Raw genomic sequence first — 97524 nt, 5'->3', positions numbered from 1 at the left:
GAAGATGGAATAATCTGCGGGAGCAGTAATGTGAGAATCAAAAACGTCACATTATCTCGGCGAAACAAAGGCGTTTCAATCCGAAACAATGTGACGAATGGTGGCCGAAATAGCGTGCCGCGCGACAACAACCGCGTCCTAGTATGCGTATGTGTAATATACCGTCGACCCAGCATGGGTTACTGCCACTTTTGCATAATTGCCAGCAGCGGCAGTCTTTGTTTGCGCAACTGACGTATTTTTAACATAGGCTGAGTGAGACTTACACGTACGAGTAGCTGAATTTATTGGAGTTGAACTCCAAGCCTTTGAGAAACTCTTTCCAGATGAATTGTAAGTATATGAAGCCGCGTTGACTTGTTGTGTTCCGCCACAAATGCCCAAAAATAGCAAGGATGATAAAATGAAAATTCGAATCTTCTTCATTTTATCATCCTTGCTTCAGCTCCAATAACGCCTATGGTATCACCATATCACGTTTGAGTATGAATGCAAGCGTTTTATAAATATATTTTTATATATACAGTGCAACTTGGCTGCACGATAAAACGCACCAAACGAATCCTTTGTGCGCTATTGGTGCTAACCACTATCCTTGCAACATCAGTTATCCTTAAGCCAGAGCGAGTTGATCTAAAAGAAGTACGTGGGACTATGCAAATTACGTCTGACAAAGATACGTATATTCTGCATCAAGATAACCGCTGCTACTTAATAACTCCTGGGAAATATAGAGCGGAGTGGCACGCTCTTAGCGGTGGATATAAGACGGGATGGCGGTTGGGCGGTTTTGGCCCAATTGACGTCACGCCTTATATCACGCCGCATTGCACCACGCAGCTCGACGATCAGAGCGAAGCAAAGCAAATTTAGCGGGTATCGTCAATCATGCGTCCCTCGTGGTACAATAGCCTCAATCTCGAGGTGATCATCATGCCCAAACTGTATTTTCTTTGTACCGGTAATTCCTGCCGCAGTCAAATGGCAGAAGGCTTCGCCAGATACCTGGCAAATAACACTTGGCAGATCCAAAGCGCCGGCATTGAAGCACACGGCCTCAATCCGTTGGCTGTTAAAGTGATGGCTGAAGTCGGCATCGATATCTCAACTTATCGTTCCAAGCAAATCGACAACGATTATCTGATGCACGCCGATTTGGTCGTCACCTTATGTGGTGATGCCAGAGACCGCTGCCCAGTCACACCGCCTAGCGTCAAACGGCTGCATTGGCCGCTGCCAGACCCGGCAGCAGCAGTCGGCGATGAAGCCGCGCGCCTGGCAGTGTTTCGTCAAGTACGCGACGAGATCCAGCGCCGGGTCCAAGCCTTGCTCAACTAAAAGAACCGACATTGCCTGGGCAATGTCGGTTCTTTTGCGTTAATAGCGTTCTTTCAAGGCGCGTTGGATATCGCGCTGTTGATCTTTGCGCTTCAAGGTTTCGCGCTTATCGTAATTCTTCTTCCCTTGCGCAACGCCGATCAACACCTTCGCGTAGCCGTGCTTTAAGTACATACGCAGCGGCACAACGGTCAAGCCTTTTTCAGTCAGGCTGACTTCCAGCTTGCGGATCTCTTTTTTGTGCATCAGCAGTTTACGGTTGCGCATCGGATCGACGTTAAACTGGTTACCTTCTTTGTAAGGCGTGATATGCACGTTCTCCAGCCACACTTCACCGTTGCGCACCCGCGCAAAACCATCACGCAAGGTGGTTTTGCCTGCGCGCACAGACTTGATCTCGGTGCCGGTCAACGCGATGCCGGCTTCGTAAGTCTCTAAGATGTTGTAATCGTGGTAGGCTTTCTTGTTCTGCGCTAACAGATTATCGGGTTTCGGCTTCATCTTCTTGGCCATGGCTGACACCTCCAAACTTGGTCTTGGTTATTAGAAACAACGTGTGCAAAAGGGTCTGGTACGGATCTTCATCCAGCGCCGCAAAGCAACGCGATCGCGTATAAGCTGTCCCGCACCATTGGCAAAGACCGCCATTGGCGCAGGCCATCTTATACACATCGCTAAATGCGCTTTGCTCTGCTTTGGGTTTTAGCGTTTGCCGCCTTTGCGGTCTTGGCGGCCGCCTTGGCGCAGTTGTTCGCCTAACTTATTGAAAGGCCGATTGCCGCTGTTGCCGCGATTGCCGCCGCGGTTATTGCTGCTGCCGTTGCGGCGATCGTTTTGCCGACCATTGCCGTTGCGGTTGTTGCCGCCGCGACCATTGCCGCCTTGACGCGGCCCGTCGCTGTGGTTTTGACCACGGCTGCGCGTTTCGCGCTTCACAACGATGTCCGTCTTTGGCGTGTCATCAGTGGGAATCAAGGAGAAGTCGATTTGGCGTTGTTCCACATCGACGTTATCCAAATGCACGCGCACAGTTTGACCAATGCGGAAGATCTTATGGAACCGTTCACCGACTAAGGCCATTTGGTTTTCGACAAAGGCATAGTAATCGTCTTTCATGCGGGAAATATGGACCAAGCCTTCAACGGTGTTTGGCAAAGCCACAAACATCCCAAAGCCGGCAACACCAGAAACCACGGCGTCAAAGTCTTCACCGACTTTGTCTGCCATGTATTCGGCCTTCTTCAAGTCGTCTACAGCGCGTTCGGCGTCAATGGAATGACGTTCGCGGACCGAAGCCTGCACCGCAATTTCTGGCAGCTTCGCGTTCCATTTGGCTTGAATATCATCGCCGGCACCATTGGTCGCATAACTGCGGATCAAGCGGTGGACGATCAAGTCAGGATAACGACGGATCGGGCTGGTGAAGTGGGTGTAGTATTCCGCAGCGATCCCGAAGTGACCCAGCGGATCTTCTGAGTAATGCGCCTGCTTCAAGGAGCGCAGCATTTTGACGTTGACCATCATTTCTTCTGGGGTGCCAGCCACGCTGGTGTTGACTTCTTGCAACATCTTCGGCGTGAGCTTGGCCCCTTTCTTGATTGGCACCGTGATGCCAAAAGTAGCCAAGAAGTCGATGAAGTCTTTGATCCGGTCATCATCAGGGGTTTCATGGACCCGGTACAAGAATGGCAGATGCAGCTTGTTGTAGTGTTCCGCCACGGTTTCGTTGGCTTGCAGCATGAATGATTCGATCATGCGTTCAGACAAGCCGCGATCACGCAGCACAATGTCAGTTGGGTGGCCATTCTCATCAACAATGATCTTGGCTTCATGTTCTTCAAAGTCGATGGCGCCGCGGTCATGGCGCATCTTGTATAAGACCTGATGCATTTGGCCCATCAGTTCCAGCATTGGCACAAGGTCTTTGTATTGTTCCCGAACGGCTTCGTCTTTGTCAGTGAGGATCTTGTTGACGTTGTTATAAGTCAAGCGGCCATGGGAGCGGATCACGGATTGGTAAATGTCATGGTTGACGACTTTGCCTTCTGGGGTGATTTCCATGTCACAAGACATCGCCAAGCGGTCGACATCCGGGTTCAACGAGCAGATCCCATTAGACAAGCGGAATGGCAGCATTGGAATGACCCGATCGGTCAAATAAGTGGACGTCCCGCGGTCAAAAGTCTCTTTATCCAGCGGGCTGCCTTCAGTGACGTAATATGACACATCAGCGATATGCACGCCTAAGTGGTAGTTGCCGTTTGGCAGTTGCCATGCGACAACGGCATCATCGAAGTCTTTAGAGTCGTCGCCGTCAATGGTGACCACAGGCTGATCGGTGATATCGCGCCGGCCGATGCGGTCTTCGTCGGTCACGTGATCTGGAATCGCGTTAGCTTGAGCCATGGCGTCTTCAGGATATTCGGTGTGAATATCATTGGCCAAGGCCAAAGACAGCACATCCACGCCTGGGGTGTTCTTGTTGCCGAGGTTTTCGGCGATGATGCCTTGCATTTGCCGCGGGTGCATTTGATCTGGATAAGCGGTGATTTCCACCATCAGCATGTCGCCTAGTTCTGGGATCATGCCGGTATTCTTGACCAATACTGGATAACCTTTGAGCTTCTTTTCATGACTGACCACCATGCCGATGAAGCCAGTGCGTTCGGCTTCACCATCAGAAAGCGGCGTATATTCGCCAACCATGCGGGTCATTTTGCGTTCGACCACGCGCACCACTTCGGCTTCTGAGCCGCGGCTGTCGCCTGGGCGGGCTTGGCGGGTGACTTTGATCTCAACCGTGTCGCCGTCTAAGGCATATTTAGTCGCAGGCGGGGCGATGAAGAAATCGTTTTCTTCATCTTCGACTGCGACAAACCCAAAGCCCTTCTCGTTGCCATGGAAGATGCCTTGCAAAGCACCAGCAGGCTTGGCGCCAAGTTTATACAAGCTTTCGCCTTCCACGTGGATCAAGTCATCTTGGGTCAAGACATTCAAGGCTTGCACCAAGACATTAAAGTCGTCTGAGCCTTCCAACTTCAGCGCCCGGCTGAGGCTGGCAACGCTAAAAGCGACCGATTCGTTACGCCGAAATACGGCGAGTAATTCGTTTCTCATGTGGCCAACAGTGGTCATTAATTGTCCCTCTTTTTCATAAATTCGATAATATCAGTTTCAAGTTGTTGATGCGCATCATTCACGGTGATCACATGGCTGGCTCCGGCATACCAATGATAATCCACATCGGCATGCACCAAGGCTTGACGCAACCCTTCAGCGCGCGAAGCGTCGATCATTTCATCTTGGCCGGCTTGGCCGATAAACACCGGCTTGGTGACTTCACCAAGCTTAGCTGCAATCGGCTTGGTGAATGCCGCGATGTCTTGCAGCTGCGCATCAAGGCGCGGGGTTACTGCCGCTTGATTATCCGGCAATTCGGCCAAGCGCCGCAAATAGCGATTGTATTTGAGCCATTGGGGTTTGATATTTTGCTTGCCGGCGACGATCGGCGACGACAACACGCCGCCCAGCGCCACTTGCGGCAATTCTTGCAGCGCCTTCATGGCAAAGACGCCGCCTAAGCTTAGGCCAAACACCGCCACTTGCGGATACAACGCCGCCATTTTGGCCACGGCGGCTTTGGTGTCAGCCCACCACAACGCTGGCGTGGCCGCTAACACCGGCTGCAGATCTGGTTGCCCGTGGCCGGTAAACAACGGGCCATACACGCCATATCCCGCCCGATTCAAGGCTGCGCCTAATAAGCGCATGTCGTTGGGGCTGCCGGTATAAGCGTGCAACAGCACCACGCCGACCTTGGTACCTGTTTCAATGAATGGTTTAGGTCGTCGAAATGCCATAAGCCCTCCTATTCAAAAAAAAGTCCCCCACGCTTGCAGGAGACTTCTCGTTAATGCGATGAAAGGTACACCAGCGCTATTGATAAGATGAAGAAAATCGCTCCTAATACGACGGTGACCTTCTCCATGAAGGCTTCAAAGCCTCGCGACTTCTGTTTGCCGAACAAATCAGTGGCCCCGCCTGACAGCGCGCTGAGTGCATCTTGTTGTTTGCTTGGCTGCATCAATGTTGCGATCACGATCAAGATCGAATCAACAATGAGCAAAGTGGTGAATAGATTCTGCAAGGATTTCCCTCCTAAACGCGCGATCTGCGCAAGTCAACACTACTAACTAATAGATTATCACAACCAGCCGCCAGTGGCTACCATACAGGCAAAAAACCCTTGCCGACGCATGGATCTTGGCTCAAGGCTCAAGGGTCATCAGTAAAGCCTGCGCAATACCGGCGTCAGTTTCCCGCGTGCTAGGCTCAGTTTGCCCAAACCCCAGCGCCTTAAACAAGTGAATGGCCCGCGCGTTATCGGCTGCAACCACTGCTTCAATGCGATCTTGATAGTGAAAGCGGCTTTTGGCATAAGCGATCCCGGCTTGGATGAACTCACGGCCTAACCCATGCCCACAATCATCAGGCGCTAAAGCCAAGCGCATTTGCAAGATCCCATCAGGAAAGGCAAACGCGAATATCCCAATAAAGTCGTCGCCATCATACACACTATAATAATCATCACCATCATCGGCAAAAATATCGCGCATCTGCTGACGCCAGGTTGGTTCAGGAATGTTGAACGCGGGATCTGGATATTGCCAAGCCAAATACTCAATGGCTTCTGGTCGGTTCATGCGGGTGATCGTCAACTTCATGGTGCGCCTCCTTGGCTTTGAGATGAGCGGCGAGATGATGGATCTTGGCGCGTACGGCGGCGCGCTGACTGGCATCAGTCAGCACTACTAAGGTATCACCAGCCCGAATCACGGTGTCGCCATGCGGAATGATCTGGTCTTCACCGCGGTTGACCCCGATCAACAAGGTGGACTTGGGCCACTTGAAGTCGCGCACCTGCACGCCTTCCAGCGGTGATCCGGCAAAAATCGGCAGCTCCAAGCGATCCATGCTGTGAATGGCTTCAATTTGCTTAGGCACCGTCATACGCCGCAGCAGCGATTCATAAATTGGCGCCCCGCCTAACAAGTCAACAACAATATATGCCACTAACGCCAATACCGCCATGGGCATCAAGTGCGTCAAGTTGCCGACCATTTCGGTGATCAACAAGATCGCGGTGAACGGTGCTTTACCAATGCCGGCAAAGTAAGCTGCCATCGAAAAGATGATCAAATTCATCACATACACCCGCGGCAGCAATCCTACTTGCACCATGAACACCGCATATACCGCGCCGATCACCGCGCCTAAACTTAAGATCGGCAAGAAGATGCCCCCAGGCAAGCCTGAACCATAAGAAATCATTGAATACACAAAGCGCGCCGCTAGAATCGCAAGTAATACCCCAAGCGTAGGCACCACCTTGCCAAAGCCGATGATCATCCCGTTGCCGCCACCTAAGATGCCAGGCATCCACAAGCCCATCGGGATCACTAACATAAACGGCACGATGCCTTGTAAGAAACGCGGGATGTGCGTTTTGGCATACCACTTAGGCATGGCCAACAAGACGCGCTGGTACAAATACCCCATCAAACCCAACACGATCCCTAAGACGATCAAATGCCAATATAAGTACACCGGCATACTGCGGGTGTACACCAAATGCAGCACTGGCACCGACCCGAAGACATTCAACGAAATGAAATCTGCGCCTAACGCGCTGGCCAAGGCACTGATCCACACTAAGGGACTAAAGTTGTGATACACTTCTTCCAACACAAACAAAGTCCCGGCGATCGGCGCGTTAAACGCCGCTGCCAAGCCTGCTGCCGAACCTGAAGCAATCAAGATCCGCCGATCGCTGCCGCGCTTTTTCAAGCCGCTGGCCACGCCTTGACCAACCGCGGCGCCAAGTTGGATCGACGGGCCTTCCCGGCCAAGAAACAGCCCAGGGCCGATACTTAAGATCCCGGCGACGAACTTCTTCCACAGAATCGACCACCAAGGAAAATCCATTTCCCCAGCTAATTGACCTTCAACTTGGGGGATCCCAGAACCTGAAATATTGGGTTCGCTTTTCAACAAGGCGGCAACGATCAACGCCAAGCCCACCATCGCCACGGCCAACAAGCTGATACTTAGCGTGGTTGGCTGACGATAGATCCCTTGGACGAACTGCAGGATCTTTTCAATGGACAGCCGAAACAAGCTGATCACCACCCCGGTGATCAACCCTACTCCCAGCCCTTGCAGCACGAATTTCAAGCGGGTCGCGTCGATTTTCACAATGAAGCCTCCTCTTACACACAGCTTTCATTATAGCCAAAAAGACCTCCCTGCGTCCAGGGAGGTCTTCATTAAGCAACTGCTTGGGGATTAGCCCTTGTAGTTCTTAACTTCTTTAACGTTGTAGAAGGATTGGCGACCCTTGTATTGTGCAGAAGAGCCCAATTCGTCTTCGATACGCATAAGCTGGTTGTACTTGGCGATACGGTCAGTACGGCTCATGGAACCAGTCTTGATTTGGCCGGCGTTAGTCGCAACAACCAAGTCAGCGATCGTGGTGTCTTCAGTTTCACCGGAACGGTGGGAAACAACGGCGGAGTAGCCGGCTTCCTTAGCCATTTCGATGGCTTCGAAGGTTTCAGTCAAAGTACCGATTTGGTTAAGCTTGATCAAGATGGAGTTCGCAACGCCCATGTCGATACCCTTCTTCAGGTAGTCGGTGTTGGTAACGAACAGGTCGTCACCGACAAGTTGAACTTTGTCGCCCAACTTAGCGGTGATTTCTTGCCAGCCTTCCCAGTCGTTTTCGTCGATAGGATCTTCGATAGAAACGATTGGGTACTTAGCAACGAAGCCAGCGATCAAGTCGATGAATTCGGAAGTGCTGTAAGAAGTGTCAGGATCGGACCACTTCAAAGTGTAACGCTTCGTTTCTGGATCGTAGAATTCAGAAGAAGCAACGTCAAAGGCGATAGCCACATCGGCACCTGGCTTGTAGCCGGCGTTAGTGATCGCTTCAACAAGGAATTCGAAAGCTTCTTCGTTATCCTTCAAGTTAGGTGCGAAACCGCCTTCGTCACCGACGGAAGTGATGTCACCCTTAGACTTCAACAAAGCTTGCAAAGCGTGGAAAGTTTCGGAACCCATCCGGATCGCTTCACGAACGGACTTGGCACCAACAGGCATGATCATGAATTCTTGGAAATCGATCGTGTTAGTGGAGTGCGCGCCACCGTTGATAACGTTCATCATTGGCGTTGGCAATACGTGACCGTTAGGACCGCCAAGGTATTCATACAATGGCAAGCCAACTTCAGCAGCAGCAGCGCGTGCGGCAGCCAAGGAAACACCTAAAATGGCGTTGGCACCGAACTTACCCTTGTTAGGGGTACCGTCGGCTTCGATCATGGTCTTGTCGATCAGACGTTGGTCAGTGACATCTAAGCCCACAACAGCCTTGGCAAGTTCGTCATTGACATGGCCAACAGCCTTCAATACGCCTTTGCCGCCGAAGCGATCTTTGTCGCCGTCACGTAATTCAACGGCTTCGTGTTCACCGGTAGAAGCACCTGATGGAACAAGTGCACGGCCAAAGCCGCCATCTTCGGTATACAATTCAACTTCTACAGTAGGGTTGCCGCGGGAGTCGAGGACTTCGCGTGCTAAAACGTCAGTAATGATAGACATGGAATTCTCTCCTTATATTTTGAGATATTTTTTAGTCCATATGGCAACATGCCACATGGTTAAAAACCAATGATCGAATCGGTCATGCATCAAACATGACCGGTATTGATTAGTCTTGGTAGTTGGCCAAGGCGATGAAGGATTCTGGATCCATAGAAGCGCCGCCGACTAAGCCGCCGTCGATGTCTTCTTTGGCCATTAATTCCTTCACGTTAGCAGGCTTTACAGAACCGCCGTAAAGAATGCGGACAGCATCTGCGGTTTCTGCATCATAAAGCTTCTTAACAGTTGCGCGGACGTGAGCAACAACTTCTTGTGCTTGGTCAGCAGAAGCAGTCTTGCCAGTACCGATGGCCCAGATTGGTTCGTAAGCGATGACGCTCTTCTTCACGTCATCAGCAGATAAACCAGCTAAAGCACCTTCGACTTGATAAGCGATCCAGTCGTTAGTTTGGCCAGCTTCACGCTGCTCGAGGCTTTCGCCACAGCAGATGATCGGCAGCAAACCGTTAGCAAGAATGGCCTTAGCCTTCTTGTTGATGTCTTCATCAGTTTCGTGGAAATAGCCGCGGCGTTCGGAGTGGCCGATGACAACATAGTCAAGACCCATTTCCTTCAATGCCTTAGGGCTGGTTTCGCCGGTGAAGGCCCCTTCGTTTTCGAAGTAGCTGTTTTCAGCAGCCGTCTTCAAAGGGGTGCCTTCTGCGCCGGCAACTAAAGTGGTCAAGTCAATTGCTGGTGCGGCGATGACGGTTTCAACCTTGTCGGCTGCAGGCAGCTTGCCCTTAACGCCTTCCAAGAACTCAGCAGTTTCCTTAGGGTTCTTGTTCATCTTCCAGTTACCAGCCATGATTGGTGTACGCATAAATTTCGTTCTCCTTTAAATATAACGCAGCATGATCTCTCCAACGGTGCCGCAACGCTACGTCTAGCAGCTGCACCAGTTTCGTCGAGCTGCGAGGCGCAACGCGGCTAGAGATAAGTTGTGACGCCGATCAGGCATAAAGCGCCTGTTCGTCATCCCAGCTTATCTCCGCCGCTAATAACGCTCAGCTTTGCTCTGGTGAGATTATTTGTTAGTAATCGCAGCGATACCAGGTAATTCCTTACCTTCAAGGTATTCAAGAGAAGCGCCACCACCAGTGGAAATATGGGTGATCTTAGGTGCGATACCAAGTTGCTTAGCAGCAGCAGTGGAATCACCACCACCGATGATCGTGGTTGCATCCTTCAAGTCGCCAAGTGCTTCGCCGACTTCCAGAGTACCCTTGGCATAGTTGGACATTTCGAACACACCCATTGGGCCGTTCCAAACAACCGTCTTGGCAGTCTTCAACACAGCCTTAAAGTCTTCAACAGACTTAGGGCCGATATCCAAAGCCATGTAGCCGTCAGGAATGTCGCCTTCAACGACCTTATGTGGGGCATCGTTGGAGAATTCAGTTGCAACAACGTTGTCAACTGGCAGAACCAGCTTGTCGCCGGCTTCTTTGATGATCTGCTTAGCCAGATCGATCTTGTCAGTTTCAACTAAGGACTTACCAATGGACAGGCCCTTGGCTGCGTAGAAGGTGTAAGTCATGCCACCACCGACTAAGATCTTGTCAGCTTTTTCGATCAAGTTGGAGATCACGCCGATCTTGTCAGAAACCTTCGCGCCACCTAAGATGGCAACGAATGGGTGCTTAGGGTTTTCGACAGCGTCGCCTAAGAACTTGATTTCCTTTTCCATCAAGAAGCCAGCAGCTGCTTGAGGCATGTTGGAGGAAATCCCAACGTTAGAAGCGTGGGAACGGTGAGCCGTACCGAACGCATCGTTAACGTATAAGTCGCCCAAAGAAGCCCAGTACTTGCCCAATTCAGGGTCGTTCTTGGATTCCTTCTTGCCGTCGAGGTCTTCGAAGCGGGTGTTTTCCACAACTAAGACGTCGCCGTCGTTCATCGCAGCGATTGCGTCTTCAAGTTCCTTACCGCGAGTAGCTGGTACAAAAGTAACCGGCTTCTTGAGTAATTCGCTGAGACGTTCTGCAACGGGACGCAAGGACAATTCCTTCTTGTCTTCTTCGGTCTTAACGCGGCCTAAGTGAGAGAACAAGATTGCCTTACCACCGTTGTCGATGATGTATTGAATGGTTGGCAATGCGGCAACGATACGGTTGTCATCACCAATCACGCCGTTTTTGATCGGCACGTTGAAGTCGACACGAACGAGGACCTTCTTGTCCTTGACGTCCAAGTCAGAAACGATTAATTTCGCCATTGAATAAAACCCTCCATTGTAATTGCTCGCACTAGGGTCGCGATGCTTCACTGAACCGGATGGCTCAGTGAAACACCGCGACTAAACGCTAGTCACGATGTCTTTAGATAAGAAAAAGAGCAGAGGGAGAAACTCCCTCCGCTCTTTCTTGCGGTGCAGAAGAAGTTACTCGGTAATCAGATTACAGGGTAGCAAACTTCAGTAAGGTACGGATCATTTGGCAAGTGAAGCCGTATTCGTTGTCGTACCAAGCAACCGTCTTAACTAATTGGAAGTCGCCAGCGGTGGTAACTTCAGTTTGGGTAGGATCAAAGACAGAACCATAGGTAGTGCCGATGATATCAGAGGAAACAACTTGGTCAGCATTGTAGCCGAAGGATTCGTTGCCTTCAGTGTGCTTCTTGATTGCTTCGTTGATTTGGTCAGCAGTGACGTTCTTGGTCTTCAAGATGGAAACCAATTCAGTCAAGGAACCATCAACAACGGATACACGTTGTGCATGGCCCTGCAGCTTGCCGTTCAATTCTGGGATAACGATACCGATAGCCTTAGCAGCACCGGTGCTATGAGGAATAGTGTTCACAGCAGCGGAACGTGCAGCGCGCAAGTTACCACCGCGAACAGGGCCGTCAAGCAGCATCTGAGTGGAGGTGTAAGCGTGGACCGTAGTCATGGTACCAACTTCGATACCAAATTCCTTGTTCAGGAAGTATGCCATAGGTGCAAGGCAGTTGGTCGTGCAAGAACCGGCGGAAACGATCTTGTCGTCAGCGTTCAAGGTGTCATCGTTAACGTTGTAAACGATAGTCTTGATCTTGCCAGCAGGTGCTGAGATCAGAACACGTTGTGCGCCAGCGTCCAAGTGAGCTTGGGCCTTTTCAGCAGAAGTGTAGAAACCGGTACATTCGAGGACGTATTCAACGCCGTCGTTCTTAACCCACGGAATGTTTTGAGCCTGAGGTTCAGCATAAACGCGGTATTCCTTACCGTTAACAACGATACCGTTGTCGGTCGCGCTAACTTCGCCCGGGAAAGTGCCATGAGTGGAATCATACTTCAGCAGGTGAGCCAACATAGCTGGGCTTGTCAAGTCGTTGATCGCAACAACTTCGATGTCGCCAGATTGTGCGCCTAATTCGAAGATGCGGCGGAAAGCCAAACGACCGATGCGGCCGAAACCATTGATACCAATTTTAACAGTCATGCTAAAATTTCCTCCTTTAGGAAATAAGAGTTTTATTCTAACGGGTCTCCCCAGTTAAAATCGCATTTGCAGCACCGACGTCTGTAATCAACCACGTGCGACTCGGTGCGTTCTTCATGTATGCGGCAATCGCTTTGGCCTTGCTTCGGCCACCGGCGACGGCAAACACATACGGGATATGATCAAGATCTGGGATCGTTAAACCGATTCTTGGGATCTTGTAAATGACCTCGCCATCAGCATTAAAGAACGTGCCGAAGGTTTCAGAAACAGCATGCTGTTCACGCAGTTTCTGTAAGGTCGCAGGAGACATTGACCGGCGTTTGGCCATTGTCAACGCTTCTCCTATACTATGAATCACAACCTGCGCATTGTCAATCATTTGTAAGACTTCTTGCACGGCAGGTTCTTTAAGCAATGGTTGGTAAGTTTCCTCACTAATATTTTCAGGAATGTACAGCACTTTGAAGCGGCCGTTAGTCGCTTCCGCCATACTTGCAGCGACTGAATTGGCTTGAATCGCCACCGCTTCGCCGACCCCGCCGCGGGCCGGAACGAAGGTCAATTCCCGCCCCGCCGACAACTTGTAAGTCAGCTGACCTGCGACGCGGGCCATCGTACTGCCACCCATCACGGCAATCGTTAAACTGCCGCCTGGCAACAAGACTTGCATCGTGGAATCCAACAACTTGCCCATTTCATCTAAGACGCGTGTCGATTGATCTGCGTCACCATTGACGATCAAGCAATGTTCAATGCCAAGTTTTGCGGCAAGCTGTTTCTCGTCTTCTTTGAAACCCAAGAGCTGATTCATCAGCGTCTCAAGCCCGTGGAACACGTCTTGCCCTTTGCCAGTCAACACCATCCCCGACTTAGACGACTTGATCAAATCAAGGGTCCTTAGATAATCGGTTTCGGTGCGCAAGCCCCGTTCGGAAGTCTTCATCTGCTCCGCCAAAGTGCGGCGCCCGACTGGAGCCAGCCAGTTGATGTATTGCAAGATCTGATACCGGGTGGTGATGACGCCGACAAGGTCTGGCGCAATTGCTTCGATCCAGGCGAATTCAGATTGCATGTCTATCCTTCTATCAGTGGGTCGTTGTTTGTCCAACGTAGTCGCATTGCGACCCATGTCAGGCAAAAAAATTAGGAATCTCAGTTCACACTGTACTCCCTTACCAACGGTTCTTATTATAGCAATCCCCGAAATTTCGTGCAAGCGTAAACCCAAAGAACTCGCATGCTTTCACACAAATAGAATATTTTGTTCACATCTGTACCGGTCATTCGCAATGCAAAGGCTTACCCCACTTATGGTTGACGCCGTTTCGATGAAAATGTTCGGCGAATATCTCACGCGGCTTTCATCTTCGGCTCACCAAAAACTGTTTTAGCGGCTTAACTGACTGTTGTCATGTGCTGGGCCAAATGATGACCCACCGCGGTACTTATTGTCCGCCAAAGTGCGCGAAATGTGCTTTGGTCGTCGAGCTCCGCAAAGCAACGCGGGTGCAATTAGCTACGTCCCCGCACTCGTGGCAAAGTGCGCCACAAGCACGAGGACTAGGCTAATTAACCCGCTAAACCCGCTTTGCTCCGCTCTGGTTTCTTCGTCGAGCTCCGCAAAGCAACGCGGCAGTGCTATAAGCTGTGACGCCGCTTGGGCATAAACCGCCCAAACGTCATCCCATCTTATATCAGCCGCTAAATACGCTTTGCTCCGCTCTGGTACAAAAAAACGCCGCCAGTGGCGACGTTTCTGTGATGCGATACAGCTTAGTCTTTCTTCTGCACTAAGATATCATCGATCAAACCATAATCCTTGGCTTCTTGCGCAGTCAAGTAATGGTCACGTTCGGTGTCGGCCTTGATGGTTTCAACGTCTTTGCCAGTGGCTTCAGACAAGATGCCATTCAAGCTTTCGCGCGCCTTTAAGATCTGCTTAGCGGCGATTTCGATTTCAGTTTGCTGACCTTGGGCACCACCTAAAGGCTGATGGATCAAGACTTCAGAATGTGGCAAAGCAAAGCGCTTGCCCTTGGTACCAGAAGCCAGCAGCACAGACGCCATGGAAGCGGCCATACCAATGGCAATAGTTTGGACGTCGGACTTGATGAGGTTCATCGTGTCCAAGATCGCCAAGCCGGAAGTGATCACACCACCTGGTGAGTTAATGTACATATAAATGTCTTTGTCAGAATCTTGCGCATCCAAGAATAACAGCTGCGCGATGATGGAGTTAGACACCTGGTCATTAATTTCGCCGGAAAGCATGATGATCCGGTCTTTGAGTAAGCGGGAGTAGATGTCGTAGGCGCGTTCGCCACGGCTGGTTTGTTCAACGACTGTCGGTACTAACATAGGTATTCCTCCTAGATTACGTGCGATTTAGCACTCATTTGAATACAGTGCTAAGCATACGTCAAAAGTCAATAAAGGTCAAACATTGAATTCAACTTTTTTTCCGAGTTAAGCATAGCACACTCATAGAATTTTTTGCACGTGGAAGCTGAAACAGACCACTTATCGCGTATATATAGCTAAGGCGACGGATAGTTCGCCTGCTCAAGGAGGTTTGATGATGAAGAAGCCATTCTACAAGCGCGTATGGTTCTGGGTGGTGTTCGCTGTTGCCGGTCTGGGCTTGGCCGGCGCTCCTGCAGCGCTCGACGCCCCAGACCCTGATGCCTTGCCAACCGAAACGCTCACGCCAGAAGATGACGATCCTGATCCGGAACCAACTGCAGTTTCAGACGACGATGAAAGTGACACGGAAGATGATGACGTCGACGCGTCCAGTGACGACAGCACCGACGTGGACGACTCAAGCGACGATACGACAGACGAAGACATTGATGACACCACTAACGATAGCGATGACCAAGCCTTAACCGACTCAAGCGATGATGCTGCGGCACAATCCAGCAGCGCCAGCATCCCCATTGAATATGAGAATGCCGTCATCAAGGCGCAAGAATATTCAGACATGATGCACATGTCAAAAGCAGGTCTCTACGATCAGCTGACTTCAGAATACGGTGAACACTTCGCCGCTGATGCCGCCAATTATGCGCTGGCGCATATCAGTGTTGACTACAATGCCAACGCCTTAGCCAAAGCGCAAGATTATCAAACCGACATGAACATGTCCAAAGCTGGCATCTATGATCAACTCGTTTCCGAATATGGCGAAGGCTTTACCCCTGCCGAAGCCAATTACGCCATTTCGCATTTAAGCAATTAGGCAGCCCCCTGGTCATTTGATCAGGGGCTTTCGTTTGCACGAAGACATTTTAGGTGACGTGTATCGAGTCCAGCCGTCAAGGTGGCATTCAGGTGGCATTTTCGGGCTATCAAGCATGCCACTGCCACCTCACTGCCACCTCTTCCATAATTCCCAGTTTTTCCGCAAAAGAAAAACGCCTATTTCTAGGCGTTTGTTGTTCCCTGTTTGCCCCAAGTTATGGGGATTCTGCGCAGCCCGGGAGTCGAACCCGGATTTCGAGAACCGGAATCTCACGTGCGATCCATTACACTAACCGCGCAAGTACTATATTATCTTACGCGATTGCCCTTGCATTTGCAAGTACAAATCAGTGACTAGCGCAATTCAACATCGGCAACGTTGGCTAATTTATCATCAATTTGGTCAACGCCTGCTTTGATGTGCTGATAATCTTCATCAGACATATCCACCTTGGTAGCACAATTGGTGACATGCGCATAGATATCATCGCGCATGCTTAGTGCTTTGTCAGTCAAGCTGACATCCACACGGCGCTCATCCACAGCAGAACGCGCCCGGGTGATCCAGCCGTCTTTTTCCAAGCGCTTCATCAAAGGCGTCAATGTCCCGGAATCAAGCGACAAAGTCTTGCCCACTTCTTTGACTGACATGGTGCCATGTTCATACAACGACAACAAGGTGATGTATTGTGGGTAAGTCAATTTATACGGTGCCAAAGCTTGCGAATAGAAATGATTGAATTGCTTCTGCGCTTTATAAATCGAGAAGCACAACTGTTCATCCAAGCGGATCGGTTTCACCATGATTATTCCCCCAAGTCAATATACCAACGATAACAACGGCTTCTAATTTCTATTGTACACGATTATCTTGTCATCGCAAGGCATTTGACGCCAAAGGTTTGTGCATTACAGCAGATATTTATAATGATTAAGATTGTTAAGCACAATTTATCTTGGATGGTCATCAAACTAATTGTGTCAATCTTTGATTCATTCCCAATATTCAAAAGAAAAGCCGTGAAACCTACTTCCTGGTTTCACGGCTTAGTCTGCCTTTAAGCGTCTTTGGGTTGTTGATACCCTTCGGCGATTTGGTTGAGCTTGCGCAGGCGATGATTGATCCCGGATTTGGAAATCGCGCCACTAGGCACCATTTCACCAAGTTCTTTCAACGACACATCAGGATGTTCCACGCGCAAAATCGCCACTTCGCGCAGCTTTTGCGGCAAGTTCTCTAACCCCACGCGAGCCTTAAGATAGTTAATGTTCTCAATGGAACGCTGCGCCGCGTCGACAGTTTTATTCAAATTGGCGGTTTCACAATTCACCAAACGATTCACCGAGTTGCGCATGTCGCGCACGATGCGCACGTCTTCAAACTTCAACATGGCATTGGTCGCGCCGATCACCTGCAAGAAATCCGCGATTTTCTCGGCTTCTTTAAGATAAACGATATAGCCGCTGCGGCGCTCTACCGTGCGGGCGTTGAGGCCAAAGTCTTTCATGATCGTTAAGATATCTTCGTTGTGATCTTGGTACAGTGAATAGATCTCCAAATGATACCGCGACGTTTCCGGATTATTGACACTGCCGCCAGCCAAAAAAGCACCGCGTAAGTATGACCGCCGCCGCTGCGGTTCATCCATCACCTTAGGGCCAACTGCCGTTTGGATCGACAATCCGCTGGCATCTAGGATCTCCAAATCTTCTAAGATGGCATTGACGCGGCTGTTGAGCCGCACGACATATTGGTTATTCTTTTTGAGTTTCATTTTGCGGCGCACGATCAAATTCGCTTCGACTTGATACACTTGTTTCAATAGCGAATAGATGCGGCGGGCAATGGCTGGGTTTTCGGTTTGTACCGATAAGTTGAACTGGTGATTGTAGATCCCCAACGACCCGTTCATGCGGATCAACGCGGATAACTCCGCCTTGGCGTGTTCGGGGTGGACCTCAAGTCCCGTCAACTCTTTCTTCACTGTGCTGGCAAAACTTGCCATGTCCTCACCTCTTCTTCATTGTGCCGACTTGAAACGCCAGGTTTAAGATCTCTGCGGCCACCTTGTTGCCATCATGGAACACCCCATGATCACGCAAACACAGGAAATCCGCCGAAATCACGCGACAGCCCATGGCGCGCAGGCCTTGATAATCCGACCTCACCGGACTGGCAATTTCGTTATATTTCTGTTTGTCCAGATAATCTGCCGGCACCGGGGCGATATTGACCAACACCGTGTCGACAAACGCTGAACCCAAGTGATCATGCAGCACCTGCACATGCTGTGCGTCGGTAAAATGCTCCGTTTCGCCTTTTTGCGTCATGATGTTGACGATGTAGATCACTTCAGCGCGGGTCTTCTTCACCGCTTCGCCTAAGTTCTTGATCATTAAGTTCGGCAGAATACTGGTAAACAAGCTCCCTGGTCCTAACACCACCACATCAGCATCCATGATCGCATCGATCACTTCTTGTTCGGCTTGCGGTTGGCGGCGGTCTGTCGGGTCAGTTTCTTCCACATGCACCCGCTTAATGTGCTTGCCGGCAGCTGAGATCTCCGCTTCGCCGGCCAAACTTGTGCCATCGGTGAAATCGGCATGCAGCGTCAGCGGCGTGTTGGACGCCGGGTAAACATGGCCGTCGACATGCAGCATTTTCGACAACACTTGAATGGCTGGGAAGATCCCGCCTTTCATCTCAGACAAGGCGGCAATGATCAAATTGCCGATCGCGTGTCCCGCAAAGAAGCTGTCGTTAGAATTGAAGCGGTATTGAAAAACATCTTCTTGCACGCCTGGCATATCTGCCAAGGCCACCAAGACGTTGCGGATATCGCCAGGCGGCACAACGTTGATATAATTGCGCAACACGCCGCTAGAGCCGCCGTCGTCAGCGACTGTAACCACCGCCGTCACATCAGCATCTTGTTCATGCAAGGCCTTGACGATCACCGGCAAGCCGGTACCGCCGCCGATGACAACGACTTTCGGCCTTCTGCCGCGGATGACGCGAATGATTTTGGTTCCGTTAGCACTCATGAGCGATTCACCGTCGCTTTGCGCTTATTGATATCACGATGGGTGATATCTACCGGATATCCGGCTTCAAAAGCATGCCCGATCCGCTCGGCAAAAGCCACCGAGCGATGCTGGCCGCCGGTGCAGCCGATAGCGATGGTCACTGCCGTTTTGCCTTCTTGTTGGTATTGCGGCATGATTTCTGCCAGCAAGGCGTAGAACTTCTGATAGAACGATTCCGCCTGCGGGTTGTTCATCACATAGTCATACACAGGCTTTTCTTGACCAGTGAGTTCGCGATATTCCGGCACGTAATACGGATTAGGCAAGAAGCGCACATCCATGACGATATCCGCATCGATCGGCACGCCATATTTGAACCCAAAACTCATCACTTCCAGATGGAACACCGGATGCGTCGCAGACTTATAGGTCACAAACAACTTCTCGCGCAATTGGCGCGGGCTTAAATTCGTGGTATCGATCACGACTTGGGCGCGGTTCTTCAGTTCCGTCAACAATGCGCGTTCCTTCTGGATACCGTCCATCAAGCGGCCTTCCATCGCCAAGGGATGGCTGCGCCGGGTTTCTTTATAACGCGACACCAATTCCGCGTCGGTGGCGTCAAGAAACAAAATTGACGTCGAGACGAAAGCCGTTGAATCCAGATCCGCCAACATGTCGATGATTTGATCGTAGAACGCTTGGCTGCGCAAATCGACGACCAGCGCCACTTTAGTGATCTTGCCTGATTCTTTCAATAATTCGCCGAACTTCGGCAACAAAGCCGGCGGCATGTTATCCACACAGAAATATCCTAGATCTTCAAACGACTGGATCGCCACGGTTTTACCAGCGCCAGACATCCCGGTGATCACCACCAGGTTCAAAGGTTGCTCAGCCATCATGCTGCCTCCTTACAAGGGTCGCAATTGCGAATAATTAATTATAACATACCGGGCGTGTCAATGACACGCCCGGCTTGCGTTAATCGATTGACCATGGTCGTGCCATGGTATGTATCCTTAAATATTGCGCCGGGCAAAGGCGGTGATGATCGCGTTGATCCCCCATACCGCAAAGAACATGCACAATAAGGTAACCATCCCGACTGCCGAAATTACCGGCTGCATGATGAACAACAACCCGATGAAAATCGAGACGATGTCTAAGAACAAGTTGATCACAAACCAGCCTGTCCCGGCTTGCCGCAAGTGGCCTGCGTTCAAGGCGTTAGCAATACTATCGATCAAGAACCATGCTGCAAACAAGTAGGCCACGGCGATCACTGCCGACTCCAAGTTGAAGATGAACAACACCCCAACGACCAGATCCAATACCCCAGCCAAAGCTGAGACATAAGCCAAGCCGCCGGTCAGCTGATGCAGCTTAGGAAAAGCCGCCAACGTTGCCACCCCGCGAATAATAGCGATAATGGCAAAAATAAAACTCAGCGTCAACATCGTCGCCCCAGGATTGCGCCACATCACCGCCGCGCCGATCAACAAGGCGATGCCGGTAATGAATTCCCCCCAGTCAAAGCCCATAGTGGTTCGATTAAACATTTTGCGTCCCCCTTCTTGCAGCCCACGCCGCAATGCTCTTGCCCATATTTTACCGGTTTCAATGACGCAACACAAACCCGCCCAACAGCAAAAACAGCCGCACAAGGCGGCTGCGAGGGTAGCTGAAAGCATTTCAAACTTCAAAGGTCGAGCTGTGATGCGGCCAAGGGCAAAGTCTGCCTTGGCGTCATGCCATTTTATATCAGCCTGCAATTATTTTGCTGCGCTTTGGCCTTCCCAAGTAAATTGTTTATTGGCCAAACGGATCACAGCATCGCAATGGTTGGCCACCTCTGCTTCATGGGTGACGATAATGACACATTTATGCTGCTCATGCGCAATCGCTTGAAACAGCTCGATCACCGCTTCGGTATTGACTTCATCCAAGTTGCCGGTAGGTTCATCAGCGACCACCAGCGGCGCGTCACACACCATGGTGCGCGCAATGGCCACGCGCTGTTGTTGACCGCCGGAAAGCTTCTGCACATTCTTGGTCATTTCATCATCGCTTAAACCCAATTTGCGCAGCATCGCTTGGGCATAGGCCTTGTCACCTTTGTGGGCGGAATTGGTGATCGCCATGGCAGCCAACAAATTATCCAACGCCGACATATACGTCAACAAATTGTACGCCTGAAACACGATTGCCACTTGCTTGCGGCGATACGCCGCCAAACCATGCGCGGCAATGTCTTCACCTTCAAACATAATGCGCCCGGCACGCGGTTTGTCTAAACCGGCTAACAGCGACACCATCGTCGTCTTACCCGAACCGGATTGGCCGACGATCGCATAGGAATGGCCGGCAACAAATTCCAAATCGACATCTTTAAACAACGCTTGATCGGCGCTGGTGTACCAATACGTGAGTTTTTCTGTGGTTAACATTTTACCCTCCTATCCGATCAATACTTTCTTGGGCTGCAAGCGCAAGATCCCGCCGGCGCCTACCAAAATCGCCACCAAGATGATCACCAAACCGACCGCCACCAGCAGCAATAAGACTTGTGGCGTCACCTTCGTACTTAACTTGGTTTGCTTGGTTTGTTGGGCAGCCATGCCAGTGCGCTGCCCCATGCGATCTCCGCTTGGCATTTGACCGCCTGGTTGACCACCTGGTTGGCCGCTGCCTAACTGATTGCCGGCTGTCGTGGTCGTTGAGCTGACGATTTGCGCGGCCAGCTGATCCCCCACTAATTTGCCGCCAGCTGCCGCAACGCCAACGCCGATCACCAAGACGACCAACAACTCGACGAAGAATTGCGCGATGATCTTGAGCCGGCTTTCACCTAAGGCCAACAACACCCCGATTTCATAACGCCGCTCTCTGATCATCAAGATCACGATCAACGCTAAGATAATGGTCCCGGCGATCACCACCAGCCACACGATTTTGTTGGCAAAGCCGGAAACTGATGCCATCGAGCGCTTGACCATTTGATAACTGGCATCGTCTGAATTAATCGAATATTTGGATGTATTGATCAGCTGCTTGGCTGCTTTCTTGACGCTGGCCATTTTGGCAGGCGTCGCCACATTGAACGTCACAGAATCAGCGGTATTCTTGTACTTACTGCCTTTCAACGTATTGGCAAAAGTCGTGCCGGTGAACACCGTGTTCGCCGGGTCACTGGCACCTGGGCCCATGTTGGTTGCGGCACTGGACTTGGCCTTGTAGAGGCCCACGATCTTCAAGGTATACGTCGCCTTATCACCAGTAGTGGCCTTGAGCTTGATTGCGTCGCCAACGGCTAAGTCATTGGCTTTAGCCAAGTTGGTTTCGATCACCACATTGCGACTGGCGGCGTCGCTGGCTTTCAAGCCGCGCCCGGCAGTGATCGTATAACTGCCGCTTGCAAAGTTGCTGGCAAAAGCGGTGCTGGACACGCCTGAAACGGTGATGTCACCGCTGGTGGTACCAGGCATTTTGCCCCGAAAACCTTGTGTTTGACTGCTGGTTTCAATGGCGTCAAAGCCCTTGGCATTGGCAGACGCGGCAACCGTCGCCGAATAACTGGTTACCCCGTTTAATGCGGCAATTTTCTTGGCAGTGCTTAACTTCACCGGATTGCTGGTGAGCTTGGGCATGCTGGGTTTGCCGCTGGTTGAAGTTTGCGCCTGGCGCATTTTCTTGAATGCCGCTTCGCGATTCGCACTCAAGGTCAATGTCGCGCCAACATTGGCTTTGGCTTGTTTGGTTGCTGCCACCGCCGCATTCTTGATCAACAAGCCCGCTAACACGAATAACATAATGGCAGAAGTCACCAACACTAATAACGCCGTGCGTCCCCACTTGTGAATCAAGTTGAGCCACGCACGTTTGACATAATTCATCGCAATCATCCCTTTCTGTACAACATAAGTTCAAGATAGCGAATGATCTTGGCCAAAAGCGCGTGCACATCATGGCGATTGTGTGGGCAAAATGTGACGAATTTTCTGCTAATAACTAATAAGCAAAAGTGAGCATGACATCAGTCACACAGTCGCGAGACATTTTGCACCGCCCAGTCACGCAAACGGCTCTGCACCGCGATTCAAAGTTGCAAACCGTGGCGCAGAGCCGCTTGTGTGATTGGGTAAAACCGCTTTATGTCTCAGCCGCTCAATTATGCTGCCTGCATGCGCCGATGCCACAAGGCCACTGCGCCTGCCACAATACCAATGACTGCCGGAAACAGCAAGCTGCCTGATGACCAAGCCCCGCGCTCATCAAAGATGATCCCTGCACCGATCACCAAGATCGCCACGATCACGACACTCGGCCACACCGTGCTGTGTTGGCGCAGCCAGCCGCTGTGTTCCAACGAAAGCTGGTCAAACAGCCGCTCGCCCCAAAGCCATGCCGCCATGGCCAACAACACGCTGCCAATGACCACGACCCAATAACCTTGCAGCGGACTATCAAGGCTGTAACTTGACCGCCACTGCAAGAGATCGGTCAACAAGATCACATAATTACTAAATGCCGCATAGCCGACTCCGATCACCAAAACCGCGACGATCCCAACTGCCAGCCAGTGATTGACCACCAAGCCGATTAATTGTCCGATCATGCTGCCAGCCAGTGCCAGCACGATACTGTACAACAACATCAAAAGCATTGTCGAGCCGCTCAGCGCGATGTCTTTACTTGGGATCCACCACGTCAAGCACACCAGATTCACCCCTAAATGCACCAGCACAGCACTAGCTGCCAGGGCCAGCAGCCCAAAGCTGCGCAATCGATAATATTGCTTGCGAGCAGCCCCTAAGCCAAAGATGAACCGCTCAAACCCGCTGACATTGTCCCATGCCATCAACAATGCCGAAAGCACCGTCATCGCCACGATCACCACTATATCAACGACAATGACACCATATTGCCAAGCCACCGGTAAGTAGGTGTGAAGCTGGTTGAGATCACCGTCGCTATTGCGAAAGCTGTGATGATAAAGCTGCACCTGATCTTGGCGATACTGCGCATAACTTTCGTCAGGTTGCTTATCGCCTTTGTAGGCACGTTGATAAGTTTGGTAAGTTGCAGTACCATGAGGCGCCACTTTCTCGTGATAAGCATCCGCCACGCCTTTGGCCATCACCACGGCAACGATCACAGCGAGGATCAACACCAGTGCATAAAGCCAGCGGTAGCGCCGCCACCATAACGTCTTAATCTGTACCATGCGCGCCACCCTTTCGCAACTCACTGACAAAAAGATCTTCCAACATCACCGGCAGCGTTTCATTCAACACCGGATGCGCCTGGGCAATCGCCTGCTGCAAAGTCGGCGTGTAGTTGGTAAACAACACCGTCACCACGCGCCCTTGCACGCTAAGAATGCGGCCTTGAGTCTTAATGACTGCTGGCAGCGTTTTGTCGGAGAAAACCAATTGCAGCTTCACCGCTTGTTGGCGCAGGTCTTCTAAGGTCACGTCTTCAATCAAGCGGGTGTCTTTAAGCATCAAGATCCGATCTGCCAATCCGTCCAGTTCTGCCAAAGCATGTGAAGCGATCATCACGCTGCGCTTGCCAGAAGCGACGGTATCGATCACCAAGGCCACGATTTGTTTGCGGATGATCACATCCAAGCCGTCGAATGGTTCATCCAAGAGAATATACGGCGTTTGTGAGGCGATCGCCAAGGCTACTCGCACCAAGGCTTGGTAACCTTTAGAAAGGTTGGCGTAGCGCTGATTGCTTAATTCATGCTTGGCCAATAACGTCAAATACTGCGCTTGATCAAAGTGGGGATAAGCCAACGCCATGGTGGCACCGATCGCCGGCAAACGCCAGCGCTTGAAAAACAGCGCTTCAGTGTCTAAATAGAACATATCCTGCCTGCGCGTTGGCACCTTGGCCACATCGGCGCCTGAGATCTCGATGCGCCCGCCATCTGGATGATATTGATCGATCAAGGTTCGCATCAATGTCGTTTTACCAACCCCGTTTCGCCCCACCAAGCCCACGATTTCACCCAACTGCCAGGAAAACGTGATCCCTTCAAGCACCGGTTGTGTGCCAATTTGCTTGGTTAGCGCTTGCACTTCGATACTCATAAAGCTCCTCCTTTAGCCGCATCTTGCAGCCATTGCTGCAGCTCAACTTCCGTCACCCCTGCCGAAAGTGCCGACACCACCACTGTTTTAAAGCGCGCCTGCAAATTTCGCACCATGGCATCATCTGGCGGTGTCGCAGCGCGCACAAAACTGCCTTGACCTGGCTTGACGTAAATCACTTGCTCACTTTCAAGTTGTTTATAGGCCTTGGCCACGGTGTTGGGGTTGAGCTGCATTTGCTTGGCCATGTCCCGCACCGATGGCAGCTTATCGTCTGGCATCAATACCCCTTGCAGGATCTGCTGTTTGATTTGCACCACGAGTCGCTGATAATACGCTAAATGCGTATACTGCGGATCATCCATTGCGGCCTCCTTTGGACTGTCTTTGTATTATGTGTACTATTATACATAGTACACTAAAAAGTGCAAGCGAAAGCGCCTTCGTTATTCGCAAAGGCGCTGAGCTGAGTCAATCGATTGCCCGCATCTCTAAGGCAAAATTCTCGATCAACAATTCCTGTAAATGTAACAATGCAATGCCGAAGCGATAATCCGTTTCGTTGCCGATCATATTAAACGCTAACGTTAAGCGCCCCGCGTAAGTCGCCACTGCGGTTTGATATGCCGGCGCAGTGCGGAAGCCGCCGGTCATGATGACTTGGTTCAACGCAACGCCAAAGTCTAATTGGTCCTGCTTTAAGACCCCAAAGTTAGTGTAAGCAATGTCGCGCATGTGATAATTAGCAGCAACGGTTTGTTGCAGCTTGGCTAAAGGCGCCGTATCCACCTGCGCCAACAAGTCTTGGATCGAATCAAAACATTGTCGGGTTTGCTTATTCTTCACCATCACATCATGCACGCGCTGCACAATCGCCGCAAACGGTTCAGCATCAGGCGCATCAATATCAAAGTTATACCGCGAAGTAAAATTGGCGATCCGCCGCTGATCATCTGGGGCAAACTGCCGCATATCCGTCGGGCAAGCCAATGCAATGCGCGACGTATCTGAAAAACGCTGCACTGAACGGCCAAATGCTGCCATCACCACATCATTAACAGTCACCCCTAACGCCTTAGCCGCATGGATCAAAGCTTGCGTTGTGGTGGCGCTTAAGGTCAAATGCCCTACGCGATAAGTTTTCTTCGCCTCATCAGCCAAAGCCGGCAGCGACAGCGGCTTGGCGGGATGATCTGCCCCAGCGGCTTGAATTTGGTGTTTGGCCACTTGTGCTTGCAACCAAGCCGCGTCAGTACTGTTAGTTTTCCCTGCTAAGGCCGCAGCGCCATCACGATAAGCTTGCGCAATCAAATACAACAATTCCTTGGCCCCTGCGCCATCTGCGAAAACATGGCTGATGTAAATCACCAAATGCTCATCTGATTGCCAATACACCCGCAATTGCGGCGCTTCAGTCAACCGCCAGTTGCGCGCATCGGCATCAGGATTTGCCACCGCGTCATGGATCAGCGGCGCGTCGATTGGGGTATAGCTGTTCGTGGCCAATACATAGCGGCAGCCTAATTCCGGCACCACGCCAACCACCGCGTGCAATGCTTGTTCAAATTTAGGCTTAGCCAGCGCTTGGGCAAAAGTCAATTCCACCCGCACCACTGGCGCCACCGTCTCTAAACCAACAGTATGAATGATATTTAACGGATCTCCTGCATAACTCTGCATCGAAAAATGCCTCCTCGTCCGAATATGTTAACGCTAACACTATTGTACAACAAAACAGCCTCGCCGCATGGGCCAGGCTGGAAAAAGTTGTGCTTCGCTTTGGTGTTCGTCGAGCTGCGTGGCGCAATGCGGGTGCGGCTAGCTACGCGATTGCGTGTAAGCTGTGACGCCGCTTGGGCATGAACCGCCCAAACGGCATCCCATCTTACACACATCACTAAGTGCGCTTTGCTCCGCTTTGGGTTAGATCACCTGGCGAACGAATGGGTCGTCGGAGATGCCTTGGCTCAAGATCAACTTGCTCCATTCCTTAGCAGAGAACAATGAGTGATCCTTGTAGTTCCCGCAAGATTCGATGGTCGTGCCTGGCACGTCATCCCAAGTGATATCATTGGCGATGGCTTCCAAGCTGCCTTTAAGCGCCTTGGCCACTTCAGTTGTGGAGTGTTCGCCCCAAGTGATCAAATGGAACCCAGTACGGCAGCCGAATGGTGAGCAATCGATCACGCCGTCCATGCGGTCACGCAGCAAAGATGCCAGCAAATGTTCGATGGTGTGCAAGCCGCCTGTTGGGATCGCATCCTTGTTAGGTTGAACCAAACGCAGGTCGAAGTTTGAGATCTTATCGCCTTTAGGCCCTTCTTCCACCTTGATCAAGCGTACATATGGGGCCAACACTTTAGTATGATCTAATTCAAAACTTTCAACTTTTGCCATGAGACAATTCCTCCTAATAATCTGTTATCACGTACCATCTTACAATCCAAAACCCGCGCTATTGTTTGGTCAAATACGAAATGGGCTTTTGAACTTCCACTTTGGTGCCGCCAAATTTCTTGTTCAGCCACTTCTGAATGGCCGGCTTGTGATACAAGGCGACTAGCTTCTTGTATTGCTTGTTGTCTTTGTTCTTCTTGGCGGTAGCCAGAATATTGACGTTCTTGCGCGTGCTTTGATCGACCTTCTCATGATACAACGCATCGCTAAGCACATTCAAGCCGTCGTCATAAGCCACAGTGTTGGCTAACAAGCCATAATCCGCGTCTTTCATCAACCGCGGGATGGTGTTGTCTTTAGCTTCTTTGAACTTCAAATGATGCGGATTGGACTTAATATCGCGAATCGTGCCTAATGCATCGAAGTTCTTAGGCAAGGTGATCAAGCCGGCTTTGGCCAGCAATTCCAAGCCGCGGGTTTGGTTAGCCGGGTCATTGGCCACGATCACCGTGGCGCCGTCTGGGATATTCTTTAAGCTCTTGTGCTTGTCAGAATATAACCCCATGGGCTCCAGATAAGTCGTGCCCAAAGCCACTTCTTTGCCGTTCTTGCTTTGTTTATTAAACGCTTGAAAGTAAGCATAAGACTGAAAGGCGTTGACATCCACACTGCCATCCAAGGTGGCTTGGTTCAGCTGCACGCCATCATCAAAACTGGTGACTTTAATCTTGACGCCGGCTTTCTTGGCTTCTGGCGACTTGGCAATATGTTGCCAGATCTGCACGTCAGAAACCATGGCGCCGACATTGATGGTATCAGACTTACTGCTGGAAGATTGGCCGCATGCCGCCAGTCCCAGCACCAAAGTCACCCCTAATATTGCTTTTGCGATCCAATTCTTCAATAGCTTAATCCTTCCAAGTATCCGCAGCCACTTGTTGTACCAAGGCCAACTTCGCCCATTGATCAGCATCAGTGATCTTGTTGCCTTCTTCAGTAGAGGCAAACCCACATTGGGTAGAAATCGCCAAGTTCTCTAACGGCACGTACTTAGCAGCATCGGCAATGCGTGCTTCGACAGCTTTGGCGTCTTCAAGTTCAGCAAACTTGGATGTGATCAAACCCAACACGATGCGCTTGTTCTTGTCGCCGTTCCACAGCTTGGCCAATGGTTCAAAGCTGCCTGAGCGTTCGTTATCATATTCAAGGAACAAGCCATCATACGGCAAGTCTTTGATGTAGTCGGCCACATATTCATAACCGCCGGCAAACAAGAAAGTGGATTGGAAGTTGCCGCGGCAAATGTGGCTGGTGATGGTCAAATCAGCCGGCTTGTTGGCTAAGATCTGCTTGATCACATCATGCGCGGTTTGGGCCAACTCAACGTAAGGCTTCTGGGCTTCGGCATTGCCTTCGTTGCGCTTCAAGTTATCGATCAAGAAGGCCCAGTTGGTGTCGTCGATTTGCAGATAACGCAAGCCCAAATCGTAGAAATGCTGGATCGAATCGATATAAGTTTGGGCTACAGCAGCTTTGTAGTCTTCAAACTTATCGTAGTACTTAGCCCAGTTATCCGAACGATGGTCGCGGAACAACAACGCAGGACTTGGAATCGTGAACTTGGCATCGATTCCTGCAGGTGTCACGCTCTTGAGATATTCAAAAGCGTCATAGAATGGATGGTGTTCATTGGCACTGATCTTGCCAGTCAGCGTCACATTGTCAGCGGTGTTGATGTTGCCTTTGAAGTTGCGTTCATAAGTGGCATTGCTGAGCTTGTCCACATTGGTCAAGCCCCACAAGAAATCCAAATGCCAGTATTGGCGAGAGAATTCGCCGTCAGTCACCGCTTTGAAACCGGCTTTGACTTCTTTTTCGACTAAGTCTTTAACAGCGGCCTGTTGGATCTGAACTTCACGGGCATTGGACAACTTGCCTGCTAACAATTCTTGATGGGCCTGCTTTAATGCTGCCGGACGCAGGAAGGAACCGACTAAGTCTGCACGATATGGTTTGGTCATAATGATGATCTCCTTAGAATGTTTTTAAATTTAGCAATCACGAATATGGCTGAACAGAAAAAAATTCGCCCCTCGTACAATGACTGTACAAGGGGCGAATTTCTCGCGTTACCACCCTAATTTGCGAACGCATGGTTCGCCTCAACGGCACCTGTTGATGCCCGGCTTGGTAACGGCAGCGACCGTCGCCACAGCGTGAACTGTGACGAAGCTATTAGGAGCTCATCTTCAGCGGCTCGTCGTTGTCCCTTTTGCACCATCCGGGTTCTCTATGCAACAACTTACTGCTTACTCTTCTCCGCTAAGCCATATCCGTTTGTTTCAATGTCACCATACTAACCGCTAATTCTCATCAAGTCAATACTTAAATGAGAATAATGTGAGAAAAGCTGGCAAAGGCCGCACAGATCCGGACCTTTCGCCCGCAACACCCTTGAAGCTGAAACCTGTATCTGGCCTGGCCTAATACGATCATCGTGCCGCTCGTTCGCTTGACTCGACTAGCGAAACATCACCCTGGCAGGACTTTAAACGGCTGTGGGCTTCGTCAAGTTGCGAGGCACAACGCCGCTTGGGCCAAAACCACCCAAATGTCATCCGCCTTATATCCACTGCTAAATGCGCTTGCTCCGCTTCGGATAACGCAGGCCAGGTGTTGCGTAGGTGCGTGGTGCGGCAAGCTGGTCAGGCCGTGAAACGATCAGCACAACAAGACTTGCGGGCTGTGCAAGGCTTGCTGTGCTGATCGCGGCAAATTCAGAGACGGGCAGGCGAGCAAAGCGAGCGCCTGGCTCTGAATTTAGTCGGAAAACGCGCGTCCTTTGCGCGGTTGCAGACGGCCGCACCGCCTGCGCCAGCTTGCCGCACCACGCACCGCAGCAACACCTGGCCGGGCCCTAAACGACTGTGGTTATCGTCGAGCTGCGCAAAGCAACGCGGCGTGATATAAGTCGTGACGTCAATCGGGCAAAGTACGCCCAACTGCCATCCCGCCTTATATCCACCGCTAAACCCGCTTTGCTCCGCTCTGGTACAAAAAGCGGCTTGTAGGTTACCCCACAAGCCGATCATTATCGTCATCTTATGCTGAAAATTAATGTGCCCACACGATGCGGTTAACACTGCTGGAAATGCAGGTTTGTAAGACAACTGCTTCGCCTTGCCCGGCACTGGTAATGGCGTTGTATTGATCTTTGCCGGTTTTGGTTGAATACGATTGGTCGTTAACGTTGTCAGTTGCATAAACAGTGTAGGTGCGGCTGTGGCCGCTGGCGTCAGTAACAGAAACCTGGCTGCCAACGCCTAAGCCCATGATCCATGAGAACGTGCCGGAAGTGGCATGGCCGGCGATTTCAGTCGTCAACCCATCGGTCGTGGATAAGCGCGTGGCACCGCCCCAAGTCATTGCCAAACCGCTTTGCGCAGGTGCTGTTGTGCGGCTCATCGAACCTTGAACAACATCAGTGGTATGCCCTAAGCCAGAAATCGTCCCGACATAAGTTTCACCATAACTGCTGCGGAAGCTCGCTGCTTTGGCTGCGGCTTTAGCAGCCGGTGTTTGAACCGCAACGCGTGCAGGCGTTGCAACACGCGGCTTAGCAGCGGCAGTGCGTTGGGTTTGGCTGGTTGCAACAGCTTGTTTGGCGTTGTTAGCCACAGCCTGGCTGCTGGCAACTGACGCCTTAGCAGCTGATTGCTTGGCTGCTGGCTTGGCGCTGCTGCTTGAAGCGGCAGCCTGGCTTTGGGCGCTGGCTTTGATCGCAACTTGCTTGCTGCTTGGCGTGGCCTGTTTGGCCGACGTTTTAGCAGCAGTGTTGGCAGCTTGCTTGTGGCTGGCTTTGGCCGAAACTGAAACCTTAGCCGCAGCGTCTGCTGTCGTATCTGTACCAGCTTGGGCCGTCACTGTGACCACACCAAGACCAGCAGCGACAAGAACGACTGCTGCCAAACCAACGAGCTTATTTGTAATTTTCATCAAGTCCCCTAACTTGTCACAAGCGCACTAAAAAAAGCCGCTTGCGTACACACTCCCGCGCTTGTTGAACTCACCAATCCCCCCCAGGCGGCTTGTTCACGCGGTACCTGCAACTTACACTCCGGTGACCCGACCACGGTCACAATAACTTGGTCACGTTCCACACTTTCAGAAAAACAGAAACAACAAACTGTGTGCTTTCATCTTTGCTACTATACGCGCTGCACCGAATAATTTGCAAGCTAAATAATCATAAATTGATAGATTCTATTATCGGATCTGGCAAAGTGCTGTGATACTGCGGTTTCTACAGAATTAAATAACGCCTGCTGTTTTCACAGCAGGCGGCTTAGTATCGAGAATTTATGAAGATTATTTATAAATTGTTTTATCGGAAAGTAAGTAACTGCTTCCTACCAGCAAAAGTCCCACGACAATCACGCCGCCGGCAACATGCTGCCAAGTTGGCGCAAAGGCTTTGACCAATTGGCCAACCACCCCAGCCGGTGCCGCCGCCATGCGGATCTGAGCGGTCACTTGCGGCATCGCCGCCACTAACGCCGCCGCTCCGCCTAGGAAGCCGACCACATAGCAAACGCGACCGAACACACGCAAGAAGCGCCGCCAACTGTGGGCCGCGATACGCATTAACCCCATCACGATCACGCCTAAGATCCCGCAAACGATGGTCATGGTTTGCAGCGTCAACACCACGATTCCATACGCGGTTCCAACGCCTGTGGTCATGATATCGTTGACACTTTTGGTCAAGGCCGCATCCACGCGCCGATCGATCAATTGCCACTGGGCCTCAGTGGGCTTGGTGTGCGCAGGGGCGGCCGCGGCACGCAACCGCTGATGGATGGCTGCTTTGGTTTCAGCAAGCGAGACATTAGTGTGAAAATCCGCAGCCGCGTCGACCAATTGCCCAGTCAGCTTTGCTGTCAGCGCCGGCGTGGCCACTTGGGTGTTTGAAGCCACCGTTAAGCCGCCTGCTTGCGCCGCTGCCAAAAGCGTGTCATTAAGCGCATGCGCAATGGCCTGCCGGCTTTGTCCACTGGTCAATTGCGTACGCACAAGCTTGGGTGTGCCTAGTGTAAGCACCAACCCTAAACTGATGCCAAACAGCGTGACCAAGACGATTTGCACCAAAGTAAACACTGCCAGCCAACCATGCGAAACCCGAGATTTTGGCAACGACGTCTCCTTCTTTCGTCAATTTGTGAAATGCTGCCGGATCCATGAAACGACCCGTTGTTGATACAGTTGCGGATGTTGATAGTAACTTTGCGCGTGACCGGCACCTTTGACCAGCCACAGCTGTTTCTCGGCTTTGGTCGCTTGATAATTTTCTTTGGCCATGTAAGTTGGGACGAAAGTATCTTTGGTGCCGTGAATGAACAAGATTGGGCGGGTGTTTCTGGCCAATGACTGGCGCGCATCAGCCGCTGAAACAGCATAACCGGTTTTCATGCTGGCATAAGCCGCCACCGCCGGCACTAACGGCCACTTGGGCAAATGGTACATGGCTTTGGCTTGATAGGCCAATTCATCAACGATACTGGTATAACCACAGTCTTCAACGATCACTTGCACTTGCTTAGGCAGCTTGGTGCCTGACAAATACATCACCGTGGCGCCGCCCATTGACTCTCCATACAAGGCGATTTGCTGATTTTGGCCGCGTTTTTTTAACAGCAGATCCAGCCACTTCAAATAATCCAAACGATCCGGCCAGCCGTAACCGATGTAATCGCCTTGCGATTGGCCATGACCGCGGTCATCTGGTGCCAACACGTTGAAGCCGGCGTCATGAAACATCTTGATGCGCGCTGCCATGTCTTCTTTCTTGCCCATGTAGCCATGCGCCACCACCACAGTTTGTCTGGTTGGCTTGGCTGCAGGCACGTATACTGCTGTCAATTTCAACTTAGCGCCGGCAGCTTGTTGATGCCAAGTTTGCTTGTTTGCGCCATCCAACCACCGCAACGCCTGTTGTTGCAGCTTCGGGGTTTTGGTACTTAAGAAGTCTTTGTGGCTGGGAACGAAGGCGTATTGATAGAAATACATGCTTGCGCCTAACAACCCGCCAAGCACCACGGCTACTGCGGCTAAGCTGATGATCAGTTTCTTATGTTTCATCTCTGGCCACCTTATTTCACTTGCGTCAATTCATCTAATGTTTGGCCTTGATCATTGACCAACTCTAACCAACCGTTGGTATCGCCATAATATAAGAACAAGCCGCATTCGTTGACACTGCGCAATTTCACGTCTTCGATCGTGGTAAAATCCTTGATCGCCGCTTGATGATCAGCGCGCAGTTTCTCGCCGTACTTGCTTGAATAACCCAGTGAGCCGTCTTTGTTATAATGCAGCTCACGGGTCAGCTTGGCGCCGGCTTTGATTGTCATTTCGTTGCGCCCAGTCCAATACACGGTAGCTTCACTGCCATTGCGGGCCACGTGAAAAGCCATCCCCACCAGCTGCTTGTCGAAGCGATGCCGCGCTTTGGCAGGCTTTGGCTTCTTTGGCGCTTCAAATAACACGCCAAAGCGGGTCAACACCAGCCGCAAAGCGTCGAGATAAGGCTGCTGCGCCGCGGGAATGGTTTCGCCTTGCAAGCCGCGCTTGACGTATTCAGGTTCACTGCTCCAAGGCACGGCAATCACCACCACCGTCTCCGCCGCGCCTTCACCAAAGCCGCTTAAGTGCCCAGCAGTCAGGTTCAAGCGCAGCCCATGTTCAGGTGCAGCAAGCATTTGGCTGCTGATCGTCAATGATCCATACGGCTCAGGCAGCTGCACCCGGGTCGCGGTTTTAGTTAAGCTCACTTGTAAGTCCATGCTTGCCTCCATCATTAAGCCGTTGCCAACATTTCTGCAATACCTTCGGGCAGTTCTTGCGGCGAGTCGATCAAAGCCCCGGCATGCGCAGCCAGCAGCTCGGCTTTATTGCCAAAACCATACAGCACCCCTAAAGTTGCCACGTGATTGTGATAGCCGCCTAGCATATCGGTGTCGCGGTCACCGATCATCAAGCTGTGCGCCGGGTCGGCCCCTGCTTCGTGCAAACCATAAGCCAACACCGCTGTTTTAGTTGAGCGAATCGATTCATCTAACGTGGCGCCATAGATCCCGGCAAAATATTGGCTCAAATCGCAATGCTGCACGATGCGCTTGACCATCACCTCAGGCTTGGCCGTGGCGATATTCACCCGGTAGCCGGCTGAGTTGAGCTGCTGCAGCGCCTCAACCACGCCTGGATACAAGCTGAGTTCATAAATTGCCGATTCGCTGTACAGCTTCTGGTAATGCTTCACCGCCATTTGGCAATCAGCATCTGAAAGCTGTGGGAAATACCGCTTCAAACTGCTGGTCAATGACGGCCCAATGAAGGTGCGATATTGCGCCGCCGTCAGTTGCGGCAGATGCATTTGCTCGAGCATGTACTTGATACCATGGACGATGCCTGGCTCGGAATTAGCGATGGTCCCGTCAAAATCAAAAAATAACTGCTTCATAAATTCTCCTTGCTTATTGTCGCGTATGATTGCCTATCATTGTATCAAATCTGCAGTACTTGAGCCATTGCCGATCCGCGTTTGCCCACACGAAAGGCCTGCGCCACCAAGCTTCGGTGAAGCAGGCCTTTGCTCAAGCACGGTGCAAGGCACCTTTTAACATGAACGGCGCGATCAAGGTGGTTAAGATGATCACAATGATCACACTGGAATAGAAATCCGTGTGCAACAAATGGGCATCAAAGCCGATTTGCGCACAGATCAAAGCCATTTCCCCGCGCGACACCATCCCCGAACCGACTGTGTTGGCCTCTTGATTGCTCATGCCGGCTACTTTGGCACCGAGGCCGCAACCGACCCACTTGGTCAGCAAGGCCAACACCGTCAAGATCGCGATGAAACCCAAATCGCGACTCAACCCAACCAGCCGCATATTCAAACCAATCGACACGAAAAACACCGGGATGAACATGCCATACCCGATTGCCGAAACGCTGGCATCGACTTCGTGGCGATACGGGGTTTGTGCCACTGCCACCCCGGCAAAAAACGCCCCGATCACTGCAGACATCCCCAAAGCATCGGCCAAATACGCCATCCCCAAGCACAACAACAATGACATGACCATCACTGCCGAACTGGGAAACAGCCGCTCAGCCAAGTGCATCAGATATGGCGCAGCCCACTTGACCACCAAATAGATCACGCCAAAATACCCGACTTGCGCAATCAAGCTCAACCAAAGCGGCAAGGCATTCGTGGCTTGGCCTTCGCCAAACACCGAAACGGCAATACTCAAGATGATCACCGTTAAGATATCATCCACCACTGCAGCGCCTAGAATCGTCGCCCCGCTTGGCGAATCGATCGCATCCAGCTCCTTTAACACTTCCACAGAAATCGATACCGACGTTGCCGCAAAGGTGATGCCTAAGAAACTAGCCGCCACAAAGTTGAACCCCCACAGCCGACTATAGCCAAAAATCACCAGCACCGGCACGATCACGCCGATCACCGCCACTAACACCCCAGGACGAAAGTAACGCTTAAGCATCGTCAGATCAGACTCCAACCCGGCGATGAACATCAACAAGATCACGCCGATTTCAGCAAATTCTGCAACAAAATGAGTCGCCGTGACCCAATTTAACAACGCCGGGCCTAACACCACGCCAGCCAGCAATTCACCGATCACCGCCGGCACGCCCAGTTGCAAGCTGAAATGACTCAACAACATCGTGGTGATCAACACCAAGGCTAAAGTTCCCAAATAGCCCATTACAAAGCCGCTTCCAACACCAGTTGATAAGCATTGCGCTCCGGTACCGGCTCGTCGAGATAAACGATCCCGCGAAATTCATACCCGGCACCTAAGATCACATGCTGCATGATCTTATTTTGCGCATGGGTGTCGATACGCAAATCACGATAACCCAAAGCATAAGCTTCACTGGTCAACGCCGTCATGAAAAAACGCGCCAATTGTTGGCCGCGATAGTGCCCGTCGATGGCAAAACGGTGGATCATCATATAGTCGCGATCGCCGATCCAACCTGCGCCGTCGATGCGTTTATAATAAGGATCCGGCCCTTTGATCAAACTGGCAGTCCCGGCCACTTGACCATCAACAATCAACACGCGATTGGTTTCATTAGCAATGTCTTCTTCAACAGCGGCCCGATCTGGATAAGTCCCTTGCCATTGGTTGATGTGTTGGCTCGCAAGAAACTCGCGAGCAGACTGAATGATGCCCAGGATGGGCGCAATATCAGCGCTGGTGCCTGGGCGGACAAAAATAGCGGGCATAAGTGTAACCTCCAAGTAGATGATTACGCCTATTGTCCCGCAAATGAGATGAGAATTCAATGAGTAACGTTCAGCCGATCAGTCTGCATGCATTTGACTGATTGGCCGCGGTGCATGTTGATGCCCGCCATGATGATGCCCGCCATGGCCGTGGCCAAATGGCGGATGCGGATGGCGCCCTTGAAATTCCGCAAACGCGCGCATGCGCACTTGTTTGGTTTGTTCTTTGGCGATCCGTACTTGTTGATGGCCGCGGATCACCGCCACCGTCCCGGCGATGCCGGCGATGCACAAACTGGCATGCACCACGGCTAACGGCAACAACAAATCGGGGTTTTCGCGCATCATTTCGTCAAAACTCGTGATCGGCGCGTTAACCGTATCGACCACGTGCAACACAGTGTCTTTCACGTCTTTGAACATAGTGCAGCCTCCTTTAACGGTTGGCAACTTTCTCAAGCCATGTGCCCAGATGCAAGAAGTAATCATCTGGATTATCCAACATCTGGCCATGACCGGCATTAGGGGTAATGTGCAGCTCAGCATCAGGTAATTCATTGGCCATGCGCTTGGCTGCTGCAAGCGGCATCGTTTCGTGGCCGCCAAAAGTCAAATACGTCGGCACGTGAATGTCTTTGAGCGACCCTCTGCGATCCCAATTCTTCAAGGCGCCAACCATCACAAACTCGTTGTCGCCTTGGAAATAATTGTATACCGCAGTGGCCATTGTCGAAATCAAATGGCGCGGCTGGGCATCGGCTTGGTGATGCAAATAATGTTCACCAAGTTCTGCCACCAAAGCTTGATAGTGCGGTTCGTCAAATGCATGACGTGCTTCAACGGCTTTCATATAAGCCAAATCATCAGCATTAAACATTTGCTCGCGAATGGCATTGATATTAGCCAAGTATTCATCAAGATTGTCGATCATACTCGATAACACCAACCCAGCCAAGTGCTCAGGATAGCGCAAGGCATATTCGATAGCTAACACACCGCCCCAAGATTGACCCAGCAAGAAGAAATGATCAATTCCGAGTTTACTGCGCACTTCTTCAACTTCATTGACGTAATAATCAATATTCAAGAACCGCTCGCGATTGGCGGGATCGGCAAAGTCCGGCTGATCGGAATAAAACGACCCCAGCTGATCATAGCGTGTGGCTTGCACATGCCACGGCGCCAAGCGTTCGCCAAAATTCTCAAACACTTCATTGGTGCCGCCAGGGCCGCCATGCAGCGTTAAAAGTTTGATTGGGCCAGTGCCTTTGGTTTGCGTCCAAATATGGTAACCGTTATCTAACGTGACGAAACGGCTGCCTTGAGGGTTAAATTTTGCCAAGCTATCACTTCCTATCATTTGCTTCTATTATGACACTTGCGGCAACGCTTGCCAAAGATTGTCTTAACTCTGGCACAATTCTTTTCTAATGCGGCGGCTATCCGTTAGAATAGAGTTAAAGGAAGTGAGCATATGGATCATGACGCGCCGGGTTTAACCACGCAAGAAGTCGATCAGGCCATTCAAGCCGGCCAACAAAACGTTCAGCTCAAACCGCTGACCCAAAGTATCGGCGCGATCATCACGCAAAATACGCTGACGTTATTTAATTTCGTCAACCTCGCGCTGGGAGCCTTGATCTTCACCACAGGCAGTTACAAGAATCTATTGTTTCTAGGTGTTGCCATCATCAACACCGCCATTGGGACCTTCCAAGAGATCCGAGCCAAACACAAGATCGATGCCATGAGCATCCTTGCCGAAACGCCGGCAACCGTTCGGCGTAATGGGGAAACTATTCAGATCCCCCAAGCGCAGCTGGTACAAGGCGACTTGGTGCTGCTGCAGCGCGGCGCTCAGATCCCAGTTGATGGGACGCTGTTGGCCACTAATGGCATCGAAGTTGATGAATCGCCACTAACTGGGGAGTCCGATCCCATCGCCAAACAACCAGGCGACCAATTGCTGTCTGGCAGTTTCATTGTCGCCGGCAGCGCCAGCATGCAAGTCACTGCAGTGGGCGAAGCCACTTTTGCGGCAAGCTTGGCTTTAGAAGCCAAACAAGGCGCCGATACCACCAGCCAGCTGCTCACGACGATCAATCGCATCATCAAGATCTTGACTTATGTCTTGATCCCCTTGGGCTTGGCGCTGTTTACCGTGTCCATGCTGCGCCGCGGCGTGTATAACCGCGCGGTATTATCGACGAGTGCCGCGGTGATCGGGATGATTCCTGAAGGTTTGGTGCTATTGACTAACGTTGCCTTGGCAGTATCCGCACGCAATTTAGCCAACAAACGCGTGCTGGTGCGGGCCTTGCCGGCATTAGAATCTTTGGCTCGCGTCGATACGATTTGCTTGGACAAAACCGGCACCATCACCTCTGGTCACCTGCAAGTCGCCAGCGTACAAGCCACTGCCGACCTTGATGAAGCCGCAATCGGCCAAGCCGCCGCCGCAGTGGTTTATGCGCTAAATGACGATAATGAAACCGCCTTGGCGATCAAGGCGGCTTATGCCGATCCCAAACTCACTGCCAAGGCCACTGTGCCTTTCTCCAGTGCCCGCAAATATTCAGGCGCCAGCTTTAACAACGGACAGCATTGGCTGATCGGCGCACCTGAATTCATCTTCACCCAACTTGCACCAAGCGTTGAACATACGATCCGCCAAGCTGCCCAAAGCGGCTTGCGGGTATTGGCCGTGGCCCAAGCGCAGGCACTGGTGCCACAACTGATCGCCCCGCAATTGCTGGGGCTGATCTTCATCGCCGATGAAGTACGGCCGACTGCAGAAACGACTTTCAAGTTCTTCGCCAATCAAGGCGTGACCATGAAGGTGATTTCAGGTGATAATCCGCTGACCGTCGCACGGGTGGCCCAAAATGCTGGATTAGCCGGTACCGATCATTACATCGATATGAGTACCGTCGGCCCAACTGCCGATTATCATGATCTGGCCAATGCCAACACTGTATTCGGCCGGGTCACGCCAGCCCAGAAGAAAGCGCTGATCCAAGCCATGCAAGCCGCCGGCCATACGGTGGCCATGACTGGTGACGGGGTCAATGATGTCTTAGCCCTGCGGCAGTCTGATTGCGCCATTGCGATGGCCAGCGGCGCCGAAGCGGCTTCAAGCATTGCAGATTTTGTCTTGTTGGATTCCAATTTCGATGCCTTAAACGGGGTCTTGAACGAAGGCCGACGGGTGATCAACAACATTGAGCGCGTCGCTTCGATGTTTCTGGTCAAAACCATTTTCTCAGTCATTCTCACGGCGATTTTCGTGTTCTTGCCGCTGGATTATCCGATCACACCGATTAATTTGACGCCAGTGTCAGCCATCGCCGTGGCCATTCCATCATTCTTGCTGACCTTCGAGCCGAACTTCTCGCGGGTGTCCGGCCAGTTCATGCACAAAGTCATGACCGTCGCGGCACCTGGGGCAATCGCCATTGTGGCATACACCTTGGTATTGACTTGGGGTGAGTACTTCTTTCATTGGAGTTTTGCAGCGACGTCGACAATGGTGGTGCTGATGATCGCAGTGATCGAGTTGCATGTGTTATTCTTGAACACGCGGCCGTTCAACCGCTACAAGTCGTTCATGATGATCGCCTTGTTGGTGATCTTGTTCGGGGTGTTTTTCATTGTCAATCCGGTGTTTTCACTGGCGAACTTGTGGCGCTTTGACCGCTTCATCGTATATGCGCCGCTGATCGCCTCAAGTCCGGTGGTGTATATGTTCTTACAGGAATTCTTAGGCAAGCGGGTGCTGGCAAAGATCCGCTGGCGCTAACATCCCTTCCACACCCAAACAGCCCTTTGTCGCAATCATATTGATCGCAGCAAAGGGCTGTTTAACGTCATAATTTGTGTAGTTTAACTTTAATCTGCCGTGTCTGGGTTAGCGACGATCAACACGTCACAAGCCGCATTCTCCACGACAAAACTGGCGACAGAACCAATAAACATCCGGCTGACCAGCTTCTTGCTGGAGCGGCCGATCACGATCAAGCTGGTTTGATAATCGCGTACTGCATCAATGGCGATCACGCTGCGCGGCGAGCCGAAGCGAATATGCGGCTTGGCATCGATGCCTTGGGCCAACAACGGCTTCAACACCGCGTCCAAGTCCTGTTCGGCATGCTGTTCGGCTTCGTAAAGCAGCCGGCCGTCGACGCCGCCGACTTGACCAAATCCCGCCCCATATTGGCGAGTATCGATGACGTGAAGCACATCGATACCCCACCCGCGCTCTTGGGCGATGGCAGTGGCGCGCTGCAAGGCACTATCAGAAGAATCGGAACCGTCTATGGCAACCAGAATACGATCATGACTCATGGCAATCACCCCTTCAATACTGTTATAACACACTGCACCAAGCGTTGACTACCACAACTAATCTTGACGCGGTTGCGCCACTAAAGCTTAAACCAGCCTAGTAGTAGCGGCTGCGGTTGCCGAAATTCAACTTGGCCACGATCGTGTTGGGATCAGATTCACTAGCCGGCTGGATCCACAAGCCCAACCCATCGATGGTTTTGAGCATATAATTGGTCACTGCGATTTCAGCTTCAGCCGGATCAAGGTCTAACCCACCAGCTTCAGCGGCAGTCATGGCATCATCCAGCTGAAAAATCACGGTATCCGCAAAAGACGTTGCCAATTCCTTGTACAAATCGTTCAACCGGCTTTGAATGTACAGCTTAACGGCAGTGAATGCTTCAGTATTTTGCGCCTGTAAGTCGTAGTACCGCGCAACCAACTGATTGTTATCAATTTCCATTGAGAATTCCCCCTGACACGGTCATAAGCCCCCTTGGCTTGTGACTCGGATATTGTTAAGGTAAGTGTACCCCTTCTATATTCTGGCGGATAGATATATCGCCAAATTTGTCCATTGAAAATCATACCATAGTTTTCACAAAAGATTCTAACGTAAATTCAATGAGAAGTTAATGATAAAAACCCCACACAAAAAGTAAGTCGTGTATAATTAACAAGCGTGCTGCAAACATGAAGCTCAAAGCAGAACAACCCGCACTCAGCGGGGTCACTCACAAGGAGGAATTATTTTGTTAAAGAAGACGTTACTCGCCATCGCCGGTGTGGTCCTTGCGGTAGGATTGGCTGCTTGTGGCCAGAAAACCAGCAAACCTGATTCAAGTTCAGGTGTATCAAGCGAGTTAGTCACCAAAGGGACTTTGACGATTGGCTTGGAAGGAACCTATCAGCCTTACAGTTACCACAAAGATGGCAAGCTGACTGGCTTTGAAGTTGAATTGGGCAAGCAAGTTGCCAAGCAAATGGGCCTCAAGCCGGTATTTGTTGAAACCAAGTGGGATTCACTGATCGCAGGCTTGGATGTCAATAAGTACGACTTGATCTTAAACAACGTTGCCAAAACGCCAGAACGCGCCGCCAAATACGCCTTCACCACGACGTACACTTCAGGCAAATCGCAACTGGCAGTGAAGAAAAACAACACCACGATCAAATCGATCAACGATATCAAAGGCAAGAAGATGGCCCAATCTGTCACTTCCAACAACGCCGCGAACGTTAAGCAATTAGGCGCAACCATTGTGCCAGTCGACGGCTTCGCCCAATCAGTCGCCTTGATCGAACAAGGCCGTGCAGATGGTACCGTCAACGATGCCGCATCGTTTTATTCTTATTTGCAACAAAAGCCCAATGCCGATATCCGGCTGATCTCAGTAGGCGATGCGATCACGCCAACCCCTGCGCGCGGGATCTTAGAGAAGAAAGACACCGCCTTGAAAACTGCGGTTAACAAAGCCTTGAAGACGCTGAAAACCAACGGCACCACGGCTAAGTTATCCAAGCAATTCTTCGGCGGCGACGTCACGAAATAAAGCTAACAGGAGGCCCTTATGTCCACTTGGACGATCATCACCAAGTCGCTGCCAGAGTTAATGGTTGCGATGCTTAAATACACTATTCCATTGACCTTGATCTCTTTTGCCTTGGGGCTGATCTTAGCCGTGATCGTGGCATTGGTGCGCATCTCAGAAAGCAAGAATCCCGGGATGCGCGCCGCCAAGGGCCTCGCTTGGTTCTATGTGTGGATCTTCCGCGGCACGCCGCTTTTGGTGCAGTTGTTCATCGTTTTCTTTGGCTTGCCTGCCTTGAAGATGGACGGGCATGCGGTGATCCAACTGAACGCTTGGACAGCCGGGATCTTGACGTTCTCACTGAATACCGGCGCTTATGCCAGCGAAACCATTCGCGGGGCGATTTCAAGCATTCCGCGTCCGCAATGGGAAGCCGCTTATGCGCTGGGGATGAAGCGTTCAATGGTGTTGTGGCGCATCATTTTGCCGCAAGCGGCGCGCGTGTCCTTGCCGCCTTTGAGCAACTCGTTTATCAGTTTGGTCAAAGACACCAGCTTGGCCAGCGGCATCACCATCATCGAGATGTTCCAAGTGTCGCAGCAATTCGCCGCGATGTACTACAACCCGCTGGTTTCATATTCACTGGTGGCTTTCATCTACTTGATGTTGTCAACATTGCTGACGATTTTGCAACGCTACTTGGAGCATGTCACCAGCCGCTATGTGCAACGTTCACAACAATTCTAAGGAGGAAATATGCTTAAGTTAACCCATATCAATAAAGACTTCGGCAACGGCCACGGCTTGCATGATGTGACTGTCGAATTTCCTGCCAACCAAACTACCGTGATCGTCGGCCCCTCCGGCTCTGGCAAAACGACCTTGCTGCGCGCCATCGACTTTCTGGAACTGCCAGATGCCGGGCGTTATCAATTTGATGACTTAGACTTGGACTTAGCCAAGCCGCAAACCAAACAAGCGGTGCTGCAAGTTCGCCGCAAGCTCGGCGTGGTTTTTCAAGGTTACAACTTGTTCCCGCACCTGAATGTCTTGGCCAATATCACCGAGGGCCCGGTGCATGTCAAAGGCCAAGCCAAAGCACAAGCTCAACAACGTGCCCGTGATCTGCTGGCGCAAGTGGACTTAGCCGACAAAGCCGATGTGTATCCAGATCAGCTGTCTGGCGGGCAGCAACAGCGCATCGCCATTGCCCGCATGATGGCCATGGATCCAGAATACATGTTATTTGATGAACCAACTTCGGCTTTAGACCCGGAACTTGAAGTATCAGTGCTCAAGGTGATCTTGGCTTTGGCCAAAGCGAATAACTCGATCATCATCGTGACCCACAACATGGCGTTTGCCCGTGGGGTGGCAGACAAAATCGTCTTTGTTGAAGACGGTCAAATCGGCTATGATGGCGACGCGGCGCACTTCTTTGACTCAAGCGACGCGCGCATTCAAAGCTTCTTGGCTGCCGGGACATTTGATCCTGATCGCGCCTGACCCGCTTTACTTAGCAAATTAATGACCCTCATGACAGGCTGCAATCTGTCATGAGGGTCATTTTGCTTTGAAAAAGCAGCAAGCGCGCGGTGATTGCGGTGTTGTATACTAAAGACACCAATAAAACCCAGAAAAGAGGACGCTTATGCCAAATACGTTACCACCACGTTCGGCGGTGGATCCCAACAGCACTTGGGATCTGGCTGCCATTTATGCCACTGAGGCTGATTTTAATCAGGCGCTGCGCCGCCTCAAGGAACTGTGCGCTGATTTCACGCGGATCTATGCCCAGCGCCTTACCGAAGTGCCGGTAATTTTAGATGCGCTGGACGATTATGCCAATATTTTGACGATTCAAGATCACTTATATCACTACGCCAGCTTGCCGCAATCCGCAGACACCACCGACCCAACCGCAAGCGCCCGCATGAAACGCGTTGATCACGCCTTGGCGAAAGCTGACGGCCAGCTGAGCTTTGTTGAAGCCGAGTTGGTGCAATTGCCTGATACGACTTTGGACCAAGTGGCGGCCGCTTCCGGTGATCATGCCGCATTTATCCGCCATATCAAAGCCGCCAAACAACAAAGCCTTGCTCCGGATGCCGAACGCGTCTTGGCGGAACTGGCCCCAACTTTAGCCGCGCCAGAAGCGATCCGCAGCCAGACGATTTTCGCTGATATGGACTTTGGCAGCTTCACTGCCAACGGTCAGACTTACCCGTTGTCGTTTGTGTTATATGAAGAAGAATACCAAAAGCATCCAGATGTCAACGTCCGCCGCGCGGCTTATCAACAATTCAGCGCCGTGTTGGCCAAATACCAAAACACCATGGCTGCCGGCTACTACGCTCAAGTCGCCAAAGAGAAAACCTTGGCCACGATGCGCGGCTACACTTCGGTGATCGATTACCTCTTGCATGAACAAGAAGTCCCGCATGCGATGTTTGACCGCCAGCTTGACGGGATCATGACCGACTTGGCACCGGTAATGCGCCGTTATGTCACGCATTTGAAGCAGGTGCGCGGCTTGGATCGCATCACTTACACTGATTTGCAAATCGACTTGGACCCAGAATTTTCACCCAGCATCACCAAAGCTTCTGCCAAAACCATGATCGATTCTGCCATCAAGTGCTTAGGTCCAGATTATCAAGCCTTGATCGACCAAGCATTCACTAACCGCTGGATCGATTTTCCGGCCAATGCCGGTAAAGAATCAGGCGCTTTTGCCACCGCACCTTATGGGCTTCATCCGTATGTGGCCTTAAGCTGGCGCGACACGCTGCCTGCCGTATACACCTTGATCCATGAACTCGGGCATTGCGGGCAAATGACTTTAGCCGATGCGGCCCACGGGATCTTGGCGCATGAACCAAGTTGGTACATCGTCGAAGCGCCTTCGACTTTCCACGAGCTGCTGTTGACCAAGTCGCTGCTTGATTCTGCCGACTCACCGCGCTTGCGGCGCTTTGCTCAAAGCCGCTTGCTGAATGACACGTATTTTCACAACTGCGTCACCCACCTTTTGGAAGCTTATTTCCAACGCGAAGTTTACCGGCTGATCGATGCTGGGGAAAGCTTCGATGCCGCCAAGCTTAATGAATTAACTAAACAAGTGCTGCACCAATTCTGGGGCGATACGGTGGATCTGGACTTTGGGGCACCAGAATTAACTTGGATGCGGCAAAGCCACTATTACATGGGCCTGTATTCCTACACGTATTCTGCCAGCATGGTGGTATCTACCGGCGCATTCTTGCGCTTGCAAGCGGCAGATCCTGATGCCGTCAGCGACTGGTTGAAATTCTTGGCATTAGGCGACAGCATGCCGCCGATCCAAGAAGCGCAAGTGGCTGGTGTCGATATCACCACCGCCCAGCCGCTGCAACAAATGATCCATTTCCTGGATGACACCGAAAAGCAAATCGAAGCCTTAAGTGCCCAAATATAACGAGGCTGAGACATCAAGCGCTTTTAGCCAAACGCACAAGCGCCCAGATACCACGATTCTGCACTTCGAATCGTGGTATCTGGGCGTTTGTGTGACTTGGCGTTGCTTTATGTCTGGCGACTATGGGAATTATGTCTCATCCCTGTTGTTAATCGCAGAAATATCGGCTGTGGTGCAGCGCACAGCGCGGATTAAACTTTTGTCGGCAATTGGGACAACGCCCGGTGACATATTGGGCATAAGTCAATTCATGGCGACACACGCCGCACAACACCTTGGCGGCGCTTGTTGAACTTGGCACAAAAGTATGATTGCATAACGCATCGTGACATTGGTAGCATGCATAATAAGCCTGACATTGCTGACACCACAACGCAACGACGTCTTCCGGTTTATGATAATGCCGACAGCGCCCGCATGCATCAAGCTGTAAGCCGATGATTTCAGGCTTCAACTTTGGTCACCTCACCGCTGTTGAAAGTTTGCTGGCCTTGCGCAGTTTGCAAGATCAACCCGCCATCATCAGCGATCCCAGTGACTTTGCCAACAACTTTGCGCTCGCCTAACGCCAGCGTTACCTTGTGGCCGATCGTGATCGACTCGCTGCGATATTCTGGCAAGAAACTGCCGGTTTCAAAGTCTTTAGCGATGGTCATGATCTGTTGGATCAACGCCGCGGCAAACCGGTTGCGATCCACTTCGCCAGTGGCGATCGCCCCGGCTACTTTGCTTAAAGCTTGAGGAAAATGCTTAGTGGCTAAGTTTAAACCCACGCCGATCACGAAGGCGCCGCTGGAAGCCGATTCCAATTCCAACACCGCTTCGCACAAGATCCCGGCGACTTTCTTGTTGCCTAAGTACACATCATTGACCCACTTCAAGCCAAAATCTTTATCTGGGAAGAATTGGTGCAAAGTCCGCACCACCGCAGTCGCCACCCCAGTGGTCAACAAGCCGACTTTGGTCAAATCCCCGCTCACATTAGGCAACACCAAACTCAAATACAACCCAGTGGCTTTAGGTGAATAGAAATCCCGACCGCGTCTGCCATAGCCGTTGGTTTGTTCGTCTGCCAGAAACACTGCCGCTTTGAGTTGTGTTTGCGCAGCCAGCCATGTTTTGGCAACATCTTGTGTCGACGTGACACTTGGCGCCACCTTGATGGTTGCCACTTGATGCGGTGCATAGAAGTTGATCACATCAGCGTTTAACTCTGACGTGCCTTCATAGCGGTATCCTTGACTCTTGCGGGCGACGATGTTGTGCCCGGATTTGCGCAGCGCATTGATTGCTTTCCACACTGATTCACGACTTAAGTTCAGCTTTTGGGCGATTTCGTCGCCGGAATGCCATGCAGTTGCATCTTGCAACAACTCAGCCAGCACACTTTGTTTGGTTGTTTGTGCCATATTGTCACCTCGTTTTCTTCCATCATAGCACTAGTAAGCCACTTTTCGCAGCCGGCGCGCGATCACAACGGCTAAGGAAACTTTCAGCAGATCACCTGGCACAAACATCACGTTAGACAACAACGCCGCGCCAAGCCCCATGTGCGCTTGCAGCGCCAAGAAACAAGCACCTAGCGTGTCGATGACGACCACTGACGTCACAAACACCACTGCCAATTCCAGCCACCAAACACGCCTGCGTACGCCGGTTAAATCAAGTGTCCAAGCCGTTAGCGCCGGGGCGATCAGCCACCCCAGCAAATAACCGCCAGTTGGCCCGACAAAACTGGCTGCGCCGCCGCGGCCACCGGATAACAGCGGCAAGCCCATTGCCACCATCAACAAGAACACCCCAACAGCCAGCGTGCCATAGCGCGGCTTCAACATCACGCCAGCCAGCATCACCCCAAGATTCTGCAACACGATCGCCACTGGGATCACGCCTAAAGGGATCCCGGGAAACAAGCCGAGAATGATCATAAGCGCACACACCATGGCGGCTTGTAATAATTGCTTCAAGTTCTGATTTCTTTGCATGATTGTCACCCACTTATTTGAATATGGGTTATTATGCGAGCTAGTAACCAAGATGTCAATAGCAAGGTAACTAATCATTCTGTAGCATTGCCCTGAATACCTGTGTTACTGCTCAAGTTGTAAGCGCTATACTAAAGACGAACGCACATGTTTTGGAGGTATGCCATGTTTGAACAAACGTATTCTGTTACTGCAACACCTTATGATCAAGCCAGCGGATTTGGACTGATCACTGCCAGCACACCTGATGCGCCTGGCAGCTTCTTGCATAATGGCGGCTGGCTGGCCAAGCACCCCACGCGCACTTGGCACACCACAAGTGCCGGCGTGACCAGCAACGGCGCTGGTTTGCCGCTGATTTATGCCGCCACGGTGCCAACCATTGGCAATTATGCCGTCACCATCACGCTTTGTGCTTCTGCCGACACCACCGTCAACATCACCTTAGGCAGGCGCCACTTGATCGCGCGCAACGCGCCGCTTTCAGCCAACACACCGCAAACATTCACCGCCTTGACGCATGTCGGTGCGTATATTCATGCCGCCGGCGCGCAGGCTGCAACAGATCTAACCGTATATGCCAGTGTCTGCGCGATTGCTTGTGTGACACTGCTTAGCGTCACGATCAAGCAAGTCAATGTGCCAACGCTTTACATCGCAGGAGATTCGATCGCCACAGATAACGAAGCGTATGTCCCTTACGCCGTTGACGGTCATGGTTGCGGCTGGGGGCAACAGCTTGAATTGGCATTATCCGGCATCGCCATCGATAATCAAGCCCACAACGGCATGACCACCCAAACTTACCGCGACACCGGCAATTGGGCCTTGATCATGCAGCAATTGCACGCCGGGGACATGGTGCTGCTCAGTTTCGGCCACAACGATCAAAAGCGCGCGGATCTAGCGGCTTATGGCGGATATGCCACCAACTTGCGGCGCATGATCGCTTAAATCACCAAAGCCCATGGCCAACCGATATTGCTCACTTCCTTGTCACGCATCCCCGCCAGCGGCCCGCATGGTCGTTACGACAAGCTGGAAGCATATGCTGCCAGCGTCAAGCAAATCGGCGCGCAGCTCAATGTGCCAGTGATCGACTTGCACGCTCACAGCTTCGCGGCGTTGTGCCAATTACAAGGTGCTGTCAACTTGCATGATTACTTCAACGATGGCGCCCATACCAATGATCAAGGGGCCGCAATGGTGGTGTTGTGGTTGAGCCAGCTATTGCTTGAAACGCCGAATCCCTTGGCGCCTTACGTCAGCCACACCCCCCAATTACAATTGGTCACCCCAAGTGTCAAGCAGGCACGATTCGCCATTGAACAGCCTGTCGCCAAAGCGACCACTTGGGATACCACTGACCTCAACGCAAGTGATCCTGACTTGCAATATGCCTTGGCCAAGCATTTGATCGACCCAACCGTGCCGCTGTACCCTAACACCTTGATGCCGCGCGGAGATTTCTCCTATTTGCTGCCGAACTTTGCGCACCCGTTTAAGCAGCGCTATTATAGCGAATGCTTCTATGACGTCGACGCCCATGACTTCTTTGCCGATTATGTCCAAGCGGCTTTTGACGCACATTTGCTTGATCCTGCCACCACCAAAGACGGATGCGTGCGCTTGCAAGCGCCATTGACTGGCCCTGAACTGTTGAGCGTGTTGATGCGGAATCGGCTGCCCTTAAACCAGCGCAACATCAGCTTAGCCCAAGCCCAAACGATGGCGGCCCAATTAGGTATTCACTGCCTTGCCCCATTAACCCGCATCGCCGCGATTCGCACGATCGTTGCTGCGATGCGCATCGATGATGCCGGCTAGCGCTTGGCGTGCGGTCCCAATTATTCAGTAAATAGCGTACAATGTAAGGTATGGAGGTGGCTGCCATGCCAAACTTGCAGCAATTAGGATTCTTGAATTATCACCGAGTGGTCATCACCGGCATGCCTGAAGCTTTGCAGCCAGTGCTTGCCGCTTTGCCTTACACCACCACGCCGCAAGCCGACTGTGACTTGCGCGTGGTGTTTGCATTGAACTTGGCGCAATTAAAAAAAGCCTTGTCCCCGCTGGTCCAAGACCAATTACGCAAAGCCAAAGCCATGGTATATGTCTTGTATCCCGCCATCACCAGTCCGCATTACCGCGGCATCGCCCCGCATCAAATGCTTGAAGCGCTTGACGTGGCCAAAACGACTGGTGCAATTGGCACCACCGGCTTCAAATTGACCCGCATGCGCCAGTTTAACGACGATTTCATGCTGCTTGACGTGCAGCCTGCCAGTGCCAACACCACTTTGCGCATCGCCAATTATGACGCTCGAGTACCTGAATTGCATGAACGCTTGAAACACAAAACACCGCAGCTTGCCGCAACCTTCGCGCAGTTAACGCCTCATCAGCAGCGCGACTGGGCGCGCTATATTTTCTCGCCTAAGCGGCCAGTCACGCAAAACTCGCACTTTGACCAAATGCAGCTGGTATTGCAAGCGGGCTTTGCCACGCTTGAGCAATACCGCAAGGGCCAAAGCTGATGCGGGTATTGGACTTGTTGCAATTGTTGGCGGATCATCCCCAAAACACCGCAGTGCGCATTCGCTGTGAAGAATCCGTGCAAAACATTGCCGATTTCACCACCCAAACTGCCAATGAACAGCCGCAGCTGGTGATCCATGCCAAAACCAGCGGTAAACCGCTGAAAGTCTGGGAAGTCATCATGTTGCTGGACCAGAAAACTTGGCGCCAGCACTATGTTTATGTTCAAGAAGGCGCTGCTTTGCGGCCCTTGTTTGGCGTGCAAGAACGCGCCGGGCAACTGATCATTAACTAATGCAGGCCCAACCGCCCCACTGCTTCGATAATCGGCTGCACCGCCGCTAACCCCGTGTCACAAGCATGATCGCCGCTGCCTTGCAGCTTCAAGCGCAGTTTGATCTGCAGCGGCAAAGGCGTCAGGTCTTTGCGCCCGCGCAAGTAGAAAAACTGCGGCGCCAAAGGCTCACAGTGGCGAATACTCATGGCCCGCACCCGCTGCGCCTCGCGACTGGACAAATTGGCCACGCCGGTACCAAAAAGCATCACTTGCTGCGGCAGCAAGGTATGAAACTGGCGATAGAAACTGCGAAAGCCGGCGACGCGATGGTTCAACACATGCCCGCCATACACCACCAACTCACAATTTAAGAAATCTTCTGCCGTGATAAAAGCGCGATCGACTAATTCGCCATGCAGCCCCTTGGCCACCCACAAAGCAAACTGTTGGGTGAAGCCGTGTTGCGATTGATAAACAATAACGATCCGCGCCATGATGTGCCTCCTTCGTGTCTGCTGCTACTTTAAGCTTAACAAACCGCCGGCTGCCCATTCAAGCATCAGCCATGGTATACTTACCTTATCCACGCAGGGATCGCACATTGATTCGATCAGGAGGGACAAATATGGAAATCACGCGCCATGGCACACCTCAAGCAACTAACGGGACACCGCCTGCAGTCGGGCATTTGCTGCCGACTTTCACCGTGGTTGATGCCCAACACCAACCATTGACCAACACCGCATTCACCAGCCATTACAGCTTGATCAGTGTGGTGCCGGACATCAATACTCGGGTATGCTCGTTGTCGACCAAGCAATTCAATCAAGCAATGGACGGCTTTGAAGCCGTGAAGTTCTACACGATTTCGACCAACACCATCGATCAGCAACAAGATTGGTGTGCTGCAGAAGGTGTCGATCACATTCAACTGCTGTCTGATGATGACGCCCATTTTGGCCAAGCAATGGGCTTATATGTCGCCGACAACCACACCGACGCCCGCAGCGTCTGGATCATCGACCCGAATGGTAAGATCGCCTATCGCGAATTAATCATCGAACAAACTGAAGAACCAGATTATGGCAGTGCCTTAGCGTATCTGGAAGCCCACCGCCAGCATTAATGTCAACCTCAAGCAACGCAAACAGCTCTGCGCCACGATTCACATGAATCGCGGCGCAGAGCTGTTTGCATTGCTTGATGGCACAAGACGATGTGCTTGCTGTCTTATTTGAGTTCTAGAAACCTTGGATCAACATCATGATGATCGGCACCACGATCACAAACAGCACCGTGGATAAGGTCACAACGTTAGTGGCATATTCCACATCGCCATGGCCTTGGTTAGCCAAGATCGGCAACACAGCCAAACCAGGTGCTGAAGCTTGCACGATCAAAGTCTGTGCTTCCATGGATGGCACACTGAAGCCGGCATTGCGGCCCAACACGATCAACAACGTGATCAACACTGGTGCCATTACAAAGCGCCCTAACAACGCCAAGATCGAATCACGATCAAAGCGGATCGCGCCAAAGCCGGCTTTAGCCAAGATGATCCCAATGTAGATCAAGGACAATGGCGTAACCAGCGAGCCTACATAATCAAATGTGTTCACGGCAAAGCCTAACCATTTGACATGGACGAACGGAATGTTCAACAGCAAGAAAACCAAGGCCACCAAGAAGCCTAATAATGGCGCTGGCAGCAATTTCTTCCAGTTGAACGCCCGCTTGTCACTGGCGTTAGCGTCACGCGTCGGATCGTCCCATTCCATTAAGAACGCACCTAGCGTCCAAGTCGACACGGTATTCACCACATAATACATCAAGAAATACGGCGTCGCCTTGTCACCAAACAAGGCCAAGTTCAACGGCAAGCCAATAAAGATGGTGTTGGCATTGACAAACATGTTGATGAACGTGCCGCGGCGGCCTGGCCGTACCTTGAACAATTTCACCAAGATGAATGCCACAATGTAGCCTAAGATCACGGCCCCAAAGCCGTACACCAGCCCGGCACTTAAACTGACCAGCTTCTTTAAGGTCAAGCGTTCCAAGACAGAAATGAAGATCGAAGCCGGCAAGGCCACCTTCATCAATAACGTTGATACAGTCCCACCAAAAGCATCATCAAACCAGCCTTTGCGCTGCAGGATATACCCCAAGGCAATGATCAACACGATGGTTAAGACACTTTGGATCGATGTGGTTAATGCAGTCATGCGCATTTTCCCCCTTTATACTTAATTCAAACGCGCAATATCTTGCGTTTGAACTTCCCAACTTAAGCCTGAATTCGGCTTTAGTCTTGCATTTCAATGTCCAGTGGCTGATATTCTGGCTGCCACTGCATGTCACTAACTGCCTTAGCCACATCTTGGATCGGTTCTTGATTCAAGCCATCGGCAACGGCTTGTTTGGCCACCGCCATTGCCACTGTCTTGGAGAATTGATCCAACTTGGTCACAGGCGGCAATACTGCAGCGCCTGGTTGCGCTGGATCAACAATGCCGCCTAAGGAATGCGCCGCAGCCGAGATCATGTCATCTGTTAACAGCGAACTGGCAGCAGCGATAGTGCCTAAGCCCAAACCTGGATAAACCAAGGCGTTGTTGGCTTGGCCGATTTCATAAGTGACGCCTTTATAAACTACCGGTTCAGCCGGGATCCCGGTGGCCACCAAGGCACGACCGTCACTCCAAGCGATCAAGTCTTCAGCTTTGGCTTCCGCCAGCTTAGTTGGATTGGACAACGGGAAGATGATTGGGCGCTTGGTGTGGGCGGCCATTTCCTTGACCACAGCTTCGGTGAAGGTGCCAGGCTGCGTTGACGTGCCGACTAAGACATCAGGATGCACGGCACGCACCACGGCTTCCAGCGTTGTTAAAGTTTCCGGCTTGGCAAACTCACTGCGCTTTCTGGCAAAAGGTTTCTGGGCTGGCGTTAAGGTCGGATCATCATCAAACAACAAACCTTGCTTATCGACCAAATAGAAATGCGCTTTGGCTGTGGCTTCATCCATGCCTTGTTGTAAATATTCTTCATACACCCGCGCTGCGATCCCAGCTCCGGCAGTGCCGGCGCCATAGCTCAGGTACACTTGATCAGTCATCTTCTGCTTGGAGATATTCAATGCCCCAAGCATCCCGGCCAAAACAATGATGCCAGTACCTTGAATGTCATCATTAAAGGTGGTGATCTGATTCTTGTATTGATCTAAGATATCCGCCGCATTAGCGCGCCCGAAATCTTCAAAATGCAGATATAATTTGGGGAACAATTCTTCTGCCGTGGCCACAAACTTGTCGACAAATTCGTGATACTTGTCACCATAAACCCGCGCATGGCGGTTGCCTAAGTACAAGTCATCGTTGCGCAATTCTTCGTTGTTCGTACCGGCGTCTAACACCACTGGCAACACTTGTGAAGGATCGATGCCGGCAGCGGCGGTATACACCATCAGCTTACCCACGGCAATGTCGACCCCTTGCGTGCCCCAGTCGCCAATGCCTAAGATCCCTTCGGCGTCGGTGACTACCAGCAAGCGAATGTCGCGGCCATTAGCAGAATGGCGCAAGGCAGATTCGATGTCATCTTGAGCATCGATGGACAAATATGTCGCATTCTGCGGTTCAACAAACAGCGCGGAATAATTCTCAATGGTGTCGGCGATCGTCGGATCATAAACCACCGGCATGAACTCAGCGATATGTTCGGAAAACAGCTTGTAGTATAAAACATGGTTGGTGTTGAACAGCTGCATCAGAAACAAGCGCTGTTCCAACATGTTGGCTTTGCTTTGATATTGGGCATATGCTTGGCGTACCTGTTGGTCCAGCGTTTGGATCGCGCTTGGCAGCAAGCCGTTCAAGCCGTATGCATCACGCTCAGCTTGGGTGAACGCTGTACCTTTGTTTAAGAATGGGTCGTGTAATAATTGTTGTGCTGTATATTTCATCATATGCCTCCGTCTGGATTTGATTACGAGATTCAGCATACACGCCATAAAAAAATATAGTCAAACCGCCAAGTTGTGATAAAATTCGTTTATATGAGGAGGCGCCGCAATGAATACACGCGACCTGGAATACTTCGTGGCCTTAGTCGACGAAAAAAACTTTTCTCAAGTAGCCACACGTTTTGCCGTGACGCAACCGACCATCACCATGGCCTTGAAGCGGCTGGAAAGCGCCTTTGCTATTCAGCTGATCGACCGCGATCAAAGCCATGGCCAACTCACCGTCACCCCTGCCGGCCAACAACTGTACACCAGAGCAATGGTGATCATCAACCAGCTGCACTTGGCTGAAGTGGAATTAGGCGACATGCGGCAATCTAAGATCCGCTTTGGCTTGCCGCCGATCAATGGGGCGTTTTATTTCCCAACGCTGGCACCGCGGCTGATGCAAGCCCACCTGATGGACCGGATCGAAACGGTTGAAGCAGGCTCTGAGAATTTGTTGACTGCTTTGCGAGCAGGTCATTTGGACATCGCATTGCTCGGCGCAGACGGGCCGCTCAATGCCCCAGACCTGGATGTGCGGCCGGTGACCAATGTGCCGTTTACCATCGTGATGCCCAAAAACCACCCGCTGGCACAACAGCCGGTGTTGGATTTTGCACAGCTGGTTGATCAGCCTTTTGTCACCTTATCAGAAGGTTTTGTACACACCAAAGCCTTGGCGTGGTTCATTGCCCACGCCGGCATCCATCCCAGCATCGTCTACCGCACGGCCAATGTCACCTTGCTCAAGCAAATGATCCATGAAGGCGTCGGCATCAGTTTCTTGGCGCAATTGGCAGTGACCAAGCAAGATGATCTGCGCTGCATTCCTTTGCAAGCTGTAGATCAGCCGCAGTTTTGTATTTCCGTGGTGACGCGCCGCGGGCAAGTTTTCAGTCCTCAGATGCAGCAATTACTCAATATTCTGAAATAGGAGGCGCTTTTGTGCGTATAGAAAATGATTCCTTAGGTCCCGTCGAACTGCCTGATGATGTCTGGTGGGGACCGCAAACTGAACGTTCCTTACATAATTTCACCACTGGCCCGACCATGCCTGTGGCTGTGATCCGCGCATTGATCGTCATTAAGCAAGCCGCAGCCAAAATCAACGGCCAAAGCCGCACCATCCCCCAACCGATTGCCGACGCCATTGATCTGGCTTGCGATGCGCTGCTGGCGCTAGACGATGCTGCCTTGATGACGCGTTTTCCATTGCGCGTGTATCAAACCGGCTCTGGCACGCAAACTAATATGAACGTTAATGAGGTCTTGGCGCATCAAGCCAGCACGCATTGCGATCAGCCGGTGTTGGCCAATGACCATGTCAACTGTGGCCAAAGTTCCAACGACACTTTTCCCACAGCCATGCACATGGCAGCTTACCCGGCACTCACGCAGGTCTTGACTGCTTTAGACGGCTTGATCGACCAGCTTGAAGCCAAACAAGTGGCGTATTGGCACACGGTCAAGCTTGGGCGCACACATTTGCAAGACGCAACGCCATTGACTTTTGGCCAAGAAGTCTCAGGTTGGGTGGCAACTTTGCAACACGATAGCCACACCATGCGCCTCTTGCAGCCGCAATTATTAGCCTTGCCTTTAGGCGGTACTGCCGTTGGGACTGGGTTAAACACCACCCCTGAAACCACCCGCGCGATCATCACCACGATCGCTGATTTGACCAAACACCCTTATACCGCCATGGCCAACAAGTTTCACGGCTTGGCGGCCCATTCTGAATTAACGCTGGTCCATGGCGCCTTAAAGACGTTAGCGACGGATCTGTTGAAGATCGCCAATGACATCCGCTTCTTAGCCAGCGGCCCGCGCGGCGGTTATGGCGAATTAAGCATTCCCGCCAATGAACCTGGCAGTTCGATCATGCCAGGCAAAGTCAATCCGACGCAAGCTGAAGCATTGACCATGATCGCCACGCGAGTGTTAGGCAATGATGTCACCATCGGCATGGCCAATTCACAAGGCAACTTCGAAATGAATGTCTATAAACCGGTGATCATTGCCGCATTCCTGGAATCATGTGACTTGCTGGCTGGCGGCGTCGATCAATTCACCCGTTTGTTGGTCCAAGGCCTCACCGCCAATGAAGTGCGCATGCGCCAATTGGTAGACAACTCCTTGATGCTGGTCACCGCCTTATCGCCGCATATCGGTTATGAAGCCAGCGCCAAGATCGCCCAAGCTGCCCAAGCCAGCGGCAGCACCTTAAAAGCCGCAGCCTTAGCCTCAGGCAAAGTCACGCAAGCACAATTTGCCGCCTGGGTAGATCCTTTAAAACTCACTAATAGCTAATCAATAACGCCTGGTGCCGCCTGAAACAAGCAGCACCAGGCGTTATTCGGCGCGACGGTGTTAGAAGTAATCCTTGCGCTTCAACAGCCAAGCACAAACGCCGCACAACACGCCGATCAATGCCAACAAACTCACAAATCCCCACACCCCGTGATTCAGTGGCAGCCAGGTGTTCATCCCCCAAATACCGGCCACGATCGCCGGGATGGTCATAATGATCGAAACGCTGGTCAAGACCTTCATGATCTGATTGAGGTTGTTGCCCACGATCGCCGAAACAGCGGTGTTATATTGATCTAATAATTCTCGGCTGCAATGCGCCACCGTCAAGGCTTGTTCGCATTGGACATTTAAGGCATGCAACCGATACAAGTGCTCAGGGCTGGTGAAGAATCTGGCACTGGCTGAAAGTTTGTCCGTCAGCGTTTGCGTTTTGCTCAATGCGGCGTCAAAATACACCAACGACCGTTCCAAGGCAATGATCTCGTACAACAATGTGTTGCGGCTGGCTGTGGCCAAACGGGCTTCCATCGCTTTGGTTTGATGATCCATCGCATCCACATCGGCTTGAAAGGCTTCTAACACAACTTGGATCAGCGCCAACACCAGATCTTGCGCATCAACAACGCGTGGCGTATGGGCAATGAAGGCATCTACCACTGGCAAAGGTGCCTGCTCGATGCTCAACAAGTGTTTGGCATCGACGATCAGTGCCAGCGGCTTGGTTTCATACACGATATCGCCTTGCGCATTGTGGGTGACTGTTGGCACCCGCAACACGATCAACGCCGGATGAGTCGCCCCGGCATGCACCCCGACAGCTCGCGGTTCTTCATGCACATCAAGGCCCGCGGCTAAATAGTCAAATGGCAAGTCATTGGCCCGATCCAGCGCAGTGAATTCTGCATCACTTGGTGCCACCACCCGCTGCCAAGTCGCGTTATTTTCTGCAGGCGTCAAGCGCCCTTCAACAAGCTGATAATTGGTTTGCATCCGCTTCACCTCAGCTATATTCTACTCGATTAGAAGGTCTTAAGAAAGCTGCGCAACGCGGCGGATTCGTTGTACAATGAATGTTATCGAAACCTAACGGAGGAAACTATGCGACGACGTAGAAGACGAAAGACGCATTGGAGTATTTGGCTGTTATTGATCGGCTTGCTCGCCATCGCGCTTGTGACTTTGTTCTTGATCCATCGCGGCGCCAAAGTCCAAGGCCCCAATGATACAAGCATTGGGTCGACCAATGTGATCGACACGACGCCTACCACGAGTGCTGGTACCTACACCGCCAGCGGCAGCGCAACCGATCCTGATGGCGAGGCCTTGACGGTCAAGGTATATTTGACTTTGACCAGCAAGCACCGCTTCTCACGCGAGCTCAAGATCCAAGGCGATTCTGTGCGCATGATCGTTGACGCCGGCACCTATGCGAAAACCGCTCACACCTTGAAGCTGCGCAGCACCAATGCTGTGGTGTTTCAATACCAAAGTGTCAACCACATGAACAACCAAATGCCTGCTCGCAAGTCACGCTATGGGACCAACCACAGCGCCTATCCAGCTTACTTAACTAATGTGCTCAACAATACCATCTCCACCAAAGGCGCCGCGCCGAGTGCATACGCGTATGGCAACAAGCACTTAAAGCTGAGCATTAGCGGTGCTGTGGTGCCTAGTGTCAATGAAGCCATTGATGAACAAGCCGAAATCCAGTCGCATTCCACCGCAAGCACCGCTCAAGCAGCCAGTGCCACATCAAACAGCAGCGCGGCTTCAAGTGTTGCATCTGCCAGCAGCGCCTCAAGTGCTTCAAGCAGCAGCCACTTAAGCGTTGAACAAGCCCAAGCCTTGATCGAGGCCAAATATCCGCCTAGCGACTACACCACAACGGCCATGGGTGAACAAGCTGGCACCTTCAGCTTCGTGGTCATCAACAAACAGACTCGCCAGAACCAAACGGTGACTGTTGATCAAGACGGCACGATCCAATAATACCAAGCTCAAAGGCCAAGTGCCCTTGAGTTTTTTTGTTGCCAGAAATCGTCGATTCTCATCATTTTCACCATTGCTATTCATTGAGGCGAATTTGCGCTACACTAAAAGCAACTTATTGATGAAAGGATCAGACATTTGACTGCATTTCTCTCAAGCGTCTTTGGCGTCCTCGAGATCTTGATCTTGATCGCCATTGGCTACATACTAACTGCTGTAGGCTGGCTTGATGACCGCTCCAGCCGGATCATTGCCAAAGTCGTGACCCAAGTGGCCTTACCGGCATATATGATCGTCACCATCACCAGCGATTTCACTGCTAAACAATTGCTCACCATTTTGCCTGATCTGCGCTTTCCGCTGTTATCGATGGCGATTTTGTTCGGGTTGTCTTTCGGCGTGTGCCGGGCTTTGGCTGTACCCAAAGGCCGCCGCGGGTTGTTTAAGTCCATGTTCTTCAATTCCAATACCGTCTTTATCGGATTACCGGTGAACATGGCCCTGTTTGGTCCGAAGAGCCTGCCTTATTTGCTGGTGTATTACATGGCCAACACCACCATTTTCTGGACGATCGGCGTGTATTTGATCCAAGCCGATGGTCCCAAGCCTGCCCATTTTGACTTAACCAAAATGCTCGGCAAAGTCTTCTCACCGCCGCTGCTGGGGTTTATCATGGGCTTGATCTTGGTGTTGTTGCGCATTAAGCTGCCGGATTTCTTGGTCAGCGACTTAACTTATGTGGGCAACCTAACGATTCCAGGATCGATGTTTTTCATCGGTATTTGCATGCGCCAAGCCGGGCTGCACAACATTCGCTTCAATAAAGAGCTGCTTGGGGTGTTTGCCGGGCGCTTCGTGATTGCGCCAATCATCATGTATTTACTGGTGTTTGCCGCACCGGTACCGTTATTGATGAAGCAGGTATTCTTGTTGCAATCCGCCATGCCGGTAATGACCAACGCGCCGGTTGTGGCCAAGTTGTATGGTGCCGATGCATCTAACGCATCGATCACCGTCAGCGCCACCACGATGTTTGCCATGGTGGTGATCCCAGTCGTGATGCTGGTCGTCAACACGCTCCATTAAGGAGGAATACTTATGCGCGCGATGATCGCCTTGTTGTGTTTGGTTTGCTTGGCTGGCTGCGCTTCGACCAAGCCGGCTGCTTCGCCAAGTCCTGGCGCCAATTCCCAAAAGATCAAGCCTGCAGTCAAGCCCAAGACCAAAGTCACCAAAGCTTCCGCAGATGACTTAAGCGGCCACGCCTTTGTCAACGTCAGTGACCACAGCCAAGGCCTGGTGTTCACCGCCTCAACATCTGGCTACTTCATGGATCGTCAAGCCAGCCAAGCCGGCGCAGATTTCGCCACGACTCAAGCAGGGATCTTTGAGGCCACGCTGACGGTGTCAGGCATGACTTACACCATTCAAGGTACTGCACAAGCCAACGCAGCCAGCAACCAGGTGCAATTTAAGAAAATATCGAATACCTTGATCCAACAATTACCCAATGGGCCGCGTTACAAACGCGTCAAACATGACGACTTAAACGCCGTCTCAGCGCCTTAAGTCCAACGGCCAACCTGAACTCAAAGCGGGTGCGCCCAGTCACACAAAAGGCTCTGCACCACGATTCGTCCTGAATCGCGGTGCAGAGCCTTTTGTGTGACTGGCGTGGTAAAATGTCTCGCGACGATGTGCCTAATGGCATGCCTACTGGGCGCGGCAGAACAAGTGAGATGACAGCTTTTCCGACATAATATAACTGATTTATATAAATATTATCTCAATGTAATTGTTAATATATTGTTTTTACATTGGCGGCTTGTCGAAATGTATCTTATCTGTTACACTATGCTTACATTAAGATCAATAGCACTCAACTTAACGGAGGACAACTGAATGAAGCATTTCCTGATCGCAGCTGGCGCCTTAGCGCTTGCCGTAACCGCCTATGCCGCTACCCCCGCAGCAGCCGAAGCAAAAGATTCCACGGCAACCGTAACGATCGTCGATGATCCCCAAGCCGGCCAATTACAACTCGCCTCTGTGCCGAGTTTCGATTTCAAAGCAGTCACCGCGTTATCGATTTACAATGGCTTCACCAAGAATGCCATTGCAGCCAGCGGCGATTTAAAGATTATCGATGGCCGACCATTGGATATCCCAGAAGGCTGGAATTTGACCATCAAGTTAGGTCAATTTACCGCCGGCGCCAACAACACCCTTGCGACCAGCACTTTAAGCCTGCACACCCCGCAAGACGCCACTTTGGCCTTAGCTGGTGAGCTGACTTCTAACGGCCAAACCCTCAGCTTGGCCAGCACGAACAAGCGCGGTACCTTGACTCAAGCAGCTGGCACCATCAGCGCCGATTTGAACCAAGCGGCAACGCCTGATGCCCAAGTGAAGAATGGCGACTTATACACCGCTGATCTCACTTGGACGCTTAATGCGCAAACCTCTCCTGCGCCTGCACTGTAAGTTTCTGCCGGACGCATGCGTCCGGTTTTTTTTAGATAAAGGAGCCTTTCACTTGAAACGCGGATTACTGGCTGTGTTGTTTTGTCTCTTCTGGATCGCCCCGACACCGGTTGCTGCCGCCGGTGCTGAATTCACCGTCACCCCCAACACCACCGGCTCCAGTGCTGCAGGCTATTATCAATACCGCCTGCAGCCGCAAACCCAAACAACTTTGACCGCCACCATTCACAATACCGCAGCTGCAACGCAACGATTTAATGTCAATATCATTGATGCCGGCGTGTCCAGCAGCGGTCAATTGCTGTATACGCCAGGCGCTAACTTGACTGCCACCACCGGACCTACGTTGGCGAGTATGGCAACGCCGCTTAAACAAACCGTCTCAGTCGCCGCACACGCCAGCAAAACAGTGCAAGTAACTTTGCGCGTGCCGCAAACCTCCTGGTATGGCGAACGCCTCGGGGCCTTAAGCGTCGCAGCCATCCCCGCCGCAGGCAAGCAAAGCGGGCTTCAAAACCGTTTCGTCTTGGCAACCCCTTTGCATCTGACTATTGCCCATGTTGATGAAAGCCGCCCCAAATTAACGCTAAGCAACACCAAATTAAGCCAGCGCAATGTCACAGCAGACTTAGCCAGCCACACGGCTCGCTTATTTGGCGGCATCACGATCCACAGCACCTTACAAAACAGCGCCAAGCAAACCTTAGCCTCAGCCACGATCAAGAATGCGCAAATGGCGCCTAATGCGATCATGCCGCTGCGGCTTCCGGTGACTAAAGCCTTGACTGCCGGCACGTACACCTTGGTGATTGACTTAACGTCTGGCAAACAACATTATCACCTGACTGACCACTTCACCATCACTGCCGCTCAAGCCAGCCGCACTGACATGGCCCAGCCTGCTGTTGCATTGGCTTGGTGGGTATATGCGCTGATCGGCTTGGTCATCAGTTTGCTTGGGGTGATCGGGTGGCTGTTGTGGCAGCAAAGGAGGGCCAAGCATGACGCAAATTGACCATTCCACGCTGTGCTTGCGCGTCGTCACAGACCCTGCGCCAGTGGCACCGGCTGTGATCGCTACGCCGACTCAACCGGCTTTGCCGCATACCAATAGTACAGCGCAGCCAAGCATCGGCGGCTTAGGTTTAGGCGTGTTGGCTTTGGTGGCATGGTGCGCCGGGTGTAAGAAGCTGCTGGCACTGGTTGCTTGTGCGCTGATGGGACTTTGGCTGACACCGGCTGCGCCGCTTAAAGCCGCCGTGCTGCCAGACTTGAATACTGTCAAAGTCGCGCAATGGGACACCAAACCGCTGCAAGAAACGATCATCGGCGATGGCCCCATCGGCGGCTTTGACGCTGACACGTTTGCCGCTGCGCCTTTTACGATGGCTAGCAAAACGGCGCATGAGTTCTACTTGCGCTACCACCTCGGCTTTGGCGAATACGCGATCTTGCCGAAGTTGACCTTGCGGATTTGGCAAGTCAGTGCCCAAGCCAATGGCCAATACACTGCCACCACAGTGTTTAACCAAACCGTTGACTCGCGTTATGAAGACGGCTGGACCTTGCATGCCCTAGCCGAATTTCGCTATGTCCCAGATCATTCTGGTTGGTATGCTTATCAATACAACGCTTCAACTGTTTATGATCGCGAAGATCCTCACCGCCCAGTCGCTTCCAGGCTCAATTGGTTTGCGGCAACCACTTCAGCCACCAGCTTAACGCTGAACACCCCGCAACACATGCTATATGGCCAACAAGTCCCGATCAAAGCGACCATTACACCGCTAGAGGCGACTGACCCGATCAAATGGCTGCCGGCAAGCGGCTTCAGCCTCACTGCTGCGACTGACAATACAGCCACGTTAACGGCGCCGCCTGACAATTTGGTCAACACCAATATCAATAACCCAGGCTTCAGTCGCGTCATGGCCGCGCAAGCCGGCAAGATCACTACCACCAAGACGATTTGGCTCGGCGGGCTGCAGGCTTATGCCGGCCCATACGACAATATCCCTGCCAGTGGTTTACACTTCGCCCCGGCGAGTTTAAGCTTAATGAACTTGCCGCCTGGTAATTGGCGTTATCACTGGGAGCTGGTTGACACGTATCGCGCCGCTGATGGCAGTATGCAGGCTAACCTCAACAATATTTTGTCGCTGAACAACTTCGGCGATGTGCAAAACGCTGAAGGCGAAACCGCTAAGCTCACTGACTTCGCCGTGGCTTTTACCATCAGCAAAACCGGCGGCTTGCTGCAGGCCATGATGGCCAGCGCGACCCCCAAAGCCATCCGACTGAAACTCGATCCGGTGTCAGGCGGCAACTCGCTGTATACGAATTTCGCGTCGATCGCCATTTCGCCGCCTTTAGGCACCTTGGCGCTGAAGCAGGTCCCGACAGCTTTTGCGTGGCAGTATTCGGCGTTGGAGCTTTACGATCATCTCACCAAAACCGTTTCGGCCAGTGGCAGCTTGATCGTTGAAGACACGCGCACAAACGGCAGCTGGCAGTTAACAGCGGCGCTATCGCCAACGGATTTTCCATTCGCTTTGACTTTGAATGACTTCAACAAACAACTGTCTAGCACCCCGACAATTTTGGCGACTGGCGGCAGCGCTGGCTTATCAATATCCCATCCGCAAGCAACACTTACCCCCAAACCAGTGATCACCAGCACCGATTCCCAACAAGCCACGATCACATGGACCTTAACGCAAACGTTCCCTAGTGCGCCACTGTCGTAAACCAACCTCAAAAAAGCGCTGCACCACAATTTGTTGAAAAAATTGTGGTGCAGCGCTTTTAATTGAGCTATTCAAGTACTGGGCGATACAAGCTGACCACGACCCCTAAAATCGTGACGGTATCAAAGTACATATCCGCCATGTCGTCATTTTCAGGATGCAGCCGCACGCGCCCGTCTTCCTTATAGAAGCGCTTGACGGTGGCTTCAGACTCTTCGGTCATGGCCACGATCACTTGCCCGTTCTCAGCAGTTTGCTGCTTCTTGACGATGATCTGATCACCATCTAAGATGCCCATCTTGATCATGGAATTGCCTGAAACCCGCAACATGAACAAATCTTCGGCATCATAGGCCAAATCGTCTGGCACTGGGAAGTAATCATCAATATTCTGCACCGCGGTAATCGGCACGCCGGCAGCAACCGTACCGACGATCGGGATCCCATCTTCGCCGACGCCAATGTATTCACGCCCGGCAGGCGTCAACAACAACGTCCGCGGCTTGGCAGGGTCCTTTGCGATCAAGCCGGCATCTTCCATCCGCTTAAGATAAGATGCCACCGTACTGGAACTGGATAACCCCACTGCCGCGCCGATTTCACGCACAGTTGGCGGGAAACTTCGCTCCTTAGTGGTATGGTAGATCGTCTCTAAGATTTGTTTGAAACGTGTCTCATTAACTGTGGTGCGCAAAGTCGCCCACTCCTTTCGTATCTGGGGAAAGCCAAAAATTTGTTTGGCCTGTGATTACCTTAAGATTACCAAAACAAACACCCGTTTGCAAGCAAAATCTGCAGCTTACGCCGTGCATCCTGCGGCGGTAACCGTCGTCTTGCGCTCACTCACATCGCCAAGCCATCATTGCACATGTTGAATGGCAATTTCGACACTTTGCGGCACCCGCGGGCGCAAAGTGCTGATCATCGTTTCTAAATCAGTGCGGAAAGTCAATCGAACGAACCGCCGCGGGTTCAAGCTGAAAATCGCCAGCACCATTTGCCGGCCATTCGGCATTTCTAACGGCGTCAAGGTGATGCCTGAAAGTTTGGTGTAGGGGATCACGCGCGAGAACACCCCAGTGGCGATCACGCGCGTTGGGGTGATCCCTGAATTGCCAGCCATCAAGACCAACGTGATCGTTCCGGCAGCAAACACGATATACAACAAGTGATCACTGCCGCTTGAAACAAACACTGAACCAAGCAAGGCCGCGAAGAACACTTGAAACATGGAATACCCGCCGCGCATGTCGATCTTGCTTTGCCAGTAGATGACATAGCCACCCATGCTCAGCAAGGCGATATCTGAAATAAGAAATAAGAGTTCGATCATGATAGATTCCTTTCCTGCGGTACATCAGTTTCTTCATTATACAGCCCAGACGCCTGGCGATACCAGGAGAAGAAGCGCGTCACGACGATTTTCAAGACGGCAAAGCCGGGAATGCCTAAGATCACCCCGGCCAAGCCGAATAAATTACCGGCTGTCAGCAACACGATCACAATGGTCACCGGATGCATCGCCAACTTCGAACCCATCACCAACGGCGATAACACCTGGGTTTCGATCAGCCATTCAATGAAGAATGTCACGATCACCGCGATCAGCATCGACGGGCCGCTCATTGCCCCAACGATCAACGCCGGGATCATCGCCAACGCCGATCCGAAATATGGGATCAAATTCAATGGCCCCGCGATCAGCCCCAACACCAACGCAAACTTCAACCCGATCACCGAAAAGCCCGTCATGAAGATAATCGCCACGGCCATGGCCACGGTAAGCTGGCCTTGCACATACGAGCCGACTTTCTGATTCATCTCCGCCAGCATCGAAGCTAAACTGTCACGCAATTTGATAGGAAACAGCTGCACCACTTTTGGGGCAAAGCTCGCCCCATCTTTTAACATGAAAAACAAAATGATCGGCGCAGTAGACACGGTAATCACCACGTTGCCAACAATGCCCACCAAGTTCTGCAACTGCGACACCGTACCTGACACGATGCTGCCTTTGGATAGCGACAAGCTGTCCATGATCTCTTGGCCAAGTGCATTGAGATCTTGTTGCGAAATCAGTTCTTGATTGGCATTCAACGCGGTGAGCCACGCAACCGCTCTGCGCCAGTATGTGGGATAAGTCTGGATAATGTTAGTGAATTGCTGCTCGATCGGCGGTACCAGCTTGATCACGCCGATCACCAACACCCCTAACAGCAGCAACAAGACAATCGCGATTGCCGCCGGTCGCGGCAATTTGCGCCGCGTCAGCCACGTCACCAAAGGATTCAATAGGTAATACAACACACCAGCGAAGATAAACGGCGGGGCGATGATGTTGACGAATGCCCACACCGGCTTGAATACCCAGCTGATTTGAGTGAACACCCAAATCGCCAACAGCACCAAGGTCACATTCAAGATCGCAATGGTAAATTTACTATTTAGGAACCTTTTGTAAAACCAAGTCGTGCGCATCCGGTCACCTCCAGGTCGTGTTTGCGCTTACTCACATGATACCGAATTCATCAACATATTGCGAATTCTAGGTGTCTCACCCGCGCAAACGCCTGGCATGATTGGGCTGGACGCGATGTATCGTGAATGTAAAAGAAATGTATATACGAATGTAAATGCAAACGGTTACTAAAATTTAAAATGTCAACAATGCCGGTATAAAGGCACCTAATGTAAAAGTTTTGTATATTTAGGCTTTACATTCATCAGGAATCCTGTATACTAAGGAACATAGATAACCGGAAGCGGTGGAAGGGAGTGTCATCAATGACATCAGTTAACATTATGAAATGGAGCTTACGCGCCTTAATTGTATTGACCGTTGTGCTGATGTTTACGCACACGGCATTCATCGCGATCCTCCTGCTGGCCGTCGATGTGCACTTCGGCGTCTTCTATGAGATGACGCGTAACAAGTGCGATCGCCGCCAACTTAAACACATTCCAGTCACGCACCGCATTTAATGTGGGCGCGCACCGCGACTCAACCGAGCCGCGGTTTTTTTGTCCCCAGAGCGGAGCAGCCCGTACTTAGCGGTGAATATAAGGCGGGATGGCAGTTGGGCGCACTTTGCCCAATTGACGTCACGACTTATATCACGCCGCGTTGGGCTGCGCAGCTCGACGAAGACCAGAGCGGAGCAAAGCACACTTAGCAGGTCGGATAGCCTAGCGATTGTGCTTGGGACCGCACTTTGTCCCGAGTGCAATCGCGTAGCTAGCCGCACCCGCGTTGCTTTGCGCAGCTCGACGAAACAAGAGCGGAGCAGAGCGCTTTTAGCGGGTCGGATAGCCTAGCGATTGCGCTTGGGACCGCACTTTGTCCCGAGTGTAATCGCGTAGCTAGCCGCACCCGCGTTGCTTTGCGCAGCTCGACGAGACCAGAGCGGAGCAGCCGGTACTTAGCGGTGGATATAAGGCGGGATGGCAGTTGGGCGCACTTTGCCCAATTGACGTCACGACTTATATCACGCCGCGTTGGGCTGCGCAGCTCGACGAAGGGCGGAGCTGAGCGCACTTAGCGGTGGATATAAGATGGGACGACGTTTGGGCGGTTTATGCCCAAGCGTCGTCCCATCTTACTTTTCAGGAAAAAAAACAGCCTTCGCGCAAACTGCGCGAAGGCTGGTGGTACTCAGAGCTTACGGGCGGCGAACAACAACGCTAACACCACCACGATGGCAACGGCGCCACCGGTAAACAACCATGAAAAACTAAAGCCCAGCATAAAGACATAAATTAACGCCATCATGGCCAAGCCGATGAGTAAATCGACCCAGAATCGACCCAAGCGCGTCTGACAGCTGGCGTCTAACCCCACCAACAACCAAACCCCAACTGCCAAGCCGACGCCTAAACTGATGCACGCCATTTGTGACATGAAGTCTTGCGGGTTGGAAGCAAACCAGCCGACCCAAGCAAAAACCGCTGCAGCGACAAATAATAAACAGAACAGGCCATAAGCGTGGCCTTTTTTGGCATGGGACATGTGTGTCTCCTTCTCATTAATCAGTTGCACCTAGTTTACCAGACAACGGGGATGAATTACACTAGAGCTATTATAAATTTAATCATATGGAGGCCCTTATGCCAGAAAATCTTGCCTTAGTCACCTACGCTGGCCACCCCATCGATGACCCGGAAGCTTTCGTTGCGCGCAACTTGCCGATCCCGACCCCAGCAGCCGACCAGCTGCTGGTCAAACTTGAAGCCACTGCCTTAAACCCCATCGATACAAAATTACGTCAAACCTTGGCGCCGCAAACCACGCCGCGCATTTTCGGTTATGACGGCGTTGGGACCATTGTTGCCAAAGGTGCGGCTGTTAGTGATTTTGCCGTCGATCAGCGAGTCTTATATGCAGGCACCACCAAGTTAGCCGGCAGCTATCAACACTACCAACTCGTTCCAGCCATCCTGGCTGCCCAAGCCCCCACTGATGCTTCCGCAGCCGACTTGGCCGCGCTGCCGCTGGTAGGATTGACCGCGTGGGAGGTGCTGTTTGAGAAAATACACCTGATTCCACAAGCAAATGCCAACCGTGGCAAGTCCTTGTTGATCGTCAATGGCGCCGGCGGAGTCGGCACCATGATGGCACAACTTGCCCATTGGGCCGGCGTTACCGTAATCGCCACAGCCAGTGTCAACCATCATGCTTGGCTAAAGGCGCATCACGTCGATGTTGCTTTGGATTATCACAGCGACTTGGTGCAAGGCGTGCACGAAGCAGGCTTTAAGCAAGTCGACCACATCGCCTTGTTGTATGCACCAGCACCATATTTGGCCGCGGCAATAACGCTGGTTGCACCGCTGGGCCATGTCGCCACAATCGTCACGCCAAGTGCCCCTTTGGATCTAGCCGGATTAAAGCCCAAAGCCGCCAGTTTTGATCAAGAATACATGTTCACCAAATCTGACTTCGGCGTAAATCTGGACTCTACCCGCCAGATCTTGGATCGGCTGGTGGCGTTATATCAAGCGCATGAACTTGATGCCAGCGTGACGCAAACGGCGCCTTTTGACTTGGCACATTTGCGTGCTGCCACTAAGGCACTGGAAGCCGGACACAGCATCGGCAAATCGGTGCTACTTATGAAAGCCTAGCGCGTATCGCAATTTGCGCTTGGCGTCTGTTTCATTCATGACTGCCGGGTCATAAATGATGACCCCATCGCCCATGTAATAATTGAATTTGGCCAAAACGGCGCGCTTGGTCAGCGAGCGCAGGCGCAACTCATCATTGACTTGCAACAAGAAGTCGTTGCACCAGTCTTTGTCCATCATCGCCGGTTCTTCGCGTTCGGTGATGTAGCCAAGCTCCAACAACTTGTTGGCGCCTTCTTTCTTCTGTGCACGTGTGATCGATTCGGTTGGTTCCATGGTGTTTCCCCCAATAGTTTGTCTAACTATGATTGTACGTGAATCTGTCTCAGTTGCAAGCGCATCCGAGCCAATAATTACGGGTATATGCAGCCAAATCTTGAGCTTTGGACCATGCTTTAAGTTTGTTTTAGGAATCGCGGGTTATGCTTAACCCATCCCAATTAAGAGGCCACTCATGTTCGTTAAACCTAAACTGCTCGTCGTTGAAGACGACCCCAATTTAAATCAAAGTATCTGCGCGTTTGTCCAAGACTTCGCCGAACCAGTAGCGGCCTTGACCGGCGCTGATGGCGCTTATTTGGCCGAACAAGGCATTTATGACGCCATTGTATTGGATATCATGTTGCCAGAAGTCAATGGCTTTGACTTGCTCAAGCACTTGCGCCAGCACACCATCGATACACCCGTGTTGATCCTCACCGCCAAAGACGCCTTAGCAGACAAACTGCGCGGGTTTACCTTAGGCGGCGACGATTACTTGACCAAACCGTTCCACCGCGAAGAACTGGTGATGCGCTTGAAAGCCTTGTTGCGCCGCAGCGGCAAATTAAGTGCCGATCATGTATTGCGCTGTGGGATCTTGGCGGCAGACTTGGCCAACCACACCGCATCAGTGGGCGATCAAAGCATCACCTTGAACGGCAAAGAATATGACTTGCTGGTGTACTTATTACAAAATGTAGACACAATCATTACCAAAGATCAAATCTTTGATCGGCTATGGGGCTTTGATTCCGACACGGCAATTTCCGTAGTTGAAGTCTACATGTCAAACCTCAGAAAAAAGCTTCGTGACACGCCGGCGGCTTCGATGATCCGCACCATTCGCAGCGTCGGCTATATTCTGCAAAGTGAGGATGCTTGATGAAAACAGATCCAGCTATTGAACACCAAAGACGCAAGCTTTTTGTCAGCCAAGTCTTGGCGTTTGCCGGCTTGTTTATCGCCTTAGGGTTGATCGTGTTTGTCATGTATGAACGCTCGGTGTATCGCGACGTCGACTCGACTTTGATCCAACAAAAACACAAGACCTTAAACAACGCCAACTTGGGCATTTCAGGCAACCCTTTGCGCAGCGGCAAGCCTAATGCCAAAGGGCCCAGCCCGTTTCGCACGACTTTGTTGGTGTACAACAAGCAAGGCCAAATCACCAACCAAGCGCAAATCGGGATGGACGCATACAGCTACTTGCAATACATGAAGCTCAACAAGAAGCACCTCAACCAGAAACGCACCTTGACCACCACTAGCGGCACCTTCCGCACCTTGTTGTTCAAAGTCAAAGCTGCCAATACGAATTCAACCTATGCCGGGCGGTATGTGATGATCGTACAAAACATCGATCCGCAAATCTTTGCGCTGCAAAGCTTCCGGCAAGCCTTGGTGATCACGATGGTCATTTTCTGGCTGTTGGCGTTGGCCCTTGCTTATTGGCTGACCAACCGTTCATTGAAACCGATTGTGGTGGCTTGGCAGCATCAGCAAGCTTTCGTCGCCGACGCCGCCCATGAACTGCGCGCGCCATTGGCTGTGATCCAGTCTCAACAAGAAGCGATGCTCACCAAGCCTAATGCCAAAATCATCGACCAAACCGAAGCCATCGCCACGACCTTGTCTGAAACCAAAAGGCTGCGCCAGTTGACTGGCGATTTGTTAACGATGGCTAAAGCCGACTCCAACACCCAACAACTGCTGATCGAGCCTCATGAATTGCATGACTATTTCACCAAACTTCTGCGGCCTTATGCAGACATTGCGCAAAGCCAAGCCAAAACCTTCACCGTCGCCTTGCCAGAACACGGCAACGCCTTGTTTGATGCCGAACGCATCCACCAGTTGGCTGTTTTGTTATTGGACAACGCGTTTAAGTATACGCAAGCCGGCGACAAAGTCTGGGTGCAAGTCAGCACCGGCGCCAATGACTGGCAGCTGAGCATCGGCAATTCCGGGCCAACGATCGCGCCACAAGACAAAGTCCACATCTTCGAGCGTTTCTACCGCTCTGATCCCAGCCGCAATCGCCAAACCGGCGGCAGCGGGCTAGGCCTGTCGATTGGCCAATGGATCGTTTCCGCCCACCGCGGCAAGCTCACCGTCCAAGATGTCCAACCACATGGCGCAATATTTACGGCAAAACTGCCTAAGGTACCAAAGATCCCGCAATAAGCTTAGAAATTCAATGCAAAACGGGGTTTTCTGGGATCTGGCGCAAATCAGTTAAGCTTCGCTGCTGATGCATCCAAGCCTCACTTGCCCAAAAGCAAAAGACCTTCCGCGGAAGGTCTTTTGCTTTTGGGATTTAATATCTTGGTTCCAACAGCCGGCGTGGGCGAATGTATGTGTTGATCGCCGTGTCGGCTTCCGGCACATAATCGGCTTGCTCGAAGAAAGTCTGCATACTTGGATCATCAGATACCACCACGATCCGGGCGACTTGCTTGAAGTAATCGTCGAATTCTGTCAACAATTCACGACCAATGCCTTGGTGTTGGTATTCAGGCAACACGATCAAATCTTGAATGAATAACACCGTGTGCATGTCGCTGACGCCGCGGATGATGCCAACTAAGGCGCCATCGTCTGTGCGCGCACACAGCAAAGTTGAGTTGGCGATGCCGCGCGCGGTTTCGCCAATGTCGTTAAGGTAGTGGGCCCAGCCCACTGACCCGTAAAGTTTCTTGATCTCATGGATCGACAAGCCTGATTCAAACCGGTATTGCACAATGTTGCCTCACAATCATCATTTTATCGTTGATGATTGTACCCCATCTACTATAAGAGTTTCAGGTGATAACCATTAGGATTCGGTAAAGTCGATGAATCCGAGGTGATCATCGATCATCCCGCCATCGCCGCTTAAGGTGAAAATGTCCATATGATCATCGAACTTCACGACCATATGCGGATCCAAGTCTTCTTGGGAATAACCTTTGATTGCCACCGGGCCAAGGTTGCTGGGAATCTCCACGTCATAATCCGGCGCAGCTTCATTGCTTGGGATAATATTGATGGTGAATTGGACCTGCATGTGGATCATCGCATGCTGCGAGTAATGCCCAACGCCGTCTTCAAACGTTAACAACATGCGCTTGTCCGCTGCCAGATGCGGCGAAAGCTTTGCCATCGCGGCATCATCGAATTTGATCTCCATAATATCGCCTCCATAGTTAATAACCTTACGTGATAAGCGTACGCGCGTTGCCGCGATTACGCAATTTTTTCGTGCACAGGATTTTTTTTGCGAAACTGAGCAATCGTCACAATTTCTTCACATTCTCGGATTATATTAATCGTTATGGAAATGAGTCACCCACTCAATTCCATACCCATACCCAACTTTTTCATTTTACTCCTCCAAGTAATGTGTCTAACGTCGCAAGTGTACAAACGCACCACCCATGCGGCTTGTCCTTGCATCATAAGGCGTTGAACACGGAAAAAGTCAGCCGGAGGGCAACTCCTTCGGCTCAATCCTTACTCTTTTGGCCGTCAGCCACCCACTGACGGTCAATTTTTTATACCCAAAGCGGAGTGGCGCGCACTTAGCGGTGGATATAAGACGGGATGACGCAAAGGTGTACTTTGCCTTGGCGGCGTCACGGCTTATATCACGCCGCGTTGCGCCACGCAGCTCGACGAATACTAGGCGGAGTGGCGCGCACTTAGCGGTGGATATAAGGCGGGATGACGCAAAGGTGTACTTTGCCTTGGCGGCGTCACGACTTATATCGCACCGCGTTGCGCCACACAACACATCGATTTCACTGCTTAACGATCACCTAACCCAAAATAAATAGCAGCCAGACCCGAAACTCGGATCTGGCTGCCATCACGTTAGGCACGATTAAATGCCGCTTCAATTTGCCGATACGCTTCTTCGCTTAACTGCACGTCGCGAGCACCAGCATTTTGCACGACTTGTTCTGGCTTGCGGGCACCAGGGATCACCGCCGCAATTGCCGGATTAGCCATGTACCACGCCAACACGGTTTGGGCAACAGTGGCGTGGTGAGCCTGAGCAATGGTGCGCACTTGCTCGACGCCGGCGAGGATGTGCGCGAATTCGTCAGCGGAATAACGTGAGAATTTGGCGGCATCTTGGGCCGAATACTTGCCAGTCAACAAGCCAGTTGCCAGCGGGAAATATGGCACAAAGCTGATGCCAGCTTGCTTCAAATACGGAAACAAGGTTTGTTCAGCATCGCGGTGCACCAAATTATAATTGTCTTCGACCACATCCACCAAGCCGTCTTCATTGGCCTCTTTGATTTGGGCCAGGCTGAAGTTGGACACGCCGATCGCACGCAGCTTGCCTTCTTCGCGCAAGCGCGACAACTCGCCGACTGCTTCATATTTAGGTGTGTCGTCATCGGGAAAGTGAATATAGAAAATATCCAAATAATCCGTGTGCAGCCGCATCAACGCGTCTTCAACCGCCTGCCGCAAGAATGCCGGGCGATTGTCGGTGATGCTGGGATCATCTGGATGCTGAGCGCCCTTAGTTGCCAGCACCAGCTGATGCCGGTCAAAGCCATGAATCGCTTCACCAATCAATTCTTCCGAGCGGCCCATGCCATACATAAAAGCGGTATCCAAGAAGGTGATCTGGCTAGCCAATGCCTGTTTGATCACCGCTGTGCCATCTGCATCTTGCAAACCACTAAAGATATTATGGCCGCCGACTTTATTGGTACCTAAACCTAATTGATCAACCACTACATCACTATGGCCAATTCGTACCATATTCATACCTCTTTTCCTGATCATGCCTCATTATCCGGTCAAATTCACCAGCCCCAATAAGGCCGGGTGCGGTCCCTGACCGTTCATTCATGCGGCAGCGTTTCATCATCAGCTTGTGCTTGTGGGGCATTCATCCAATTGAAGAATGGGATCCTCGGTTCTTCCACTAAGCTGGCCAAGATCACCTTAACCACCGCGTACACGGGAATGCCCAAAATCACGCCGAGCAACCCAAACATGTTGCCTGCTGTCAGCAATAACACTAGCACAGTCAAGGGATGGATCTCCAGTGACTTGCCAATGACATTAGGATAAATCAAATTGTTGTCGATTTGTTGTACCACGACGGCGACGATCACCGCCAACAGCATCTGCTTCCAAGAAACAGTCGCCGCCACTGCCACTGCCGGAATCGCGCCTAGCCACGGCCCGATATAAGGCACCATGTTCATGATCCCAGCCGCAATGCCGATGATCAACGCATATGGGGTGCCAGTGAGCGCGTAGCCGATACAACTCAAGATCCCAACAAACAGCATATCGGTGAACTGCCCGGTGAAATAACTTTCCATCGTCTCATTCATTCGGTGCAATAAGCGCGCCGCAAACCCGCGCCATTGCGCTGGCAAGAAGCGCTGAATATTGCCGGACAGCTTGTTGCCGTCTTTCATGAAGTAAAACAGCACCAATGGCGCCATGAAGACATTCACCAAGGTATTGCCGATATGCCCAACGATTGCACTAACGCCATTGACGCCGGTGCCGATTTTTGTTGAAACAGCCTTTAAAACGGTGTTTTGATCGATTTGGATAGCGCCGATAATTTCATTGATATGCAGCTGCTTGGCCAAATCGCTGCCGGCAAAATCACGCAGCACACTTTCCCAGTGTTTGATATTTTGCGGCAAGTTCTGCACCAAACTGGAGATCTGCGTCACTGCATGCGGGATCAAATACGCCAAGCCGCCGATCAAGATGACCAACAACAACACAAAGGCCAACACCGATGCTTTGCGACCGGTGATCTTTAACAAATGCAACAGCTTCACGATGGGCTGCAGTAAGTAATATAAGAACCCAGCAATCAGAAATGGCCCCATGATCGTCGACAAGAACGTAGTCAACGGTGTGAATAGAAACGAGATCTTGGTACATACCCAAACCAATGTCGCCAGGATCAACAATAGTGTTGCGCCTTGCAAGGCTTTACTATGATCAGTATGGAAATTCCGCTTCATACCCGGCCTCCTAAATTCACGATTATGCTTTATTATACGCGGATCGCAGCACGGATGAATGCGGCTTGAGGTGTATCTTAAGGCCTGCTGGGCTTTTGTCAATTCGGCCTGCTTCGTGATAAACTTAAGGTTCTAAGACACGTTCAAAGGAGGGCTGCTTCATGCAACTCGCAGCTTACGGGGTGCGCGGTGACGAAGTGCCATATTTCCAACAATGGATGGCCAAAACTGGTCACCACGTCGCCTTGCATGCCGATTATTTGACGCCAGCCACCATTGCCTTGGCCCAAGGTGTCAAAGGTCTCACCTGCTTTCAAACGATTGCGTACGAACCGGCGCTTTTTGCTGAAATGGCCAAGCGTCATATTCCTTATTTGGCACTGCGCAACGCCGGCTATGAGAATGTCGCGCTAGCTGCTGCCAGCAAGCACCACATCCGTGTCAGCTCGGTTCCGGCATATTCACCGCGGGCCATTGCCGAGTTCGCCGTGATGAGCATGTTGTATCTTCTGCGTCAAGCCGGCGCGGTGCAAACTGCGCTGCATGATCACGACTACCCGCTGGCCAAGACCTTCATCGGCCGCGAACTTGGCGACTTGACAGTCGGGGTGATCGGCACCGGCCGCATCGGGCAAGCGGTGATCCGCATCCTCAATGGGTTCGGCGCACAGGTGCTGATCTCCGATCAACACCTGCCGCATGATTTGAGCCTCACCTTCACGCCGGTAAGCTTTGAGCGTCTGCTTGAAGCAAGCGACATCGTGACGCTGCACATCCCCGGTGATCCGGCTAACACCGGACTGCTTAACGACGCAGCCATGGCGCGCATGAAACCTGGGGCCTTGATCATCAATACCGCCCGCCCGAATTTGATCGATACCGCGGCTTTGCTGCACCACCTGCGCTCCGGACGCCTGGGTGGCGTGGCGATCGACACCTTCGAACATGAAGAAGCCGATTTGTTGCAATTGGCTGCAGGCGATGAATTTCACGATCCGCTATGGGACGAGCTGCTGGCGATGCCGAATGTTATGTTGTCACCCCATATCGCCTATTACACCGATACCGCTGTCAAAAACATGGTTTGGCAAGCGCTGGATAACTTGTTGGGTTTCATCAACGGCGCGGCAGTCGATGCCGAATTGACCTAAACCTGGCAAAATCGGTCGCTTAAGCTGCAGCACTGCAGCTTAAGCGACCGATTTGTTGATGCTGTCATCAATAAACGTTAACTGCCATACCGACTTTCGCGTGTTCGAAGATCCATTTGGCATCAGGAATCGTCAAGCGCACGCAGCCATGCGAACTTGGCCGCTTGCCCAAGTTGGCGGCTTCTTTGGGCAGATAATTGCCGCGTGCATCAGTCGGCACCGAATGAAATAAGTATTCACCATGGTTCAGCCAAGAAGTATAATAATTGGCCCCCATCATCTCATGGCCATTGAAAAAATGCGTCCCTCGTTCGACTTGGATCTGGTAATGCCCACGCGGTGTCGTATCGTCCATGCCGCTTGATGCATACATCGTGTACAACAGCTTGCCTTGATCCTTAAGGTAAACGCGCTGTTTGGCCAGATCCACATCAAACGTCAGCTTCGGGTGCTGGGTGACGTCAGGATAAGGTTTATCCTGCGAAGGTGCACGCCAATCGATTGGTTCTGCCGCACTGGCCTTGGCTGCACTGGCCTTGGCCGCCGCTGATTTGCGGCTGCTGGCGGCAGCGGCTTGTTTGGCCTTGTGGCTGGCGGAAGCGGCAACGCTTGACACGCGTTGGGCTTGCACTTGGCTGGTGTGCGTCACCAACACCCCGCGCAAGGCCAACAATGCCACGATCAAAGCCAACGCCAACGGCACAAACAGTTTGAACACCGGCCATTTCATCTTCAACAATAACCAACGCAAACGTCTCCACCCCCTTTTTGTTGATATTAGCACATCCATCACAAAACGACCACCGCATTCATCCGCGGTGGTCGTTTTGGCAATGGTTATTTACTTGCTAAATCAACTAAGTGCTTGAAAATGTTCAACTGCGCTTGATCTTCAGTGTACAGCATCTCCGGATGCCACTGCACCCCGAACAAGCGGTGTGGCGCATCTTTTGACTGCACGGCTTCAATGACCTCATCATGGGCTTGGGCGATCACTTCAAGCGGTTGAGCCACTTGCTTAAGCGCTTGGGTATGCAAGGAATTGACCAAATGCGTGGCGCCTAAAGCTTGGGCCAAATAGGTATTTGGCGTTAAGTCAACATAATGGCTGGGTTGCGTGTCAGCAGTAGGTGATTGCATGTGCTTGATCACCGGCTGTTTGCGATACGCTAAGTCTTGCCACAAGGTGCCGCCTAAGCCGACATTAAGCATTTGCATGCCGCGACAGATCCCAAGCAATGGCTTGTCGCTAGCTGCCACGGCGTGCACCAAGTCCAATTCAAAGTAGTCGCGCTTCAAGTTCGTCATGCCCATTTTGGCTTGAGGTTCTTCGCCATAAAGAAATGGTGAAGCGCCTTGGCCGCCGGTTAACAAGAAACCATCAAACTGGGCCACATACGCCGGTACTGCGGCGCGATCCACCAGCGGCAGCACCACCGGCGTGCCGCCTGCGGCATACACGGCGTCTAAGTAGAACTGTGGGACATAAGTGGCAGGATGATTGTGGAAAACGCGCTCGGCAAATTCATATTGATTGGCCACCAGTGCGATCAGTGGTTTGCTCATGTTATTTGACCTCGATATATTTGTAATTAACAGTGGAACCAAATGGCACGATTGCAAGACCTGACGTCTTGGTGTTTTGCACATAGCTTAAGCCGACTTGATACACTGGCGCAATGGCGACATCGGTTTTGATCAAGCGGGTTTCGGCTTGCTGCAAAGCCTTGTAGCGCGCGTCGGCGTTCGTCGCCAGCTTGCCATGGATCTCAGCCAGCTCAGCATCGTATTGCTTGCTGTTGTACTTGGAGAAGTTCAGCTCCCCAGTAGATTGGTAAATATCCAAGAAGTTGATCGGATCATCGAAGTCAGGCGCCCAAGTCCCAAAGGCGATATCATAATCGCCGGAACGCTCCAAGGCGATGCGTTGCGCAACTGGAATCGACTTCAAGGTGATATGCAGCCCTGGCAGATGCGATTCGATTTGGCCTTGCAAGAATTCGCCGGCGTTCTTGGCATCTTGCGTGTCAGCAGTCAATAAGGTCAACGTCAAAGTCTTCTTGCCCAATGCTTGTTGCGCCTTAGCCCATTCAGCTTTGGCATCAGTCGGGTCAAAAGTCGATAAGGCGCCGGTATCTTTGCGGTAATCTTTGCCAGTAGCTGGGTTGTCTGACAGATTCTTCGGCACCAAACCATTCAAAGCAACAGAGCCGTCTTTGAGTACGTTCTTGGCAAACTTGGTTTTATCATAACTTTCCGCCAAGGCCCGGCGCAAGTGGACATTGCCAGTGGCGGTATGGTTGAAGTTCATGCTTAAGTAGCCGATGGTCGGTGTGGTGATTTGATGCAGCGTTTGCTTGCCGCTGAAGCGCGACAAGTTAGCTGAGGTTAATGCGGTGTAGTCAACTTTGCCAGTGGCAAATAAGTTTGCCCCAGTGGCGGTATCTTTCACCACGCGCACTGAAACCTTATCCAGTTTAACATGCTGCTTGTCCCAATATTCAGGGTTCTTCACGTAATTCCAGTTGTCGTTCTTCAAGCTAAAGCCGGTGACTTTAAACGGTCCATTAGCCAAGGTGTACTTGGAGCTGGTGCCGAACTTGCTGCCGGCTTTAGTGGCAAAAGCCTTGTTAACCGGAAAATATGGGGTGCCAGTCAACAGATCCTTCAGGTAAGTCAGCGGTTCAGACAAGGTCAACTGCAATTTGTATTTGCCTAACGCCTTCACGCCGAGGCTTGATACCGGCTTTTGACCGCTGCGCACGGCTTGGCCGTTCTTGAGAAAATCGATCCGCGCCGCTTGGCCGGCTTTGGTCTTAGGGTCAGCCAAGCGCTGGAAGCCATAAGCGAAGTCAGCAGCAGTGACTGGTTTGCCATTGGCCCATTTGGTGTGCTTCAAGGTGAAAGTGTAAACTGTTTTGGCAGCGTTAGTGGTGTAGGACTTGGCCACACCGGCGATCACCTTATTGTGTTGATCGCGTGTGTACAAGCCTTCTTGTTCGGCGTTGATCACTTCACTCGACACAGATAAGGTGTATTGCGCCGGATCAAGCGTGTCAGGATTGGCGTTAACGGTGGTTTTGAAGACTTTCTGGGTGCTTTTGGCCTGCTTGGTGCCGCAAGCAGCCGTGATCGCAGCGAGGCTTAAAGCCACGCCGGCAAATGTTAGTACCTTAGTGATTCTGCTCATAATGTTTCCCCCTCATGTCGGTGACGAAAAAAAATCCCGAGTGAACAAACATGTTCACTCGGGACGTCGTGGCGTGGTACCACCCGATTTTCGGCAGATCAACTGCCGCTTCACTCCCTTCAGGAAGTGTTAGCGCGATATCGGGCGCAACCGCAGCCGCTTGTTTCCTTGCGTCTGCTTGACTCCAAGACCATTTTCACCGAAAACAAGCGATCAGCTTACACCAAGTTGCTGACTCTCTAGGCGTCCCATTCGCGGTTACTTATCTTTTCTCTGTCATTGATTAGGATTTACTTTAATCTTATCGCCATCGTTTGTCAATCATTTTCTAATAGTTTTATGGCATCGCAGCGTGCACGACGCCGGCAAAATACGTCGCCATCTGGGCGATCAAGTGATCATCAAAGTCATACTGTGCCGTGTGCACGTAAGGCTTGTCTGCCCCGCCGCTCATCAGCGCATAACAGCCTGGTACAGCTTCTTGCATGTAGGCAAAGTCTTCACTGGCCATGACCGGATCAAAGGTCGTCGCCACCTTGTCGGCACCAAACAACTGCGTCGCCACTTGTTGGGCGATGGCCGACGGTTTGGCAGCGTTGATCACCGCCGGGGAGATCTGGAAATGTTCACAGCTGATTGTTGCACCATACGCCGCACCAATACCGGCGGCGATTTGATCGATATGCGCCAACACCTGCTTGCGCACTTGCGGATCTAAGGTGCGAATGCTTAAGTACAGCGCTGCGGTGTTAGGGATGACGTTGTACACTTCTGCTTCACCGGCAATGAAGCTGCCAACGGTGACAACTGCCGCATCCAGCGGTGCGGTGTTGCGCGCGACTACCGACTGCAAGCTGGTGATTAAAGCGGCACCAACCACTAGCGGATCGACAGTGTGCTCAGGCGCTGACGCATGCCCGCCATGGCCTTTGATCGTGATGCGCATGCGATCAGACCCGGCCATCACAGCGCCATCACGCACATAAATCGTGTGATCTTTCAAATGCGGCCAATTGTGATAGCCAAAAATCATCTTGCAAGGAAACCGTTCAAACAAACCGGCTTGCAGCATGTGCGACGCGCCATGCACCCCTTCTTCACCAGGCTGGAAAATAATGTGCAGCGTCCCGTTAAAATTGCGCGTTTGGGCGATGTAGCGCGCCGCCGCCAACATCGTTGCCATATGACCGTCATGGCCGCACGCATGCATCAACCCAGGCACCAAACTGTGATACGCAACACCAGTTGCTTCTTGGATCGGCAAGCAATCCATGTCTGCGCGCAAGCCAATCGCCTGCGAACTTGAGCCTTGACGCAGCGTGCCCACCACCCCGCCGCCGACGTGTTCAGTGACCGTGTAGCCATACTCGCGCAGTTTGTTTGCTACTAACGCCGCAGTGTGCGGGGTGTTGAGCCCTAATTCCGGATGCTGGTGCAACTGATGGCGCAACGCCACAAATTCTGGTTGCCAGGTTTTGAGTAATGCAGGAATATGCTCATCGATCGTCATGCGAAAGCCTCCAAGATTAGGAATATGATTTCGATTGTACCGCAATTATGGCAATAGCGTGAGGATTATTTGTATTTTGACAGCGTACGGCGCAAACCAAAAAGCGCCTTCGCCTGACGATCATTGTCGTCAAGCAAAGGCGCTAACATGATGAGCTCATCACATTAGGGACATTATTTCTCGATCAGCGCCAAGACGCGGTCGATGTTTTTCATGACCTTATCGCGGCCCATCAGCTCCATGGTTTCAGCCAGTTGCGGGCCGTGCATGTGGAAAGTGGCAGCGATGCGCACCGGCATGAACAGCTTGCGGCCTTTAACGCCGGTAGCCAAACGAATCTGGTAAACTTCTTGGTTGATGAAGTAAGCCGTGAAGAGATCAAGCTTCTCTAAGCGTTCTTTCAACAGTTTGATCACAGGCAAGGCGTTGTCGTCAGCCAGTTCCTTCATTTCGTCTTCAGTCAATTCCGTGCGGTCTTCAAAGAAGATGCTGGATAAGTCAACGACTTGTTGCGTGTAGCTCATTTGCGGAATGTACAACGAGATCATCTGGCGGGCCCATTCGATGGTGCCAGCGTCTGGATCTTTGGCAAAGCGCCCAGCTTCGATCAAGTTCTCCAAAGCCAAAGCCGTCAGTTCAGATGGCTGAGTTTCTTTGATGTACTTGTTGTTGACCCATTCGAGTTTCTTCTGGTCAAAGCGCGCAGGTGACTTGCTTAAGCGATGTTCGTCAAAAAGCTTGATGAATTCCTTCTTGGTGAAGATTTCATCTTCCCCTTTAGGCGACCAGCCCAACAGCGTGATGAAGTTGAACATGGCGTTTGGCAAATAGCCCAATTCACGATACTGTTCAATGAACTGTAAGACGTTCTCATCACGTTTGGACAACTTCTTACCAGTGGCACCGTTGATGATCAAGGTCATATGGCCAAATACTGGCGTTTCCCAACCAAGTGCTTCATAAATCGCCATTTGCTTAGGGGTGTTGGCAATATGATCATCCCCGCGCAAGACATGGGTGATTTGCATCAAATGATCGTCAATGACCACGGCAAAGTTATAAGTCGGCATGCCGTCGCGCTTCATGATCACGAAATCCCCGCCAATAGTTGAACCATCGATGGAAATGTCGCCTTTGACAATATCTTGCCATTCGTAAGTCTTGTCTTCCGGAATGTGGAAGCGAATAACAGGTTCAAGGCCCTTGGCTTTGGCTTCGGCGATCTTGGCTTGTTTCTGTTCTTCGCTTAAGCCTTCGTATTCATACACGTAATGCGGCATTTCGTGGTTAGCTTGTTGGGCTTCACGATCGGCTTGCAGTTCCTCTTCGGTTTTGTAAGACTCATAAGCCTTACCTTCTTCAAGCAACTGGTTGATGTATTTCATGTAGATGTCTTTGCGTTCAGACTGCCGGTACGGCCCGAAGTCGCCGCCTTTGTCTGGACCTTCATCCCAGTCGATCCCTAACCAGTGCAAGTTCTCGATTTGGCTCTTTTCACCGTCGGCGATATTACGCTTCTGGTCTGTGTCTTCAATACGCAAGACCATCGTGCCGTTGTAGTGGCGTGCGAAAAGATAGTTAAACAGTGCCGTCCGGGCATTCCCAATGTGTAAATGGCCGGTAGGACTTGGTGCATAGCGCACCCGAATTGGTCGATCTGCCAATGCATTACGCCTCCATTTTGATTTAAACAATGCAATGATAGTGTACCATAAATGCACCAGCCTTTGGGTGTTTCAGCAAAATCCCTAATGTGCGCGCCACCATGCCCACAGCGGCAGCAGCCATAAGAACAAGGCATAAGGAATGTAACCGGCGAAACTTACGGCAAGTACTGTTGTTGGCACAAACACCGCGATGTTCCAAGGCACCAATGGCGCCACCACGATCCCGGTATTTTCAATGTCTTGGGCCAGCTGGCTGCGATCTTGATAATTGGCTTTCATCAACGTGTGACTTAAGATCACTGCCACACTTTGGTTGCAGCCGAAACCCGCTGCCAAAACGCTGACCAACAGCTGCCGCGCAAAGCGCCGACGCGGCGTGGTTTGATTCACTACCAAGCGCTGTTGCAGCTGTTGCAAGCCGCTGGTGGCATTCAACACCCCCGCCAACGCACAAGAAATTGCCACCACAATGATTGCCGTTAACATTGACGCAATGCCTCCGCCACTGACAACACCATGTGCCGGGTGGAAACCGACGAGGCCTGCTTCAAGCATAACGGCCCAATTGGTGTGCTGGCCAAAATAACCCAACCCTAACGCAACCAAACTGCTAACGACGATCGCGCGGCTGATCGGCAGCCGCATTAACGCCATGACGATTACGATTGCAGCTGGGATCAATTGCCACCAGGCAATCGTAAATTGATGTTGGAGACCGCTTAACACCTGCATATCCAACTTAGCCAATGGATATCGCCAACCCAACCACGCAAAACCGGCAACACTTAACCCAAGCGGCACCCACCCAGAATGCCACATATTGGACACATTGTGATACAAATTAGTGTGCGTGACGGCGGCGACCAGATTCGCAGAACTTGACAACGGACTGCACCGATCACCCACATAGATCCCTGCAATGATCGCCCCAGCAACCAAGTCTGCATTAATATGGCCGCTGCGCGCAACGATCATCAACGGTACGCCAACTACTGACAGCGTGCCAAAACTGGTGCCAATGATCAACGATACCGCTGCACAGCTGACAAAAGCCATCACCACAAACGTTTGTGGGGTCACAAAAGCAAACACCAGCGAAACAATTGTTGCAATCGTCCCACTGGCCATCCACACACCGATCAAGACGCCAATCAAAGTCAACGTTTTGATCACGACCCATGCCGTGTGCAAGCCCGCTGCGCTGGCTGAAAAGACTTTGCGCCAACCCAAACTGCCATGCGCATACCACGCAAACACACCCCAGCCCAACGCCAAGCCCCAATAAATCGGTGTGCCTGTCACCACACAGGCCAATAACGCCACAAACATGATCCCAACACAATACAGCATGCGCCCACCCCAACACTAAAATTGGCGTTATTGTACCGCTTTTTAGGCCAAAGAAAAAGCCGCGCGTCACCGCGAGGCCTATTTCTTTGGCTGATTTAACGCCTTGATCTGCAAGATCGCATCATAAATCGCCGCTAACCCGATCAAGATCTCAATGTACATGATCGATCCTTTGACGCCATGCATCAAATATAACCCAATCACGATCGCAGTCCGCATAAATCGAGCACTAAGCGCCCCGCTGGGGTCTGAAACCACTGCCGAAACCGGATCAAGACGATCGCCAAAACCACTATCAACACAACCCATAACATGTCACCGCCACCTTAATAAAAGTCTATACCTGACATGATAACGCTTAATCAGGCCGCTTGCCACCGCCTTAAGGCTGAATGCGTGACGCGCGCCAAAAGTGGCCAAGCCATCAATCACGCAGTCGCGAGACATTTTGCAACGCCATAACGCAAACTGCTCTGCACCGCGATTCATAGTGCGAATCGTGGTGCAGAGCAGCTTGTGTGGTTGGCGCAACCACTTTATGTCTCAGTCTCAGATGAGGCGTTAATGCCGTTTGGAACTTGGTTTAGCTGGTTGTTTCTTCTCAGTAGTTTCCCGCAAGGACTTCTGCGAGTGCGCAGGCTTAGCGAAGATCATTCGCCCAGCGGCAGTCTGGATCGCGCTGGTGACAATGATCGCCAATGGCTGATTCATGTAGAACTGACCATCTTCAACGACGACCATCGTGCCGTCTTCCAAATAAGCGACCCCTTGTTGCCGTTCAGTCCCGGCTTTGATCACATTGACAGTCATGCCTTCACCTGGCAAGACTTCAGGCTTCAAAGCATTGGCTAACGCGTTGATATTCAACACCGGGACATTCTGAAACTGCGCCACTTTGTTGAGGTTATAATCGTTAGTCATCACGATCCCATCCAACAGCTTGGCCAGCTTCAACAACTTGGAATCCACTTCGGTCATATCGTCGAAGTCCCCATCATACATTTCAACATGCAAATCAGGATCTTCTTTCATCCGATTGAGGATGTCCAACCCGCGGCGGCCGCGGCCGCGCTTTAAACTATCGGCGGAATCTGAGATCAATTGCAGCTCGTGCACGACAAAAGTCGGCACCAACAATGTCCCTTCCAAAAACCCCGTTTTGGCAATGGCTTCAACTCGGCCATCAATGATCACACTCGTGTCTAACAACTTATACTTGTGGAAGTTGTCGCCGGCGCGTCGTTCCAAGATGTCGCCAGACTCTGGCACGTCTTTGGGTTTGGTTCGTACGTTGAACAGCTTGCGCCATTCGTCGCGCCGTGTTGTCCCGACGCGAAAACCCAAGTAACCAAGAATGATCATCAAGACGATAGGAATCAGGGAATTAAAGGGTTGGGGAATATTATTGAATGCAATTGAAATAATGGCGGCTAGAACTAACCCAATAATCGTCCCTAAGCTCCCAAATAACAGGTAACTTGGTGACTGTTTTCCTAAATAAACTTCGACTTGCTTTAACTTGTTCGTGATGAAATTGGCAGATAACTCCGCGAGGATCAAGAAGATCGCCAACCCTAGCAGCGCATTGACAAGCAGGTTGTTAAGCCAGGTGCCTGATTGAAAGTTGAATAACTCCCATAACGCTGGCAGAAATCCGATCCCAGCTCCGATGCCGACAATGCCGAATATCAAAGCGATCACGCGTTTTTGCATTATGCAAGCCTCCTTTCTGTGTGTACAAAATGTGTAGCAACGCAGCCATCCCGCCGCGCCATGATCGGTGGTGCATGCGCTGAATGCTGGCTTTAGCTCTTCGTCGAGCTGCACAAAGCAACGCGATCGCGTGTAGGCTGTGACGCCGCTTGGGCACAAACCGCCCAAACGTCATCCCATCCTACACGCATCGCTAAATGCGCTTTGCTCCGCTCTGGTTTTCGTCGGGCTGCGCAACCCAACGCGATCGCGTATAACTCATCCCGATTCAATGGCAAACAGCGCCATTGGATCAGGCTGAATTATACACATCGCTAAGTCCGGGCTGCTCCGCTTTGGTTAATTGAACACCTTGCTGAGCGCTTCAGGGATGCTGGTAACACCGATCACTTCAATATTATCACTAGATGTCCAACCCTGCAGGTTATTCTTTGGCACAAAAATGCGCTTAAAACCTAGCTTAGCCGCTTCTTTGATGCGGTCTTCGATGCGGTTGACGCGGCGGATCTCGCCGGTCAAGCCGATTTCACCCACAAAACAATCAGTGGGTGCGATTTCCTTATCGCGATATGAACTGGCCAAAGCCATTGCCACAGCCAAATCAATGGCTGGTTCGTCCAAGCGCACGCCGCCTGTTGCCTTAAGGTAGGCATCTTGATTCTGCAACATCAAGTTGGCGCGCTTCTCCAAGACGGCGATGATCAAGCTGACCTTGTTGTGGTCGATCCCGGTGCTGGTGCGCTTGGCATTGCCGTATTGCGTTGGCGTCATCAAGGCTTGGATCTCGACTAAGATCGGCCGCGTGCCTTCCATCGAAACGACTACCGCACTGCCGGTCGCACCAGCCAAGCGCTCATCTAAGAACAGTTCACTAGGATTGGCAACTTCGCTGAGCCCTGATTCTTGCATCTCAAAGATCCCGATTTCATTGGTGGAGCCGAAACGGTTCTTCACTGAACGCAGCATCCGATACGTGTGGTGCATGTCGCCTTCAAAATACAACACCGTGTCCACCATATGCTCCAAGATCTTTGGGCCGGCAATGGCGCCTTCTTTGGTGACATGCCCGACGATGAAAATGGTAATGGTGTTCGTTTTGGCAATGCGCATTAATTCCGCAGTGACTTCGCGGATCTGCGCGACAGAACCGACCGCAGAATTCATTTCCGGCACATTCATGGTTTGCACAGAGTCGATCACCACGTAATCTGGATGCATGTCGCTGATGGCTTGTTGAATGCTGGGCATGTCCGTTTCCGGATACAAATACATCCCCGACTTGCCAACGCCCAAGCGTCCAGCACGCATTTTGATTTGGCTGGCAGACTCTTCCCCGGATACATACAACACTTTGTTGTCCTCAGCTGCCAAAGTCCCAGACACCTGCAACAAAAGCGTCGATTTACCGATACCAGGGTCGCCGCCGATCAAGATCAAGCTGCCTGGCACAATGCCGCCGCCAAGCACGCGGTTGAGCTCACCAAGACCGGAGCCGATCCGGGTTTCTTTTTGGATCTGCACATCATCAAGCCGTTGTGGGCGCACCTGATGACCTTCAGTGGTGTGCCGCGGCGCCGCTGACTTGCTGGCTGGCGTGGCAGCGACAATTTCTTCTTCTAACGTGTTCCAACCGCCGCAACTTGGACAACGCCCGAGGTAACTCGCAGAGGTATAGCCACAATTGGAACAAACATAACGCGTCTTAGACTTCGCCATGGCACACGCCTCCTTAATAAACTGTTCAACATAGGTATACGCAACAATGCGTATCATTTCATTTGCATCATGCCCAAAACTTTAGTCATATGGCAACAACGCCAGCTTGCGGCATGAATTCTGATCATCGCCCACCGAATTTAAAGCCGCCTCACAGCTTGGACATCGACCGCTTGCTCACTTGATCAGTGCTCAATCAGACAGGTGCTTTGGCGCAACGGTCCGGACCTGACTATGTCCCTGCCTTAAACGCTGTGGTCTTCGGCGAGCTGCGTGGCGCAACGCGGCGTGATATAAGCCGTGACGCCAATTGGGCCAAGTACGCCCAACTGTCATCCCGCCTTATATCCACCGCTACAACCGCGCCACTTCGCTCTGGTTTATTCGGCGAGCTGCGTGGCGCAACGCGGCGTGATATAAGCCGTGACGCCAATTGGGCCAAGTACGCCCAACTGTCATCTCGCCTTATATCCACCGCTAGAACCGCGCCACTTCGCTCTGGTTTATTCGGCGAGCTGCGTGGCGCAACGCGATTGCGTGTAAGCTGTCCCGAGCTTATGGCAAAACCCGCCATTAGCTCAGGCCATCTTACACACATCGCTAAAAGCACGCCACTTCGCTCTGGGGTTATTTGCCCGTAGATCCGAAGCCTGCAGTGCGTTGTGCAGCGTTGCCTAAATCACCATCGGCCAAGAGGTATGGCATGAAGATGCCTTGGCCAATGCGTTCGCCTTTAGCAATCACCACGTCGCGCGGTGAACAATTGACCATTTGAATGAAGATCTCGCCTTCATTAGACGGGTTGTTATAATAATCCGCGTCGATCACGCCAATACCGTTGGGAATCACTAAGCCGCGCTTCAATGGGTTGGATGAACGATTAGCCAAGATCAACACTTCATTGGGCTGCATGTAAGCTTTAATGCCAGTTGGTACCAGTAAAGGCTTTAAGATCGAACTGGCCCGCTGCATATCATCTGCCGTTAAGGGATGTTCATTCTTGATCAGGCGAAACAGTCGGATAAAGTCATAGCGCCAGATGCTTTTAAGCACGAAGTCTTCACGCGCAAAGAAATCATAGCCGGCCGCATTCTTAGTTTGACGTTCCGGCAGCTTTAAGCCGGCGTCAGCAAATTTAGAAACAATTTCGAATCCTCGTTGGGTCATGGTATCCTCCAGATTAAATTACTATCTAGTATATTACCACGCCCAGCAATTGTAATCCGCCTCGCGACGGGTTAAATTAAGGTTAATAACATGGAGGTGTGACTATGGAATTTCAACATGAACCAAATCGAATCTTCTATGAACAAGACGGCAAGCTGTTGGCTGAGGTGACTTTTACTGACATCGACGATCATCAAGCCTATGTGATCGATCGGACCTTTGTCTCAGACGAGCTGCGCGGCCAAGGTGTCGCCGGCCAATTGATCAAAGCAGTTGTTGACTTGGCCCGTCAAGAACACAAACTGCTTGAGCCGTTGTGCACTTACGCGCGGCACGCTTTTGATACACATCCGGAATATGCAGATGTCTTGCGGCCGACGCCGGAAGCATAACATTGGCAGATCGGTTGTGCTACACTAAGAACATGTTCTAATATTCTTCTCACCAAAAGGAGCTGTTTACATGTCTAAAGCTATCACCGCTGCTGACTTGGCCGATTACCAAACTGCCTTGCAACAGACCCCAGGTTCTGCCGCTATCCAAAAAGCCGTCATGAATAATGGCGTGCTTAAAAGCGCCGAATCCATTGAATCACAAGCCAAGATGGACCAAACTTTCTCCATCGACTTGTCCACCGGTGCCGTGGCCAACCAGAAACAATCCGGCCGCTGCTGGATGTTTGCGGCGTTAAACACGATGCGTCACGGTATCCAAGCCAAGTTTAAGATCAAGGATTTTGAACTCAGCCAGAACTATACCTTCTTCTGGGACAAGTTTGAAAAGTCCAACTACTTCTACGAGAACGTCTTGGCCACAGCTGAGCAGCCACTGGATTCTCGCAAAGTCGCTTTCTTGATGACCACGCCGCAACAAGACGGTGGCCAATGGGACATGTTGACGGCCTTGATCGACAAATATGGCATCGTGCCAAAGACTGCCATGCCTGAAACCTTCTCCAGCAACGCTTCTCGCGAACTCAACAGCGTGTTGAACTTGAAACTGCGCAAAGATGCCGTGACCTTGCGCGGCTTAGTGGCAGACAAAGCTGATGATGACGCGATCCAAGCGGCCAAAAACAAGATGCTTTCTGAAGTGTATCGCATTTTGGCTTACACTTTAGGCAACCCGCCAACGGCTTTTGACTTTGAATATCGCGACAGTGACAAGGCTTATCATATCGACCGCGACTTAACGCCTAAGACATTTTACGACAAGTACATCGGCTGGGACTTGGATCAATATCAATCCATCATCAACTCCCCAACTGCTGACAAACCGTACAACCACTTGTACACCGTTGAAATGTTAGGCAATGTGGTCGGCGGGCGCGAAGTGCGGCACTTGAACTTGTCTATCGATGACTTCAAAGCCTTAGCAGTCAAGCAGCTGGAAGCCGGCGAGTCAGTATGGTTCGGTTCTGATGTCGGCCAAAGTTCTGATCGCCAAATCGGGATCTTGGACACCAAGATCTACGACAAAGACACCTTGTTCGACGTTGATTTGACCATGTCTAAAGCTGAGCGCTTGGATTATGGCGAATCGTTGATGACTCACGCCATGGTCTTAACTGGCGTAGACATCGTTGACGGCAAGCCAACCAAGTGGAAGGTCGAGAACTCTTGGGGTGACAAGGTCGGCGAGAAAGGCTACTTTGTTGCTTCCGATGCTTGGTTTGACGAATTCGTCTACCAAATCGTCATCAACAAGCACTTCTTGTCTCAAGCCTTACAAGACACGATCAAAGCTGAATACGCCAAGCCAACAGTTCTGGCCCCATGGGATCCGATGGGTGCTTTAGCCTAGGTACTAAAAAAGCGTTTCGCAATTGCGAAACGCTTTTTGTATGCCGTGCGTGCAGCAAGCAAAACCGCCGCAGCTGCTCAAGCTTCATCGCGCGGCGGTGCGGTTTGACCGCGAACGGTGACCGTGTTGCGGCCGCTGCGCTTGGAATTATATAAGTATTCGTCGGCCCGTCGGTAAATATCCAAATAGTTGCGGTCTTCAGGATCGGCCACTTCTTCCCCAAGCGACACCGTGATGCCAAAAGGCGTGCCGTCTTCTGCTGTGAAGTGCAAGGCACTGAGCTCATCGTGCAAGCGCCAAGCAATCGTTGCGCCCAAGGTACAACTCGCCTCGATTTGCGGCACTAACAAGCTGAATTCTTCGCCGCCGGTACGATAACAGCGCACCTTGGTCCCTGGCAGTTCATGAGTCAACGCTTTGAGCCGACTGGCGACTTGCTCTAAGACTCGATTGCCGATCAAATGGCCATATTGGTCGTTGATCTGTTTGAAGTGGTCAATGTCCATCGTGTATAACGCATAGCTGGTGTGAGCTTGTTGCGACGCTTGATACGTCAGCAACAAGTCTTCGTTAAACACCCGAAAGTTATACAGATCCGTCAGCTCATCGATGCGTGCTTCTTCGCGCAACAACGCTTGTTGCCGGCGCTGGCGCTTGAGACGCAAATGCGTGTACCACAACATGGCAAAAATCAAACAGCTGTTGACGATATTCCACAGCCAACCTGAGTCGATACCACGCAGTGAATATAGATTCACCACCCAAAACGGTAAAATGAACAAATAACTGAACGGATAATACACCCACCAATGCGCCCAGATCACGTCTTTGAAATATTGTGCCGAAAGCATCAACGCCACTGCGGCTAAATAATACGGCAGCCAGTCTGGGACATGCGGCAGCCACCAATACCACACCAACAACACGAAGGCGAGGCTAAACAACAATGGCCGCTTGTGGCAGCTCATCAACGCATACATCACCGTCGCCACTTGGAAGTTGATATAAGACCAGCCAAAGCCATGGCTGTTGTGGGCTTCGATAATGGAAAACACCGAGGCAAAATGAAACAGCGCCAAAAATGCCACCGTCATCAACACCAAATAAGTCGTTCGCAACCGTTGCGCTTTTGGGCTTAACTTGGCGTTTTTCAACCACTCAAAAACCAGCGCATAACCCACCAACACCAAACTGTTAGTTACAAACGTTGTGATGCGGATCCCCCATGCCACCATCTTGAAAAGCACCCCCTGTCACCGGCCTGCTGACACATTATGCTGCGATCATTTCTTCTGTTGATCTTGCGGCATGTTCAAATAAGCAACGATCATACCGATGCCTGCAACCACACAAGCCAAGGCTAACAAGAAATTATGTGCCGGGCGCAAGATCGTGAAGATCCCCACCAAGATCAAGAATACCCCAGCGGCAATCCCGACTGGTTTACTGTTCTTTAGCTTCATTGATGATGCCTACTTTCTCACCGGCAGCACGGTTTTGTCTAAGATGTGCAACTGATCGTCTAGCGAATAGACGATTGGTTGGGCATTGGCGACTTCCACTTGATCGATGCCGGCGTCTGAAATGTCTTCTAAGTATTTGATCAGCGCCCGTAAGGTTGAGCCGTGGGCCACCACCAATTGATTCTGGCCGTGCATCAAACGCGGTGCCAATTCCGCACTCCAATACGGCACCATGCGCTTGACGGCATCAGCCAGGCTTTCACCGCGCGGCACGATACTTAATGGGTATGCCGCATACCGTCTGCTGGTGCTGGGCTTGGCCAATAAAGGCGGGCGGCCATAGAAGCTGCGCCGCCACTGCGCAACTTGGGCTTTGCCGAACAACTCGCGCGTGCGATCTTTGTTGATGCCGCGCAACGCGCCATAATGACGTTCATTCAAGCGCCAAGACTTACTGATCGGCAGCCAATTGGCGTCTAGCGCATCTTGCACCAAATATGCCGTCATGATTGCCCGCTGCAGCAAGGATGTGTGCACATGCGCCACCATCAAGCCGGCATCGACCATTGCCAAGCCCGCCGCTTGTGCTTGCTTGATGCCTCGTTGCGTCAATGGGACATCTGACCAACCGGTATAGGTATTAGAGAAATTCGCGGCGGACTCACCATGCCGCAACAGAATCAATTTGACCATATTGCCCTCCAGTAGCTTCTATTGTACCACATGCGCCAATTACGATTCGTTCGGGAAAATATTCAGCGTAAAATGAAAAAACGACTGGAAAATGAGATTACAATTAGATATACTATGTGTAATCTAATTTAAAGTTAACGCGTGACCGACACGTGTTAAAGAAAGGAGGACAAATATGCGTATTCGCGTCCCAGGTGTGATCACCTCTCGCTCCCCGCTAGGCCAAAACCTGGCGATTGCTATCGATGCCGCGATCACTGTCAGTGTTGAAGAAGAAAGTCTCGATTGGACCGTCGCTCATCATGATCCGCACCTGCCACACGATCAAACCAACATGATCGTCGCGGTAGCTGAAGAATTGGCCCCTTGGCTGCTGCCGCATCAATTGCAGATCACCTCAACGCTCCCGGTTGGCGCAGGCTTAGGCGGCTCTAATGCTGCCACCATCGCCGGAGTCTTAATGGCCAATAAACTGGCACGCTTGGATTTGGATGACGCCGGGATCAAAACTGCCGTCGCGCGTTATGAGCCTTACCCTGCCGCAGTCGCGGCGGCTTTAACCGGCGGTATGCAATACCGCGACCCAACCAGCGATACCTTAACGGCACTGCCAATAGCCGCTTATCAGTGGTATATCTACACGCCGGATCATTTTGTAGAAGCCAGCGTGCCTGCCCATTATCCTTTCAACGACACCACTGCTGAAGATTATCGCGGCTTGGTATTGGCTTTGCAACACGGCGATGACGCGTGGCTGCGCGGACATTTTCCCATTGAATCCCTGCGCAGCCAAGTCACCCCGGAATATTTTCCGCAAGCAGAAATGGTCACTCGCGCCGTGCTGCAATGCGGCGGCTATGGCTGCTTTGTCGCTGGCAATGGCCCGGCGTTAGTCTGCTTGGCGCCGCTATCGGAAACGCGCTTTGCGACGATGTTGCGCCGGGTACTTTCGGCTGGCGACTTGTTGCCGATTCAAATCAACACCACCGGGGCATTAGTCTCAGAATAAACGAGGACCAATCATGAACAATATCAACCTCAAAGACCTCGCCTATTTTAACCAGTTAGCCACCACGCGCTCTTTCACCCAAACGGCGGCGTATTTTACGGTGAGCCAACCGACGATCACGCAAGCGTTGAAGCGGCTTGAGGCGCGCTTCGCCTTGCCGCTGCTTGAGCGCAAGCAGCATTCCAAAAGCATCCAGCTGACAGCCGCCGGCGAGGCACTGCAAGAAACTGCCGCGTCAATGCTTGCGCAATGGGCAGCCAGTGTGCAAACTATCGACCGCATGCGCGACGCAAAAGTCCGCATCGGCATCGGCCCATCGATTTCTGAACGCTATTTGGTGGCCTTGATGCGGCGGGTGCGCCAAGCCGGCGTGTTGGCCAATATCGAAATCGTAGAAATGGGTTCACGGGCCTTAGCTGAGCAGCTGCAAGCCGGCCAGGTGGATATGGTGATCACAGGGATGTTAGGGCGCGACTTTGATCCGGACTTGATCACCACCACGCTGATGCCGCTGCATTTTGCCGTGTTGGCCAATGCCGCGCATCCTTTGGCGCAGCGTGCCCAAGTCAGCGTTGAAGAATTGGCCAAATATCCTTTTGTCACCTTGAATGGCGATTACCTCAATCAAGAAGTTTTCCAAACAGCCTTTGGCGGCATCACGCGCCAAGTCTTGTTTGAAACTGAGAATCCGCGGGTGGTGCTGCAAGCAATCGCCGCAAATATTGCTTTAGGCTTCTTGGCTGATCTCACACCGATCGCCGAACCCGCGATCCAGCGCATCCCGATTGTTGATGCGCTGCCGGTGCATGCGCGCATCGTCTTACAGGCTTTGCGCGATCAGCCGCATTCGGCTTTATTCACCACCATCAGCAACTTGATCGTAGCCGAATTCAGCCAGTCAAAATAAGCGCCGCAGCATGCTGATGAGCATTCTGCGGCGCTTATTTTGACAGCTTAGCTTATTTCTTCTCTTCAGGTTTAGGTGGGTTGACCGCCTTACCGCCTTTGAGGATGTGCTTGTAGTTGACGACGGTTTTGTGTTTGAGGTCTTCGACCATCACAGCGTCGGCGTCATCAAAGCTATCGATGCTGAGCATTGCGGCATTGACGTACAACTTCTCCACAGTACCTTTGAAACTCAACGGCACGTTGGCGCTTTTGCGCACGGTGACCTTGTCGCCGACAGCGATCTCTTCTGCCATGTTTGTGGTTCCCCCTATAATTTGGTTTATCCCACATTATAGCACAATTAGCCTACCGCGTCTGAAACCGCGACGTCTACCGCACCAGAGCGCATCCGCTTGTAGGCGATCACCGCCATGTATTGCAGTTCTCGCACGTTTAAAGCATCTTTGGGGTGATAGTTGACAATATCGACCAATGCCGAGTTCTCATACAACTTCTTGATCTGCCCAGTAAAAACGTGTTCCATGTTCCCGTTAGGCTGGCAGGTCACCAACATGTGTTCAGTAAATTCTGGCATGGCGCATCTTCCTTTCTTGTCCTTATTCCAATTGTACACAGTCACTGCGACAAACACCTAACGAGAACCTAAGCAAATCGCCATTGGTATTGGTTAACGCCGAACTGGTGCCGCTGCGCATCAGGGGGCAGCGGCACCAGTCCTACATCATTGCCATCGGGTAAGGATAACTGCCTTCTTTGCCTATAATCAAAAACCCGCAGTCTTGGAATTGTGCTTCCAAAACTGCGGGTGCTGTCGGGCGTTATTGACGAACTTGGCCGTCGCCTAAAATCTGATATTTGATGGTCGTCAACTGCGCCAGTCCCATTGGCCCGCGGGCATGCAGCTTCTGGGTGGAAATACCAATTTCTGCCCCAAAGCCAAATTCAAAGCCATCGGTGAAACGCGTTGACGCATTAACATAAACACACGCCGCATCCACTTGGCGCAAGAACATCTGGCCAGCTGCATAATCATCGGTGATGATGGCTTCTGAATGCTTAGTGTTATGCGCATTGATATGGGCGATCGCTGCAGCTTCGTCTGGCACGACCTTCACCGCCATGATCAAGTCGTTGTATTCGGTATCCCAATCTTCTGGCGTGGCGGCCCCCATGTCTGGCACGATGGCTTGCGCTTGGTCATCCCCGCGCAATTCAACACCATGTGCGCGCAAGGCAGCGGCAAGTTCTGGCAGCATGGTTTTAGCCACCGCTTGATGGATCAACAATTTCTCTGCGGCATTGCAAACGCTGGGGCGTTGGACCTTGGCGTTGACGGTGATGTCGATGGCCATTTGCAACTGCGCGTGTTGATCGACATAAATGTGACAGTTGCCGGCACCGGTTTCGATCACCGGCACCGTGGCAGAATGCACCACAGCTTGGATCAAATTGGCCGAACCGCGCGGGATCAACACATCGATGTAGCCGTTAAGGCGCATCATTTCATTGGCGATTTCGTGGCTGGGATCGGTGATCAGCTGCACAGCCGCTTTTGGCAAACCCACACTCACTAACGCGTCTTGCAAAACCTTGGCCAAGGCTTGATTCGAACGCAAGGCTTCACGCCCGCCGCGCAAGATCACTGCATTGCCGGACTTCAAGGTCAAGCCAGCCGCGTCAACTGTGACATTCGGCCGGGCTTCATAAATCATCCCCACCACACCAAGCGGCACGCGTTGTTGAATGATCAACAAACCGGCATCGTTGCGCCAAGCTTGATCAGCGGTAGCTGTGGGATCTTTGAGACTCGCCACTTGGCGCAGCCCATTGGCCATATCGGCGATCCGCGCAGGCGTCAATAGCAAGCGATCAGTGAACTTTGAGGCTTTGGCTTTGGCATCTGCCATATCTTCGGCATTAGCGGCTAGAATGCCCGCTTCATTGGCTTGCAGTGCCTCAGCCATGGCGAGTAAGGCCTGGTTTTTGGCGGCGTTATCTAATTGCGCCAGCACGCCTGCAGCAGCTTGGGCAGCTTTGCCCATTGTGATCAAGTCAGCTTTATCCATGAGCTCCTCCTTTGCGGCGAATTATTTCGCCAGCGAACGCACCTTACCAAACCAGGTGCCAACATCTTTGCCTTCCAACACTTGTAAAATCACCCGCGGGTCTTGACCTGAACACAACACCATTTGCTTGCCGGCTTGCATCATGGTTTGCGCGGCTTTGAGTTTGGTCACCATCCCACCGGTCCCAAAGCGGGTACTGCTGCCGCCAGCGCTTGACAGAATGTCTTTGCTCAAGCTGGTGACAGCTTCAACTTTCTGCGCTTCTTTGAACTTATGCGGATCGCGGTCGTATAAGCCATCGATATCAGACAGCACGATCAACAAGTCGGCTTGAATCTGCGAAGCCACTAACGCCGACAACTGATCGTTATCACCAAAAGTCGTCCGGTGATCCATTTCGTCTACCGCCACCGTGTCGTTTTCATTGATGATCGGCACGATGGAACGCGCCAACAAGGTCTCAAGCGTATCCAACACATGCTGACGGCTGATTGGGTAGTCAAACGTATCATGGGTCAA

The 97524-nt window shown here is 51.7% G+C and carries 100 protein-coding genes and 1 tRNA gene (1 of these 101 cut by a window edge); 29 read left to right on the top strand and 72 right to left on the bottom strand.

Features of this window, described 5'->3' with window-relative positions:
* Positions 1–138: 138 nt before the first annotated feature.
* Positions 139–426 (bottom strand): mediterrocin family bacteriocin, encoded by a 288-nt coding sequence (locus ACGG90_RS15655; protein ID WP_449273599.1) that lies wholly within the window; start codon positions 424–426, stop codon positions 139–141.
* A 507-nt stretch (positions 427–933) separates the two neighbouring features.
* Between ACGG90_RS15655 and arsC the strand changes: the two genes are divergently transcribed.
* Complete coding sequence (gene arsC / locus ACGG90_RS07370; RefSeq protein ID WP_390407801.1) at positions 934–1338, top strand: arsenate reductase (thioredoxin); 405 nt, start codon at positions 934–936, stop codon at positions 1336–1338.
* 39 nt (positions 1339–1377) lie between these two features.
* On the opposite strand, the gene smpB is transcribed toward arsC, so the two are convergent.
* The 12 genes from smpB to ACGG90_RS07310 form a co-directional block, all read right to left on the bottom strand.
* A complete protein-coding gene (gene smpB, locus ACGG90_RS07365; protein ID WP_390407798.1) occupies positions 1378–1851 on the bottom strand; it encodes an SsrA-binding protein SmpB in 474 nt (157 codons plus the stop codon).
* A gap of 189 nt (positions 1852–2040) precedes the next feature.
* On the bottom strand, positions 2041–4473 hold the full coding sequence (gene rnr, locus ACGG90_RS07360; RefSeq protein WP_390407796.1) for a ribonuclease R: 2433 nt from the start codon (positions 4471–4473) through the stop codon (positions 2041–2043).
* Positions 4473–5198 carry an alpha/beta hydrolase gene (locus ACGG90_RS07355; RefSeq protein WP_390407794.1) on the bottom strand — a complete coding sequence of 242 codons (726 nt, stop codon included), beginning with the start codon at positions 5196–5198 and terminating at the stop codon, positions 4473–4475. The genes rnr and ACGG90_RS07355 overlap by 1 nt, the downstream gene beginning before the upstream one ends.
* 50 nt (positions 5199–5248) lie before the next feature.
* The gene (gene secG, locus ACGG90_RS07350; protein ID WP_390407793.1) at positions 5249–5485 is read right to left on the bottom strand and encodes a preprotein translocase subunit SecG; all 237 of its coding nucleotides are present in this window, start codon (positions 5483–5485) and stop codon (positions 5249–5251) included.
* Positions 5486–5606: 121 nt separating this feature from the next.
* Positions 5607–6062, bottom strand: coding sequence for a GNAT family N-acetyltransferase (locus ACGG90_RS07345; protein ID WP_390407790.1), 456 nt, complete (start codon positions 6060–6062; stop codon positions 5607–5609).
* Positions 6019–7593: a ClC family H(+)/Cl(-) exchange transporter gene (locus ACGG90_RS07340; protein WP_390407787.1), complete on the bottom strand. Its 1575-nt coding sequence runs from the start codon at positions 7591–7593 to the stop codon at positions 6019–6021. The genes ACGG90_RS07345 and ACGG90_RS07340 overlap by 44 nt, the downstream gene beginning before the upstream one ends.
* A gap of 90 nt (positions 7594–7683) precedes the next feature.
* The gene (eno, locus tag ACGG90_RS07335) at positions 7684–9000 is read right to left on the bottom strand and encodes a phosphopyruvate hydratase (RefSeq protein WP_390407784.1); all 1317 of its coding nucleotides are present in this window, start codon (positions 8998–9000) and stop codon (positions 7684–7686) included.
* A gap of 109 nt (positions 9001–9109) precedes the next feature.
* Positions 9110–9865, bottom strand: coding sequence for a triose-phosphate isomerase (gene tpiA / locus ACGG90_RS07330; RefSeq protein WP_390407782.1), 756 nt, complete (start codon positions 9863–9865; stop codon positions 9110–9112).
* 204 nt (positions 9866–10069) lie between these two features.
* A complete protein-coding gene (locus ACGG90_RS07325; RefSeq protein WP_390407779.1) occupies positions 10070–11260 on the bottom strand; it encodes a phosphoglycerate kinase in 1191 nt (396 codons plus the stop codon).
* Between the two features lie 181 nt (positions 11261–11441).
* Complete coding sequence (gene gap, locus ACGG90_RS07320) at positions 11442–12464, bottom strand: type I glyceraldehyde-3-phosphate dehydrogenase (protein ID WP_390407777.1); 1023 nt, start codon at positions 12462–12464, stop codon at positions 11442–11444.
* Positions 12465–12501: 37 nt separating this feature from the next.
* Positions 12502–13539, bottom strand: coding sequence for a sugar-binding transcriptional regulator (locus ACGG90_RS07315; RefSeq protein ID WP_390407774.1), 1038 nt, complete (start codon positions 13537–13539; stop codon positions 12502–12504).
* Positions 13540–14240: 701 nt separating this feature from the next.
* A complete protein-coding gene (locus ACGG90_RS07310; RefSeq protein WP_390407771.1) occupies positions 14241–14825 on the bottom strand; it encodes an ATP-dependent Clp protease proteolytic subunit in 585 nt (194 codons plus the stop codon).
* Between the two features lie 220 nt (positions 14826–15045).
* Here ACGG90_RS07310 and ACGG90_RS07305 point away from each other — a divergent pair, with 220 nt between their 5' ends.
* Entirely contained in the window at positions 15046–15708 is a 663-nt protein-coding gene (locus ACGG90_RS07305; RefSeq protein ID WP_390407768.1) for an Ltp family lipoprotein, read from the top strand.
* 229 nt (positions 15709–15937) lie between these two features.
* On the opposite strand, the gene ACGG90_RS07300 is transcribed toward ACGG90_RS07305, so the two are convergent.
* From ACGG90_RS07300 to ACGG90_RS07185, 24 genes are all read right to left on the bottom strand, one after another.
* Positions 15938–16009: transfer RNA gene (locus ACGG90_RS07300), tRNA-Arg, on the bottom strand.
* 55 nt (positions 16010–16064) lie between these two features.
* Positions 16065–16514 (bottom strand): MarR family winged helix-turn-helix transcriptional regulator, encoded by a 450-nt coding sequence (locus ACGG90_RS07295; protein ID WP_390407766.1) that lies wholly within the window; start codon positions 16512–16514, stop codon positions 16065–16067.
* Positions 16515–16768: 254 nt separating this feature from the next.
* Positions 16769–17716 (bottom strand): DNA-binding protein WhiA, encoded by a 948-nt coding sequence (whiA, locus tag ACGG90_RS07290; protein ID WP_390407763.1) that lies wholly within the window; start codon positions 17714–17716, stop codon positions 16769–16771.
* Between the two features lie 4 nt (positions 17717–17720).
* Entirely contained in the window at positions 17721–18755 is a 1035-nt protein-coding gene (locus ACGG90_RS07285) for a gluconeogenesis factor YvcK family protein (RefSeq protein WP_390407760.1), read from the bottom strand.
* Positions 18752–19639: an RNase adapter RapZ gene (gene rapZ / locus ACGG90_RS07280; RefSeq protein WP_390407757.1), complete on the bottom strand. Its 888-nt coding sequence runs from the start codon at positions 19637–19639 to the stop codon at positions 18752–18754. Before rapZ ends, ACGG90_RS07285 begins: the two co-directional genes overlap by 4 nt.
* 120 nt (positions 19640–19759) lie before the next feature.
* A complete protein-coding gene (locus ACGG90_RS07275) occupies positions 19760–20299 on the bottom strand; it encodes an HdeD family acid-resistance protein (protein WP_390407754.1) in 540 nt (179 codons plus the stop codon).
* A 213-nt stretch (positions 20300–20512) separates the two neighbouring features.
* A complete protein-coding gene (locus ACGG90_RS07270; RefSeq protein ID WP_390407751.1) occupies positions 20513–21187 on the bottom strand; it encodes an ABC transporter ATP-binding protein in 675 nt (224 codons plus the stop codon).
* 9 nt (positions 21188–21196) lie between these two features.
* The gene (locus ACGG90_RS07265; RefSeq protein WP_390407748.1) at positions 21197–22633 is read right to left on the bottom strand and encodes an ABC transporter permease; all 1437 of its coding nucleotides are present in this window, start codon (positions 22631–22633) and stop codon (positions 21197–21199) included.
* A gap of 275 nt (positions 22634–22908) precedes the next feature.
* On the bottom strand, positions 22909–23964 hold the full coding sequence (locus ACGG90_RS07260; RefSeq protein WP_390407745.1) for a hypothetical protein: 1056 nt from the start codon (positions 23962–23964) through the stop codon (positions 22909–22911).
* Complete coding sequence (locus ACGG90_RS07255) at positions 23951–24838, bottom strand: ATP-binding cassette domain-containing protein (RefSeq protein WP_390407742.1); 888 nt, start codon at positions 24836–24838, stop codon at positions 23951–23953. Before ACGG90_RS07255 ends, ACGG90_RS07260 begins: the two co-directional genes overlap by 14 nt.
* Positions 24835–25203, bottom strand: a complete 369-nt coding sequence (locus ACGG90_RS07250) for a GntR family transcriptional regulator (protein ID WP_390407739.1) — start codon at positions 25201–25203, stop codon at positions 24835–24837. Before ACGG90_RS07250 ends, ACGG90_RS07255 begins: the two co-directional genes overlap by 4 nt.
* Before the next feature lie 106 nt (positions 25204–25309).
* Positions 25310–26518, bottom strand: coding sequence for a condensation domain-containing protein (locus ACGG90_RS07245; RefSeq protein ID WP_390407736.1), 1209 nt, complete (start codon positions 26516–26518; stop codon positions 25310–25312).
* Between the two features lie 243 nt (positions 26519–26761).
* Complete coding sequence (locus ACGG90_RS07240) at positions 26762–27235, bottom strand: S-ribosylhomocysteine lyase (protein ID WP_390407733.1); 474 nt, start codon at positions 27233–27235, stop codon at positions 26762–26764.
* A 58-nt stretch (positions 27236–27293) separates the two neighbouring features.
* Positions 27294–28139 (bottom strand): MetQ/NlpA family ABC transporter substrate-binding protein, encoded by an 846-nt coding sequence (locus tag ACGG90_RS07235; RefSeq protein ID WP_390407730.1) that lies wholly within the window; start codon positions 28137–28139, stop codon positions 27294–27296.
* 4 nt (positions 28140–28143) lie between these two features.
* Positions 28144–29256 carry a vitamin B12 independent methionine synthase gene (locus tag ACGG90_RS07230; protein WP_390407727.1) on the bottom strand — a complete coding sequence of 371 codons (1113 nt, stop codon included), beginning with the start codon at positions 29254–29256 and terminating at the stop codon, positions 28144–28146.
* Between the two features lie 1093 nt (positions 29257–30349).
* On the bottom strand, positions 30350–31231 hold the full coding sequence (locus tag ACGG90_RS07225; protein ID WP_390407724.1) for a sortase domain-containing protein: 882 nt from the start codon (positions 31229–31231) through the stop codon (positions 30350–30352).
* A gap of 372 nt (positions 31232–31603) precedes the next feature.
* Positions 31604–32428 carry a hypothetical protein gene (locus ACGG90_RS07220; protein WP_390407721.1) on the bottom strand — a complete coding sequence of 275 codons (825 nt, stop codon included), beginning with the start codon at positions 32426–32428 and terminating at the stop codon, positions 31604–31606.
* A gap of 18 nt (positions 32429–32446) precedes the next feature.
* A complete protein-coding gene (locus tag ACGG90_RS07215) occupies positions 32447–33373 on the bottom strand; it encodes an alpha/beta hydrolase (protein ID WP_390407719.1) in 927 nt (308 codons plus the stop codon).
* Between the two features lie 11 nt (positions 33374–33384).
* The gene (locus tag ACGG90_RS07210) at positions 33385–34077 is read right to left on the bottom strand and encodes a hypothetical protein (protein WP_390407717.1); all 693 of its coding nucleotides are present in this window, start codon (positions 34075–34077) and stop codon (positions 33385–33387) included.
* Positions 34078–34091: 14 nt separating this feature from the next.
* Positions 34092–34754 carry an HAD hydrolase-like protein gene (locus ACGG90_RS07205; RefSeq protein ID WP_390407714.1) on the bottom strand — a complete coding sequence of 221 codons (663 nt, stop codon included), beginning with the start codon at positions 34752–34754 and terminating at the stop codon, positions 34092–34094.
* Between the two features lie 133 nt (positions 34755–34887).
* The gene (locus tag ACGG90_RS07200; RefSeq protein ID WP_390407711.1) at positions 34888–36033 is read right to left on the bottom strand and encodes a cation:proton antiporter; all 1146 of its coding nucleotides are present in this window, start codon (positions 36031–36033) and stop codon (positions 34888–34890) included.
* Positions 36033–36560, bottom strand: a complete 528-nt coding sequence (locus tag ACGG90_RS07195) for a GNAT family N-acetyltransferase (RefSeq protein WP_390407708.1) — start codon at positions 36558–36560, stop codon at positions 36033–36035. Before ACGG90_RS07195 ends, ACGG90_RS07200 begins: the two co-directional genes overlap by 1 nt.
* A 78-nt stretch (positions 36561–36638) precedes the next feature.
* Positions 36639–36983, bottom strand: coding sequence for a hypothetical protein (locus tag ACGG90_RS07190; RefSeq protein ID WP_390407705.1), 345 nt, complete (start codon positions 36981–36983; stop codon positions 36639–36641).
* 13 nt (positions 36984–36996) lie between these two features.
* A complete protein-coding gene (locus tag ACGG90_RS07185) occupies positions 36997–37902 on the bottom strand; it encodes a proline iminopeptidase-family hydrolase (protein ID WP_390407702.1) in 906 nt (301 codons plus the stop codon).
* Positions 37903–38034: 132 nt separating this feature from the next.
* Here ACGG90_RS07185 and ACGG90_RS07180 point away from each other — a divergent pair, with 132 nt between their 5' ends.
* Positions 38035–40359: an HAD-IC family P-type ATPase gene (locus ACGG90_RS07180; protein WP_390407699.1), complete on the top strand. Its 2325-nt coding sequence runs from the start codon at positions 38035–38037 to the stop codon at positions 40357–40359.
* A gap of 89 nt (positions 40360–40448) precedes the next feature.
* On the opposite strand, the gene ACGG90_RS07175 is transcribed toward ACGG90_RS07180, so the two are convergent.
* Both ACGG90_RS07175 and ACGG90_RS07170 read right to left on the bottom strand, forming a co-directional pair.
* Positions 40449–40904 (bottom strand): universal stress protein, encoded by a 456-nt coding sequence (locus ACGG90_RS07175; RefSeq protein ID WP_390407697.1) that lies wholly within the window; start codon positions 40902–40904, stop codon positions 40449–40451.
* Positions 40905–41001: 97 nt separating this feature from the next.
* Positions 41002–41349 carry a hypothetical protein gene (locus ACGG90_RS07170; RefSeq protein ID WP_390407694.1) on the bottom strand — a complete coding sequence of 116 codons (348 nt, stop codon included), beginning with the start codon at positions 41347–41349 and terminating at the stop codon, positions 41002–41004.
* A 289-nt stretch (positions 41350–41638) separates the two neighbouring features.
* Between ACGG90_RS07170 and ACGG90_RS07165 the strand changes: the two genes are divergently transcribed.
* The 4 genes from ACGG90_RS07165 (at position 41639) to ACGG90_RS07150 (ending at position 45875) form a co-directional block, all read left to right on the top strand.
* The gene (locus ACGG90_RS07165) at positions 41639–42439 is read left to right on the top strand and encodes a transporter substrate-binding domain-containing protein (RefSeq protein ID WP_390407693.1); all 801 of its coding nucleotides are present in this window, start codon (positions 41639–41641) and stop codon (positions 42437–42439) included.
* Between the two features lie 18 nt (positions 42440–42457).
* Positions 42458–43165 carry an amino acid ABC transporter permease gene (locus ACGG90_RS07160; protein ID WP_390407690.1) on the top strand — a complete coding sequence of 236 codons (708 nt, stop codon included), beginning with the start codon at positions 42458–42460 and terminating at the stop codon, positions 43163–43165.
* Between the two features lie 9 nt (positions 43166–43174).
* A complete protein-coding gene (locus ACGG90_RS07155; RefSeq protein ID WP_390407688.1) occupies positions 43175–43924 on the top strand; it encodes an amino acid ABC transporter ATP-binding protein in 750 nt (249 codons plus the stop codon).
* Between the two features lie 145 nt (positions 43925–44069).
* The gene (locus tag ACGG90_RS07150; protein WP_390407685.1) at positions 44070–45875 is read left to right on the top strand and encodes a M3 family oligoendopeptidase; all 1806 of its coding nucleotides are present in this window, start codon (positions 44070–44072) and stop codon (positions 45873–45875) included.
* A gap of 148 nt (positions 45876–46023) precedes the next feature.
* Here the strand turns inward: ACGG90_RS07150 and ACGG90_RS07145 are convergent, their stop codons facing one another.
* From ACGG90_RS07145 to ACGG90_RS07135, 3 genes are read right to left on the bottom strand one after another with little or no spacing between them, the layout of a single operon-like run.
* A complete protein-coding gene (locus ACGG90_RS07145) occupies positions 46024–46329 on the bottom strand; it encodes a CHY zinc finger protein (RefSeq protein ID WP_390407682.1) in 306 nt (101 codons plus the stop codon).
* Positions 46319–47284, bottom strand: coding sequence for a biotin--[acetyl-CoA-carboxylase] ligase (locus ACGG90_RS07140; protein ID WP_390407679.1), 966 nt, complete (start codon positions 47282–47284; stop codon positions 46319–46321). Before ACGG90_RS07140 ends, ACGG90_RS07145 begins: the two co-directional genes overlap by 11 nt.
* Before the next feature lie 30 nt (positions 47285–47314).
* A complete protein-coding gene (locus ACGG90_RS07135; protein WP_390407675.1) occupies positions 47315–47860 on the bottom strand; it encodes a biotin transporter BioY in 546 nt (181 codons plus the stop codon).
* A 165-nt stretch (positions 47861–48025) separates the two neighbouring features.
* Here ACGG90_RS07135 and ACGG90_RS07130 point away from each other — a divergent pair, with 165 nt between their 5' ends.
* The 4 genes from ACGG90_RS07130 to ACGG90_RS07115 all read left to right on the top strand — a co-directional run bounded on the left by ACGG90_RS07130 (position 48026) and on the right by ACGG90_RS07115 (position 50693).
* Positions 48026–48814, top strand: a complete 789-nt coding sequence (locus tag ACGG90_RS07130) for a hypothetical protein (RefSeq protein ID WP_390407672.1) — start codon at positions 48026–48028, stop codon at positions 48812–48814.
* A gap of 27 nt (positions 48815–48841) precedes the next feature.
* Positions 48842–49687, top strand: coding sequence for a hypothetical protein (locus ACGG90_RS07125; protein ID WP_390407668.1), 846 nt, complete (start codon positions 48842–48844; stop codon positions 49685–49687).
* A 65-nt stretch (positions 49688–49752) separates the two neighbouring features.
* Positions 49753–50397: a YdeI/OmpD-associated family protein gene (locus tag ACGG90_RS07120; RefSeq protein WP_390407665.1), complete on the top strand. Its 645-nt coding sequence runs from the start codon at positions 49753–49755 to the stop codon at positions 50395–50397.
* Positions 50397–50693: a hypothetical protein gene (locus ACGG90_RS07115; RefSeq protein WP_390407662.1), complete on the top strand. Its 297-nt coding sequence runs from the start codon at positions 50397–50399 to the stop codon at positions 50691–50693. Before ACGG90_RS07120 ends, ACGG90_RS07115 begins: the two co-directional genes overlap by 1 nt.
* Here ACGG90_RS07115 and ACGG90_RS07110 read toward each other — a convergent pair.
* The gene (locus ACGG90_RS07110; RefSeq protein ID WP_390407660.1) at positions 50690–51169 is read right to left on the bottom strand and encodes a flavodoxin domain-containing protein; all 480 of its coding nucleotides are present in this window, start codon (positions 51167–51169) and stop codon (positions 50690–50692) included. The two genes, ACGG90_RS07115 and ACGG90_RS07110, sit on opposite strands and share 4 nt — an antisense overlap.
* Before the next feature lie 131 nt (positions 51170–51300).
* On the opposite strand from ACGG90_RS07110, the gene ACGG90_RS07105 reads away from it, so the two are divergent.
* On the top strand, positions 51301–51801 hold the full coding sequence (locus ACGG90_RS07105; protein WP_390407658.1) for a thiol peroxidase: 501 nt from the start codon (positions 51301–51303) through the stop codon (positions 51799–51801).
* A gap of 115 nt (positions 51802–51916) precedes the next feature.
* On the opposite strand, the gene ACGG90_RS07100 is transcribed toward ACGG90_RS07105, so the two are convergent.
* Positions 51917–52900 carry an AEC family transporter gene (locus ACGG90_RS07100; RefSeq protein WP_390407655.1) on the bottom strand — a complete coding sequence of 328 codons (984 nt, stop codon included), beginning with the start codon at positions 52898–52900 and terminating at the stop codon, positions 51917–51919.
* A gap of 80 nt (positions 52901–52980) precedes the next feature.
* Positions 52981–54675 (bottom strand): malolactic enzyme, encoded by a 1695-nt coding sequence (locus tag ACGG90_RS07095; protein WP_390407652.1) that lies wholly within the window; start codon positions 54673–54675, stop codon positions 52981–52983.
* Between the two features lie 70 nt (positions 54676–54745).
* Between ACGG90_RS07095 and ACGG90_RS07090 the strand changes: the two genes are divergently transcribed.
* Both ACGG90_RS07090 and ACGG90_RS07085 read left to right on the top strand, forming a co-directional pair.
* Positions 54746–55615 carry a LysR family transcriptional regulator gene (locus ACGG90_RS07090; RefSeq protein ID WP_390407650.1) on the top strand — a complete coding sequence of 290 codons (870 nt, stop codon included), beginning with the start codon at positions 54746–54748 and terminating at the stop codon, positions 55613–55615.
* Positions 55616–55626: 11 nt separating this feature from the next.
* Entirely contained in the window at positions 55627–56991 is a 1365-nt protein-coding gene (locus tag ACGG90_RS07085; protein ID WP_390407648.1) for a class II fumarate hydratase, read from the top strand.
* Between the two features lie 60 nt (positions 56992–57051).
* On the opposite strand, the gene ACGG90_RS07080 is transcribed toward ACGG90_RS07085, so the two are convergent.
* Positions 57052–57984 (bottom strand): magnesium transporter CorA family protein, encoded by a 933-nt coding sequence (locus ACGG90_RS07080; RefSeq protein WP_390407646.1) that lies wholly within the window; start codon positions 57982–57984, stop codon positions 57052–57054.
* A 108-nt stretch (positions 57985–58092) separates the two neighbouring features.
* Between ACGG90_RS07080 and ACGG90_RS07075 the strand changes: the two genes are divergently transcribed.
* The 6 genes from ACGG90_RS07075 to ACGG90_RS07050 all read left to right on the top strand — a co-directional run bounded on the left by ACGG90_RS07075 (position 58093) and on the right by ACGG90_RS07050 (position 64217).
* Positions 58093–58986: a hypothetical protein gene (locus ACGG90_RS07075; protein WP_390407643.1), complete on the top strand. Its 894-nt coding sequence runs from the start codon at positions 58093–58095 to the stop codon at positions 58984–58986.
* 138 nt (positions 58987–59124) lie between these two features.
* Entirely contained in the window at positions 59125–60072 is a 948-nt protein-coding gene (locus ACGG90_RS07070; protein ID WP_390407638.1) for an AEC family transporter, read from the top strand.
* Positions 60073–60084: 12 nt separating this feature from the next.
* Positions 60085–60555, top strand: coding sequence for a hypothetical protein (locus ACGG90_RS07065; protein WP_390407634.1), 471 nt, complete (start codon positions 60085–60087; stop codon positions 60553–60555).
* Between the two features lie 333 nt (positions 60556–60888).
* Positions 60889–61470: a WxL domain-containing protein gene (locus tag ACGG90_RS07060; protein WP_390407631.1), complete on the top strand. Its 582-nt coding sequence runs from the start codon at positions 60889–60891 to the stop codon at positions 61468–61470.
* A gap of 52 nt (positions 61471–61522) precedes the next feature.
* Positions 61523–62485 carry a WxL protein host-binding domain-containing protein gene (locus ACGG90_RS07055; RefSeq protein WP_390407628.1) on the top strand — a complete coding sequence of 321 codons (963 nt, stop codon included), beginning with the start codon at positions 61523–61525 and terminating at the stop codon, positions 62483–62485.
* Positions 62472–64217, top strand: a complete 1746-nt coding sequence (locus ACGG90_RS07050) for a hypothetical protein (RefSeq protein ID WP_390407625.1) — start codon at positions 62472–62474, stop codon at positions 64215–64217. The genes ACGG90_RS07055 and ACGG90_RS07050 overlap by 14 nt, the downstream gene beginning before the upstream one ends.
* A gap of 67 nt (positions 64218–64284) precedes the next feature.
* Here ACGG90_RS07050 and lexA read toward each other — a convergent pair whose 3' ends face one another.
* The 3 genes from lexA to ACGG90_RS07035 all read right to left on the bottom strand — a co-directional run bounded on the left by lexA (position 64285) and on the right by ACGG90_RS07035 (position 66695).
* On the bottom strand, positions 64285–64911 hold the full coding sequence (gene lexA, locus ACGG90_RS07045) for a transcriptional repressor LexA (protein ID WP_390407622.1): 627 nt from the start codon (positions 64909–64911) through the stop codon (positions 64285–64287).
* Between the two features lie 165 nt (positions 64912–65076).
* Positions 65077–65550, bottom strand: coding sequence for a hypothetical protein (locus ACGG90_RS07040; protein ID WP_390407619.1), 474 nt, complete (start codon positions 65548–65550; stop codon positions 65077–65079).
* Positions 65547–66695 (bottom strand): AI-2E family transporter, encoded by a 1149-nt coding sequence (locus tag ACGG90_RS07035; protein WP_390407616.1) that lies wholly within the window; start codon positions 66693–66695, stop codon positions 65547–65549. Before ACGG90_RS07035 ends, ACGG90_RS07040 begins: the two co-directional genes overlap by 4 nt.
* A 306-nt stretch (positions 66696–67001) precedes the next feature.
* Here ACGG90_RS07035 and ACGG90_RS07030 point away from each other — a divergent pair, with 306 nt between their 5' ends.
* Positions 67002–67199: a hypothetical protein gene (locus ACGG90_RS07030; RefSeq protein ID WP_390407613.1), complete on the top strand. Its 198-nt coding sequence runs from the start codon at positions 67002–67004 to the stop codon at positions 67197–67199.
* 670 nt (positions 67200–67869) lie between these two features.
* On the opposite strand, the gene ACGG90_RS07025 is transcribed toward ACGG90_RS07030, so the two are convergent.
* Positions 67870–68223, bottom strand: coding sequence for a hypothetical protein (locus tag ACGG90_RS07025; protein ID WP_390407610.1), 354 nt, complete (start codon positions 68221–68223; stop codon positions 67870–67872).
* Positions 68224–68321: 98 nt separating this feature from the next.
* Between ACGG90_RS07025 and ACGG90_RS07020 the strand changes: the two genes are divergently transcribed.
* Positions 68322–69338: a zinc-binding dehydrogenase gene (locus tag ACGG90_RS07020; protein ID WP_390407607.1), complete on the top strand. Its 1017-nt coding sequence runs from the start codon at positions 68322–68324 to the stop codon at positions 69336–69338.
* On the opposite strand, the gene ACGG90_RS07015 is transcribed toward ACGG90_RS07020, so the two are convergent.
* Positions 69321–69614: a hypothetical protein gene (locus ACGG90_RS07015; protein ID WP_390407604.1), complete on the bottom strand. Its 294-nt coding sequence runs from the start codon at positions 69612–69614 to the stop codon at positions 69321–69323. The genes ACGG90_RS07020 and ACGG90_RS07015 overlap by 18 nt on opposite strands.
* A 178-nt stretch (positions 69615–69792) precedes the next feature.
* Between ACGG90_RS07015 and ACGG90_RS07010 the strand changes: the two genes are divergently transcribed.
* Positions 69793–70482, top strand: a complete 690-nt coding sequence (locus ACGG90_RS07010) for a response regulator transcription factor (protein WP_390407601.1) — start codon at positions 69793–69795, stop codon at positions 70480–70482.
* The gene (locus tag ACGG90_RS07005) at positions 70482–71783 is read left to right on the top strand and encodes a sensor histidine kinase (protein ID WP_390407598.1); all 1302 of its coding nucleotides are present in this window, start codon (positions 70482–70484) and stop codon (positions 71781–71783) included. The genes ACGG90_RS07010 and ACGG90_RS07005 overlap by 1 nt, the downstream gene beginning before the upstream one ends.
* Before the next feature lie 133 nt (positions 71784–71916).
* On the opposite strand, the gene ACGG90_RS07000 is transcribed toward ACGG90_RS07005, so the two are convergent.
* From ACGG90_RS07000 to ACGG90_RS06985, 4 genes are all read right to left on the bottom strand, one after another.
* Positions 71917–72339 (bottom strand): GNAT family N-acetyltransferase, encoded by a 423-nt coding sequence (locus ACGG90_RS07000; RefSeq protein WP_390407595.1) that lies wholly within the window; start codon positions 72337–72339, stop codon positions 71917–71919.
* A 75-nt stretch (positions 72340–72414) separates the two neighbouring features.
* Positions 72415–72768 carry an iron-sulfur cluster biosynthesis family protein gene (locus ACGG90_RS06995; RefSeq protein ID WP_390407594.1) on the bottom strand — a complete coding sequence of 118 codons (354 nt, stop codon included), beginning with the start codon at positions 72766–72768 and terminating at the stop codon, positions 72415–72417.
* Positions 72769–73451: 683 nt separating this feature from the next.
* Positions 73452–74366 (bottom strand): aldo/keto reductase, encoded by a 915-nt coding sequence (locus ACGG90_RS06990; protein ID WP_390407591.1) that lies wholly within the window; start codon positions 74364–74366, stop codon positions 73452–73454.
* Positions 74367–74443: 77 nt separating this feature from the next.
* Complete coding sequence (locus ACGG90_RS06985; RefSeq protein WP_390407588.1) at positions 74444–75598, bottom strand: AI-2E family transporter; 1155 nt, start codon at positions 75596–75598, stop codon at positions 74444–74446.
* Between the two features lie 161 nt (positions 75599–75759).
* Between ACGG90_RS06985 and ACGG90_RS06980 the strand changes: the two genes are divergently transcribed.
* Positions 75760–76749, top strand: coding sequence for an NAD(P)-dependent oxidoreductase (locus ACGG90_RS06980; protein ID WP_390407585.1), 990 nt, complete (start codon positions 75760–75762; stop codon positions 76747–76749).
* A 67-nt stretch (positions 76750–76816) separates the two neighbouring features.
* Here the strand turns inward: ACGG90_RS06980 and ACGG90_RS06975 are convergent, their stop codons facing one another.
* From ACGG90_RS06975 to ACGG90_RS06930, 10 genes are all read right to left on the bottom strand, one after another.
* The gene (locus ACGG90_RS06975) at positions 76817–77500 is read right to left on the bottom strand and encodes a L,D-transpeptidase (RefSeq protein WP_390407582.1); all 684 of its coding nucleotides are present in this window, start codon (positions 77498–77500) and stop codon (positions 76817–76819) included.
* 86 nt (positions 77501–77586) lie between these two features.
* Entirely contained in the window at positions 77587–78315 is a 729-nt protein-coding gene (locus ACGG90_RS06970; protein WP_390407579.1) for a gamma-glutamyl-gamma-aminobutyrate hydrolase family protein, read from the bottom strand.
* Position 78316: 1 nt separating this feature from the next.
* Entirely contained in the window at positions 78317–79939 is a 1623-nt protein-coding gene (locus tag ACGG90_RS06965) for a peptide ABC transporter substrate-binding protein (RefSeq protein ID WP_390407577.1), read from the bottom strand.
* 337 nt (positions 79940–80276) lie between these two features.
* Positions 80277–81449 carry an amidohydrolase gene (locus ACGG90_RS06960; protein WP_390407574.1) on the bottom strand — a complete coding sequence of 391 codons (1173 nt, stop codon included), beginning with the start codon at positions 81447–81449 and terminating at the stop codon, positions 80277–80279.
* Positions 81450–81622: 173 nt separating this feature from the next.
* On the bottom strand, positions 81623–83113 hold the full coding sequence (gltX, locus tag ACGG90_RS06955; protein ID WP_390407571.1) for a glutamate--tRNA ligase: 1491 nt from the start codon (positions 83111–83113) through the stop codon (positions 81623–81625).
* An 84-nt stretch (positions 83114–83197) separates the two neighbouring features.
* The gene (locus ACGG90_RS06950; RefSeq protein ID WP_390407569.1) at positions 83198–84466 is read right to left on the bottom strand and encodes a Na+/H+ antiporter NhaC family protein; all 1269 of its coding nucleotides are present in this window, start codon (positions 84464–84466) and stop codon (positions 83198–83200) included.
* A gap of 78 nt (positions 84467–84544) precedes the next feature.
* Positions 84545–84775 (bottom strand): hypothetical protein, encoded by a 231-nt coding sequence (locus ACGG90_RS06945; protein WP_390407566.1) that lies wholly within the window; start codon positions 84773–84775, stop codon positions 84545–84547.
* Between the two features lie 252 nt (positions 84776–85027).
* Positions 85028–86179, bottom strand: a complete 1152-nt coding sequence (locus tag ACGG90_RS06940; protein WP_390407563.1) for a PIN/TRAM domain-containing protein — start codon at positions 86177–86179, stop codon at positions 85028–85030.
* Positions 86180–86518: 339 nt separating this feature from the next.
* Positions 86519–87895, bottom strand: coding sequence for a DNA repair protein RadA (radA, locus tag ACGG90_RS06935; RefSeq protein WP_390407560.1), 1377 nt, complete (start codon positions 87893–87895; stop codon positions 86519–86521).
* Between the two features lie 627 nt (positions 87896–88522).
* Entirely contained in the window at positions 88523–89062 is a 540-nt protein-coding gene (locus ACGG90_RS06930; RefSeq protein ID WP_390407558.1) for a dUTP diphosphatase, read from the bottom strand.
* A gap of 104 nt (positions 89063–89166) precedes the next feature.
* Here ACGG90_RS06930 and ACGG90_RS06925 point away from each other — a divergent pair, with 104 nt between their 5' ends.
* Together ACGG90_RS06925 and ACGG90_RS06920 are read left to right on the top strand one after the other, a co-directional pair.
* Entirely contained in the window at positions 89167–89454 is a 288-nt protein-coding gene (locus ACGG90_RS06925; protein WP_390407555.1) for a GNAT family N-acetyltransferase, read from the top strand.
* Positions 89455–89524: 70 nt separating this feature from the next.
* Complete coding sequence (locus ACGG90_RS06920) at positions 89525–90865, top strand: C1 family peptidase (protein WP_390407552.1); 1341 nt, start codon at positions 89525–89527, stop codon at positions 90863–90865.
* A gap of 77 nt (positions 90866–90942) precedes the next feature.
* Here the strand turns inward: ACGG90_RS06920 and ACGG90_RS06915 are convergent, their stop codons facing one another.
* From ACGG90_RS06915 to ACGG90_RS06905, 3 genes are read right to left on the bottom strand one after another with little or no spacing between them, the layout of a single operon-like run.
* Positions 90943–92100, bottom strand: coding sequence for a GGDEF domain-containing protein (locus ACGG90_RS06915; RefSeq protein ID WP_390407549.1), 1158 nt, complete (start codon positions 92098–92100; stop codon positions 90943–90945).
* A gap of 48 nt (positions 92101–92148) precedes the next feature.
* Positions 92149–92328 (bottom strand): hypothetical protein, encoded by a 180-nt coding sequence (locus tag ACGG90_RS06910; protein WP_390407547.1) that lies wholly within the window; start codon positions 92326–92328, stop codon positions 92149–92151.
* Between the two features lie 9 nt (positions 92329–92337).
* On the bottom strand, positions 92338–93021 hold the full coding sequence (locus ACGG90_RS06905) for a 2,3-bisphosphoglycerate-dependent phosphoglycerate mutase (protein WP_390407545.1): 684 nt from the start codon (positions 93019–93021) through the stop codon (positions 92338–92340).
* Between the two features lie 175 nt (positions 93022–93196).
* On the opposite strand from ACGG90_RS06905, the gene ACGG90_RS06900 reads away from it, so the two are divergent.
* Both ACGG90_RS06900 and ACGG90_RS06895 read left to right on the top strand, forming a co-directional pair.
* A complete protein-coding gene (locus tag ACGG90_RS06900; RefSeq protein WP_390407543.1) occupies positions 93197–94030 on the top strand; it encodes a GHMP family kinase ATP-binding protein in 834 nt (277 codons plus the stop codon).
* Between the two features lie 13 nt (positions 94031–94043).
* Positions 94044–94937, top strand: a complete 894-nt coding sequence (locus ACGG90_RS06895; RefSeq protein WP_390407540.1) for a LysR family transcriptional regulator — start codon at positions 94044–94046, stop codon at positions 94935–94937.
* Positions 94938–94989: 52 nt separating this feature from the next.
* Here ACGG90_RS06895 and ACGG90_RS06890 read toward each other — a convergent pair whose 3' ends face one another.
* The 4 genes from ACGG90_RS06890 to proB all read right to left on the bottom strand — a co-directional run.
* On the bottom strand, positions 94990–95232 hold the full coding sequence (locus tag ACGG90_RS06890; RefSeq protein WP_390407538.1) for a hypothetical protein: 243 nt from the start codon (positions 95230–95232) through the stop codon (positions 94990–94992).
* A gap of 47 nt (positions 95233–95279) precedes the next feature.
* On the bottom strand, positions 95280–95513 hold the full coding sequence (locus ACGG90_RS06885; RefSeq protein WP_390407536.1) for a hypothetical protein: 234 nt from the start codon (positions 95511–95513) through the stop codon (positions 95280–95282).
* Positions 95514–95757: 244 nt separating this feature from the next.
* Positions 95758–97005 (bottom strand): glutamate-5-semialdehyde dehydrogenase, encoded by a 1248-nt coding sequence (locus ACGG90_RS06880; protein WP_390407534.1) that lies wholly within the window; start codon positions 97003–97005, stop codon positions 95758–95760.
* Between the two features lie 21 nt (positions 97006–97026).
* Positions 97027–97524 carry the 3' portion of a glutamate 5-kinase gene (gene proB / locus ACGG90_RS06875; RefSeq protein ID WP_390407531.1) on the bottom strand. It continues 318 nt past the right edge of the window, so only the last 498 of its 816 coding nucleotides appear in the window; its start codon lies beyond the right edge, outside the window; it ends in the stop codon at positions 97027–97029.

This window comes from Lacticaseibacillus jixiensis (assembly GCF_042847315.1).
Taxonomy (GTDB): Bacteria; Bacillota; Bacilli; order Lactobacillales; family Lactobacillaceae; genus Lacticaseibacillus; species Lacticaseibacillus jixiensis.
This window is presented reverse-complemented; position numbering and strand designations above follow the sequence as displayed.

Bases quoted from the DNA above. Each gene is read 5' to 3' on its own strand.
- ACGG90_RS07250 (WP_390407739.1), bottom strand. From the start codon at position 25,203: ATGGATGATCCGCAGTATACGCATTTAGCGTATTATCAGCGACTCGTG.
- ACGG90_RS06945 (WP_390407566.1), bottom strand. From the start codon at position 84,775: ATGGGTTGTGTTGATAGTGGTTTTGGCGATCGTCTTGATCCGGTTTCG.
- ACGG90_RS07035 (WP_390407616.1), bottom strand. From the start codon at position 66,695: ATGCGCACGACTTGGTTTTACAAAAGGTTCCTAAATAGTAAATTTACC.
- ACGG90_RS06920 (WP_390407552.1), top strand. From the start codon at position 89,525: ATGTCTAAAGCTATCACCGCTGCTGACTTGGCCGATTACCAAACTGCC.
- ACGG90_RS06940 (WP_390407563.1), bottom strand. From the start codon at position 86,179: ATGCAAAAACGCGTGATCGCTTTGATATTCGGCATTGTCGGCATCGGA.
- ACGG90_RS07010 (WP_390407601.1), top strand. From the start codon at position 69,793: ATGTTCGTTAAACCTAAACTGCTCGTCGTTGAAGACGACCCCAATTTA.
- ACGG90_RS07225 (WP_390407724.1), bottom strand. From the start codon at position 31,231: ATGAAAATTACAAATAAGCTCGTTGGTTTGGCAGCAGTCGTTCTTGTC.
- ACGG90_RS07040 (WP_390407619.1), bottom strand. From the start codon at position 65,550: ATGATCGAACTCTTATTTCTTATTTCAGATATCGCCTTGCTGAGCATG.
- ACGG90_RS06970 (WP_390407579.1), bottom strand. From the start codon at position 78,315: ATGAGCAAACCACTGATCGCACTGGTGGCCAATCAATATGAATTTGCC.
- ACGG90_RS07075 (WP_390407643.1), top strand. From the start codon at position 58,093: ATGCGACGACGTAGAAGACGAAAGACGCATTGGAGTATTTGGCTGTTA.
- ACGG90_RS07110 (WP_390407660.1), bottom strand. From the start codon at position 51,169: ATGGCGCGGATCGTTATTGTTTATCAATCGCAACACGGCTTCACCCAA.
- ACGG90_RS07175 (WP_390407697.1), bottom strand. From the start codon at position 40,904: ATGAGTCATGATCGTATTCTGGTTGCCATAGACGGTTCCGATTCTTCT.
- ACGG90_RS07025 (WP_390407610.1), bottom strand. From the start codon at position 68,223: ATGTCCCATGCCAAAAAAGGCCACGCTTATGGCCTGTTCTGTTTATTA.
- ACGG90_RS06960 (WP_390407574.1), bottom strand. From the start codon at position 81,449: ATGACGATCGATGAGCATATTCCTGCATTACTCAAAACCTGGCAACCA.
- ACGG90_RS06915 (WP_390407549.1), bottom strand. From the start codon at position 92,100: ATGGTGGCATGGGGGATCCGCATCACAACGTTTGTAACTAACAGTTTG.
- whiA (WP_390407763.1), bottom strand. From the start codon at position 17,716: ATGGCAAGTTTTGCCAGCACAGTGAAGAAAGAGTTGACGGGACTTGAG.
- ACGG90_RS07130 (WP_390407672.1), top strand. From the start codon at position 48,026: ATGTTTGAACAAACGTATTCTGTTACTGCAACACCTTATGATCAAGCC.
- radA (WP_390407560.1), bottom strand. From the start codon at position 87,895: ATGGCGAAGTCTAAGACGCGTTATGTTTGTTCCAATTGTGGCTATACC.
- rapZ (WP_390407757.1), bottom strand. From the start codon at position 19,639: ATGGCTGAGCAACCTTTGAACCTGGTGGTGATCACCGGGATGTCTGGC.
- ACGG90_RS06910 (WP_390407547.1), bottom strand. From the start codon at position 92,328: ATGAAGCTAAAGAACAGTAAACCAGTCGGGATTGCCGCTGGGGTATTC.
- ACGG90_RS07080 (WP_390407646.1), bottom strand. From the start codon at position 57,984: ATGCAAACCAATTATCAGCTTGTTGAAGGGCGCTTGACGCCTGCAGAA.
- ACGG90_RS07170 (WP_390407694.1), bottom strand. From the start codon at position 41,349: ATGGAAATTGATAACAATCAGTTGGTTGCGCGGTACTACGACTTACAG.
- eno (WP_390407784.1), bottom strand. From the start codon at position 9,000: ATGTCTATCATTACTGACGTTTTAGCACGCGAAGTCCTCGACTCCCGC.
- ACGG90_RS06925 (WP_390407555.1), top strand. From the start codon at position 89,167: ATGGAATTTCAACATGAACCAAATCGAATCTTCTATGAACAAGACGGC.
- ACGG90_RS07095 (WP_390407652.1), bottom strand. From the start codon at position 54,675: ATGCTGAATCTCGTAATCAAATCCAGACGGAGGCATATGATGAAATAT.
- smpB (WP_390407798.1), bottom strand. From the start codon at position 1,851: ATGGCCAAGAAGATGAAGCCGAAACCCGATAATCTGTTAGCGCAGAAC.
- ACGG90_RS07195 (WP_390407708.1), bottom strand. From the start codon at position 36,560: ATGCCCGCTATTTTTGTCCGCCCAGGCACCAGCGCTGATATTGCGCCC.
- ACGG90_RS07050 (WP_390407625.1), top strand. From the start codon at position 62,472: ATGACGCAAATTGACCATTCCACGCTGTGCTTGCGCGTCGTCACAGAC.
- ACGG90_RS07115 (WP_390407662.1), top strand. From the start codon at position 50,397: ATGCGGGTATTGGACTTGTTGCAATTGTTGGCGGATCATCCCCAAAAC.
- ACGG90_RS07030 (WP_390407613.1), top strand. From the start codon at position 67,002: ATGACATCAGTTAACATTATGAAATGGAGCTTACGCGCCTTAATTGTA.
- ACGG90_RS07105 (WP_390407658.1), top strand. From the start codon at position 51,301: ATGGAAATCACGCGCCATGGCACACCTCAAGCAACTAACGGGACACCG.
- ACGG90_RS07345 (WP_390407790.1), bottom strand. From the start codon at position 6,062: ATGAAGTTGACGATCACCCGCATGAACCGACCAGAAGCCATTGAGTAT.
- ACGG90_RS07005 (WP_390407598.1), top strand. From the start codon at position 70,482: ATGAAAACAGATCCAGCTATTGAACACCAAAGACGCAAGCTTTTTGTC.
- rnr (WP_390407796.1), bottom strand. From the start codon at position 4,473: ATGACCACTGTTGGCCACATGAGAAACGAATTACTCGCCGTATTTCGG.
- ACGG90_RS07190 (WP_390407705.1), bottom strand. From the start codon at position 36,983: ATGTTCAAAGACGTGAAAGACACTGTGTTGCACGTGGTCGATACGGTT.
- ACGG90_RS06995 (WP_390407594.1), bottom strand. From the start codon at position 72,768: ATGGAGATCAAATTCGATGATGCCGCGATGGCAAAGCTTTCGCCGCAT.
- ACGG90_RS06965 (WP_390407577.1), bottom strand. From the start codon at position 79,939: ATGAGCAGAATCACTAAGGTACTAACATTTGCCGGCGTGGCTTTAAGC.
- ACGG90_RS07135 (WP_390407675.1), bottom strand. From the start codon at position 47,860: ATGCAAAGAAATCAGAACTTGAAGCAATTATTACAAGCCGCCATGGTG.
- ACGG90_RS06950 (WP_390407569.1), bottom strand. From the start codon at position 84,466: ATGCTGTATTGTGTTGGGATCATGTTTGTGGCGTTATTGGCCTGTGTG.
- ACGG90_RS06885 (WP_390407536.1), bottom strand. From the start codon at position 95,513: ATGCCAGAATTTACTGAACACATGTTGGTGACCTGCCAGCCTAACGGG.
- ACGG90_RS06985 (WP_390407588.1), bottom strand. From the start codon at position 75,598: ATGAAGCGGAATTTCCATACTGATCATAGTAAAGCCTTGCAAGGCGCA.
- ACGG90_RS07205 (WP_390407714.1), bottom strand. From the start codon at position 34,754: ATGAAGCAGTTATTTTTTGATTTTGACGGGACCATCGCTAATTCCGAG.
- tpiA (WP_390407782.1), bottom strand. From the start codon at position 9,865: ATGCGTACACCAATCATGGCTGGTAACTGGAAGATGAACAAGAACCCT.
- ACGG90_RS07260 (WP_390407745.1), bottom strand. From the start codon at position 23,964: ATGGTACAGATTAAGACGTTATGGTGGCGGCGCTACCGCTGGCTTTAT.
- ACGG90_RS06990 (WP_390407591.1), bottom strand. From the start codon at position 74,366: ATGAATATGGTACGAATTGGCCATAGTGATGTAGTGGTTGATCAATTA.
- ACGG90_RS06880 (WP_390407534.1), bottom strand. From the start codon at position 97,005: ATGGATAAAGCTGACTTGATCACAATGGGCAAAGCTGCCCAAGCTGCT.
- ACGG90_RS07060 (WP_390407631.1), top strand. From the start codon at position 60,889: ATGAAGCATTTCCTGATCGCAGCTGGCGCCTTAGCGCTTGCCGTAACC.
- ACGG90_RS07275 (WP_390407754.1), bottom strand. From the start codon at position 20,299: ATGTTTAATCGAACCACTATGGGCTTTGACTGGGGGGAATTCATTACC.
- ACGG90_RS07245 (WP_390407736.1), bottom strand. From the start codon at position 26,518: ATGCAGAGTTATGCAGGAGATCCGTTAAATATCATTCATACTGTTGGT.
- ACGG90_RS07270 (WP_390407751.1), bottom strand. From the start codon at position 21,187: ATGTTAACCACAGAAAAACTCACGTATTGGTACACCAGCGCCGATCAA.
- ACGG90_RS06930 (WP_390407558.1), bottom strand. From the start codon at position 89,062: ATGACCCAACGAGGATTCGAAATTGTTTCTAAATTTGCTGACGCCGGC.
- arsC (WP_390407801.1), top strand. From the start codon at position 934: ATGCCCAAACTGTATTTTCTTTGTACCGGTAATTCCTGCCGCAGTCAA.
- ACGG90_RS07325 (WP_390407779.1), bottom strand. From the start codon at position 11,260: ATGGCGAAATTAATCGTTTCTGACTTGGACGTCAAGGACAAGAAGGTC.
- gap (WP_390407777.1), bottom strand. From the start codon at position 12,464: ATGACTGTTAAAATTGGTATCAATGGTTTCGGCCGCATCGGTCGTTTG.
- ACGG90_RS07160 (WP_390407690.1), top strand. From the start codon at position 42,458: ATGTCCACTTGGACGATCATCACCAAGTCGCTGCCAGAGTTAATGGTT.
- ACGG90_RS07120 (WP_390407665.1), top strand. From the start codon at position 49,753: ATGCCAAACTTGCAGCAATTAGGATTCTTGAATTATCACCGAGTGGTC.
- ACGG90_RS07230 (WP_390407727.1), bottom strand. From the start codon at position 29,256: ATGACCAAACCATATCGTGCAGACTTAGTCGGTTCCTTCCTGCGTCCG.
- ACGG90_RS07215 (WP_390407719.1), bottom strand. From the start codon at position 33,373: ATGAAACATAAGAAACTGATCATCAGCTTAGCCGCAGTAGCCGTGGTG.
- ACGG90_RS07015 (WP_390407604.1), bottom strand. From the start codon at position 69,614: ATGGAACCAACCGAATCGATCACACGTGCACAGAAGAAAGAAGGCGCC.
- ACGG90_RS15655 (WP_449273599.1), bottom strand. From the start codon at position 426: ATGAAGAAGATTCGAATTTTCATTTTATCATCCTTGCTATTTTTGGGC.
- ACGG90_RS07155 (WP_390407688.1), top strand. From the start codon at position 43,175: ATGCTTAAGTTAACCCATATCAATAAAGACTTCGGCAACGGCCACGGC.
- ACGG90_RS07020 (WP_390407607.1), top strand. From the start codon at position 68,322: ATGCCAGAAAATCTTGCCTTAGTCACCTACGCTGGCCACCCCATCGAT.
- ACGG90_RS07285 (WP_390407760.1), bottom strand. From the start codon at position 18,755: ATGAGTGCTAACGGAACCAAAATCATTCGCGTCATCCGCGGCAGAAGG.
- ACGG90_RS06900 (WP_390407543.1), top strand. From the start codon at position 93,197: ATGCGTATTCGCGTCCCAGGTGTGATCACCTCTCGCTCCCCGCTAGGC.
- ACGG90_RS07210 (WP_390407717.1), bottom strand. From the start codon at position 34,077: ATGGACTTACAAGTGAGCTTAACTAAAACCGCGACCCGGGTGCAGCTG.
- ACGG90_RS07150 (WP_390407685.1), top strand. From the start codon at position 44,070: ATGCCAAATACGTTACCACCACGTTCGGCGGTGGATCCCAACAGCACT.
- ACGG90_RS07200 (WP_390407711.1), bottom strand. From the start codon at position 36,033: ATGGGCTATTTGGGAACTTTAGCCTTGGTGTTGATCACCACGATGTTG.
- ACGG90_RS07140 (WP_390407679.1), bottom strand. From the start codon at position 47,284: ATGGCACAAACAACCAAACAAAGTGTGCTGGCTGAGTTGTTGCAAGAT.
- ACGG90_RS07100 (WP_390407655.1), bottom strand. From the start codon at position 52,900: ATGACTGCATTAACCACATCGATCCAAAGTGTCTTAACCATCGTGTTG.
- ACGG90_RS07355 (WP_390407794.1), bottom strand. From the start codon at position 5,198: ATGGCATTTCGACGACCTAAACCATTCATTGAAACAGGTACCAAGGTC.
- ACGG90_RS06905 (WP_390407545.1), bottom strand. From the start codon at position 93,021: ATGGTCAAATTGATTCTGTTGCGGCATGGTGAGTCCGCCGCGAATTTC.
- ACGG90_RS07295 (WP_390407766.1), bottom strand. From the start codon at position 16,514: ATGGTGAAACCGATCCGCTTGGATGAACAGTTGTGCTTCTCGATTTAT.
- ACGG90_RS07265 (WP_390407748.1), bottom strand. From the start codon at position 22,633: ATGAATTATGTCAAACGTGCGTGGCTCAACTTGATTCACAAGTGGGGA.
- ACGG90_RS07310 (WP_390407771.1), bottom strand. From the start codon at position 14,825: ATGTTAGTACCGACAGTCGTTGAACAAACCAGCCGTGGCGAACGCGCC.
- ACGG90_RS07180 (WP_390407699.1), top strand. From the start codon at position 38,035: ATGGATCATGACGCGCCGGGTTTAACCACGCAAGAAGTCGATCAGGCC.
- ACGG90_RS07240 (WP_390407733.1), bottom strand. From the start codon at position 27,235: ATGGCAAAAGTTGAAAGTTTTGAATTAGATCATACTAAAGTGTTGGCC.
- ACGG90_RS07305 (WP_390407768.1), top strand. From the start codon at position 15,046: ATGAAGAAGCCATTCTACAAGCGCGTATGGTTCTGGGTGGTGTTCGCT.
- ACGG90_RS07065 (WP_390407634.1), top strand. From the start codon at position 60,085: ATGCGCGCGATGATCGCCTTGTTGTGTTTGGTTTGCTTGGCTGGCTGC.
- ACGG90_RS06895 (WP_390407540.1), top strand. From the start codon at position 94,044: ATGAACAATATCAACCTCAAAGACCTCGCCTATTTTAACCAGTTAGCC.
- ACGG90_RS06980 (WP_390407585.1), top strand. From the start codon at position 75,760: ATGCAACTCGCAGCTTACGGGGTGCGCGGTGACGAAGTGCCATATTTC.
- ACGG90_RS07090 (WP_390407650.1), top strand. From the start codon at position 54,746: ATGAATACACGCGACCTGGAATACTTCGTGGCCTTAGTCGACGAAAAA.
- ACGG90_RS07315 (WP_390407774.1), bottom strand. From the start codon at position 13,539: ATGCAATCTGAATTCGCCTGGATCGAAGCAATTGCGCCAGACCTTGTC.
- ACGG90_RS07255 (WP_390407742.1), bottom strand. From the start codon at position 24,838: ATGAGTATCGAAGTGCAAGCGCTAACCAAGCAAATTGGCACACAACCG.
- ACGG90_RS06890 (WP_390407538.1), bottom strand. From the start codon at position 95,232: ATGGCAGAAGAGATCGCTGTCGGCGACAAGGTCACCGTGCGCAAAAGC.